We start from the raw sequence: 115,343 nt of genomic DNA on the forward strand, positions 1-115,343 counted from the left end.
CGCCCCCCCCCCCGTGGTTCACCACCACAAACAACATTCGTCCGGCGCCCCCGGGGGGGGGGGGGGGCCCCGCGGGGGGGGGGGGGGGGGGGGGGCGGTTTTTTCCCCCCCCCCCCCACCACCTCACCACCTCTTATCAGCCCTCAGGGAGGCAGCCCGTGACCGCACATGCCGTTCGTACCGGAGTCTGGTTCATCGGAGCACGCGGCTCCGTAGCCACCACCGCCACCGCGGGGTGCGCGGCCATCGCGGGAGGGCTGCACCCGCCGACCGGCATGGTCACCGAGACACCGCCCTTCACCGGCACCGGGCTGCCACCGCTGACCACCCTCGTCTTCGGTGGCCACGACACCCTCGACTGTCCCCTGCCCAAGCGTGCCGAGGCGCTCGCCGCCGGGGGAGTGCTCCCGCACGGGCTCCCCTCGGCCGTCGAGGCCGAACTCACCGCCGCCGACGCCGAGATACGCCCCGGCGGCCCGCTCCCGGGCGATACCCGCAGCGACGACGAGCTCATCGCCGCCTTCGCCGCCGACATCGAGGACTTCACGCACCGCCACGGGCTGGCCCGCACCGTCGTCATCAACGTGGCCTCGACCGAACCCGCTCCGGGCGATGACGCCTCCCGGCTGCCCGCCAGCTCCCTCTACGCGGCGGCCGCACTCCGCGCCGGCTGCCCGTACGCCAACTTCACCCCGTCCACAGGGCTGCGCAGCCCGCACCTCCAGGACGCCGTCGACTCCTGCGGACTTCCCCACGCCGGACGCGACGGCAAGACAGGCCAGACGCTGCTCCGCTCCGTCCTCGCACCGATGTTCGTCCAGCGCGCACTGCCGGTGCGGGCATGGTCGGGCACGAACCTGCTGGGCGGCGGGGACGGGGCGGCGCTGGCCGACCCGGCGGCGGCCGCCGCCAAGAACGCGGGCAAGGAGCGCGTACTCGCCGACACGCTCGGGACGGCCCCCGAGGGCGAGGTCCACATCGACGACGTACCGGCGATGGGGGACTGGAAGACGGCGTGGGACCACATCGCGTTCGACGGCTTCCTCGGCTCGCGGATGATCCTCCAGACGATCTGGCAGGGCTGCGACTCCGCCCTCGCCGCACCCCTGGTCCTGGACCTGGCCCGGCTGCTGGCACGCTCCCACGAGACGGGCCTGACCGGGCCACGGCCCGAACTGGGCTTCTACTTCAAGGACCCGGACGGCGGCCCGGCGGCGCTGGCCGAGCAGTACGCCGAACTGCTGGCCTTCGCCGAACGTCTTCGGGACGCCCGGTGAGGCCGCTGCGGCTGCTCGCGGCGGTGACCGGCTCCCCGCGACTGCTCGGTACCCAGCACGCGGCACCCCCGTTCAGCCTGTCCGGTGCGGGCGGGACTGCGCCCGCACCGGACAGGCCCCCCGTCCGCGCGCGCCTGCGGGCCTGGGCCGAACTGCTGCGTGTGTCGGCGCTGTTCACCGTGCCCGGTGACGCGCTCGCCGGGGCAGCTGCCGCGGGCCGGCGTCCCGGCCGGGGCACGGCACTCGCGGTCGGCGCCTCGCTCTGCCTGTACGAGGCGGGCATGGCCCTGAACGACTGGGCGGACCGGGAGGAGGACGCCGTCGACCGCCCGCACCGTCCGATCCCCTCGGGCCGTGTCACGCCGGGGGCCGCCCTGGTAGCCGCCGGCGCCCTGACGGCGGCCGGCCTGGCCCTGGCGGCCCGAGCGGGCCGCCCCGCGCTGGCGGTGGCATCCGGCCTGGCGGCCACGGTCTGGGCCTACGACCTGCACCTCAAGCACACGAAGCTGGGACCGGCCGCGATGGCCTCGGCCCGCACCCTGGACCTGCTGCTCGGCGCGACAGCGACAGCGACAGCCGCCGGGGCAGGTACGGCCGGGGCAGGTACGGCCGGGGCGAGTACGGCCGGGGGAGAGGCAGCCCCGGCAGCCCGGTCCGCCGCCGGACCGGGCGCGTCCCGGGCCGCTCGCGGCCCCTCCGCCGCGCTCCCCGCCGCCCTCGTGCTGGGCGCGCACACCTACGCCGTGACCGCCGTCTCCCGCCACGAGGCACACGGCGGCTCCACCGTCGCGCCGCTGGCGGCGCTGGCCGGTGTCGCCGGACTCGGGGCCGCCGTCCTGCGCGGCCGGTCCACCCCGGGAGAGCCGCCCCGCACTCCCGCCACCGCCGAGCGGCTCCTGCTGCCCGCCTTCGCCGGCGCCTACCTCCGTACCTCCGCGGTCCCCCTCCTCCACGCCGCGCTCAACCCCTCCCCGCCCCTCACCCAACGCGCCGTCGGCGGCGGAATCCGGGCGATGATCCCGCTGCAGGCCGCGCTCGCGGCCAGGGCCGGGGCGCCCATCGGCGGGCTCGCGGTGATGGGGCTCGTCCCCCTCGCCCGTGCCCTCGCCCGGAAGGTGAGCCTCACATGACCCTCCGCCTCGGCTACGGCACCAACGGACTGACCGACCTGCGGCTCGACGACGCCCTCGGCCTCCTCGCCGATCTCGGCTACGACGGGGTCGGCCTGACCCTCGACCACATGCACCTCGACCCGCTCGCCCCTGACCTCGCCGCCCGCACCCGTCAGGTGGCCGGCAGGCTCGCCGGACTCGGCCTCGGAGTCACCGTCGAGACCGGCGCGCGCTACGTCCTGGACCCCCGGCGCAAACACGGTCCCTCCCTCCTCGACCCCGACCCCGACGACCGTGCCACCCGCACCGCACTGCTCGTCCGGGCCGTCGAGGTGGCCGCGGGACTCGGCGCGCACGCCGTGCACTGCTTCAGCGGCGTCACCCCGCCGGACACCACCACGGACACCGCGTGGCAGCGGCTGACCGGCGCCCTCGCGCCCGTACTCGAAGCCGCCGAGCGGGAGGGCGTCCCGCTCGCCATCGAACCGGAACCCGGCCACCTCCTCGCCACCCTCGCCGACTTCCACCACCTCCGCGCCCTCCTCGGTGACCCGGACCCGCTCGGACTCACCCTCGACATAGGCCACTGCCAGTGCCTGGAACCCGCCTCGCCCGTCGACTGCGTGAAGGAGGCCGCCCCATGGCTTCGCCACGTCCAGATCGAGGACATGCGACGCGGCGTCCACGAACACCTGCCGTTCGGCGACGGGGAGATCGACTTCCCACCGGTGCTCGACGCACTCGCCTCCACCGGATACACCGGCCTCACCGTCGTCGAACTGCCCCGGCACTCCCACGCGGGGCCCGAACTCGCACGCAGGTCCATCGACTTCCTGCGCCGGGCCGCCGGTGCGACGACGGGAGCCGCACCGTGCTGATCAGCCGTGAGGAACTCGACGGCCGGCTCCGGGGGGCGGCCAGAGCCTGGCTCGACGAAGCGCTCGCCGAGGCCGCCCACGCCGCGGAGCACCCCGGCGCGGACAGCGGGAACCCGCCCTGGGAACTGCGGTTCGCATCGGCGGGAAGGCACTGCGGACTCGAGAACGCCGATTCCGTCCGGGCGCTGCTGCTCGTCGAAGCCCGCGCGGGACTGCCCGCCGTGACCAGGCTCTACGAGCAGGGCACCGCCGCCGAACGCCGCGCGGTCCTCCTCACCCTGCACAGGCTCGACCTCGGAGCCACCGCCCTCCCGCTCGTCGAGGACGCCCTGCGCACCAATGACACACGGCTGGTCGCCGCAGCCGTCGGCCCGTACGGCGCGGTCCACCTCGACGCGCACGGCTGGCGGCACGCCGTCCTCAAATGCCTCTTCACCGAGGTCCCCGTCGAGGCCCTCGACCGGCTCGGCGAGCGGGCCCTCGGAGACGGCGAACTCGCGCGCATGCTCGACGACTTCGCAGCCGAACGCACCGCGGCGGGGCGTGCCGTCCCCGCCGGTCTGCGGACCGTCCTCGATCTCACGGCCCCGGCGCCCGCCCCCATCGCAACGGAGGAATCCCGATGAGGATCTTCGATCCCCACATCCACATGACCTCCCGCACCACGGACGACTACCAGGCGATGTACGACGCCGGAGTCCGCGCCCTTGTCGAGCCCTCCTTCTGGCTCGGCCAGCCCCGCACCTCGCCCGCCAGCTTCTTCGACTACTTCGACGCCCTTCTCGGCTGGGAACCCTTCCGCGCCTCCCAGTACGGCATCGCCCACCACTGCACACTCGCCCTCAACCCCAAGGAGGCGAACGACCCCCGCTGCACCCCCGTCCTGGACGCCCTGCCGCGCTACCTCGTCAAGGACTCGGTCGTCGCCGTGGGTGAGATCGGCTACGACTCGATGACCCCCGCCGAGGACGCCGCGCTCACAGCCCAGCTACAGCTCGCCGCCGACCACGGTCTTCCCGCGCTCGTGCACACCCCGCACCGCGACAAGCTCGCCGGCCTGCACCGCACCATCGACGTGATCCGCGAGTCGGACCTCGCCCCGGAGCTCGTCCTGCTCGACCACCTCAACGAGACGACCGTGAAGGACGCCCTCGACAGCGGCTGCTGGGCCGGCTTCTCCATCTACCCGGACACCAAGATGGACGAGGACCGCATGATCACCGTCCTGCGGAACCACGGCACCGACAGGATCCTTGTCAACTCGGCCGCAGACTGGGGAAAGAGCGACCCGCTGAAGACCCGCAGGGTCGCCGACACCATGCTGAAGGCCGGATTCGACGAGGACGACGTCGACAAGGTCCTCTGGCGCAACCCCGTCGCCTTCTACGGGCAGAGCGGCCGGCTCCAGCTCGACCTCGACGCACCGGGCCCGCTCCACGAGGGCAACTCCATCCTCCGCGGCGGGGAGTGAAGCATGCGCTTCCGCCACCCCGACGGCTCCGTCGTCCACCTCGCCTACTGCACCAACGTGCACCCCGCCGAGACCCTCGACGGAGTTCGCGCCCAGCTGCGCGACCACTGCGAACCCATACGCAAACGGCTCGGCCGGGACCGCCTCGGCATCGGCCTGTGGCTCGCCAAGGACGCCGCCCGCGCCCTGATCAACGACCCCGCCGCACTGCGCTCCCTGCGCGGCGAACTCGAACACCGCGGCCTCGAAGTGGTCACCCTCAACGGCTTCCCCTACGAGGGCTTCGGGGCCCAGGAGGTCAAGTACCGCGTCTACCAACCGGACTGGACCGACCCCGAGCGGCTCACCCACACCACCGAACTGGCCAGGCTGCTCGCCGCCCTGCTCCCGGACGACGTCACCGAAGGCACCATCTCCACCCTGCCGATCGCCTGGCGCACCCCGTACGCCGACGACCCCACGGCGGCCGGCACGGCGCGGAAGGCGTTCACCACGCTCGCACAGCGGCTCGACGCCCTCGCCGAACTGACCGGCAAGGGCATCAGGATCGGTCTCGAACCCGAACCGGGCTGCACCGTGGAGACCACCGCCGACGCCATCGCCCCGCTCACCGCCGTGGGCCACGACCGCATCGGCATCTGCGTCGACACCTGCCACCTCGCCACCTCCTTCGAGGACCCCGACACCGCTCTCGACGCCCTGCGCGCGGCTGGGATCACCGTCGCCAAGGCCCAGCTCTCCGCAGCGCTGCACGCAGAACACCCGCACCTGCCCGAGGTACGCGCAGCCCTGGGCGCCTTCGCCGAACCCCGCTTCCTGCACCAGACACGCACCCTCACCACGGGGGGCCTTCGCGGGACCGACGACCTCGACGAGGCGGTGTCCGGCGGCGTGCTCCCCGACAGCACGCCCTGGCGTTCCCACTTCCACGTACCGCTTCACGCACCCCCCGCGCCCCCGCTCACCTCCACCCTCCCCGTGCTCAAGTCCGTGCTGAACCGGCTCGTCGGCGGACCCACGCCCCTCACCCGGCACCTCGAAGTCGAGACGTACACCTGGCAGGCGCTCCCCGCCGCACTGCGGCCGCGCACCCGCACCCAGCTCGCCGACGGCATCGCCGCCGAACTCACCCTCGCCCGCGACCTCCTCGTCGACCTCGGACTCAAGGAGCTCCCATGACCGCACCCGGCACCGGCGCGCGCCCCACGCCGCTCCTCGTCCTCGACGTCGTCGGCCTCACCCCTCAGCTGCTCCGGCACATGCCGAACCTCCGGGCCATGGCCGGATCAGGCGCGCAGGCCCCCCTCTCCACCGTCCTGCCCGCCGTCACCTGCGCCGCCCAGTCCACCTTCCTCACCGGCACCACCCCCTCCGAACACGGCATCGTCGCCAACGGCTGGTACTTCCGCGAGCTCGGCGACGTCCTCCTGTGGCGTCAGCACAACGGGCTCGTCGCGGGGGACAAGCTCTGGGACGCCGCCCGGCGCGCCCACCCCGGCTACACCGTCGCCAACATCTGCTGGTGGTACGCGATGGGCGCCGACACCGATTGGACCGTCACCCCCCGCCCCGTGTACTACGCCGACGGCCGCAAGGAACCCGACTGCTACACCCGGCCTCCTGCGCTGCACGACGAACTGACCGAGAAGCTGGGCACCTTCCCCCTCTTCCACTTCTGGGGCCCCGGCGCCGACCTCGTCTCCTCGCAGTGGATCATCGACGCCACCCGCCACATCCTCGCCACCCGCACCCCCGACCTGGCCCTCTGCTACCTCCCGCACCTCGACTACGACCTCCAGCGCTACGGCCCCGACGACCCCCGCTCCCACCGGGCCGCGGCCGACCTCGACCGCGCGGTGGCACCCCTGCTCGACGACGCCAGGGCAGCCGGGCGCACCGTCGTCGCCCTCTCCGAGTACGGCATCACCAGCGTCGACCGGCCCGTGGACATCAACCGCGCCCTGCGCCGCGCCGGACTGCTGGAGGTGCACACCCAGGACGGCATGGAGTACCTCGACCCGATGGCCTCCCGGGCCTTCGCCGTCGCCGACCACCAGCTCGCCCACGTCTACGTACGCCGGCCGGAGGACCTCGAAGCGACCCGCGAGGCGCTCGCGGACCTCCCCGGCATCGCGGAACTCCTCGACGACGAGGGCAAGAAGGACCACCACCTTGACCATCCCCGCTCCGGAGAGCTCGTCGCCGTGGCGGAGAAGGACGCCTGGTTCACGTACTACTACTGGCTCGACGACGACCGCGCTCCCGACTTCGCGCAGCTCGTCGAGATCCACCGCAAACCGGGCTACGACCCCGTGGAGCTCTTCATGGACCCCCAGGACCCCTATGTCAGGGTCAAGGCGGTCTCGGCGGTCGCCCGCAAGAAGCTCGGAATGCGCTACCGCATGGCGGTCGTCCCCCTGGATCCCTCACCTATCCGAGGCAGCCACGGCCGCCTGCCCACGAGCGACGACGAAGGTCCGCTCATCCTCTGCTCCACCCCCCACGCGTTCAACGGCCGAGTCCAGGCCACCGAAGTGAAGTCCTTGCTCCTCCAGCTTGCCGGACTGCACTGACAATCCGTCCCGCCCGCACGTTCACAGGGAGATTCGTGATCATGAGCCGCACCCCGAAGGACCTCGAGCTCGCGCGCAGACTCAGCCGCCGCAACGTCCTGGGCGTCGCCGCCGGAGCCGCCGCCGCGACCCTCCTCAGTGGCGCCGCAGCCCAGGCGGCCGGCCCGCACACCGGCCAGGGACACGGACACGGCCACGGACACGGCCACGGGAAGGGCCGTGCGGTCCTGCCTCCCGGCCGTCTCGGCATCCAGCTCTACAGCCTCCGTGACAAGGTCTCCACCCTAGGCTTCGCCCCCGTCTTCGCCGAGCTGGAGAAGTACGGCTACGACGAGATCGAGTTCGCCGGATACACCCAGGGCTCGGCCGGTGACATCACCCTCGCCCAGCTCAAGCGGCTGGCGAAGGACCACGGCCTCCACCCCATAGGCAGCCACGTCAACTACTACGACGACAACAACCCTGGTGCCTACTCCTTCGCCCAGAACCTCACGCAGGTCCTCGACGACGCCGAGGCCCTCGGCCTCAAGCACATCGGCACCGCCTCCGGGCCGTTCCGTTACGGCTCCACCGTGGACGGCTGGAAGCGCGCCGCCGAGGACTTCAACACCTACGGCGCCGCCGCACGCAAGCGCGGCATGAAGTTCTACCAGCACAACCACGCCGAGGAGTTCTCCTTCGCCACCGACCAGCCGAAGGTCCGCCTCTACGACGTCCTGCTCGCCGAGACCGACCCCGACCTGGTCTACCTCGAGATGGACATCTACTGGGCCTTCTGCGGGCAGTTCCGTTTCGGCAAGCGGGTGGACGGCACACCCGCGCCCTTCAACCCCATCGACTACGTGGTCAAGCAGCCCGACCGCTACCCGCTCTTCCACGTCAAGGACGGCACCCGGGACGACACCGCCCCCGACGGCTACAACATGACGGACGTCGGCGACGGGGACATCGACTACACGAACTTCCTGAGCCGCGTCACCGCCCTGACGGACCGCGGCCGTACGTACCACCACTGGCAGACCGAGCACGACAGCCCGGTCGACTCGCTGGCCTTCGCCCGCAAGTCCAGTGAGCACCTGCACTCGCTCCGCGAGAGCCGCTGCGGCGACTGACAGCACACACGCGTGGGGCCCGGTTCTCCACGAACCGGGCCCCACGCGTGTGCTGCGGGTGTGCGATCAGTCGGTCTCCCTGACGATCGGGACCGGGGCGGCCTTCACCACGTTGCCCTTTCGGTCGCGGCCGGGTGCCGCGAGGAACAGGGCGAGGAATCCCGCGAAGAACGAGATGCTGCCCGCCAGGATGAAGGCGCCGTTGAGCCCCCAGGCGTCGACGACCAGGAAGCCCATCCCCGCTCCGAGCCCCGAGACGAGCTTGGAGCTGTAGACCATGCCGTAGTTGGTGGCGTTGTTGTTCTCACCGAAGTAGTCCGCTGTCATCGCCGCGAACATCGGGAAGATGGCGCCGCCCCCGAAGCCGGAGATCGCGGAGAAGAGCAGGAACAGCGGCAGGCTCTGCATGTCCGCCGCCCAGATGATGCCGAACTGGGCGAGCCCCAGGATGACGCAGACGTAGAGCAGGCACTTCTTGCGGCCGTAGAGGTCGGAGAGCCAGCCGATGACGCCGCGCCCGGTGCCGTTCACGATCGCCTTGAGCGACATGGCGGTGGCCACGATCCCGGCGGCGAAGCCCGCGTCCTGGCCGATGTCGACCTGGAACGCGATACCGAAGATGTTCACGCCGGAGGTACAGGCGAGGCAGCACCACATCAGCGCCACCCGGCCGGTCCTCCAGGCCTCACCCGGTGAGTACTGCTTGATGGCCGGCGGGTTCTTCTCCAGCGCACGACGGGCCCGTGGGTCCTCGGGCGGGTTGAGCGGGTCGACCTCGGCGGGCCACCAGTTCTTCGGCGGGTCCCGGAAGAAGAAGCCCGCGCAGGCCACGAGCGCGGCGAGGAACACACCCACCGAGACCAGGACCCACCTGAAGTTGGTGATGTCCATGAACCCGGTGAAGATGAAGACGAACGGCACCGAACCGTAGGCGAACCCGCCGTTGACGAAGCCCGTCTTGCCGCCCCTGCGCTCCGGGTACCACTTGCCGACCATGTTGACGCAGGTGGCGTACACCATGCCCGCGCCCATGCCGGAGAACACACTGAAGCCGATGTACGCGAAGATCACGTGCGGCGCGTACGCCAGTGAGAGGTAGCCGAGGAGGGTGCCCGTCGCGCCGAGCATCATCGCCCAGCGGGCCGGCAGCCTGCCGGTCTCCCGCAGTCTGCCCGCGGGCATCGCCACTGCGGCCTGGAAGAACACCCAGACGGTCATCATCCAGTAGATGTGACCGCTGTCCCAGTTGTGCGCGTGGTGCAGCGTGTCCTCCGCCGACGCGAAGGCGTACTCCGCCGAGCTGATGCCCATCATGCCGACCCACGGCAGGATGACCATCCACTTGCGCTTGCGGCCCATGATGTCGACATCGGACTCGCCGATGCGGTACATGCGCCCGTTGGCGTCCGTCACCTCCCTGAAGGGGACGGATGTGGAGATGTCTGTAGCAGTCATTGTCGATCGAACCCCTTGCGTGGAAGAAGTCTGGCCAGCGCCCCCTGCCCGTTCTCACTTCGCGCTGGGGTCTGCGGCCGAGCGGTACGCCGCAGACCCCGTGGTTCGAGCCGTGGTCATCAGGTCATCGGCCACCGCCCAACAACCCGGCGGCCCTGGCCCACCTGTACTTCGCGCCGAGTACGGCGACCGGCTGCTCCGTGGTGTACGGATACGCGACGACGCCCCGCTCGAACAGGTATGCGCAAGCCTCCTCGACCTCCGTGTCGCCCGCGAGCGACGCCACCACGGGCTTCTCGATCCCGCGCGCCCGGAACTCCTCCACCACCCGGGCCGTCAGCTCCGCGAAGACCATCGGCGGAGTGACGATGGTGTGCCAGTAGCCCAGCACCAGCGCGTGGATCCGCGGATCCTCCATCCCCAGCCGGATCGTCGCCTCGTACGTCGACGGCGGCTCACCGCCCGTGATGTCGATCGGGTTCCCGGCCGCTCCGAAGGGCGGGATGAACGCCTTGAACGCCGTGTCCAGGTCCGGGGGGATCTCCATCAGCGAGAGCCCGTTGTCGACGATCGCGTCCGACAGGAGCACCCCCGATCCGCCCGCCCCGGTGATGATCACGACGTTGTCGCCCTTGGGGGCCGGCAGGACGGGCAGCGCCCGCGCGTACTCCAGCATGTCCTTCAGGCCCGGGGCCCGGATCACTCCCGCCTGCCGCAGGATGTCGTCGTACACGGCGTCGTCCCCCGCCAGCGCGCCCGTGTGGGAGCCCGCCGCCCTGGCGCCCGCGCTCGTCCGGCCCGCCTTCAGGACCACGACCGGCTTCTTCGGCACGGTCGCCCGCGCCGCCTCCACGAACGCCCGCCCGTCCTTGAGGTCCTCCAGGTGCATCGCGATGCACTTGGTGTTCGGGTCCTCGCCGAACCAGGTCAGCAGGTCGTCCTCGTCGATGTCGGACTTGTTGCCGAGCCCGACGATCGCCGAGACCCCGGTCTTGGTCGACCGCGCGAAGCCGAGGATCGCCATGCCGATACCGCCGGACTGCGAGGTCAGGGCCACCGGGCCCTTGACGTCGTACGGGGTGCAGAAGGTGGCGCAGAGATCCTGCCAGGTCGAGTAGTAGCCGTAGATGTTCGGCCCCAGCAGCCGCACGCCGTACTGCTCGCCGATCGCCACGATCTCGTCCTGCAGGGCGTGTTCGCCCGTCTCGGCGAAGCCGGAGGGAATGAGCACGGCGTTGGGGATCCCCTTGCGGCCCACCTCCTGGAGCGCCGACGCGACGAACTTGGCGGGGATCGCGAAGACCGCCACATCCACCTCACCGGGAACGTCGGTGACACTCTTGTACGCCTTGCGGCCGAGAATGTCATCGGCCTTGGGGTTCACCGGATGAATCTCGCCCGCGAACCCTCCGTCGATGAGGTTGCGCATCACCGAGTTGCCGATCTTGCCCTGCTCGTTGGAGGCACCGATCACCGCCACCGAGCGCGGCTCCATCAGCCGGCGCATCGACACCAGGATCTCCTCCCGGCTGTAGCGGCGCCGGGTCTTCACCTCCTCGGTCGTCAGCAGGATCCGGATGTCGGCGGCGACCGCCCCGTCCGGCGACGCGATGACCGGGTTGAGGTCGACCTCCGCGATCTCCGGGAAGTCCGTGACCAGTTGCGAGACCCGCCGGATCTGCTCCGCCAGCGCCCACCGGTCCACCGCCGGCGCGCCGCGGACCCCCTTGAGGATCTCCGCTGCGCCGATCGAGTCGAGCATCGACTGCGCCTCGTCCGCCGTCACCGGCGCCAGCCGGAAGGTGATGTCCTTGAGCACCTCGACCAGGACACCGCCGAGGCCGAACGCCACCACCTTCCCGAACGTGGGGTCGGTGACCGCCCCGACGATGACCTCCTGGCCGGGCGGCACCAGCTGCTGCACCTGCACGCCCTCGATCCGCGCGTCGGCCGCGTACGCCTTCGCGTTCCTCACGATCGAGCAGAACGCCTCGCGCACCTCCTTCGCGCCCGACACCCCGACCACGACCCCGCCCGCATCCGTCTTGTGCAGGATGTCGGGGGAGACGATCTTGAGTACGACCTGCCCGCCGAGCCGGTCGGCCAGCGCCACCGCCTCGTCCACGTCCCGGGCCAGGCCCTCGCCCGGGACCGTGATCCCGTACGCGTCCGCGATGACCTTCCCCTCCGGGGCCGTGAGCGCGCTGCGCCCCTCGCCCCGGACGCGGTCGAGCAGCGCCCTGACCTGTTCCTGCTCCTGTGTCTCGACTGTTCCGGTCATGCTCAGATGACTCCGTTCGTCTTCAGAAGCCGCAGTTCCTCGTCGCCCAGGCCCAGTTCGCCGACGTACACCTCCGCGTTGTGCTCACCGAGCAGCGGGGAGGTGACGATCTCGACGGGGGAGTCGGACAGCTTCAGCGGGCTGCCGACCGTGGTGAAGGTGCCGCGCTCGGGATGCTCGACGCGGACCACCATCTCGTTGGCGGCGAGGGACTCGTCCTCGACGATCTCCTTGGTGGAGAGGATCGGGCCGCACGGGATGTTGTGCGCGTTGAGCTGTTCCAGGACGCCCCACTTGGGGAGCGTCGCCGACCACTCCTCGATCAGCTGGAACATCTTGCCGAGCTTCGGCAGCCGGGACTCCGGCGTCGCCCACTCGGGGTCGTCCGCCAGCTCGGGCCGGCCTATCAGCGTGGACAGCGGCTTCCAGCCGACCGGCTGCACGATGACGTACACGTAGTCGTTGGGGCCACCCGGCGCGCACTTCACCGCCCATCCCGGCTGGCCGCCGCCGCTGGCGTTGCCACTGCGCGGCACCTCGTCGGCGTCGGCGGTGACCTGTGCGTTCGGGTACTCGGCGAGCGGCCCGTGCTCCAGTCGCTGCTGGTCGCGCAGCTTGACCCGGCACAGATTGAGCACCGCGTGCTGCATCGCCACGTTGACCCGCTGCCCGCGCCCGGTGTTCTCGCGCTGGAACAGGGCTGCGAGTATGCCCGCCACCACATGGATCCCGGTGCCCGAGTCGCCGATCTGGGCGCCGGTGGCGAGCGGCGGCCCGTCCTCGAACCCGGTGGTGGACATCGAGCCGCCCATGGCCTGCGCGACGACCTCGTACGCCTTGAAGTTGGTGTACGGGCCTTCGCCGAAGCCCTTGATGGACGCGTAGACGATGCGGGGATTGATCTCCTGGATCCGCTCCCAGGTGAACCCCATGCGGTCCACGGCGCCCGGGCCGAAGTTCTCCACCATCACGTCGCTGCGGCGGATGAGCTCGGTGAGGATCTCCTTGCCGCGCTCGCTCTTGGTGTTGAGGGTGATGCTCCGCTTGTTGCAGTTGAGCATCGTGAAGTAGAGGGAGTCGACGTCGGGCAGATCGCGCAACTGCTTGCGGGTGATGTCGCCGCTCGGCGCCTCCAGCTTGACCACGTCCGCCCCGAGCCAGCCGAGCAGCTGGGTGGCGGAGGGGCCGGACTGTACGTGCGTCATGTCGAGGACGCGCACGCCCTCAAGAGCTTTGGTCATGCCAACCGCTCCTCTTCTACTTGTACATGGTCTGGTTCATCGTTCCGGGGGCGTACGCGTCCGGGTCGACCCAGACATTGATGAGCGAGGGCAGTCCCGACTCACGGGCCCTGCGCAGCGCGGGTGCGATGTCGGCGGGGTCGCGCACCTCTTCGCCGTAACCACCCAGCATCTGGGCGAACTTGTCGTAGTGGACGTCGCCCAGGGTGTTGCCGACCCGCTCGCGCTCGTCGCCGTACTTGGCCTTCTGGCCGTAACGGATCTGGTTCATCGAGGAGTTGTTGCCGACGATGCCGACGAAGGGGAGGTTGTAGCGGACCAGCGTCTCGAAGTCCCAACCGGTGAGGGAGAAGGCGCCGTCCCCGAACAGTGCCACCACCTCCTTGTCGGGCCTGGCCTGCTTCGCGGCCAGCACGAAGGGGACCCCGACCCCGAGCGTGCCGAGCGGACCCGGGTCCATCCAGTGGCCCGGGGTGCGGGGCTGGACGACCTGCCCGGAGAAGGTGACGATGTCGCCGCCGTCCCCTATGTAGATGGAGTCCTCGGTCAGGAAGTCGTTGATCTCGCTCACCAGCCGGTAGGGATGGATGGGAGAGGCGTCCGACTTCAGCTGGGGCAGCCGCTTCTCGATCGACACCTGCTCGGCGGCCCGCAGTTCGTCCAGCCAGGCCTTGCGCAGAGCGGAACCGCCGTTGATCCGGCCGCTCGCGGCCTCCGTGACCGCCTTCAGCACGACCGACGCGTCGCCGACGATCCCGAGGTCGATGTCGCGGTTCTTGCCCACGGTGCGGTAGTCGAGGTCGATCTGGACGACGGTGGCGGCCGGCGAGAGCCGCTTGCCGTAGCCCATCCGGAAGTCGAAGGGGGTCCCCACGATCACGATCAGGTCGGCGTTGGAGAACGCGTAACGACGCGAGAGCTGGAAGTGGTGCGGATCGCCGGGCGGCAGGGTGCCGCGGCCCGCGCCGTTCATGTACGCCGGGATGTTGAGCGTCCGGACGAGCTCGGTGGCGGAGTCCGTGGCGCGTGTCGTCCAGACCTGGCTGCCCAGCAGGATGGCCGGCTTCTCGGCGTGGACGAGCAGATCTGCGAGCTTCTCGATGTCGGCCGGGTCGCCGCCCGCACGGGTCGACGCGCGGTACCGCCCTGCCTCCGGGACCCTGGCCTTGTCAGCCGGGACCTTGGCGTCGAGCACATCGCGCGGGATCTCCAGGAACGACGGTCCTGGCGCCCCGTGGTAGCACTCCCGGAAGGCCATCGACACCATGTCCGCCGCCCGCGCGGTGTCCGGCACGGTGGCCGCGAACTTGGTGATGGGCGTCATCATGTCGACGTGCGGCAGGTCCTGGAGCGAGCCCATCTTGTGCTGGGTGTGCGCCCCCTGGCCTCCGATCAGGAGCATCGGTGACTCGGCGCGGAAGGCGTTGGCCACCCCGGTGACGGCGTCGGTCGTCCCTGGCCCCGCGGTGACGACGGCGCACCCCGGCTTCCCGGTGATCCGGGCGTAGCCGTCGGCCGCGTGGGCGGCCACCTGCTCGTGCCGTACGTCGACGACTTCGATGCCCTCGTCGACGCAACCGTCGTAGATGTCGATGATGTGGCCGCCACAGAGGGTGTAGATGCGTTCCACCCCCTCCGCCTTGAGTGCCTTGGCGACCAAGTGCCCACCGGAGATGAGGTTCTGGCTGTCCTGGCTGTCCTCGGGCATGGCGATGTTCCTGTCCCTTCGTAGGGGAGTGCGGGAGCCGCTCCGCCGCTCTCGCGGTACATTGCATACAGTCGACGAATACTGTATGAAGCTTGTTATCCCGCATCCGGTGGGTGGTGTCCAGGGGGCGTGCGGCACTTTCACAATCGGCACGATCGGGAGTGGCTATGGATCTGTACGAGCACCAGGCAAGGCAACTCTTCGCGGATCACGGCATCGCCGTACCGGACGCCGAGGTCGTGGACCACCCGTCCGCGGCCCACGCCGCGGCCGAACGGCTCGGCGGCCGGGTCGTCGTCAAGGCACAGGTCAAAGTGGGCGGCCGGGGCAAAGCCGGCGGGGTGAAGGTGGCCGCGGACCCCGGGGCGGCCGTCGTCACCGCCCGCCAGATCCTCGGCATGGACATCAAGGGCCACCTCGTCCGGACGGTGATGCTCGCCCAGCCCGTCGACATCGAGGCGGAGTTCTACGTCAGCTACGCCCTGGACCGCGCCGCCGGAACCTTCCTCGCGATCGCCTCGGCGGAGGGCGGCATGGACATCGAGGAGGTCGCCGCCACCCGCCCGGAGGCGGTGGCCCGTATCCCCGTCGACCCCGCCGAGGGCGTCACCGCGGCCAAGGCGGCGCAGATCGCGGAGGCGGCCTCCCTCCCGCCGGAGGCCGCACCCGTACTGCAGGCGCTGTGGCAGGTCCTCACCCAGGAGGACGCCCTGCTCGTCGAGGTCAACCCGCTCGTCCGCACCGTGGACGGCCGCATCCTCGCCCTCGACGGCAAGGTGACCCTGGACGACAACGCGGCCTTCCGCCAGTCCCGTTGGGGCGCGGACACCACCGACCCGCACGGGGACCCGCTGGAGGCCGCGGCCCGCGCCAAGGGGCTCAACTACGTCAAGCTCGACGGCGAGGTCGGCATCATCGGCAACGGCGCGGGACTCGTCATGTCCACCCTCGACGTGGTCGCCGGCTGCGGGGCGCGCCCGGCCAACTTCCTCGACATCGGAGGAGGCGCGTCGGCCCGCGTCATGGCCGACGGGCTCACGGTCATTCTGTCGGATCCCTCCGTGAAGTCCGTCTTCGTCAACGTGTTCGGAGGCATCACCGCGTGCGACGCGGTGGCCGACGGAATCGTCCAGGCCCTCGACTCCGTCCATCTGACGAAACCCCTGGTCGTCCGCCTCGACGGCAACAGCGCGGCACGCGGCCGGGCGATCCTCGACGACCGCGCGCACCCGATGGTCCAGCAGGTCACCACGATGGACGGCGCAGCCGACCGAGCAGCCCGACTGGCCCTGGGAGGGCACTGATCATGGCTATCTTCCTCAGCAAGGAGAGCAAGCTCCTCGTCCAGGGCATGACCGGCGCCGAGGGCATGAAACACACCAGGAGGATGCTCGCGGCGGGCACCCAGATCGTCGGCGGCGTCAACCCGCGCAAGGCGGGCCGCAGCGTGGACCTCGACGACCGTACGGTCCCGGTCTTCGGTTCCGTACGCGACGGGATGGACGCCACCGGCGCAGACGTCACCGTCGTCTTCGTCCCGCCGCCGTTCGCCAGGGAGGCCGTCGTCGAGGCGGCGGACGCGGGCATCGGCCTGGCCGTGGTCATCACCGAGGGCATCCCCGTCCACGACGCCGTGGCCTTCCACGCCCACGCCAAGGCGCGCGGCACACGCATCCTCGGACCCAACTGCCCCGGGGTGATCAGCCCCGGGCAGTCCAACGCGGGCATCATCCCCGCCGACATCGCGACGAAGCCCGGCCGCATCGGCCTGGTCTCCAAGTCGGGCACGCTCACCTACCAGTTGATGCACGAACTCCGCGAGACAGGCTTCTCGACGGCGGTGGGCATCGGTGGCGACCCGGTGATCGGAACGACGCACATCGACTGCCTGACGGCGTTCGAGAACGACCCCGACACCGAACTGATCGTCCTCATCGGCGAGATCGGCGGCGACGCGGAGGAACGCGCCGCGGCGCACATCGCCCGGCACATCACGAAGCCGGTGGTCGGCTACATCGCGGGCTTCACAGCCCCCGAGGGCAAGACGATGGGCCACGCGGGAGCGATCGTCTCGGGCTCGAGCGGCACGGCCGCGGCGAAGAAGGAGGCGCTGGAGGCGGCAGGTGTGGCAGTGGGCTCCACCCCGACGGAAACGGCCCGCCTGGCGGAGGACAGGCTGCGCGGCTGAGAACCGACCCCGGCTCAAGTGTCTCAGGCGGTGCGGCACCCCGTCCGGAGCCGAGCCGCACATGTTTGAGCCCGTCCGGCGATTGAGGACCGGGGTCCGGGGCGGAGCCCCGGTTACGGGAAGGGGCGGGCAGGGGAACAGGCCCGCCGCAGGCGCCCAACCCGCCCCGCCACGGCACCCCGCACCCCGCCACCGCACCCCGCACCCCGCACCCCGCACCCAGAGCGGAGACCCGATGACACAGTCACCCGCACCGACGCCCGCCGCCGCCCCCACCCCCCTCACCCTCGCCCTCAAGCCAGGAACCGCCTGGCAGGACGCCTGGCAACGCAGCCTGACCACCGCTCCCGAGGCCTTCGAGGACGACCGGACCCGCAACCTCTGGGCCGCCACCTGGCACCGGGACGGCCGCACCCTCCCCGCCACGAGCCCCATCGACGGCACGCCCATCACCGGCCCACCCCGCCTGGACGCGGCGACCGCCCGGCAAGCGGTACGGGCGTCCCTCGACCAGCACCGCGCCTGGCGCCACATCCCGCTCCCCGAACGCCGCGCCCGTGTCTCGGCCACCCTCGACGCCCTCACCGAGCACCGCGAACTCCTCGCCCTGCTCCTGGTCTGGGAGATCGGCAAGCCCTGGCGTCTCGCCCAGGCGGACGTGGACCGCGCCATCGACGGCGTCCGCTGGTACGTCGACCACAGCGACCGCCTCCTGGCCGGCCGCACCCCACTCGCCGGCCCCGTCTCCAACATCGCCAGCTGGAACTACCCCATGTCCGTGCTGGTGCACGCGATGCTCGTACAGGCCCTGGCCGGTAACGCCGTGATCGCCAAGACCCCGACCGACGGCGGTGTCTCCTGTCTCACTCTCGCCTGCGCACTCGCCGCCCGGGAAGGCGTCCCGATCACGCTCCTCAGCGGCAGCGGTCGTGAACTGTCCGAGCCGCTCGTCCGGTCGGCCGAGATCGGCTGCGTCTCCTTCGTCGGTGGCCGGGACACCGGCGCCCGCATCGCCACCGCCGTCGCCGACCTCGGCAAGCGGCACATCCTCGAACAGGAGGGCCTCAACACCTGGGGCATCTGGAACCACACGGACTGGCCGTCCCTCACCGCGGTCATCCCGAAGCTGTTCGACTACGGCAAGCAGCGCTGCACCGCCTACCCCCGCTTCGTCGTCCAGCGCACCCTCTTCGCGGACTTCCTGGCGGCCTACCTCCCCGCCGTACGCTCCCTCCGCACAGGGCACCCCCTCGCCGTCGAGCACCCCTCCGACCCACTCCCCGCCCTGGACTTCGGCCCGTTGATCAACACGACCAAGGCCAAGGAACTGCACGACCAGGTCACCGAGGCGATCGACCGCGGGGCCGTCCCCCTCCATCAGGGGTCCGTGGCGGACGCCCGCTTCCTCCCCGGCCAGGACACCAGCGCCTACCTCCACCCGGTCACGCTCCTCAATCCACCCCCGTCCTCCCCGCTCCACCACGCGGAACCCTTCGGCCCGGTCGACACGATCGTCCTGGTCGACACCGAGGCCGAGCTCCTCGCCGCCATGAACGCCTCGAACGGGGCCCTGGTCGCAACCCTCTCCACCGACGACCCGGCGACGTACGAACGCCTGGCCCCGCAGATCCGGGCCTTCAAGACCGGTCACAACAAACCGCGTTCCCGGGGCGACCGCGAGGAGCTCTTCGGTGGCTTCGGTGCATCCTGGCGCGGTGCGTTCGTCGGCGGCGAACTGCTCGTGCGGGCCGTGACCGAGGGGCCTCCGGGGGAGCGGCTGCCGGGCAACTTCCCCGACTACCACCTCATGCCGTAGGTGGACGGGAAGTTAAAGGATCTGTAATGCACCGTCAACTCGCCAATGCGCACTCATACGATCTTCGTACTGAAGATCGGACTCGCACCGTAAGGAATCCTCGTGAAGAGATCTAAGGCGTGGACGGCGCTCGCCCTCCCTGTCCTGGTCGCCTCGGCCGTCCTCACCGCTTCTCCGTCGGCCACCGCAGCTTCCGCCGACACCCTCGTCGCGTCCGGTGGGATGAGCACGCAGGCCGCGCTCACCTGCAAGGCGTACGGGAGGGGCGGGGTGACGAACGCCCGTACCCCGGTCCACACGGGTGCTTCGGGAAGTTCGACCGTCACCAGCTACATCGGTGCCGGACGGACGGTCCACCTGTACTACGAGTGCGTCAATTCCGTAGGGAACGTCTGGTACGAGATCACCGGTGATCTCGACGAGAACGCCCCTGGCACCCCCGTCAACGCCAGGTTCATCTACAGCGGATATCTGTAGACCGGACCTGTCTGAGCAGATCGCCGGGGGAGAACCTCAGCCGATCCAGCGCCGCCGGCCGCGGCCACGCCGCGGCCGGCCCCGCTAGAGAACGCCCGCCTCCCGCGCTGTCCACACCGACGGGACCAGCGGGCGGTAGCCCAGTTCGCGACGGATGCGGGTCGTCGACATCACGCTGTGCCAGGGGTCCGGGGCGTCCTTGTCGTACGCCTCCTGCGGCACCGGCAGGCCATGGAACTGGAAGAGGTCGACCATGGTGACCGGGGCGTCGTCGGCGATGTTGTAGACACCGTGCGCACCGGGCGCGTACAGCAGCCGACGCAGGCCCTGCGCCACGTCCATGTGATGGCCCATGTGCAGGCGCTGCATGGCAGGCCAGTTCGGCGCGTACTTCATCACGTCCGCGAGATGCGGGTCCCCGTCGCCGTACACGAACGGCAGCCGTCCGATGCGGAGGTCGTTCAGTCCTTCCATGGATCCGAGCGCCTGCTCCGCCTCCCACTTGGACTCCGGGTAGGCGCCCCACAGATGGGTGCCAGGCACCGTCTCGTCGCTCTCCACCAGCGCCCTGCCCCGGCCCGCGCCGTACACGAGACCGGTGCTGACCTGCACGAACCTCCGCACCCCTGAGGCCACCGCGGCCCGCCCGAGCTCGATGGCCGCGTCGCGGTTCACCGCCCTCGCCTCCTCGTCCGGCACCCCGCGGAATGCTGCGGCGACGTTCACCACCGCGTCCACGCCGGCGGTCGCCCTGCCGAGCACCTCCGCGTCGCGCAGATCGCCTACCAGCACCTGGGCGCCCAGCTCGGCGAACCGTTCGCCGCGCGCCGCGTCCCGCACCAGGACCCGCACCTCGTCGCCGGCCGCCGCGCCCTGCAGCAGCCGCGGTACGAACCGCCGCCCTACCTGGCCCGTCGCTCCTGTCACCAATGTCAGCATGGCCGCCTCCTCGTTGTCGTAGCCATGTCTGAAGCGTGCGGGAGCTGCGGTGAAGGCGGGAGAGACGCGTCTGTCCAGGGACCGGCACTCCCTGGCTACGGAACCGGATCCGAGGGATCCTGAAATCGTGGACCGAACCGAACTCGCCGACTTCCTGCGCCGCGCCCGTACCCGCCTGGCCCCCAGCGACGTGGGCCTGAGCGCGGGTGCGCGGCGCCGCACCCCGGGCCTGCGCCGCGAAGAGGTGGCGCAGCTCGCCGGGATGTCCACGGACTACTACACGCGGCTGGAACAGCGCCGCGGCTCCCACCCCTCGCGGCAGCTGCTCACCGCCCTCGCCCGCGCCCTGCGGCTCACGGACACGGAGCGCGACCACCTGTTCCACCTGGCGGGCGAGGAGCCGCCCCGGCCGGGCGGCTCCTCCGACCACGTCCGCCCGGGGCTGCTGCTGATCCTGGACCGGCTGCACGACCTCCCGGCGATGGTGGTGAGCGACTGGGGCGAGGTGCTCGCGCAGAACACCATGGCGGTGGCCCTGGCCGGTGACCACACCGGGACGAACATGATCCGCCGCTGGTTCACGGTGCCGGGCGGGCGGGACCTGTCCCCGCCCGAGAACCGCGTGCAGCACGCCCGCGCACATGTGGCGAGCCTGCGGGCGGTCGTCGGGTCCCGCCCCGACGACCCCGGCCCGGCCGCACTCGTGGCCGAACTCCGCTCCAGGTCGGCGGAGTTCGAGGAGCTGTGGAAGACGCACGACGTCGTGGTGCGCCGCCCGTCCCCGAAGCGGTTCCTGCACCCGGTGGTCGGCCTCCTCGACCTCGACTGCGAAGTGCTGCTCAGCGACGGCCACAGCCAGCAGCTCGTCGTGCACTCGGCTCGGCCGGGCACGCCTACGTACGAGCGCCTCGAACTACTGCGGGTCATCGGCCTCCAGGATCTGAGCCCCGGGCCGCAGGAGACGGGCAAGGCACAGCGCTAGCGCGAGCGCCCTGCGTACGCGCTTCGCCACTGAGCGTACGTGAGTCCGACGCCGGTCCGCCCGGGTGCATCCGCACCGCACTGACCACCTGAAACGCAGGTGAAAGGCGCCCCGAACCCCTGGTATTGTTTTCTTTGTCGCCACGGGGAGGGCCCCGGGACGACAGACACCTTGTCCGGGTGGCGGAATGGCAGACGCGCTAGCTTGAGGTGCTAGTGCCCTTTATCGGGCGTGGGGGTTCAAGTCCCCCCTCGGACACTCACGCTGGGGCGCTCGGGAGATCATCCTGTACGCACTGACGAATTACCGGTTGAGCCTTGATGCTCACCGGTAATTCTGCGTTGAGAGGCCTTTCGGATCCCGCGCTCGGACATGCGGCATGGCTGGGCAGCGGTTCTTCGCCGTGGCGCAGCCATGCCGCATGCCGGCCGGTCAGGGGCCGGCGACCCGGTGCAGGTCGGTTTCGATGGCGGCGGCGCATTCCTGGAGCCGGGGCACCATGGCGCGGAGTTCGTCGAGGCTGCGCATGCCCGCGCTCGCGGCGATGTTGGCCGCGGCGATGACGGCTCCCGACCGGTCACGCACGGGGGCGGCCACAGCCCGCAGACCCTGGTTGAGTTCCTGATCGGCGAGGCAGAAACCATCGGCCCTGGCCGTCTCTATGACCGCGCGCAGCTCGTCGGCGCTGCGGAGCGTGCGGCCGGTCAGGGGCTGGAGCTCGATCCGGTCCAGGTAGGCCCGGAAGGCGTCCTCGGGCAGACCTGCGAGCAGCACCCGGCCCATGGCCGTGGCGTAGGCGGGGAACCGGGAACCCACGTTGATGGACACGCTGATCACCCCGCCGGCCGGAACCCGGGCCACATGTACCACATGGTCGCCGTCGAGCACGGACAGTGCCGTCGTCTCGCGCACCTCGCGCATCAGGCTCGTCAGGTGCGGTTCGGCGATCTCGGGCGTGGACAGTGCCCGCAGGTACGCGTGCCCGAGTTCGAGGGTCTTGGGGGTGAGACCGAAGAGCGCTCCCTCGCTGCGTACGTAACCGAGCTTGAGCAGCGTCAGCAGTGAGCGCCGAGCTGAGGCGCGGGACAGCCCGGTCGCCTTGGCGACGTCGCTGAGCGAGCGGGACGGATGGTCGGCGTCGAAGGCTCTGATCACTTCGAGCCCGCGCGCCAGTGACTGGACGAAGTCCGTGTCCCCGTGCCCGTCTTCGAGCAGTTCCATGTGTTGTCTCCCAGTCCCGGCGGTGGCGGCGACCACTTTCCCACATCCGCCGGAGGGTTTCGCCGCCGGACGCGAACAGCAGTGTACGCACAGCGAACGTTTGTGCGTGCGTCTAGCGCACAGGTGTTCAGATATGTATGGTCCTCCTCACGCACATCTGGTCCGGTTCGCCGGGCCCCGTTTCGTGGAGGAACGATGGAGTTCCCGATCATGCGCAGAAGGACGGCGCTGGCGGCCGCAGCCGGACTGGCTCTGTCGCTCACCGCCTGCGGTAGTGGCGATTCGTCGGGAGGGGGGCAGGTCCCCTCGTCGAAGACGCCGGTGACCGTGCAGGCCGGTTTCATCCCGGTCATCGACGTGGCCGCGCTCTACCTGGGGGAGAAGCAGGGATTCTTCTCCAGCCGTGGAATCAAGCTCGACATCAAGACCGCCCAGGGCGGCGCGGCCCTCGTCCCACCGGTGGTCAGCGGGCAGTACCAGTTCGCGTTCAGCAACGTCGTCTCGGTGCTCTCGGCCCGTGGCCAGGGCCTGCCCTTGAAGGTGATCGCCTCCGGATCCAATTCCACGGGTACCGAAGGCAAGGACGTGACGATGATCAGAGTCCCCAAGGACAGCCCGATCAAGTCGGCGGCCGACCTCGCGGGCAAGAAGGTCAGCGTCAACACGCTCAACAACCTCCTCCAGATGCTTGGCCAGGCCGGGGTGGACGCGGACAGGGGCGATTCGGAGAAGGTCGAGTTCGTCGAAATGCCCTTCCCCGACGCGGTCACCGCGCTCGGCAAGGGCGACATCGACGCCATGGTCACCGCCGAGCCGTTCGACACCATCGCCGCGGACGCGGGCACCCGGGTCATCTCGTCGCCCTACCTCGACCTGGCCGAGACGAGCCTGACCACGTCGGTGTACTTCACCTCCGAGGAACAGCTGAAGAAGAACCCTGAACTCTTCACCGCCGTGAAGGCCGCCATCGACGAGTCACTGACCTACGCGCAGGCACACCCCCGGGAGACCCGGGCGCAGCTCTCCTCGTTCATGAAGATCGACCCCGCAGTGGCCCAGAAGGTGACCCTGCCGACCTTCGCACCCGAGATCAAGCCGGCCTCCGTCGAGACGTTCGTCAAGACCGCCAGTGCGTACGGCCTGATCGACGACGACAACATCTCCTACGACGACCTGGTGTGGTCGGGAACGGCCGACTGACATGACCACCTCTCTCCGCAGCGACCTGCCGGCCGGCAGTTCCCGCTGGGCCGTCCGACGGGCCCAGTGGCGCTCACTGGGCATCACCGACGAGGAGATGGCCCGGCCCAAGATAGCCATCGTCAACTCCTCCTCGGACCTGGCCGCTTGCTTCGCCCACCTCGACGACATCGTCCCGGTGCTCAAGGACGCGATACGCCGAGCGGGCGGCCTGCCCTTCGAGATCCGTACCGCGGCTCCGGCCGACTTCGTGACCAGCGCCGGCGCCGGCGGGCGGTACGTGCTGCCCACCCGCGACCTCATCGTCAACGACATCGAGGTCGTGGTGGAGGGCGCCCTGCTCGACGGCATGGTGTGCCTCAGCTCGTGCGACAAGACCGCACCCGCCCACATGATGGCGGGTGGCAGGCTCGACGTGCCCACCCTGCTCGTCGCCTGCGGCTACCAGCGCAGCGCCCTGCACGAGGACGGCGGCGCCGACATCGAGGACGTCTTCCTGCACGCAGGCCACACCGCCCTGGGCCGTACCTCCGCCGAGGACCTGCTCGCCATGTCCGAGGACGCCATCCGCGGTCCCGGAGTGTGCGCGGGGATGGGCACCGCCAACACCATGCACATGGCCGCCGAGGCGCTCGGCATGGCACTGCCCGGCACCACCCCGACCCGAGCCGACGGTCCTGCCATGTGGGACGCCGTCCGCTCGGCCGGCCGGCGCATAGTGGAGATGGTGCACGAGGGGCGGACCGCACGAACGGTGCTCACCCCGGCGGCGATCCGCAACGCGGTCACCGTCATGCTCGCGGTCGGCGGCTCGATCAACTCCGTCAAGCACCTCCAGGCCGTCGCCGTCGAGGCCGGACTGGACGTCGATGTGTGGCGGACCTACGAGGAACTGGCCGACCGGGTCCCCGTGATCACGGCGGTACGGCCCAACGGTCCCCATCACATCGAGCAGCTCGACGACGCCGGCGGCACCCGCGGTGTCCTCGCCGCGCTGGCACCACTGCTGGACCTCACCGCTGTCGGGGCCACCGGACTACCGCTCGGCGAACTCCTCGCCGAGGCACCGCAGTCCGACCCGGAGTTCATCAGGCCGCTGGACGACCCGTTCTCCCGTACACCCTCGATCGTCGTCCTGCGAGGGTCCCTGGCGGCCGAGGGTGCCATCGTGAAACTGCCCGCCGACGAGGACCGGCCCACCGCCTTCCGCGGCCCGGCCCGCTGCTACCCGTCCAGGGAAGCGGCCGTCGACGCTCTCGCAGCGGGAGAGGTCCAGGCCGGTGACGTGGTCGTGCTGCGCGGCATGGGACTCCACGGCGGTCCCGGCATGGCGATGGCCTCGGCGTTCGTGTTCGCCCTCGACGGCGCCGGACTCGGCGAGAAGGTCGCGGTGGTCACCGACGGCCAGCTCTCCGGACTGGTCAACAAGGGCATCGTCGTCGGCGAGGTCTCTCCCGAGGCCGCCGTCGGCGGCCCGCTCGGCCGGATCCGCGACGGCGACCTGATCAGCATCGATCTCACCACCCGCACGGTGGACCTGGAGGTCGATCCGGACACCCTGGCCGGCCGCGAGACCGCCGCCGCGGAGACCGTCCGTACCCCTGGCTGGCTGTCCGTGTACGACCGCACCGTCACCAGCCCCGCCTGCGGCTCCGTCCTGGCCCGCGGGGCCTGCGCGAGCGTGTGCGGGCAATCCCAGGGAGAAGTCCGATGAAGGTGCTCGAAGTCACCCGGCCCACCGAAGCCCCGCCGCCCGCTCCGCCGCCGCGCGCCCGCAGGCCCCGGCCCCGTGTCGCTCCGCTGGTCGGCATCGTTGTCGCCGCGCTGGTGGCCGAACTCGTCCCGCGTGCCGGCCTCGTCGCGGACGGCGCGCTGCCCCCGCTCAGCTCAGTCCTGGCCGAGCTCGGCCGGGAATCGGCCGACGGCGCGCTGTGGGAGGCCCTGGGCAGCACGGTCCGCACCTGGGCCGTCGGGCTGGTGGTCGCCGTAGCCGCGGGAGTGGTCGTCGGCGTGGCCATCGGGCTCGTGCCGGTGCTGCGCGCACTCACCGCCTCCACGGTGGAGTTCCTGCGCCCGATCCCCTCGGTGGCGCTCATCCCGGCGGTCATCCTCATCTTCGGCACCGGCTACGAGTCCGGTGTGGTCCTCATTGTCTACGCCGGCTTCTGGCAGGTGCTGGTGCAGGTGCTCTACGGCGTCCAGGACATCGACCCGGTCGCCTACGACACCGCCCGTTCCTACCGTTTCGGCCTGTGGGCCCGCGTCCGGCACGTCATCTGGCCGACCGCCCTGCCGTTCGTGTTCACCGGCATCAGGCTGGCCGCCTCGGTCGCCCTGGTCCTGGCCATCACCGGCGAACTGGTCATCGGCACCCAGGGCATCGGCCAGCTCATCTCCGTCGCCCAGAGCAGCGGGGCGACGACCGAGATGTTCGCGCTCGTACTGCTCACCGGAGTCCTGGGTGTCCTGGTCAACGTGGGCTTCCGGTACGCCGAACGGGCCACGCTCGGATGGCACCCCTCCGTCCGGCGATCGGCGGGTTCCCGATGAACGTCCTGCGCCGCACCCTGTTCGCCCTCGGGCTGCCCGCCGCCCTCGTCGCACTGTGGTGGATCACCAGCGTCAACAGCACCAGCTACTACTACCCGCCCCTGCCCGACATCTTCGACCGGTTCGGAGAACTGTGGCTTTCGTCCCGGTTCACCGATGACGTCGTGCCCAGCCTGCTCCGGCTCCTCACCGGCTTCGCCCTCTCCGCCGTCCTCGGTGTGGCCCTGGGCGTCGTCCTCGGCCTGACCGACGCGCTGCGCCGTGGGGCCGAACCGGTGCTGGAGTTCCTGCGCGCCCTCCCGCCGACCGTGCTGGTGCCGGTCATCGCGATCGTCGCCGGCATCGGGGACGGCCCGAAGGTGCTGGTCATCGTCTCCGGCTGTGTCTGGCCGGTCCTGCTGAACACCGTCGAGGGCGTACGCGGTGCTGACGAGGTCATGGTCGACACCTGCCGCACCTATGGCATCACCCGCGGCGCGAAGCTGCGTCACATGGTGCTGCCCGCGGCGAGCCCGCAGATCGCGGCCGGACTCCGCCAGGCGCTCTCCGTCGGGCTGATCCTCATGGTCATCGGTGAGATGTTCGCCGCCACCAACGGCCTCGGCTTCAGCATCGTGCAGTTCCAGCGCACCTTCGCGATCCCCCAGATGTGGAGCGGCATCATCCTGCTCGGCCTCATCGGATTCGCGCTGTCCGCGCTGTTCACCGTCGTCGAGAAGCGGGCCCTGGGCTGGTACCTGGGCCTGCGCGAGTCGCAGAGGAAGAACGGCTGATGACAGACATGGTCGAGGTCAAGGGCCTCAACAAGGTGTACGAGTCCGCCGGTCACCGGGTGGAGGCGATCGGCGACATCACCTTCTCCGTCGCCCGCGGCGAGTTCGCGTGTATCGTCGGCCCCTCCGGCGCGGGCAAGACGACCCTGCTGAAATGCCTGGCCGGACTGCTCGCCCCCACGGCGGGGGAGGTCCTGCTCGACGGCACCCCCGTGACCGGGCCACCGCCCGGCATGGCCGTGGTGTTCCAGGAGTACGGCCGCAGCCTCTTCCCCTGGCAGACCGTGCGGCAGAACATCGACCTCCCACTGCGGCAGAAGGGCCTGCCCCGCGCCGAACGCGACCGGCTGGTCGACGACTCACTCGCCGCAGTCGGACTCGCCGCCTCCGGCGACGCCTACCCCTGGCAGCTCTCCGGCGGTATGCAGCAGCGCGTCGCCATCGCCCGGGCCGTCGCCTACGAGCCGCAGGTGCTGCTCATGGACGAACCCTTCGCCGCTGTCGACGCGCAGACCCGAGCCGACCTCGAAGACCTCGTCCGGTCACTGTGGCGGTCCCTGGGCATCACCACGCTGTTCGTCACCCACGACGTCGACGAGGCCGTGTACCTCGGCGAACGCGTCCTGGTCCTGTCCGCCTCACCCACCCACGTCCTCGACGACGTCCCCATCGGACTCCCGGCCGAACGCGACCAGGTCACGAGCCGCTCGACAGCGGAGTTCGCCGAGCTGCGCACCCGTGTCCACCGGGGCATCCAGGACGCGAAGGCCGGCCGCCGCGCGGGAGCCGCCGCATGACCGCCTTCACCGACGAGGGATCCGGCGCCCCGGTCCTGCTCTCCGCCTCCCTGGGCACCACCGCCGCGATGTGGGCACCCCAGCGCGCACGCCTGCGCACCGGGCGGCGAGTGATCGCGTACGACCACCGCGGGCACGGCGCCTCCCCGGCGCCCCCGGGACCGTACGATCTCGCCGACCTGGTCCACGACGCCGTCACCCTCCTCGACTCGCTGGAGATCGAGTCCGCCGACGTCGTGGGTATCAGCCTCGGCGGCACCGTCGGGCTCGCCCTGGCCGCGGAACACCCTGACCGGGTACGCAGCCTCGTCACCCTCAACGCGCCCGCGTTCGCGGACGACCCGGTCTTCTGGCGGCGCCGCGCCGCGGCGGTCCGTGAACAGGGCATGGCGGTGGCCACCTCGGGCCTGCTGGACCGCTGGTACGCCCCGGCCGTGGCGCAGGCACCGACGGCCCTGGTGCAGGACACCGTCGACGGCGTCGGGCGGCTCGACCCCGCGGGCTACGGGGCCTGCTGCGAAGCCATCGCGGGCACCGACCTACGGGACCGGCTGGCCGGAATCCGGTGCCCCGTGCTCGCGGTGAACGGGCTCGCCGACGCCGTCGTCCCGGCCCACCACGCGCGGACGATCGCGGCCGCCGTGCCCGGCGCCCGGCAGATCGCGCTCCCCGACGCGGGCCACCTGCTGAGCCAGGAGATCCCCGACCGGCTCCACACACTGCTGACGAACCACTGGACCACCGCCACAGCCGACAGAAAGGCCACCCCGTGAACAGCTACGTCACGGAACCCACCCGTGAGACACCGGTGTTCGGCGAATGGGAGGTCGTCGTCCTCGGCGGCGGTCCCTCCGGACTCGCCGCGGCCACCGCGGCCGCCCGGGCCGGACGCAGCACCCTGCTGGTGGAGAAGAGCGGATACCTCGGCGGCGCCGGCACCGGCGGTGGCCTGTCCACCTTCTGCGGCATGTACTCCAACGTCCACGGCGAACACGTCCTCACCGTCCGAGGACACGCCACCGAACTCCTGGAGCGCATCGACCGTCTCGGCGGACTCCGCGCCCCCCACCTGTCGTTCGCCGACCGCATCCAGGCACAGGCCTACGACATTCCGGCCTACCGCAGCGCTGCCGACGACCACGTCCTGTCCGCCGGAGCCCAACTCCTGTACCACGCCTTCGCGGTGTGCGCGATCACCGGCCCGGCGGGCGTCGAGGCCGTCGTCGTCGAATCGAAGTCCGGCCGCGGCATCCTGCGCGGCCAGGTGTTCATCGACTGCTCCGGTGACGGCGACCTGCTGGCCTGGACCGGAACGAGCCACGAGAAGGCCGACCCGCACGGCGACATGCTCTACCCGTCCACGATGTTCCGCATCAACGCGGTGGACGACGAGCGCGCCGGACCCGCGTGGAAGACGCTGCCGCGCCTGATGGACGAGGCCGTCGCCGCCGGCCGCCCCCGCTTCCCGCGCCGCGGCGCGATCGTCCGGCCCCAGCGCGACGCCATCGAGTGGCGGGCCAACGCCACCCAGTTGCGCAACACCGACGGCAGCGCGGTGGACGGCACCGACGTCTGGCAGCTCACCCACGGCGAGGTGCAGGGCCGCGCACAGGCCCAGGAGGTGTTCGGCTTCATCCGCGAGAACCTTCCCGGCTTCGAACGGTCCTACATCGTCGACATCGGCCCCGAGATCGGCATCCGCGAGACCCGACGCCTGCTCGGCCGGTACCTCCTCACCGAGGAAGACGTCCGCTCCTGCGCCCGCTTCGAGGACTCCATCGGCCTCAACGGCTGGCCGGTGGAGGCCCACGTCGACGGAGACCTCGACATCCGCTGGCCCTACGGGGACGACCCGGTGGGCTACAACCAGCTGCCGTACCGCATGCTCGTTCCCGCCGAAGGCCCCGGGAACCTGCTCGTCGCCGGGCGCTGCGCCTCCATGACCCACGGCGGCCAGTCCGCCGCGCGTGTCGCCGGGCCGTGTTTCGCCATGGGGCAGGCCGCCGGCACGGCCGCCCACCTGGCACTGAAGGACCACGTCACGGCCGCCGAGGTCGACGTCGCGCAGCTGCGCGACGAACTGGAAGGAGAGGGAGCGTGCCTGACACTGTGAGGAACTCGTGCTGCTGACCCCCGCCGACGAACGCATGCTGGCCGGCGAGGAGGGCCCTGCGGTCCGCTCCGCCCTGGAACTCCTGGTCAAATACGGTGAGTTGATGGGCGCTGAGCGCCTTATCGACACCGACAACGTGTGTGGCGCCAACCTCTTCGGACCGCGCCACGCCCGGGTCCTCGGCACCACCGACCCGGCCGCCCTCTTCTCGCGCTTCTCCCTCGACCTCGACGAGACGGTCGACGTCCCGCCGTTCCGCGCGCACAGCTGTCAGCTCATCGGCCCCCGCGACCGGGACCGGTGGGACCTCCAGGGCGTGGCCCCCGTGGACGCCGCGGCGATGGACGACAGCGAGCGCTATCTCGTGGACAAGGGCGTGGACCTCCTGTCGACCTGCACCCCCTACCAAGTGGGCAACGTGCCCCGGTTCGGTGAGCACTGCGCGTGGATGGAGTCCTCCGCGGTCGTCTACATCAACTCCGTGCTCGGAGCCCGGACCAACACCGAGGGCCGCGAGTCCTCGGCCGCCTCCATGCTCACCGGCCGCACTCCCTACTGCGGCTACCACCTGGACGGACATCGGCGCGCCACACATCTGGTCGAGGTGCGGCACCCGGTCGTCACCACGGAGGACTGGAACGTTCTCGGCTACTGGGTGGGGGAGCAGGTCCAGGAAGCCGTCCCGGTCCTCACCGGACCAGGGCTCACTCATGCGGCCGCTGCCCCGACCCCGGTGCAGCTCAAGCAGTTCGGCGCGGCCGCCGCCTCCTCCGGCGACGTAGAGATGTACCACCTGCCCGGCGTAACACCGGAGGCCCGGACGGTGGAACAGGCGCTGGCCGGGCGGGAACCCGACGCGGTCTCGGTCTTCGACGCCGCCGCACACGCGGAGACCGTGGCATCGCTGAGCCGGACGGCCACCGAACGCGAGGTGGACTTCGTGATGATCGGCTGTCCGCACGCCTCACTGGAACAGGTACGCGAGGTCGCAGAGCTGCTGGAGGGCCGCCACCTCGCGGACTCCACCACCTTGTGGGTGTTCACTCCTCGCACCCTGCGCACACTGGCCGAACGCAGCGGCTACGTCGACACCATCGAGAAGGCGGGCGCACGCGTGCTGTCCGACACCTGCCCGGCGATCGGACAGTTCCTGCCGCCCGGCACACGCGTGTTCGCCACCGACTCCGCGAAGCAGGCGCACTACCTGCCGGCCATCACGGGCGTACAGGGCTGGTTCGGCAGCGTACGGACCTGTGTCTCGGCGGCCTTGGATGGGCGGTGGCCCGATGCCTGAGCTGCTGCGCGGCACCGGCGTCGTCGCCGGGCGGGCCGGCGGACCCGCCCTGGTGTGCACCGCACCGGTGTCGGGGTGGGGCGGCATCGACCCGCGGACCGGCATCATCGTGGAGAGCCGCCACCCTCAGCACGGGGCCAGTGTTGCCGGCACCGTGCTGGTGCTGCCCGGGGCCAAAGGGTCCTCCGGCTGGTCCGGGCAGTTCCACCTCGCCAAACTGCAGGGCACCGCGCCGTGCGCCATCGTGTTCACGCGGATGAACAGCAAGCTCGCCCTGGGCCTTGTCGTCCTCCACGTCCCGGCGGTGACGGGCCTGGACATCACCGGGATGATCCGCACCGGTGACGTGGTGGAGGTGGACGGGACCGCGGGCACCGTACTGGTACAAACGAAAGGCTGATCTGATGGACACCCTGCGCATCGACCGACGGGTGGTGCTGGTGACCGGCGCGGCGAGCGGGATCGGTCACGCGATCGCCCGCGCCTGCGCGGACGAAGGCGCCACGGTGCACCTCGCCGACGTGTCGGACGACGTCCACGAAGCGGCCGGGAAACTGACCGGGTCCGTCACGTCACACGTGTGCGACGTGACGGACCCGGACGCGGTCCGCGCCCTGGTGGACGGCGTCGTGGCCGCTTCGGGCCGCCTCGACGTCGCCTTCCTGAACGCCGGTGTCAACGGCGTACCTTCCCAGCTCCAGCCCGGCGGGGCGATCGACGAGCTGCCCTTCGAAGCATGGCGGCGGGTCATGGACGTCAACCTGGACGGGCTGTTCCACTGCCTCCAGCACTGTGCCCGGGTCATGAAGCAGCAGCGGTCCGGAAGCATCGTGGTCACCGCCTCCACGGCGGGCCTGCGCGCCGAACCACGCGTCAGCTACCCGTATGTCGCTTCCAAGTCCGCCGTCGTCGGCCTGGTCCGCCAGGCCTCGCTGGAACTCGCCCGCTTCGGCGTCCGCGTCAACGCCCTGGCCCCGGGACCGGTGGTCACCAACATCGGCGGCCCGGGCCCCCGGCCCGAGGCCGCCGTCGCCGCGTGGGAGAACTCCGTCCCGATGCGGCGCTGGGGCAGGCCCGACGACGTCACGGGAGCGGCTCTCCTGCTCGCCTCCGACGCTTCGTCCTGGATGACCGGAGGCGTCCACGTCGTGGACGGCGGCGCGTCGGCCCTCACCCAGGTCCCGAGCGAGATGCTCCCGGCCCCCGGTTCCGGGACTGCCTGACGAAGCGCGGCGCCCCCTTCCGGCAGCAGCGGATACATTGCCGACGGTCGGCCAGGGGCGCGGACGCCCGCCTCGCCCCCGTGCCGGACCGTGGGACGGCGCCGACGTCGACGACATCGGCGGGGCGTCCGAGCAGGATGCCGATCCGGTCGGCCAGCTGCTGCCGGCGGGCCGTCCCGGTAGAACGCCGTGAGGGACCTCATCGCGGCCCTCCGCGACCCGCCGAACCGCTCGACCGGATCCGCGCCCGCCACGACAGCCACGCCCGGCTGATGGCGCAGGTCCGGGCCGAGGCCGCCGCCCTGCTCACGGGACATTCCCAGGTCCTGGACACCCCGGATTCCCGGCAAGCCATCAAGATCCTTTCCGGCGACGCGATCTGAGGGCCCCGGGCGCCCGGCCCCGATCACGATCCGGTCTCGTCCGGTCCCGAGGTACTTGTTTTCGTGCGTGGAATCGATTCCAATCATTCTTGTAATCGATTCCACGGTTGGTTCCGCTGGTCTCGAGGCTCACGGTAACCACAAGGAGGTGGTCCGGAAATGGCGAGCATCAAGGATGTCGCGGCCCAGGCAGGAGTCTCTGTCGCCACGGTCTCCCGCGTCCTCAACAGTCATCCCTCCGTCAGCCCGGACGCACGCAGACGCGTCCTCGCCGCCGTCGACGCCCTCGGCTACCGGCCCAACGCCGTGGCCCGCTCGCTGCGCACCGACCGGACGCGCACGCTCGGCCTCGTCATCAGCGACGTGCTCAACCCGTACTTCACCGCGCTGGCCCGCTCCGTCGAGGAGGAGGCCCGCGCGCTCGGCTACAGCGTGATCATCGGCAACGCCGACGAGCGGCTCGAACAGCAGGACCACCACGTCCGTACGCTCCTGGACCGCAGGATCGACGGGCTGCTGGTCTCGCCCGCCGACGGGGAGTCCCCGCTGCTCACGGACGTCGCACGCACCGGCACCCCGATGGTCTTCGTCGACCGCTGGATTCCCGGAGTGGACATCCCCGTCGTCCGCGCGGACGGTCACCGGGCCATCCAGGACCTGGTCGCCCATCTGTACGCGCTCGGCCACCGCAGGCTCGCCATCATCGCGGGGCCGGCCGCCACCACCACCGGCAACGAACGCGTCGAGGCCTTCCGGGAAGCGATGCGGTCCCACGGACTCGCCCTGCCCGACGCCTACATCGGACAGGGCGACTTCCAGGCCGACAGCGGCAGGCGCGCAACCGAGCGCTTCCTGGCGCTGCCCGACCCGCCGGAGATCGTGTTCGCCGCCGACAACCTCATGGCACTCGGCGCCCTGGACGCCATCCGCGCACACGGCCTGCGCGTTCCCGAGGACATCGGGATCGCGGCCTTCGACGACATCCCGTGGTTCGTCCACACCGGCCCGCCGATCACCGCGATCGCCCAGCCGACCGGCGAACTCGGGCGTGCCGCGGTGCGTGCGCTGGTCGACATCGTCGAGGGCCGCCCCCCGCAGTCCGTGACCCTGCCCGCCCGCCTCGTCGTACGCGGCTCCTGCGGCGAGCGCACCATCACCCCCGGGAGCAACGAGTGAGCGAATCAGTCGAGTTGCTGCGCATCGAAGGCGTACGCAAGACCTTCCCCGGTGTCGTCGCCCTGGACAGCGTCGACTTCGACCTCCGCAGCGGGGAAGTGCACGTCCTGCTCGGTGAGAACGGCGCCGGCAAGAGCACCCTCATCAAGATGCTCTCCGGCGCCTACCGCCCGGACCGCGGCCGGATCTTCGCCGGCGGCCGGGAGGTGCGCATCAACGGCGCGCAGGACGCCGAGAAGCTCAAAATCGCCACGATCTACCAGGAGTTCAACCTGGTGCCCGATCTGACGGTCGCCGAGAACATCTTCCTGGGCCGCCAGCCACGCCGCTTCGGCATGATCGACCGGCGGCGCATGGAAGCCGACGCCGAGGTGCTCCTGCGCCGTGTCGGACTGCACATCTCGCCGAGAGCGAGAGTCCGCGAACTGGGCATCGCCCGGCTGCAGATGGTCGAGATCGCGAAGGCGCTCAGTCTTGACGCACGCGTCCTGATCATGGACGAGCCGACCGCCGTCCTCACCTCCGAGGAGGTCGACAAGCTCTTCAGGATCGTGCGGCAGCTGCGCGCGGACGGCGTGGGCGTCGTCTTCATCACGCATCACCTCGACGAGATCGCGGCCCTCGGTGACCGTGTCACCGTCCTGCGCGACGGCCGCAGCATCGACCAGGTGCCGGCCTCCACCCCCGAGGCGGAGCTCGTCCAGCTCATGGTGGGGCGCAGCATCGACCAGCAGTACCCGCGCGAACGTCCGGAAACCGGTGCGCCGTTGCTCTCCGTGCGGGGACTCACCCGCGACGGGGTGTTCCACGACATTACCTTCGACGTGAAGGCCGGTGAGGTCGTCGGCCTCGCCGGACTCGTCGGAGCGGGCCGCACCGAGGTCGCCCGCGCCGTCTTCGGCGCCGACCCCTACGACGCCGGGAGCGTCGACGTACGCGGCGAGCGCCTCGGCAAGCACGACGTGACCGCCGCCATGGGCGCGGGGCTCGGCCTCGTCCCCGAGGACCGCAAGGGCCAGGGCCTGCTGCTCGACGCCTCCGTGCAGGAGAACCTCGGCCTGGTCACCCTCCGCTCGGCGACCCGATCGGGACTCGTCGACGTCAAGGGACAGCGCACCGCAGCCGCCCGCATCGCCGAGCAGCTCGGCGTGCGGATGGCGGGCCTCGGCCAGCACGTCCGCACCCTGTCCGGCGGCAACCAGCAGAAGGTCGTCATCGGGAAATGGCTCCTGGCCGACACCCGGGTGCTGATCCTCGACGAGCCCACACGCGGGATCGACGTCGGTGCCAAGGTCGAGATCTACCAGCTCATCAACGAGCTCACGGCCTCCGGGCACGCCGTCCTGATGATCTCCAGCGACCTGCCCGAGGTCCTCGGCATGAGTGACCGGGTTCTCGTCATGGCCCAGGGCCGCATCGCCGGAGAACTCCCCGCTCACGAAGCCACCCAGGACGCCGTGATGGCACTCGCCGTCAGCGTCGCCCCCGTGACCGGCCCCACCGAGCACACAGAGAACGCAGAGGAGAGCCCCCGTGGCCACTGACACGCATCCGAGCAAGACGGGCGCGGGCGGCGCCGGACACACCCTCCGCCGCCTCCTGCTCGACAACGGCGCCCTCAGCGCTCTGGTCGTCCTACTGGTGGCGATGTCGCTGCTCTCCGGCGACTTCCTCACCACTCAGAACCTGCTGAACGTCGGTGTCCAGGCCGCGGTGACCGCGATCCTCGCGTTCGGCGTCACCTTCGTCATCGTCTCCGCGGGCATCGACCTCTCCGTCGGTTCGGTCGCCGCGCTCTCCGCGACCGTCCTCGCCTGGTCGGCGACGTCCGCGGGCGTCCCCGTCTGGCTGGCGGTCATCATCGCCGTGGCCACCGGCATCGCCTGCGGCTTCGTCAGCGGCGCCCTCGTCGCGTACGGCAAGCTGCCCTCGTTCATCGCGACGCTGGCCATGCTCTCGGTGGCCCGTGGGCTGTCCCTGGTCATCTCCCAGGGCCGGCCGATCCCCTTCCCCGACTCCGTCTCGGTCCTCGGTGACACCCTCGGCGGCTGGCTGCCCGTCCCCGTCCTCGTGATGATCGCGATGGGCCTGATAGCGGCACTGATCCTGGCCCGCACCTACATCGGCCGCTCCATGTACGCCATCGGCGGCAACGAGGAAGCGGCCCGGCTGTCCGGACTGCGCGTCAAGAAGCAGAAGCTGGCCATCTACGCCCTGTCCGGTCTCTTCGCCGCCGTGGCCGGCATCGTCCTCGCCTCCCGTCTGGTCTCCGCGCAGCCGCAGGCGGCACAGGGGTACGAACTCGACGCGATCGCCGCGGTCGTCATCGGCGGCGCCAGCCTCGCGGGCGGCGTCGGCAAGGCGTCCGGCACCCTGATCGGCGCACTGATCCTCGCCGTGCTGCGCAACGGCCTCAACCTCCTGTCCGTGTCCGCCTTCTGGCAGCAGGTCGTCATCGGCGTCGTCATCGCCCTCGCGGTGCTGCTGGACACCCTGCGCCGCAAGGCCGGATCCGGCGGTGCGTCCGCCGGCGGTGCTTCCGCGGCGCCCGGGGGGCCAGGAAAGGGCCGTAAGGGGGCGATGCAGGTCGGCATCGCGGTGGTCTGCCTGGCCGCCGTCATCGCCGCCGTGACCTTCTTCAAGTCCGGTTCCTCCGGCACCACCACCAAGGTGGGCATGTCGCTCTCCACCCTCAACAACCCCTTCTTCGTCCAGATGAAGGAGGGCGCGCAGAAGGAGGCGAAGGCGGCCGGGATCGATCTCACCGTCACCGACGCCCAGAACGACGCCTCGCAGCAGGCCAACCAGCTGGAGAACTTCACCAGTTCCGGGGTGGACTCCGTCATCGTCAACCCGGTGGACTCCGACGCGGTCGGCCCCGGCGTCCGCAACGCCAACAAGGCCGACATCCCCGTGGTCGCCGCCGACCGGGCAGTCAACAAGGCCAAGTCCGCGACGCTCGTGGCCTCCGACAACGTGGCGGGCGGCAAGTTCGCCGCGAAGACACTCGCCGACCGGCTCGGCGGCAAGGGCAGCATCATCGTCCTCCAGGGCACCGCGGGAACCTCCGCCAGCCGCGAGCGCGGTGCCGGCTTCGCCGCAGGCATCAAGGCGTACCCGGGCATCAAGGTCGTGGCGACCCAGCCGGCCGACTTCGACCGGACCAAGGGCCTGGACGTCATGACCAACCTGCTCCAGTCCCACCCCGGGATCAACGGCGTCTTCGCGGAGAACGACGAGATGGCACTCGGCGCGGTCAAGGCGCTGGGCAGCAAGGCGGGGAAGTCCGTCCCGGTCGTCGGCTTCGACGGAACCCCCGACGGCCTCACAGCGGTCGAGGCGGGCACCCTGTACGCCTCCGTGGCCCAGCAGCCCGAGGAACTGGGGAAGATCGCCGTACAGAACGCGATCAAGGCGGCCGACGGCAAGAAGATCGACAGCATGGTCAAGGTGCCGGTAAAGGTCGTCACCCGGCAGAACGTCGCCGACTTCTCCTGATCACGAAAGGCACTGCCCTGATGGAAGCGACCGATGCCTCCGCAGCCTCCACACCCTCCCGGCACGACCTCCTGGTCGTCGGCTCGGCCAACGCCGACCTGGTCGTCGGCGTCGACCGCCGCCCCGGGCCGGGGGAGTCGGTGCTCGGCTCCGACCTCGTCGTCCACCCCGGCGGCAAGGGCGCCAACCAGGCGGTCGCCGCCGCCCGCCTCGGTGCCCGTACGGCGCTGCTGGCCAGGGTCGGCGACGACGCCCACGGACGACTGCTGCGCGCCTCGCAGCAGGAGGCGGGGGTCGACACCGGCGGAGTCCTCGTCGGCGGGGCGCCCACCGGCGTGGCCCTCATCACCGTCGATCCCTCGGGCGACAACAGCATCGTCGTGTCCCCGGGCGCCAACGCCCGGCTGTCCCCCGAGGACATCAGGGCCGCGGAACCTCTCCTCGCCTCGGCCCGCGTGGTCTCCGTACAGCTGGAGATCCCGTTGGCCACGGTCGCGGAGACGGCCCGCGCCCTCGGGCCTGGCGCGCGGCTGGTCCTCAACCCCTCCCCGCCCGCGCCGCTCCCCGACGAGGTGCTGGCCGCCTGCGACCCGCTCGTGGTCAACGAGCACGAGGCGCGCTACATCCTCGGGGAGAGCGCGGGCAGTACCCCGGAGTCCTGGGCGCGGGGGCTCATCGCCCTCGGCCCGCGCTCGGTGGTGATCACCCTGGGCGCGGACGGCGCGCTGGTCTCCGACACCCGCCGCGGCGACCCCGTACGCGTGCCGAGTCCCCAGGTCGACGCCGTGGACACGACGGGCGCGGGCGACGCGTTCACCGCCGCTCTCGCCTGGCGGCTCGGTCTGGGTGAGGAACTGGCCGAGGCCGCCACGTTCGCCGTACGGGTCGGCGCGGCAGCCGTCACCAAGGAGGGCGCGCAGGCGTCGTTCCCGACAGCGGAAGAGGTCGCAGCGCTGTGAAGAAGTCAGGCATCCTGAACCGCCACCTGGCGGGCGCCGTAGCCGAACTCGGCCACGGCGACGGCGTTCTGATCTGCGACGTGGGCATGCCCATCCCACCGGGGCCCCGCGTCGTCGACCTCGCCTTCCGGGCGGGCGTCCCGTCGTTCGCCGAGGTCCTGGACGGGCTGCTGGACGAACTGGCCGTGGAGGGCGCGACGGCGGCCGAGGAGATACGGGAGGCCAACCCGGAAGCCGCCCGCCTCCTGGCCACCCGCCTCCCGGACCTGACGCACGTGTCCCACGAACAGCTCAAGGCGCTCACCGCGTCCGCCCGCCTGGTGGTACGCACGGGGGAGGCGCGGCCGTACGCGAACGTGCTGCTGAGGTGCGGCGTCTTCTTCTGACGCCGCACCCGGCCCGGGGGACTACTTCGGCGCGGCCAACCGGTCGAGGATCTCGAGGTGGGCGGGGGCCAGACGGACACTCCCCGCCGCGGCGTTCTCCTCCAGGTGGTCGATCCGGGCTGTGCCCGGGATCGGGAGGATGGCCGGCGAGTGGGCGAGCAGCCAGGCCAGGGCGACCTGTGTGGGGGTGGCCTCCAGCTCGGCCGCCACGGCGAGGATCTCGGGGTTCGCCCCGGAGTCGCCCCAGACGACCGGGCGCCACGGCAGGAACGCGATCCCTGCCGCCTCGCAGGCGGTGAGGACGGGCTCGTGCTCCCGGTCGAGCAGGTTGTAGCGGTTCTGCACGCTCGCTATCTCGACGGTCTTCCGTGCCTCCGCGAGTTCGTCGGCGGTGACCTCGGACAGACCGATCCGGCCGATCTTGCCCTCGTCCCGGAGGTCCCGCAGCGTGCCGAGCTGGTCGGCGAGCGGCGTCTCCGGGTCGATGCGGTGCAGCTGAAGGAGCTCGATCCGCTCGACACGCAGACGCCGCAGCCCCTGCTCCACCTGGTCGCGCAGGACGGCCGGCCTCCCGTCGAGCTTCCAGTCGGCCGAGGGATCCGGCCGGGTGAGACCAACCTTCGTGGTGATCAGGAGGTCCTCGGGGTAGGGGTGCAGGGCTTCCGCGAGAAGTTCCTCGTTGGCCCCGCCGCCGTACATGTGCGCGGTGTCGATCAGGGTGATGCCCAGCTCGACGGCGCGGCGGGCGACCGCGAGAGCGGCCGGACGGGCCGTCCCCGGCTCGGTCGGCAAGCGCATGGCTCCGAATCCGAGCCGCTGTACCTCTAGATCCCCACCGATGCGGAACGCTGTCGCTGTCATGTGACGTGTAGATCCCTTCGAGTCAACGGGACACGCTAGCAGGCAAGTTGTTCAGGGCGGCCGGTACGGCGAGCGTGCTCGCCGTACGTCCCGAAGTCCGTTGCGCCCGGATTCCCGAGCCCTTAGAGTCGGTTCTGTGACTGCCGGGTCGGCCTTGAGCCATGTACGAGAGAGAAGCCCGGCTGCTGCATGAGCGCGTGGCGGGCGCGAGCCCCGCCGCCCTGTCGTGTTCCTTCGCCCGGCGCCCGTTCGAGGCGCCCCTCCCAGCGGAATCCACGACACGGAGACTTCAGCAGACATGACCCGCACACAGCAGCAGGACCTGCGCGGAACCGAGCAGGGCGTCGACGTCGTCCAGCTCGACCATCACGCGGTGTTCGCCAGAGACCGAAGCCTGTCGGCCGAGTTCCTCGCCACCGTCCTGGGCCTGGAGGTCGGCCGCCCGTTCGGTCCGTTCCTGCCCGTCGACCTGGGCAACGGCGTGACGCTCGACTACTACGAACTGCGGGACGAGCCGGTGCAGTCGCAGCACTACGCCTTCCTCGTCCCCGACGCTCAGTTCGACACCATGGTCGCCCGGCTCCAAGCGCTCGACGTCACCTACTACGCCGACCCCAACCACACCGAACCCGGCATGATCAACCGCCTCTTCGGCGGCCGCGGGGCCTACTTCAAGGACCCGGACGGCCACAACATGGAGATCATGACCCGGCCCTACGCCCGGCCCAGGTAACCCGCTTCCGTCACGCGTCCGTGAGCCCGTCCACCAGTGCCGCCAGTGCCGAGGCGAGCGCGTCGAGCCCCGGGCCGGCCGGGCCGCCCGGCTCGGTCATGTACAGGTCGCGCCGGATCTCGATCATCAGCGCGCCGACCCGCCGGTCCCTCCCGTAGTGCTTCAGCGGCACGTACGTACCGGGGAACGGGCTGTTCAGCCCCGTGCCGCCGAATCCCGCGAACGCCGCCTCCGCCCGGGCCAGAAGCCCGGGCGGAGTGTGGAAGCCGTCGGTCCCCAGACAGACCTGCGGGCGCGGACCGCTGCCGTGCAGCTCGTACGGGAGCGCGGTGGCCGGGTAGGAGTGGACGTCGATGACGACGGCGCGACCCGTGGCGGCGAGCCGTTCGTCGACGGCCGCGGTCATCGCCCGGGCGTGCCAGGTCGGCCGTATGGGAGTCAGTGATGTGGTCGAGTTCGGCGTCGAGGGTCTCGTCGTCGAGCACGATGCCACTGCGTACGCCCTCCGGGATGACCCGGGAGGAGTGCGGGACGTGCAGCAGCACCGGCGATCCGGCGGCGAGAGATACGGAGGTCCGTCAGGCGTCGCAGCACTCACCGTTCAGGCCTCGGCGTGAGGGTGGCCGGCTGTCGCGTAGCCCGCGAGGGCCGGTTCCAGCAGGTCGAAGGCCACGGTGGCCTCATCCGTGATGATCGCGGCGATCTGGGGGTTGCCTGTGCCCGCGAGCGTCAGCTCCTGGATGCGCCGGAACAGGACGCGGTGCACCCCGCCGAGCAGCGCGGCCGCCGTGCACGGGGTGATGTCGTAGGCCGGCGTGCCGGTCGCCTCGGCGAGCACCTTCGCCAGAGCGTCCTCGCGCCGGTCGTGCAGGCCGCGCAGACACGTCGAGAGCGTCGGGCTGTCGGCGATCATCCGGGAGAACTGCAGTCCGGCGAAGCCCGCGACCGGGTCCTGCGCCGCGACGGAGGACAGGAAGGCCCGGCGGAGCGCGGAGAGGGCCGATTCACCGGCGGCGCGGCCGGTGACCGTATGCGCGAGGCTCGCGGTGAACTCGTCCTGGTGATCCAGCGCCAGATCTTCCTTGCGCGCGAAGTAGTTGGTCACCGTCTTCTTGGCGACCCGGGCGGCGGTCGCGATCTCGGCGATCGTCGTCCGCTCGAAGCCCTGCTCGACGAAGAGCCTGGTCGCGTGGTCGGAGATCGACTGCCGCGTCTCGCGCTTCTTCGACTCGCGGAGGCCCGTCGTCCCGTTGCCCGTCTGGATGCTCATGGGTGAAGTTTATCCCCGTCGCATCTTTACCCCGAGGGGCGTGATGCCTCCGGTGTAGAAGTACGCCCACGCCGGAGATGGCGGCCCCGCCCCGCCCCGCCCCGCCCCGCCCCGCCCCGCCGGGCCGGAGTCGGCGGGACGGCGGCGCAGGGGCCGGGTCAGCCGGCCCAGACCTCGGCGTCGTCGGCCGGGACCGTGGTGGCGAGCTTCAACTCCTTGCGGGCGGCGACCGACTTGGTCGGGTCGATGCCCGTGAAGGCCAGGTCGTAGGCGATGTAGAAGTCGTCGGTGCTTCCTGCCGCGGCGGCCTCCTTCCATGCGTCGGCCGCCTCCTCCAACTGCGCGCGGAGCTTGCCGGTCTCCGGCTGCTCCACGCTCTTCAGGTTGCTCACGTGAGTGTTCAGCGCCGCGGAGACGGCCTTCGCCTGCTTCTTGTATCCGGTGAAGTCGTCCTCGATCTGGTCCGCCTCGGGCTGATTGCTCCACAGCGCCTGATAGACGGCGTTGGCGCCCTTCAGATACGCGAGTTGGTCCGCGTCGAGGGACTTGTCCTTGAGCGAGCCGGTGTACGTCCCCGACTCCTTGGCGTAGGTGCAGCTCACTGCCCGGTCGCCGGTCTTCCAGCTCTCGTTGGTGGGGTAGTAGTAGAAGAGGTCGACACCCTTGGGGACCGCCCAGGTGTCGGAGGTGAACTTCTGTGACTCCGCCGGGCACCGCTCGTCGGCGATCTTCGAGGCTCCGTCGTCACCGGGGTACGCCGACTCGCCCTCGATGGCGAACTCGCCGACGACCTGGCCCTTGTGCGCTTCCCCGCACGGGACGATCTCGACGCTGAATTCTTCGCTCGCGGTCGCCCCGCTGTTCGGGTTGTAGCAGTCGCCCGGGGCGAGCGAGAAGACGGACCGCTGGCGAACCGCCTTCTTGGCGCCGGCCTTGGCGCTTTCGATGGCGTCGGAGCAGCCCACCGCACCGATCGCGAGAAGGGTGACGGCGGCGGATATGCCGCGCGCTGAACGGGACGTGACACCGAAAAACATGACGTGGGCATCCTCAAGCGGAAGAGCTGTGAACAGGTGTGCGCATCGTATGGCATGTATGTGACGGCTCCGTGTGCAGGTGGCGCCCCGTGCGGGCCCCCGACCTCGCGCCGCCGGATGCTCGCGAAGGAAAATTACACCCGTCGCACTTTTATGTTGACGTGCCAGGTGCGCTCGGCCTAAAGTTACGTTCATTGTAAAATTATTTGCGGTCGGCCCGGGCGAAGCAACATTCCGCAGCCGCCCCCTCTGCTGACGCGCCGCCAACTCCGCGTCTATCCTCACGACTTCGGCATCAGGAGTACACATGCAGATCACCACGTCCACCGTCTCGCTCACCGTCGATGACGTCGTCGCGTCCAAAACCTTCTTCACCGACCACCTCGGGTACAAGGAGACCGTCTCCACCGAGGACTTCGCCTCCCTCGCCCGCGAGGACAACGCGGTCGACATCGTTCTCCTGCGCCGTGGCATCGACGTCCTGCCGGCCACCCAGCGCGACCAGCACGCCTCCGGGCTGATCCTCGCCTTCACCCTCACCGGTCTGGAGGGCGAGGAGAAGAGGCTGTGCGCCGAAGGCGTCGAGATCACGATGCCGCTGCGTGAAGAGCCGTGGGGCGAGCGGCTGTTCCAGATCACCGACCCCAACGGGGTTGTCATCCAGTTCGTCGAATGGGCCGCAGCGCCGGATTCGGAGCACACATGAGAACACTGCAGACCGCGGCACTCCTCGCCTCGGCCGTCGGAGCCGCCCTGATGGCCGGGCTGTTCTGCGCCTTCTCGTACGCCGTGATGCCGGGCCTGTCCCGTGGCGACGACCGGGCGTTCGTCCAGAGCATGCAGAACATCAACCGGGCCATCATCAACGGCTGGTTCCTCACACCCTTCCTGCTGCCGCTTCCGCTCCTGGTGCTCGCGACCGTTCTCGCCGGGAAGGGGCACAGCGGGGGAGCCCTGCCATGGATCGTCGCGGCGCTGGTGCTCTACGGAGCGGCGTTCCTTGTCACCGGAACACAGAACGTCCCGCTCAACGACATTCTCGACAAGGTGGCGCTCGACTCGGCCCCCGACCGCCTCCGGGAGGCGCGCGCCGCGTTCGAGGACCGCTGGGTCACATGGAACACCGTCCGCGCCGTCCTCCATACCGCGTCCCTCGGCGCGCTGCTGTGGGCTCTGTACGTCCACGGCACGGCGGTACGGGAGTTGAGCTCGTAGGGGGACCGTCCGGAGCCCGGGGGGTCAGGCCGCGATCACGACGGCCGGCCGGGTCAGGGCGGGAGTCCCCGACAACGCCGGAGCCGGCGTGAAGACGACCACCCGCAGCAGCGCGAACCGCCCGACCCCGGCCGCCGCGGACGCCGACAGATACACGCTCTGCTCGACGAGAGCGGAGGGCGCGGACTGCACAGCGTGCAGGAAGAGCAGGGCGCCCGTGGTGAACGCGTAACTCACCACCACCGTCAGCCCGGACTGCAGGTGGACCCGCCATCCCCTGCGGTCGCTCCGGAAGGAGATCCGGCTGTGCAGCTCCGTCGCGATCACCGTGGAGACAACGGTGACCACCGCGTTGGCGAGGACCAGCGGTATCCGCTCGTCCAGCAGCACCAGCGCACCACTGGCCGCCAGTCCGACACCGCCCCCGCAGACGACGAAGCGCACGAACGCCGCGACCAGCGGATGGGCGGTGAGCTTCTTCGGCAGGTGCGCTCGGGCGGTCACGGGGTTCCTCCGGAGGGATGCGGGGACGGTGCTCCGATTCCACCCCACAACCTGGGTGCGGCACGTCCCCCCAGCGATGCAGCCGGGCCCCGACTTCTATGGGGGGATCCCCCAGGGGGACCCTGAGGGATATCCCTCACCGCCGGTCATGGCGCACCGCCCTGACGGCCGGCCCTCCGCCGGGCCGCCGGTGACCGGCACCGGAGACAGGCCGGGGCGGGAGAACGGCGGTTATGCCTTACGGGCGACCCCGCACCACATGGGAAGGGTGTCGTCCGGTGTGTCGGACGGCGCGGGACGCCAGCGGGTCAGGGTGACGACGCCCGGTTCCAGAATCTCCAGGCCCTCGAAGAACCGCTCCACCTCCTTCTCGGTGCGCGGGGTGGCGGAGGCGTGGCTGGCGGCGCGCTCGTTGTAGATCCGCATGGATTCGGCGACCTCGGGGGCCGTGACGTCGGCGGCCGGGTGGGACAGGACGAGGTAACTGCCGGGGGCGAGGCGGTCCAGCAGACGGCGGGTGATGTCCCACGGGTCCTCGGAGTCCTTGATGTACTGCAGGATCGCCACCAGCATCAGGCCGACCGGCCGGTCCAGATCCAGGGTGCGCGAGGCCGCGTCGAGGATCGCCTCAACGTCCCGCGCGTCGGCCTGCACATAGTCCGTCTGCCCCTCGGTGCCGCTCACCAGCAGCGCCCGGGCGTGGGTCAGGACGATCGGGTCGTTGTCGACGTACACGACACGCGATTCCGGAGCGGCGTCCTGGGCCACCTCATGGGTGTTCGCCGCAGCGGGGATGCCCGTCCCGACGTCGAGGAACTGGCGGATCCCGGCCGCCGCGAGGTGACGTACGGCGCGGCCGAGGAAGGCCCGGTTGGCCCGGACCGAGGGCACGATGGTCGGGTTCGCCCCGGCGGCGAGTTCGGCCGCCTCCTGGTCCACCGGATAGTGGTCCTTGCCGCCCAGCCATGCGTTGTACACGCGGGCCGGATGGGCGGCGGTGGGGTGGGGCGTGGGCAGCGGGTATTCGTTCAACGTTCGTCACCTCGTGTGGCGAGAGGCCAGGTCGAGCTCGTGTTCGGTCACGGTACCTCTCCCGTGACCCCTGACGGTCTGCCACTGGCCGAGACGCTGTCCCTGCCGGATCCGGCGGTGCCGGCGGACGGTTGAACTCGCCCGGTGCCGTCACCAGCCCTGGGTCCCTTCGGCCGTCACGGCTTGCGGGCGAGGCCGCCGTGCTCGCCGATGGGGCGGGGCGCCGGGGCGTGAGCCGTTCATCGCACAACTTACGCCCCAGGGCTCGCGGACAGCGGACGAGTTCAATCAGCCGTTCCCGTGGTCGCCCAGCACCTGCGCGACGTAGCAGGCCAGATCCTGTCTCACCTGATCAGGCGTCACATGCCCTTCGCCCGCCAGGTGTTCTACCAGGTCCGCACGCGTCGCGGCCAGGAGGGCGTGTGCGGTGAAGTCGGCGGCGGGGGTGGGCCCGATCTGCTCCAGCGCCTCCTTGAGCGTGCGGTGCCACCACGCGTAGTGCCCCGCTCCGTAAGGGCTGCCACTGCCCGCGTCCTCCAGAGCCAGGGCCAGGTGGCGGTTGTCCAACTTGAAGCGGAGCACCGCGTCCAGCAGGGCCGGGACGCGTTCGCGGGGTGGCGTCGAGGGGCCGAGAGGGGCCGGGCCTGACTGCACTGCCTCGAACACCGGCTGGATGCGGGCCTCGTACAAGGCCTGGATCAGGCCGGTCCGGTCGCCGAAGCGGCGGAAGAGGGTGCCTTTGCCTACTCCGGCGGCTGCCGCGATCTCGTCCATGGACACGCCGCGCGGGCTGTCGCTGCGGGCGAAGAGAACGTCGGCTGCGGCCAGCACGGCCTCGCGGTTGCGGACGGCGTCGGCGCGCTCCTTGCGCTCGGGCATGACCTCTCCAGTTGCTAAACGGACTACTGGTCCGTATTGTTTCGAAGGTAAACGGACTCGCAGTCCATATCTTAGGGGTTCTGATTTCGGATGAGTGACGCCATGAGCCCGGCGGACCTGTACCGCCACAGCCTGCGGCTTCTGCTGGACAAGGACATCGATGCCTGGATCGCTCTGGTCGACGACGCCGCGCTGTTCGAGTTCCCGTACGCACCTGCAGGCTTCCCGTCGAAACTGGAGGGCAAGGAAGCCGTCGCCGCCTACATGCGGGGCTATCCCGATTCCATCGACCTGCGCGAGGTCGTGGGGCTGAAGATCCACGAGCTGCGGGACGGGGGCACCGTCATCGCCGAATGGCGCGGAGTGGGCCGCATCGTCGCCACCGGAGCTCCGTACGAGATGCCCTACGTCGCGGTGGTCACCGTCAAGGACGGCAGGATCGCCGGGTACCGCGACTACTGGAACCCGCTCGCGATCCCTGGTTCCCCCGCTGATGCCAGATTCTTCGATGCCGTATGAGGAGTGACATGTCCGACCGCACGCTGGTCATCGGGGCAACGGGCACCACGGGAAGCCGAGTTGCCCGCAGGCTCGTCGCGCGGGGGCACTCCGTCGTTCCGGCCTCCCGCGGGGCGGCACCGTCGGCCGGCGCGCGGGCCGCACGGTTCGACTGGTACGACGCCGATACCCACGCCCCCGCTCTGTGTGGCGTCGACCGCGTCTATCTCGTACCGCCGATCGGCGATCCCGAGCCGGCCGCTGTCATGCGGCCGTTCCTGGAGCAGGCTCGCGCCGCCGGGGTGCGGCGCGCGGTGCTCCTCAGCTCGTCGGCCCTCCCCGCCGGGGGGCCGGGAGTGGGGCGGGTCCATGAGCTCCTGGCCGGCGGGCTGTTCGAGGAGTGGGCAGTCCTGCGGCCCTCCTGGTTCATGCAGAACTTCACCGGTCGGCATCTGCACGCCGAGAGCCTGCGGGCGAACGGCGTGGTGGCGAGTGCGACCGGCGACGGGCGCGTCGGCTTCGTCGACGCCGAGGACATCGCGGCAGTCGCCGTACGGGCGCTCACCGACGCGGAGGCGCCCGGCGCGGATGTGGTGATCACCGGACCCGAGACGCTGAGTTACGGCGAGGCTGTCGCCCTTGTGGGGGAGGTCACCGGGTGGCCTGTCACGCACCGGCAGGTCACGTACGAGCAGATGCGTGACCGTCTGGCCGCCGATGGCATCCCGGCGGAGTTCGCGGCCATGCTCGCAGGCTTGGACCAGGCGATCGCGGAGGGTGCCGAGGACCGTGTCACCGATACCGTCGAGCGCATGACAGGCCGGCCCGCGATCAGTTTCCGTGCGCATGTGGAGGCGGCGATGCGGCAGGGGTTCGGCCTGGGCCCCCAGTAGGGCGGATCTTCGGTGCGCCGGCGCTCGCCGGCGCCGGGCGCGGCCTGACGAGCCGGTGCTGCGCCAGGCATGCCACCGCGAGAGAGGCGCCGAGCACGGGCCAGGCCAACGGGCCCGCGCTGACGGCGGCCCCGACGACGACGGGGCCGAGGCTGCGCTGCGCGGACTGGGCCAGACCGTGCACACCGAGGTAGGCGCCCTGCGCCTCGCCGGGCGCGAGGGCGACGGAGAGCTCCCAGGACGAGAGTGAGTGGAGGATCTCGGCGACCGTGAACGCGGTGGCGGCCAGGAGGACGGCGGCGGTGGCGAACCATGGGCCGCCACCGGCCGAGGCGGCGAGCAGTACCCCTCCCGTCAGGCCGGCGGCGGCGACGGGGACCAGCAGCCGTCGGGCCGCCGCCCTCGTCTCCCCGAAGCGGGACAGCGGGACCTGGAGTGCGATGACCAGCACGCTGTTCACCACGAGGACCAGCGGTGCCAGTCCGACCGGGGCGTCGGTGGCGTGGACGATCCACAGGGGGAAACCCACCTGGAGGATGCTGTCGTCCAGGAACAGCCAGATCTCCGACCCGGTGAACGCGAGGTAGCGGCGGTCCCGCCAGGGTGTCGCAGCCCCCGCCCGGGTGACGGGCGCCCCGGACCGGGTGCCCGGAGCGCCCTTCGCGTCGCCGGGGGAGGCCCGCTCCGCGACGACGCGGCTGGGGGCCGACGGTTCCGCGCATCGGAGGGTCAGGGCGCCGATGACCACGTAGGAGGCGACGTCGGCGAGCAGAAGGGCCTGGTAGGAGGCGGTGGTGCCCACGGTGAGCGCACCGGCGGCGCCGGCCGCGCCGACGGCCCACCCGATGTTCGCGGCGGTGCGCTGGAGTGCCTGGTAGCGGACGCGATGGGGGCCGGCGACCCGCGCGGCGAACAGCTTGGTCAGCACACTCGACGCACGGTCCGGCAGGGCGCCCAGTGCCGAGAACAGCACCAGCAGCGCATAGTCGTTCGTCGTCAGCAGGGCCAGGAGTGCGGCGCCTCTGGCCAGTTGGACGACGAGCAGGATGCGGGTCACGGGGAAGCGGTCGGCCAGCCGCCCCGCGAGCGGGGGCCCGGCTATGCCGAGGATGCCGGACAGTCCCATCAGCACCCCGATCTGAGCTACCGACAGGTGGGCGACGTAGATGAAGTAGAGCGTGGCCGCTCCGGTCCACAGGCCGGTGCCCACCTTGTCGATGACCGCGATCACCAGCATGCGCCGTCCGTCGCGGCCGCCCGGGACGGAAAGGCGCCGGGTGAACGGCACACGGCTCGCCGTCGGTTCCATCGAGATCCCCCTTGACACATTTTTTGTATCAGTACAAACTGTGCTCTGTGGCAGAACAATATGGGATCGTGGGCGGTACGGCCAGAGAGATTTCGGCGTCCGTCGAAAGCCGTGTGGCCGACGGCACGCTGCGGCCGGGCGCCTCGCTGCCTCCCGTGCGGCGGCTCGCCGAGGCGCTGGGTGTGAGTGCCGGGACGGTCGCGGCGGCCTACAAGGAGCTGCGCGGGCGCGGGGTGGTGGTGACGCTGGGGCGCGGCGGCACGGTGGTGGCGTCCGCCCCCGTCGTCACCTCGCGCCGCCCTCCCAAAGTGCCCGGGGGGCTGCGCGACCTGGCCGGCGGGCACCCCGATCCCGCCTGCCTCCCGGTGCTGGTCCCGCCCGCGCGCGTGGAGCCCGTACCCGGATCGCACCGCGCCGCGCCACGCTTCGCGGTACTCGAGGACGCCGTCCGCGCCTGGTTCGCCCGCGACGACGTGCCCACCGGCTCGGTGACCTTCGCCCACGGCGCTCTGGACTGCATCGCCAGGCTGCTCTCCACGGAGCTCAGACCCGGTGACGCCGTGGCCGTGGAGGACCCCGGCTTCCACCATCTCCTCGACCTCGTACCGGCCTTGGGCCTGCGTATGCTGCCGGTGGCCGTCGACGACGAGGGCATCCGCCCGGAGGCACTGCGCACCGCGCTCCGCGCGGGCGCCCGTGCCCTGGTGTGCAGCCCTCGCGGGCAGAGCCCGTCCGGCGCGCGCTTCACCCCCGGCCGCCGGGACGAACTCCTGGCGGTGCTGCGCAACTTCCCCGACGTACTGGCCGTGGAGGACGACCACAACGCGGACATCGCCGGCGCCGACGCGGTGACCCTCGCATCCGGCGGGCTGCCCCGCTGGGCGCATGTGCGTACGGTGTCCAAACACCTCGGGATCGACCTGCGCTGGGCCGCCCTCGCCTGCGACCCCGCCACCCTCGCCCGTCACGACGGGCGGATGTTGCTCACCTCCGGATGGGTCAGCCATATCCTCCAGGTGACCGTCGCGGACCTGCTGGCCGACCCGGCGGTGACCCGGCTGGTGGCGGGAGCGGCCCGCACGTACACCGCCCGCCGCGAGGCCCTGGGCGCGGCACTGGCGGAGCACGGTATCGCGTCCCACGGGGTGAGCGGTCTCAACGTGTGGGTGCCCGTCAGCGACGAGTCCGCCGTCGTCAACGCCCTGCGCACCCGCGGCTGGTGGACCGCGGCAGGGGCTCGCTTCCGCATCGCGTCCCCGCCCGGGGTGCGCGTCACCACGGCGACCCTCACCCCGGCCGAGGCCGTGCGTCTCGCAGAGGACTTCGCGGACGCGCTCGGTGACTCACAGGCGGTCTACGGCGGATAGGCACGGCCGGCCGGCCGGGGCGTCGCGCCGTACGAGCAACGACAGCAGTGCCGCCCCGGCGCAGAGGGCACCGAGAGCCACCCAGACGGGACCGTACGAACCGATCGCGTCGCGGGCGGCGCCCCCTCCGTACGCGGCCACCGCGGCGCCGGCCTGGTGGGCCGCGCCCACCCAGCCGAAGACCACGGCGCCGGAGTCCCCGTAGTACTCACGGCACAGCGCGACGACCGGCGGGACGGTCGCGAGGTCGAGCAGGCCGAAGGCGACGACGAAGACCAGCATCGACGGCTGCACCGTGGCACTCATCAGCAGGGGCAGGCACATCAGGAGCAGCCCGCGCAGGGCGAAGAAGACCGCGAGCAGCCGCCGGGGGTCGCGGCGGTCCGTGGCCCAGCCGGACGCGACGGTGCCGATCACGTTGAAGACCCCGATCGCCGCGAGGAGCGAGGACGCCGTGGTGGCGGGCATGCCGTGGTCGTGGGCGGCCGGCGTGAAGTGGGTCCACATGATGCCGTTGGTGGACGCCCCGCAGACGGCGAACGCACCGGCCAGCAGGCGGAAAGGGCCGGTGCGCACCGCGTCGCGCAGGACGGCGACCGCCCTGCGGCCCGCACCTTCGGAGGGCACCGGCCTCGGCACATGACGCTCGGCGCCGTAGGGCTCGCGGCCGATGTCGGCGGGGTGGTCCCGCAGCACGAGCCACATCAGCGGCGCCGTGGCGCACGCGGCGAGCACGAGGGTGACGAGGGACGGGCGCCAGCCGTGGTGGCCCACGGTCCAGGACAGGGCGGGAAGGAAGACCATCTGCCCGAAGACGCTCCCGGAGGCGAGCACACCGGTGACCAGGCCGCGCCGCCGTACGAACCAGCGCTGGGTGACGGTCGCGCCGAAGGCCGTGGACATCGAGCCCGTACCCAGACCGACGAGCAGGCCCCAGAACAGGGTGAACTGCCAGGCCGTGGTCATGACGGTGGTGAGCCCGGCTCCCGCCGCGATGACCAGGAGTGCGACGACCACGACGCGGCGGATGCCGAAGCGGTCCATGAACGCGGCGGCGAAGGGGGCGGTGAGGCCGTAGAGGACCATGTTCACCGAGGCCGCCAGGCCGATCGATCCACGGGACCAGCCGAACTCCTGGTGCAGCGGCCCGGTGAGCAGGCCCGGCAGCGTCGAGAAGGCGCCGGCCACGACGATGGCGAGCAGCGCGGCGGACGCCACCCACCAGGCACGGTGCCCGAGGCGGCTGCGGCGCGAGAGTGTCCTGACTGCATCCATGCGTTCGATCGTCATCGTGTTCCGGGGGACCAGCCACTGGCGAGATGGACGACTTGTGCAAGAATCTGGCCATGTCAGTCATGATCAGGGAGAAGCACCAGGTGGTGGTGCTGGTGCGGCCGGGTCTGCTGCCGATGGAGCTCGGGATCGTGCACCGGCTGTTCGGGCAGGCGGTCTCATCGTCCGGTGAACCCCTGTACGACGTCGTCACCTGCACGCCGTGGCCGGGGGTCGTGCCGACGGACACCGACTTCACCGTCAACGTGGCCAACGGCCCCGAGGCGCTGGAGAGCGCGGACACCGTCGTCGTGCCGGCCGCCCAGGAGGACTACGAGCCGCAGGAACGCGGCCGGATCAGCACCGAAGTGGAGCAGGCGCTGGCCCGTGTCCCCCGGCGGGCGCGGGTGGCATCGATCTGCACCGGCTCGTTCGTCCTGGCGGCGGCCGGGCTGCTGACGGGGCGGCGGGCCACGACGCACTGGAAGTCGTGCGACGAGTTCCGGGCGCTCTACCCGGAGATCGAGGTGGACGCCGATGTCCTGTACACGGATGATCGCGGAGTACTCACCTCGGCCGGTGTGGCCTCGGGCATCGACCTCTGTCTCCACATGATCCGCACCGACCACGGTGCGGAGGTCGCCAACCGCGTCGCCCGGGGGACCGTCGTACCACCGCACCGGGAGGGCGGCCAGGCGCAGTACATCGACCGCCCGGTCACCCCGCCCGAGCAGTGCTCGACGGGCCCGGCCCGGGAGTACGCGCTGCGCAACCTGGAACGCCCCCTGAAGCTTGATGAGTTGGCCGACCGGGCGTCGATGAGCGTGCGTACGTTCAACCGGCGCTTCCGGCAGGAGGCCGGGCTCACTCCCATGCAGTGGATCATCCAGCAACGCGTCGACAGAGCAAGGCGGTTGCTGGAGCGGACCGACCTGCCGGTGGACCGGATCGCCGCCGACGCCGGCTTCGGGACGGGCACCGCGCTGCGACAGCACTTCCACGCCGCGCTGGGGGTGTCGCCGCGCGCCTACCGGTGCACGTTCAGGGGTGCGGCCGGTTGACCCGGTCGCCTGACGGGTGGTCAGCTCCCTGAAGGGGTGCGGATGGCGGCGATGTCGAACTGCAGGCGGAGCCTCTCGCTCACCATGGCGCCGCCCTCGGCCAGACGGGCGTTGTAGGTCAGGCCCCAGTCGGAACGGTTGATGGTGGTGGTCCCGTCGAACCCGACGCGCTCGTAGCCGAACGGGTCGGTGACGTAACCGATGTACGTGAGGTCCAGGACCACGGGGTGGGTGACGCCCCGGATGCCGAGGTCGCCGGTCATGCGGTAGACGTCCTTGCCGATGAGCTGCACGGCGGTGCTCACGAAGCTGATGCGCGGGTGCTGTCCGGCGTTCAGGAAATCGCGCCCCACGAGGTGCGCGTCGCGCTGCTCGACACCGGTGTCGACACTCGCGGTGGCCAGCGAGATCTCGGCCCGGGAGCGGGCCGGGTTGCGCCCGTCGAAGTAGAGGCGGCTCTCGTACTCCAGGAACGCGCCGCGCACCGTCGTCACCATGGCGTGCCGCACGGAGAAGCCGATCCTGCTGTGCGCGGGATCGATCATCCACTCTCCGCTGAGGGCAGCCAGACGGGGATCGGGCAGAACCGCGGTACCTGCGGCCGCCGGGGCGGAGGCGGGCTCCTCCGTGCGGGGCTCCGGACGGCGGAGCAGGGAGCTGCGGCTGAAGAGGTTCATGAAACAGCTAGTTACTCTGAGGTAAGTCGCGCCCGCAAGAGACGATCAAGGAACCCGAACATTCGTGGTCAGACCTTCACAGGGTGACGCCGCGGCGAAGCGGTGGCGCAGGCCGTGGCGGTGGCGGAGAGTACGGAGCCGGTACCGACCGGCTGCTCGTCAGGTCGCGGGCCCGGTTCCGTCGAGGCGGGCCGACAGCCGGTGCGAGGCGGTGACGACGGCCTCCACCACCTTCGGCACCGCATCCGGCGGCAACCGGAACACGGGCGCGGAGACGTTGAGCGCGGCGACGACATCGCCTCGGTGGTCGCGCACGGGAGCGGCGACCGCGATCAGCCCCGGTTCCATCTCCTCGACGGCCACCGCGTAACCACGCGCACGCTCCGTGCGCAGGCGTTCCAGTACGGCCGGCACGTCCCGGGGCGCGGCGTCCGTTCCTGGCAGGCGAGCGTCGTCCGCGGTGACCAGCAGTGCCCCGGCCTGCTCGTCGGGCAGCCCGGACAGCAGGACGCGGCCGCTGGCGGTGCAGTTCAGCGGGCTGGTGCGGCCGATCCACTCGTGGGCCTGGAGCCCGCGCGAGGTCCGCTCGGTCAGCACCGTCACCACGCCGTGCCCGGACAGCACCGTGAGGTACGCGGGCTCGCCGACCTGGTGCACCAGCTCGCGCAGCACGGACGGGGCCTCGCGGTGCAGCCGGTCCTCGCCCGCCGACGCCGCCAGAGCCAGCAGCTGCCGGCCCACGCGGTAGCGCAGACCGCGCGGATCCCGCTCGACGAATCCTTCCTCCGCCAGGACTTTGAGGGTCCGGGACACCTGTGTCTTCTCCCGGCCCACCGCCTCGGCCACCTCCTGGACGCCCATGGGGCCCTGCCCGAGAACGCGGAGCACATCCAGCGCCCTGCGCACGCTGCTCAGGTTCTCGCTCACCATGGCACCACACTGACGCATCCGTGCGTATGGAGCAACTTGCGTTGTTCCATTCGCACCGGCCCGCTCTATGGTCGACGGCATGTGCGGAATCACGGCCATACACAGCCCCCAGGCAGACATACATACCGAGCGCGCCTTCTCGGCCGCGGACGAGATGCTCGACCGGCTGGCCCACCGCGGCCCGGACGACCGTGGGACGCGGACGGTCGGCGGCCACACCTGGCTCGGACACCGCCGGCTGTCGATCGTCGACCTCGACGGCGGACACCAGCCCCTCGGTGGCACGAACGGCGACGACGACTGGTCGCTCGTGTGCAACGGCGAGATCTACAACCACCAGGCCCTGCGCGACGAGCTGCCCGCCACGGCCTTCGGCTCCTCCTCCGACTCCGCCGCCGCCCTGGCCGTCCTGCGCACCGACGGGCCCGAGGGCCTGCACCGGCTCCGCGGCATGTGGGCCCTGTGCGCGGCCACGCCCGACGGCCGTTTCGTCGCCGCCCGCGACGCCATCGGCATCAAGCCCCTCTATTGGGCTCGTACGGACACGACCGTGCACTTCGCCTCGGAGCTGCGCGCCTTCGCGCCCGAGGCCCGGCCGAGCGCCGAGATCTTCCCGCCCGGACACCGGTGGTCGCCGGAGGACGGCCTGCAGCGCTTCGCCGAGGCGGTCCCCGTCCCCGCCGCCGAGCACGGCAGGACGGCGGACTGGAGCGGTGTGCCGCAGGAGGTCGTGGAGAAGGCCACGTTCGAGTCCGTCGCGGATTCCGTGCGCCGGCACCTGATGGCGGACGTCGAGGTGGGCGTGTTCCTCTCCGGAGGCCTCGACTCCGGTGTCGTCGCCGCCGTCGCCGCCGAGGCGTACGCCCGGCAGGGACGCAGACTGAAGACGTTCGCCGTCGGCACCGAGGGCTCCCCGGACCTGCGCGCCGCACGGGAGACCGCCGCGTACCTGGGTACCGATCACCGCGAAGCGCTGCTGGACGCCGAGGCGGCGCGGAACGTTCTCGACGACGTGGTGGCGTGTGTGGAGTCCTTCGACGCCAGCCTCATCCGCAGCGCGGTCCCCAACTGGTTCCTGTCCGAACTGGCCGCGCGGCACGTCAAGGTGGTGCTGACCGGCGAGGGCGCGGACGAGCTGTTCGCCGGCTACGGCTACTACCATGAGCAGCACGCCGCCCCCGAGGCCCTGGACGCGGAGCTCAGGCGCACCGTGGGCGCGCTGCACGGCCTCAACCTCCAGCGCTGCGACCGCGTCACCATGGCCCACGGTCTGGAGGCCCGTGTGCCCTTCCTCGACCACGACGTCGTGGCCCACGCCATGTCCCTGCCCGCGCACATGAAGCTGCTCGAGGAGGACGGCATGGAGAAGGGGCATCTGCGCCGCGCCTTCACCGGCCGGCTGCCGGCCGGCCTGCTGTGGCGCCGCAAGGAGCAGTTCGGCACGGGCAGCGGCGCGGAGAGCCTGCTCAGCCCGCTGTGGGACACCCGCATCACGGACGAGGAGTTCACCGCGGCAGCGGCGCGGGAGGACGCGCCGGAGCTGCGCAGCAAGGAGGAACTCGGCTACTACCGCACCTTCCGGAAGGCGTTGCCGGGCGTGCGTCCGGAGGCCGTACTCACCCGCTTCGCCACGGGGTGAGGGGCGCCCGGGGTGCGTGGACACCCGGTCGGGCACCGCGCGAGCGGGCCCATGCCTCCGCACCGGCGACGACGACATCGTCCTGCTGCGCGCGGACTCGGCTGCCTGGGCCCTTCCGCCGCGCGCCGACCACCGGCTCAGTCATGTCACCGGCCAATGGGCTGCGGAGACCCAACTCCGCCGCCAGACGCTGCCGTTCGGCCGGGCAGGATTCACCGGCGGGGCGGGACACGACTCGACGACCCTGCGCCTGGCGCCCGGGGAGACACACACCACGCCGCGTTTCGCCGGACTCCACACCCGAGGCGGCTTCGGCGCCGCGAGCCGTGCCTGGCACGCCTACACCCGTACGCATGTCCTGCCACATCCGGACGAGACACGTCCCGTGCTCCACAACTCCTGGGAAGCCACCGGCTTCGACATCGACGAGGGGCGTCAGATGGCCCTGGCGGCGCGAGCCGCCGCACTGGGGGCCGAGCTGTACGTCATGGACGACGGCTGGTTCGGCGCCCGGCGCGGAGACCGGGCCGGGCTCGGCGGCCGACAACGGCATCGACTTCCTCAAGTGGGACATGAACCGGCCGTTCAGCCAGACGGGTCCGTCCGGGCCCGGAGGTGACACCGCTTGTGGGGCACGTACGTGCACAACCTCTACGGCGTCATCGACCGGTTGCGCGCGGACCACCCCCGGCTGCGCGTCGAGGCGTGCAGCGGCGGTGGCGGGCGCGTGGACCTCGGCATCCTGTCCCGCACCGATCAGGTGTGGACATCCGACAACACCGACGCGGCCGACCGCATCGCCATCCAGCACGGTTACAGCCAGTTCTACCCGGCGTCGACCATGGCCGCGTGGGTCACCGACGTACCGAACGAACTCACGTCACGTTCGGTGCCGTTGGTTTTCCGGTTCCATGTGGCGACGGCCGGGGTGCTGGCCGTCGGCGGCGACCTCACCCGCTGGTCCGACGAGGAGATCGCCGAGGGTGCCGGGTTCGTCGGCGCGTACAAGCAGGTCCGTCATCTGGTGCAGCACGGGGTCCAGTACCGGCTGCGGCGACCCGTGGACGACGGGCCCACCGTCGTGCAGTACGCCTCGTCCGACCGGGCGGAGGCCTTGGTGCTCGCCTGGCAGCTGGCGCCTCGCCGGGGGCGGCCGGAGCTTCCCGTCCACCTCACCGGCCTTGACCCGGCCGCGGTCTACCGGGATGTGTCGGCCGGGGTGTCACACCACGCGACGGTACTGATGCAACACGGGTTGCCGCTGGAGCTGCCGGCGGGGGACCGGGCGAGCACAGCGGTCCATCTGATGCGTGTGTCCCCCTGTCGCTCCCGTCGGGCGGCCCCTGGAAGAAGCCGAGCGCTTCACGTCCCGTCGGCGCCGATGGGACGTGAAGCATGTTCCGGCCGGCCGCATACCACCGCGGACATGCGGCGGCCGTCGGAAACCGCCTGAGGGGCTGCTAGCAGCTGAGACCGTCTCCGGGCTCGACGCCCAAAACCTGGGTGAACTGCTCGTAGGTGTCGATACGGCTCTGGACCTGTCCGGGGTTGCCGCCGTCGCATTCCAGGCTGCCGTTGATGGCACGGATGGTCTCGCCGAAGCCGGCACTGGTGACCATCGCGTCGTGCGGTGTCATGGTGCCGGGCCCGCTCTGGGTGTTCCAGTACCACAGGCCCGTCTTCCAGGCGACGGACGCGTCGTTCTGGACCAGGTCGGGGTTGTTGAGCAGATCGATGCCCAGGGCGTCGCCCGCGCTCTTGTAGTTGAAGTTCCAGCTGAGCTGGATGGGCCCGCGTCCGTAGTACTTGTCGTTGCCTGCCGGGCAGCCGTACGGCTGAGTGGCGTCGCAGTAGTGCGGGTAGTTGGCGGTGTTCTGTTCGACGACGTACACCAGGCCGCCGGTCTCGTGGCTGACGTTGGCGAGGAAGGCGGCGGCTTCCTGCTTCTTCACCGTGTCACTGCCGGCATTGGCGAAATCCGGATAGGCGCTGAGCGCGGCCGTGAGACCGCTGTAGGTGTAGAAGGAGTTCCTGTTCGGGAACATATCCTCGAACTGGGCCTCGGAAAGCACGAACTCGGCGGCCGTGGGCTGCCCGTCCGTCTTCTGTGCAAGTGCTGCCGGGGCGAGGATCAGGGTGCAGAGGGTGGCGGCCGCGCCGGTGGCGGCCAGTAGTGCGAGCTTGCGGGACTTCACGGGATCGACTCCTGCAGGACGAGGACGAAGGCGAGGTGGGTGGGAGCTCGGGAGGGGCTTGTCGTGAGAAGCCCCTCCCGCGGACGGGCGAGACCGGCAGACCCGGGATGGGTCCACCGCTCTCCCGGCCTCACTCCACTCGATTTGTCAGGCGCCGACGTTGACGTCGATGCAGGCGTAGAACGCGTTGTCGGTGTCGGCCACGTTCCACACGGCGAGCACCTTCTGCTGCCCGGTGAGGCCGCCGAAGTCGATCTCGTGGTTCACCACGGCGCCCGGCTTGGCACCGCCGTCGTCGAACAGGGCGATCTGCTGACCGCCGACGTAGTACTCCCAGGTGGTGGTGGAGTGCTGAGCGGTGAGCTTCCAGGAGAACGTCGCGTTCTTCGGGACCGAGGTGACGGCCCAGCCCTTGCTGTCGTCGTCCAGCTCCGCGAAGCGGCTGTTCCCGCCGCTGCAGCTGGTCAGGCCCTTGGGGCCTTCCACGCTCTGGGGCTCGTAGGTGATGTCCCCGCAGGACACCGTCCCCGCGGCGCACTGGGCCTGCCGGCTGGGCGGATCCGAGATGTAGCCGTGTGCGCTCGCCGAACCGGCCGGCAGGCTGATCGCGATGACAGGGGCCAGGGCCGCACCGATCAGTGCTGCTGTCTTCCTACTGGCGTGCATACGTACTCCTTCACATCAGGCCGTCCCGGGGCGTGTGCGGTCATATGTGGGGGTGACCGCACGCGCCGGGTACGGCCTCTGGGTGGGGGCCAAGAGGCGCGAAGGTCACGCGCACTCACCGTCCTCGCCGGCGTGCAGAGATGCCGACAGGGCTCAACTCCGGAAGCGGAGCGGTGAGTTCTGTTGGACTAGACCATACAAGCCGACGTGTCCGTGTCAAGCATGTGCCGCGGTACCGCCTACGGGCGCCGGTCGGCCGCCGTCCCGGACGCCCCCGCCGGGTCCGGCGCGCGATTTTCCCTCACGGGGCGGCTCACTTTCCGGTGTGTGATGGCGAGGGCCGCGGTGAGGCTCTCCGTGAGGGCCGTGTCGTCGTGCTCCGCGCTCGCCCAGGCGATATGGCCGTCGGGGCGGACGAGGACGGCGCGGACGTCGGTGAACTCGGCCGGTGGCTGGTACGGGGTGGCGGTGTGGAGGTGCAGTCCTCGGCGCGCGTGCGCGGCGAAGCGGCCGCTGCCCGTGAGGTCCAGCAGGAGGTGGCGGTCGACGCGCAGCAGCGCGAACAGGCCGGTGTCGCCGAGGGCGAGGTCGGGGGCGCGGGTGCCGGTCAGCGGGTGGTCGCCGGGGGTGGTGGGCGGGTAGGTGACGGCGAGGGAGCTGACCTGGGCGGCCAGGTGGTCGTTGAGGTCGGGCAGGGTGGTGATCAGCCGGGCGAGCAGGCCGCGCAGGTCGAGGCCCTCGGGGGTGAAGGCGGTCATCAGGGCGACCTGGGCGCGGCTGGTGGCGGTGAGGTCGGCGCCGACGGGGTGGCGTTCGGCGTGGTAGGTGTCCAGCAGGCCGTCGGGAGCCCATCCGTCGAGGGTGGCGGCGAGCTTCCAGGCGAGGTTGGCGGCGTCCTGGATGCCGACGTTCATGCCGACGCCGCCGGCGGGGAAGTGCTGGTGGGCGGCGTCGCCGGCGAGGAGGACGCGGCCCTTGCGGTACTGGTCGGCGAGGCGGGTGGCGTTGCCGTAGCGGGAGAGCCAGACCGGGTCGCGCAGGCCGAAGTCGGTGCCCGTCATGGCGAGGACGTTGTCGCGCAGTTCGCCCAGGGTGAGGTCGCCGGGCCAGGTGGTGGTCAGGTCGCGGGGGGTGATGCCGACCAGGCGGTGAATGCCGCCGGGCATGGGGGCGGCCATCAGGGCGCCCGCAGGGCCGAAGTAGCTGTAGCCGGGGGCGGGCGGATTGTCCAGGACCACGTCGCCGAGCCAGCCCAGCACGGTGGAGGGGGTGCCGGGGTAGTCGATGCCGGCCGCGGGGCGCACGGTGCTGCGGGCGCCGTCGCAGCCGACCAGGTAGGCCGCCTGGAGGGTGGAGGGCCCGTGCGGTCCGGCGGTGTGCACGGCGACGTGGCCGGGGTGCTCGGTGAGGCCGGTGACCTCGTGTCCGCGCAGGATGTGCGCGCCCAGGTCGAGGGCCTGACCCTCCAGCAGTGCCTCGGTGCGTTCCTGGGGCAGGGCGAGGGTGTGGGGGAACGGGCTCGGCAGGCGGCGGAAGTCCAGGCGGGAGTCGAGGGCGCCGAAATGGCCTCCGGGGAGCGGTATGCCCTCGCTCACGAAGGGCTGGTGCGCGCCGCGCGAGGCGAAGGTCTCGATGGTGCGGGGGTGCACGGTCAGGGCGCGGGAGCGGGGGTCGCGTTCGGAGCGGGGCTCGATCACGGCGACGGTGATGCCCGCGCGGCGCAGTTCGCCTGCGAGCCACAGGCCCACGGGTCCGGCACCTGCGACGACAACCTGATAGTTCATGATCTTTCTCTTTCTCGACAGACTCTCTTGGTCGGTGACCAATGCTTGGGATGGAGTAAACTAGGTCAGTGACCAAGAGGCAAGCCGGAGAAGACACCGCGGGCCAGCTCACCCGCGCCGCCGTGATCGATGCCGCCCTCCGGGTGCTGGACGAGCGCGGCCTGGACGGGCTCTCCACCCGGGCGATCGCCGACCGCCTCGGCGTGCGGATGAACACCGTGCTGTGGCACGTGAAGACCAAGGCCCGGATGCTGGAACTGATGGCCGACGCAGTCCTCGCCGGTATCCGCTACGACGACCTGCCCGACGCCCCTCTGGCACGCGCCCGTGAGCTGGTCGGCCGCTACCGGCAGGCGTTGCTCGCCCGTCGCGACGGCGCCGCCCTGGTCACCGGCACCTACCCCGCCGAACCGAACACGCTGCGCTTCGCCGACCGCCTCGTCGACGCGTTCCTGGAAGCCGGTGCCGATGAGCGGCAGGCGGCGTGGACGGCTTGGACGGTCAACTACTTCACTCTCGGCCTGACCCAGGAGGAGCAGGCCGAGGGCGAGGAGGACGACGCGAGGCTCGCCCCGGCCGTCGAACGCGGCGCACACCCGGCGCTGCAGCGCGTCCTGCCCCATCTCCGGCAGAACTTCGACGAGCGCTTCGCCTTCGGCTTGGAGGCGGTTCTGTCCCGCATTTCCGACTGACAGCGCGCCCTCCCGGGGGCATCCGGACGCCGCACCGGCAACGGGCCGCGCACCCTGCGCCCGGCACACCCGGATCCGCCCAACTTGTCGACGGAGCGCACCCTCTCCTGGACAAGAAGGATCGGAGCCCGGCTCGGAACCTTGCATCGGGGTTCCAAGCCGGGTTCTCACGTGCCCAGCGGCTCGCGGAAGTGGTACGCGACGGTTCAAGCACGGCCCGCAGCCGGCCGGCGATCCGAGGCCAGGGCCGTGGCCGGCCCTGGTCGGGATTGGCATGAGTAGTGATTACAGCCCCGCGAGCGGGCCGGTGACGGCCCCGTCGGCACCCAGGAGGGTGAGGTTCTCGACGGCCGGGCCGACAGCCCACCGCTGCTGTCCATGCATCCCCGCGCCGGCTCTCAGCCCTTCAGCTGGGTGAAGCGAAGGTGGTTGCCGAAGGGGTCGCGCAGGCCGCAGTCGATTCCGTACGGGCGCTCCGTCGGCTCATCGGTGAACTCCACGCCCCGGGCCAGCAGGGTCTCGTACGTCCTGCGGCAGTCGTCCGTGGTGAGGATGAGCGCGCTGCCCAGTGCGCCCTTGGTGAGCAGTTCGCGGACCTGCTCGGCCGTCTCCTCGGACATCGCCGGAGGGCCCGGCTTCTCCAGCAGGACCTGGCGGTCGGGATGACCAGGGACGCTGACGGTGAGCCAGCGCATGAAACCCATGTCGACATCGGCGTTGACTTCGAGGCCCAGCTTGCCGACGTAGAAGTCGAGGGCCTGGTCCTGGTCGAGGACGTAGATCTGTGAGTGCGTGATCGCGTTGAACATGTCCATCACGCTAGTCGGCACATCCGGCGAAGACTTATCCAAAGCTGCTCAGCCGATGGCGGGTGCGGAAGGGCTGCACGCGCGCCGGTGGCTCAGGTGCTCGGCCGTGTCCACGACTTCGTGAAGCACGTGGGTACGTTCATGGCCGCGGTCTCCTTGCGGTACGTCGTCGGCGGCCGCCCCACGATGTCACGGAACGTGCGGCTGAACGTACCGGTGCTGCCGAAGCCGACCTCGTAACAGATGTCCGTGACGCTGTGGTCGCTCTCGCGCAGGAGGAACATCGCCCGCTCGACGCGCCGGCGCTGCAGAAAGCGGTGCGGGGTCTCCCCGAAGGTGGCGTGCGGGCGAAGTGCGCAGGCGAGACGTGGGCTGTCCGGGCCAGGGCCGGCACGTCCAGCGGCTGCGCGTACGCACGGTCCATGGCGTCCCGCGCCCGGAGCATGCGGCGGTTGGTCTCTTCCACGGTGCGGCTCACGGCACCATCCCACCACAGGACAGCGCGGTGCCGGGGCGGCGGGGGACCGTAGCGGTCTCCCGCCGCCCGAACGTGATCCGGCCAGGCTGAGACGCGATTGATCAGGCCCGGGTCACCGGTGTCTGCAGTTCCGTCACCCAGTCGTCACGATTTCCCGGGCACTCCAGGTTGATTTCGCGGGGGTATCCGGTCGACCGGTAGTCGTTTGCGTCGGTCCAGCGGGCCAGGGCCTGGGCGGTGGGAAGTACGGCGTCCATCGAACCGCGGTGCACGATGGTCGCTGCCTGATCAAGGGACGGCAGATCGAGGATCCGGAAGGTACCGTCCTGGAGAGGGGCGGAGACCTGGACGGTGGCATGAACGCTGATCCTGCCACCGCCCTCCGGGGCGTCCTCGTAGTACGCGATGCCGGGACCCGTGGGAGTGATACCCGCTGAGCCCAGGGATCGGAACAGCTCGTCGTAGAGCGGCCCGATGACCGAGCTGATGTCCTCGGGCTCGAAGCTCGCGGCGGTCGCGGTCAGCTCCGCCACCCGGACGGAAGGGACGCTCTTGATGACGACGTCGTTCGTGGGCATGTGCCCCTCACTCTCGATTGCTCGGAGCCTCGCCTCGACCTGGACCAGCCGTGCTCCTGCGGCAGCCACTGCGGCCTTCAGTCCGGCCTGCCGCAGCCGCAGCATGCCGCGCAGTTCCTCGAGGCTGACCTTCTCGTCCACGATGTCCTGGACCTGCTGGAGCGTGAATCCGAGGTCCTTGAGTGCGATGACCCGGTTGAGGCGGGCGAGCTGGGCAGCGGTGTAGTAGCGATAGCCGCTGGCGGGGTCGACGTGAGCCGGGCGCAGCAGTCCGACGGCGTCGTAGTGACGCAACATCCGGACCGAGACGCGGCCATGCCGGGCGAAGTCTCCGATGGTGAACATGATGTCTCCGAGCTGACCACCTGACACGGTGTGAGGGTCAAGAAGCTACTTGGCGGCCGGGCCAGCGGAAACGCGGGGCTTCATCGGCACAGTTGCACAGGTGTGCCCACAAGCCACCAGTCCGTGACGACGCATTGCCACGTGAGACATCTCTAGGGCGAGTTCGTTCTCGCCCTTCAGTAATCGAAGTTTTCGAGGCCGTGTTGACCCGCGTATCGCACCTGCTCCGACTGGTCGCGACTTGCGGCCACGAGTAACCGCCGAACGGCCTGAAGATGCCGGCCGGACACGTCGGTTCCCCCATTCAGGCCGCCTCGCCACACGATGTTGCCCAGGTCCCGCGTCACATGGTCGCGCACGACCTCGTCCGGCGAGTGGAACGCGCGCTCATAAGCGTTGAACACCAGGTCCAGTCCGCCGAGGCGCTCCAACGCATCTGCGATACCGTCCGACATTCTGATATCCATGTCAACGACGACCGTATCCCCGCTGTAAGCCCGCCGATCGGTCAGCAGTGCGCTTATCACCTCCTCGGCCCGCGGATCGCCGATATTCGCGAGCGCGGACATCAAAAACGAAGGTTCTTCGAAGAACGACGTGTACTTGTCCGCCACGCTGCGCTGGAGCAGCTGACACAACGGCTCCACCGCGCGGGCATCCTTGGTCTCTCCCAACACCTTCGCTGCCTCGCACCGGATACTCTCCGACGGGTCCTCCAACTGGTCACACAGGGCAGGAACTGCGTCGGGAACCCCGAGTTCGACAAGTGTCGTCATCGCTGCGATTCTCGTCGCCTCGTCTGCGTTTCGGTCTCGCAGCGAGGCGAGCAGCGGGCCGGGAGGGTTGTCGCGCACGAACCGGCGCCGCGTTTCTGCCTCGTGTTTCTCGTGCCGCTGCCAGCAGCGTTCACAGATGCGCCGGCAGTACGACCACTCGCCCACCCGGCGGTGCACTGCGACAAGCGTGCGCGGAAGCTCATGCCGGACCCTGCTCCCCGTGGCCTTGAACCGCCGATTGCATACCTGGCAGTAGTCCGTACCCGACCTCTGACGCATGCCTTCACCATAGTGACCGCCGACGACGGCGTCTCGACGCTTCCGGTTCACCCGGTTCAGGAGCCCGTACAGCCGGCGTCGCACGTGACCTTCTGATGAGCCGACGGCGATCGTGGAGCTGTTCTCCAGGGCTGCTTCCGCTCGGCCGGAAGGCCGGACGGGCGCCCCCGTCCGAGGTCAGCTGATCGATTCCTCTGTCACGGCGGTGGGAATGGAGATCCGCCAGGTGACGAACCCGGCCACGACGAGTCCGGCGATGGCCAGGAAGCTACTGGCGAGGAAGGGGGCGGTGCCCTTCAGAGCGGGGGCGAACCCGATGCCGACGTACAGCGTGATCCCGGTGGAGCCGCCCAGTTGGCCGGCGGCTCGCTGGACGCCGGAGGCAATGCCGGCGTCCTCCTCGGTCACGTTGCTCACCGCGACGTACTGCAGCCCCACGATCCCGAGCCCCATCCCGGCGGCGGAGCACCATGGCCGGAATCATCGCCCGACCGGTGGCCCCGACGTGTGGGACCAGGGCAATGGCAATCGCCAGAGCGGTGCAGCAGACCCCGGCCAGGACACAGACTCGGGCGCCCCACCGTCCGAGCACCCGGGGAACCAGCACCGAGGCCGCGATCAGAGACACCGCCAAGGGCAGCATCGTCAGACCGGCCTGGAGCGGGCCGACAGTGCCGATCTTGTCAAGACCTGTGGATGGGGGCGGGGCCGACCCAGCGGTGGTAGGCGTCTACGTCGACGTTGCTGCCGCACACAATGGTGACGACGTGACGGCCGGCGAAGCGGTCACGGTCTTCGAGGATCGCCGCGATGCCGAGGGCGGCCGACGGTTCGACGACGAGGCCGGCGTGGTCGAGGAGCATCCGCATACCGGCGGTGATCGACGCCTCCTGGACCAGGACGGCGTCGTCAGCGACCAGGAGGAGGTCGTCCAGGACGGCCGGGATGGGACGCCGGCCGGCGACGCCGTCAGCGATGGTGTTGGTCGAGTCGGTGGTGACGACACGTCGTTGGCGCCACGAGTGTGTCATCGCCGGTGCGCCCAACGGCTGGACGCAGATCACGTCGACTTCGGGTGCCAATGCCTTCACCACATGACCCACGCCGGTTGCCAGCGCCCCACCGCCGAGAGCAATCAGGACGGTGTCGAACGACGGCGTGGTGTCCACCAGTTCCAGGCCGATGGTCGCCGCGCCCTCACAGGTCTCGATGTCCAGGCTGTCTTCGACCAGCCGGATGCCGTCGTACCGTGCGATGGCAGCCGCCCGCTCGCGGGCCATCTCGTGGTCGCCGTCCACCAGCTCCAACCCGGCGTCCAGCGCCCGGATGCGATCAAGCTTGGCCCGGGTCGCAAAGCGGGATGCCACGACTGTGACGTCGAGCCCCCGGCCGCGACCGGACCACGCGAGGGCTTGGCCAAGGTTGCCCGCGCTGGCGCACACCGCAGCTCGCGAGGCATTCTCGGCGAGTAGGCTCGCGACTACCTCGGTGCCGCGGGCCTTGAAGCTGCGGACCGGGTTCGCCGTCTCGAGCTTGATGCTCACCGTGCACCCGAGGCCGGGCTCCAGTGCCTCGCAGCGGTACAGCGGAGTGTCGAGAAAGACCGGGTCGATTACCCGGCGGGCCGCCCGGATCCGAGCAATGTCGAGACGCGTCTCCTGCACAACACAACAGCGTAGCGCCATCGGCGCTGGTTCCCTGAGCAACCGTCCGCAGTTGCTGGTCGGTTGAGGTGTCACGCTGCGGCGGCTCGGCCCCCGGCAACTGGACCTTCGACGCCAGGACCGCCGAGGCCGGTGACCTCGACGGGCAGGGGTCTGACCGGCCCGAGCGCCGACATCACGGAGATCCGGTGGGCCACCGGCGCATCGAGGCGGCAGGTCTTGGCGTCACGCCCAAGAACCACCCCCGCTGGGTCGACACGATCGGCTGGGAGGAGCCCGCTCCGGCGGCTTCCGGCAACTACGCCTACTGGCTCGGCAGGCTGACCCTGTCCAGCGTGACTGGCGCCGGCAGAGGAACGCCTACGCCGAATCGATCCGGGCTGATCAGCTCCCCGGCCCGGTCACGGTGGGCGGGCGTACCGCGGATTCGAGCAGTGACAAGGTCCGCTGCTGCGCGTCGAGGGCGACGTGAGTCCCGACGGGCATCGGGAGGTTCGGGCCGGCGTGTCCGATCTCGACGTTACCCAGGACAGGGATGCCGCGGTCGCCGAGGGCGTCGAGAACTATCTCTCGCAGGGTCGGGGCCCCCTCGGGCGAGCCGAGTCCCTCGACCGCGGTCGGGACGCCCACGACCATGCCCGAGATACGATCGAGGATGCCGGCGTGCCGCAGGACCTGGAGGTAGCTCCACACATGTGAGGCGTGGCCGCCCACCTCCTCCCAGAACAGCACCGCGCCGTCGAACCGTTCGAGTGGCAGCGCGTATCGCGTCGCCTGGTTCAGCACGATGCGGTTGATGACCCCGCCGATCAGGCGGCCTTCGGTGCGACCGGTGTGCCAGCACTCCCACGACGGTCCGGCCGGGAGTGCACCGATCGGCTCCGGACCGGTCAGCAGCGTCGAGTAGAGCTTTTCGAGTTCCGCCCTGCGTGCGGTGGATGCGGCCTGCCAGTGCCCACCGAGCCCAGGGGTGGCCAGGTCGGTATGGAAACCGACCAGGCCCGTCTGCGCGTAGAGCATCAGATGCAGCAGCGAGATGTCGCTGTGGCCGAGGATCGGCTTGGGGTCGGCCCTGATCGCCTCGATGTCGATCAGGTCGAGGTAGCCGAGCGCGGTCTGGCCGCCGTCGTGCGCGATGATGGCGCGTACCTGCGGATCACGCAGGAGGGCGTTGAACTCCCTGGCGATCTCCGCCGGCGTCGCCGCGCTCCACCAGCGGTGCCGCCCCGCTTCGAGCAGCGGCGCCCGACGCACGCAGAACCCCATCCGCTCGAGCACGACCACCGCCTGTTCGAGGTCGGGCTCGAACCTGGCGTGCAGCGGCCCGGACAGCGATGCGACAACGACGAGATCTCCGGGCGCCAGGGCACGAGGCCGAAGCAGTTGGGGCAGCGCAGCAGTGGTCACCGAGGCAGTATCCCGACTCTCTCAGCACCACACGACGTGTTTTTCGAAGGCGCGCCTGCCAGGGTCTTCGCCTCCGGGTCACTACCGGGCGCAGAGGGATTCGGCGATCCCTGATTCCGGAACGGGCTGTGGAGACCTGCCACCGGCACTACTTCGATCGGTGCCCAAAGCTTCACGCAATCTCCCTATAGTGGTGCCGCGTTGATCGTATGGCCGCAACGCGCGAAGCCGTCTCCCAGGAGTCCGTACGATGACGACCCCCTCCTTATCAGCCGCGTCCGCCCCCGGCGGCGGCTGCCCCGCGCACGCCGCGAGCACCCCCGTGCTGCTCAGCGGGCCCGCGTTCCACACCGACCCGCAGGCGCTGTACCGGACCATGCGCCACTCCTACGGGCCTGTGGTGCCGGTCGAGCTCCCGGGCGGGTTCCCGGCCTGGCTGGTCGTCGGATACCGCGAGCTCCACCAGGTCACCAGCGACGGCGAGCTCTTCCCGAGGGACGTCGGACTGTGGAACCAGTGGGAGCACATACCCGAGGACTGGCCACTGCTCCCGATGGTGGGGAGGCCCATGCCGTCCATCTACTTCACCGCGGGAGCCGAGCACCGGCGCCACTCCGAGATGGTGGTACCCGCACTCGAGGCCGCTGACCCGTTCGAGATCCGGGGGCACTGCGAGCAGCTGGCCGACCGGCTCGTCGACGGCATCGCGGCCCGGGGCACCGCCGACCTCGTCGCCGACTTCGCCGAGCCGCTGCCCGTGCTCGTCCTCGCCCGCCTCGTCGGCTTCCCCGACGCGGAGGGGAGGGGCATCGCCCGGGTCCTGAAGGATCTGGCCGACGGGGGACCCGGGGCGCAGGAGGCGTACGGCCGTTTCGGCGAGCACATGCGGCGGCTGGTGGCGGCCAAGCGGACCACGCCGGGCGATGACGTCACCTCCCGGATGCTGGCCGACCCGGCGCCCTTCACGGACGAGGAGTACGCCCTCGACCTGATGGCCATCACCGCCGCCGGGCACCTCACCACCGCGGACTGGATCAGCAACTCCCTGCGGCTGATGCTCACCGAGGACCAGTTCGCCGACTCCCTCGCGGGCGGGCACCGCAGTGTCGGCGACGCGATGAAGGAGGTCCTCTGGGAGGAGAGTCCGACGCAGATCCTCGCCGGCCGCTGGGCGGTCCGCGACACCCAGCTCGGCGGCCGGACCATCCGTGCCGGGGACATGCTGCTGCTCGGCCTGGGGGCGGCCAACACCGACCCGCTGATACGTCAGGGGGCACTCTCCGAAGGCGCGGGGCACCACGCCGCCAACGGGGCGCACCTGGCGTTCAGCCATGGCGAGTACCGCTGCCCCTTCCCGGCACAGGAGATCGCGGAGACCATAGCCCGTACCGCGATCGAGGTCATCCTCGACCGGCTTCCCGACCTCGAACTCGCAGTCCCCGCCCAGGAGCTGGTCAGGCGGCCGTCCGCCTTCCTGCGCGGCATGAACGCGCTTCCCGTCCGGTTCGCTCCCGTACACACGACTGGAGACCTGCTGTGAACTGCCCTCACGCGACCGTGGTGATCGACCCCATGGTCCAGGACCTCGACGGTGAGACGGAGACGCTGCGGGGTTCCGTCCCGCTCGCGCGCATCGAGCTGCTCGGCGTCCCCGCATGGACCGTCACCCGGCATGCCGAGGCGCGACAACTCCTCCTCGACACACGCCTGGTGAAGGAGCTGGACGCGTGGGGACTCTGGCAGAGCGGGGAGGTCACCCACGCCTGGCCGCTGATCGGCATGATCGACGCCGGACGCTCCATGTTCACCGTGGACGGTGAGGAGCACCGCCGGCTGCGGACGAAGACCTCCCAGGCCCTCACCCCACGCCGGCTGGAGGAGATCCGTCCCGACATCGAGAAGTTCACCGAGGAACTGCTGGACGCGCTCGCCGCTCAGGGCGAGGACGGGGTCGTCGACCTCAAGGCGGTGTTCGCCCAGCCGCTCCCGATGAAGGTCGTCGGGCTGCTGATGGGCGTGGACGAGGTGCTGCACCCCATGCTGACCAGGCAGTACAAGGCCTTCTTCTCGATGCTCACTCCGCAGGAGGACCGGCTGGCACTGCTGGCCGAGCTCGACGTCTTCTACGCCGAACTGGTGCGGGAGAAGGCCGCTCACCCCACGGACGACCTCACCAGTGCGCTGATCCTCGCCGAGGAGGGCGGGGAGCCGCTCACGGAGGAGGAGGTGGTCGGCAACCTCAAGGCGATGGTGGCCGCAGGGCACGAGACCACGATCGGGCTCATCCTCAACGCCGTACGCGCACTGCTCGCCCACCCTGGTCAGCTGCGCAAGGTGCTGGACGGGGAGATCCCGTGGGAGACGGTCGTCGAGGAGACGCTGCGCTGGGACACGCCCACCACGCACCTGCTGATGCGGTTCGCCACCGAGGACATCCAGGTCGGCGACCAGGTGATAGCCAAGGGGGAGGGTGTGGTGATCTCCTACCGGGCCATCGGCCGCGACGCCGCCCAGCACGGGGACGACGCCGACGCCTTCGACATCACCCGGCCGACGCCGATCCGGCACATGACCTTCGGCCACGGGCCGCACATCTGTCCGGGTGCCGCGCTGTCCCGGGTCGAGGCCGGCATCGCGCTGCCCGCGCTGTTCGGGAGGTTCCCCGGTCTGAAGCTGGCGATCGCCGACGACGAGATCCGCAAGCTGCCGGTCATGACGCAGAACGACATGGAGGCCTTCCCCGTGCTGCTCCACGGCTGAGGAGGAGCGGGACACGTCCGGACGGGCGTGTCCCACCGGAGTGAACTCCCGGCCGTCCCACCTGTGTTCGACATTTCGGACCGCGTCCGATTTCTCGGCGAATCGGCCCGCGCGCGGCAACCCATGCGCTGCCGGCGGCAACTAGCGGGGTGCACTCCCCATCCCCGACCTTCAAGGAGGTCCCCTCATGAGCCGCACTCTGAGGCGAACCCTCGCCGTACTCCCCGCCGCGTTCCTGATCGCCCTCGTGCCGGGCAGCGCCAACGCGTATCCCAACCCGGGCGTCGTCAGCGGTGACGTCGTCGTCCACGACCCGAGCATGATCCGCAGCTCGTCCGGCCAGTACCTCCTCTACTCGACCGGCGAAGGCCTCCAGCTCCGCACCTCCAGCGACCGCACCGCCTTCGGCCGCTCAGGAAACGCCTTCACCACCAAGCCGGGCTGGTGGAAGGACTACTCCTCGGCGTCCGACCCCTGGGCCCCGGACATCTCCTACCAGGGCGGCAAGTACCTCATGTACTACGCCGTCTCGTCCTTCGGCTCCAACGCGTCGGCCATCGGCCTGGCGTCCTCCACCACTGGAGAGGCCGGCAGCTGGAGCGACCAGGGAATCGTCCACACCTCCGGCTCGTCGAGCGACTACAACGCCATCGACCCCAACCTGTTCGTCGACGACGACGGCAAGTGGTGGCTGTCCTTCGGCTCCTGGTGGACCGGGATCAAGATGATCCGGATCGACCCGTCGACGGGCAAGCAGTACGCCGGTGACACCGCCCGCCGCTCGCTCGCCTCCCGTCCCACCGGGACCAAGGCCATCGAGGCGCCGTCCGTCGTGAAGCGGGACGGCTACTACTACCTCTTCGCCTCGTACGACACCTGCTGCGCCGGCGCCAGTTCGACGTACAAGATCAGGGTGGGCAGGTCGACCAGCGTCACAGGGCCCTACACGGACCGGAACGGCGTCAGCATGCTCAACAACGGCGGCACGCCCGTCATGGAGTCGCACGGGCGCTACATCGGACCCGGCGGCCAGTCCATCCTGGCGGACTCCGACGGCGACCTCCTCGTCTACCACTACTACGACGGCCAGGACAACGGCGCCCCGAAGCTCGGCGTCAACCTTCTGAACTGGAGCAGCGGATGGCCCGTCGCCTACTGACCCTGCTGAGCGCCCTCCTGCTGGCGCTCGCCCTGGGGCAGCCGACGGCAACTACTACATGAGCGCGCTCCAGGCCGTGGCCCTGCGCACCGCCGCGGACAAGGTCTTCCTCGACTCCTGACCGTCACCGGAGACCAGGACACCCTGCTGCTCGACACCGCCTCCAAGGCGACGCTCGGACGCGTCTACATGAAGGACTCCACGGTCATCGGCAACGTCGACTTCATCTTCGGGCGGGCCACCGCCGTGATCGACACCTCCGTCATCACGCTGAAGAAGCGCTGGGACGGCAGCTCCGCAGGCTACGTCGCCGCGCCCAGCACGGCCGCCGACCGCAAGGGCTTCCTGATCACCGGATCCACCGTCAACGGCGACGTCTCGGCGTCGACCTTCCACCTCGGCCGGCCGTGGCACGCCGGCGGGGACGCCTCGCTCGACCCGATGGCCACCATCCGCGACACGGAACTCAGCTCGGCGGTCAGGTCCGCCCCGTGGACGGACATGAGCGGGTTCTCGTGGAAGGACGACCGTTTCGCCGAGTACGAGAACACCGGGCCCGGATCCGGCTCGGCGGGCAGCGACCGGTCCCAGCTCACCGACTCCCAGGCCACGGAGCAGGAGACCGCGGACTGGCTGGCAGGCTGGACACCCTCGGCGTCCTGAGCCACGGTGTGCGGTAGCGAACTCTGCCGACCCCTGCGGTCGAAGCGCTTCGACGCCCACTCTGGACAGTACCTGTGAGCGAGTCTAGGCTCCAGGGTGTCTGTGCATGTCAGAGTGCGAAGGGGAGCACAGTAAGGCGCCGTCGAAGCGCTTCACCCGCTCTCCCCTCCGGTCACCATCTGTAGGGGAGAAGAATGGTCACGCTTGCCGAGGTCGCCCAGCACGCCGGAGTCTCCGCGAGCACGGTGAGCTACGTCCTCAGCGGCAAGCGGTCGATCTCGGCCTCCACCCGGGAACGGGTGGAAGACAGTATCCGCCAGCTGGGGTACCACCCCAACGCCGGTGCGCGCGCGCTCGCCAGCAGCAGGTCGAACATCATCGCGCTGATGGTGCCCCTGCGTACGGACATGTACGTGCCGGTGATGATGGAGATCGCCATCGCCGTGGCCACGAGCGCCCGTACCCACGGCTACGACGTCCTGCTGCTCACCGGGGAGGAGGGACCGGCGGCCGTCCGGCGGATCGCGGGCAGTTCGCTGGCCGACGCGATGATCCTGATGGATGTCGAACTGCACGACGAACGGCTGCCGTTGCTCCGCGACTCGGGCCGGACCGCCGTCCTCATCGGCCTGCCCGCCGACACCTCCGGGCTTACCTGCGTGGATCTCGACTTCGAGGCCACCGGGGCGCTCTGTGTGGATCACCTCGCCGGCCTCGGCCACCGCGAGGTGGCGGTGATCGGCGAAGCGGCCGCCGTCTACGAGCGGCACACCGGCTTCGCCGAACGCACCGTGGACGGCGTACGGGCCAAGGCCCATGAGACCGGCATGCGGATCCTGCACCGCCCCTGCGAGGGCGGGTACGCCGCGATGGCCGGCACCCTGGGCCGGATCTTCGACGAACGGCCGGGGACGACCGGATTCATCGTCCAGAACGAGGCCGCGGTCGAGCCGCTGCTCAACCTGCTCCAGCAGCAGGGGCGTGCCGTGCCGGAGGACGTGTCGGTCGTGGCCATCTGCCCCGAACAGGTGGCCGCACAGGCCTCCGTGCGGCTCACGTCCGTCGCCATCCCGGCACAGGAGATGGGGCGCCGGTCGGTCGAACAGGTGGTCGCGAAGCTCACCGGCCGGGGTACGGACGAAGTGGAGTTGCTGGAGCCGGTCCTGACGGTGCGTGCGAGCACGGGGCCGGCTCCGGTGTGACCGGTGAGCGCGCGTTCACTCGTTCGGGTGGAGCGTCTTCCGGCGCCGTGCCGTGGGTCCGGCAGGGTTCCGGGACATGTGTGTCACAGGTGGTCAACAGGCCCTGTAGTGAACCTGGTTGCTGAAGATCCGACGTGATAACTTCACAGTCTGTCATGAAGGTGGTACCGGCTCGACGGGGGTGGTCGGTGGTGGGGAACGGGCTGTCCGGAGCGGATGAGCCTGGCGAGGCCAGGGCACAACTCATCGTCGCACTGGTCGACTTCCTGTGCGTACAGGACTTCGTGACCGACCGCGACCAGTGCGGCCAGTTCATAGAATTCGCCGCGGAGCAGGTCGATGCGGAGATCGTCTACCGGCGCCAGAACCCGCGGGCGGACATGCTGTCCTTCCTCCGGGAACTGCTGAAGTACGAGAAGGGCCTCGAAGCCCTGGTCTCCGCCGTGCGCGCCATGGGGGGACAGGAGTGCGCGACTCAGCTGATGCAGATCGTGGAGGCGGCCCGGTCGGATGAGGAGGAGTTCGGCCACAGGGCGGTGCGGGAGGCCCATCGGCTGCTCGGAGAGGTGTGGCGCGTCGACGAGGCCCGCCTGCACACGATTCTGAACCACGAGCTCGGCGCCGACGTGCCGTACGGCCGGACCCCCGTCGAGCTCTTCGACCACCTGTGCACGGTGAACACCCAGGCCGATGGTCTGCCCCCGGCGCTGGTGCTCGTCGAGGCCACGGCGTTCCTGGCGCAACCGGTGCTTCGCGAGGAGCTCAGGGACTGGTCGGACGCGTGGGCCCGCGAGGCCGGCCCGGACGTCGTGCGGGCACTGGGGGAGCGGAGGCGTGCGATCGCGGCCCGGCCGCCGGCCGACCCGTATGTGTCACGTTGTCTCGTCGTGATGGTGGAGCCCGCCGACGACAGTTCGGCTGATGTCTACGTACGTCATTGGGTCAATGCCGCGCCGGGTTACTGGGAGCCCGTGGCGGGTGACATCGAACGCACGAGCCTCGACGCTCTGGCCGGTGCGGTGGAACGGGCCATCAGCCAAGGGGCCTCACGCTGGGCGGATGTCTCGGACAGCGAGAGCGACCCCCCGGTGCAGATCGAGTTCGTCCTCCCTCTCGAATTCCTGAACCACGACATGGCGGGCATCAGACTGGGTACGCGGTCTCGTGTCCCGACACCGATCGCCCTTCACTACCATGTCCACCTGCGGAGCCTTGAGCGAATGAGGGCCCGTGACAAGCAGGAGCTCGGCCGGTGGCGGGCCCGATGGACGCAGCTGAAGAAGGCCGGCGTGGCGGAGGCCCACCGATGGCACGGACAACAAGGCGACCGTCTGGAACGCTGGCATGCCAGACTCGTGGGGGACCCGAACCTGACCGCCGTCATACTCGACGTTCCCGTCCTGCCCGGCCACGGCATGGACGCACTCAGCATCGCCATCGAGCAGGGGGTCGGCCTGGCAGCCTGGGACCGCCGCCCGGACAGCCCCGATCTGTCCGGCCAGGTGCTGACCCTGCTGCTCGCCCATCCGCCGGCGCAACTACCGTCGAAAGTCAGTCAGATCCGCCAGGAGGCCGAGGACTTGGGGCGTGACAGCCTTTCCGTGGGTAAGTACATGGCGTTCTTCTGGGACGACCCGCACCGCCTGGTCGACTGCGAGGAGTTGACAGCATGACCGAGCAGGCCTCGGCAGCGCAGTCCGTCACGCCGCCCTCCTGGAGGGTGTTCCACGCAACAGGGCAGCCCCCTGCCGGTGACCCGCCGGCTCTGCCGCCGCCGCCGCCCTGGCGGGTGTTCGCCGGGAGCCCGCTGCAGCAGGATCCCCCCGGGGACCCGCAGTCGGCGCTGCGCCGGCTCGGCACCGTGCAGGAGGGCCCGCAGTTACGCGAGGAGGAGATCAACGCGGTCAACGCCGCGCTCCTGCTGCGCCGCCCCCTGCTGATCACCGGACCGCCCGGGGTGGGCAAGTCCACCCTGGCCTATCTGATCGCCCAGGAACTGGGACTCGGCAGAGTGCTGCCCTGGAGCGTCGTCAGCCGCACCACCCTGCGCGGCGGGCTGTACGAGTACGACGCCATCGGGCGGGCGCAGGCCATCGCCGCCTGGCGTGCCGGGACCACCCCGGCGGCGGAGAACGGCACGGGAAGCGCCCCTGACCTGGGGGACTTCGTGACCCTCGGCCCGCTGGGCACGGCTCTGCTCGCCTACGGACGCCCCAGGGTGCTGCTCGTCGACGAGCTGGACAAGAGCGACATCGACCTGCCCAACGACCTGCTCCACGTCCTGGAGAACGGCAGCTACGAGATCCCGGAACTGGTGCGGGCCGGCATGGCCGAGGTGTCCGTCTTCACGGACGACCCCCAGGGCCGCGCCGTCATCGAGGCGGGCAGAGTCGAGTGCGCGGAGTTCCCCGTCGTCGTCATCACGAGCAACGGCGAACGCGAGTTCCCGGCCGCGTTCCGGCGCCGCTGCCTGCCGCTGGAGATGCGCCCGCCCAGCCGTGAACACCTCGTCTCCATCGTCGTCAGCCACCTGGGCCGGAGTCCCGAAGGCATCGAGGACCTGGTGGACGACTTCGTCAGGCGCCTGGACGGCGGAGGCACCCAGTCCGTCGACCAGCTGCTGAACGCCGTGCAGCTCACCACGGCGCACGGATTCCGGGACGACAGCGACGGGCGTAAGCTCATCGAGATGCTTCTCCGCGACCTCTCGAAAGGCCGCTGATGAACGGCTCGCCACGGGAACGCGCCCCGGACATGACGCCCGCGCCGAGCGGCGGCGCCCCCCATGAAACCGACGGCGAGGCGAGCTGGCAGGACCTCGCCGACGCCGTCTGGCTCGCGGCGGCCTGGCACCGGGCGGGCCGGGAGTCCGGCGGGGGGACCGACCTAACCCCCGCGCCCTTGCCGGACGACAGCGAAGAAGCCCTCCCCGAGGCCCCGGCTCCCTCGTTCGAGCAGGCCGCACAGGACACCGTGCCCGCCGCGAGCCACCCGGATGCCGATCCATGGGACGTGGGACTGCTCGACGCTCTCCCGGCACGCCATGGCCGGCCCGAAACCGTACTGCCCGACCAGGCGCGTCCTGTGCGGCGCGTGGTGCCGCTGCCTCTGGCCAAGGCGCTGCGCGGCCTGGGCCGGCGTGTGCCGTCGCGCCACGAAAGCCGGCTCGACGAGGCGCGCACCGCCGAGAACGGTGTGATCGACGGGCTGTGGATCCCTTACCTCGACCCGGTCCAGGAGCGCGCCTTCGACCTGATGCTGCTCGTGGACAGCGCGCCCACCATGCCCGTCTGGAACAGCTCCTTACGTCAGCTGACCGACGAGGCGGTGCGCAGCGGTGCCTTCCGGGACGTGCGTACGGTCGATGTCTCGCTGCCCGGTGCGGCACCGCCCGAGCTGCGGTGGCCCGGCAACCGGCGGGCCGACCCCGCCGAACTCCTGGACGGCAGGGGGACACGGCTGTTTCTCGTCGTGACCGACGGACTGGCACCCGGCTGGGCCGAGGGCGGCGCCGACGAACTGCTGGGACGGCTCTCCGCGTCCGGGCCGACGGCGCTCGTCCATCTGCTGCCGCCCTACCTGCGCCACCGCTCCTCGGTGTACCCCTTCCGGGCACGGCTCGACGCCGCCGGATTCGGGGCCCTCAACCGCCACTTCCTCTGCCACCCACCCCGCGGAGTACCCGAGCACGCGCACATCCTGCCCGACACAGGTGACGGATCCGTGGCCGTCCCGGTCCTCAGCCTGCGCCCCGGCTCCTTCCGCGCCTGGGCGGATCTGGTCACCGGCGAACGAGGCGTGCGACGGACGTTGCCCGTGATTCTGGCCGGGGCGATGGCCAAGGGGGTCTCCGCTCCCGGGCTGCGCGCACCCGGGCTCGACGGGCCCCGCGCGGCGGCGGAGGCCGTGCGCCGGTTCTTCTCGCTCGCCAGCCCGCTCGCCCGGCAGCTCGCTGTCCTGCTGGCTGTGGCGCCGATGCGTTTCGACGTCATCGAGGAGCTGCGCGACCGGGCCTTTCCCGAGTCGCGGCCCGAGCACCTGGCCGAGGTGATGATGGGCGGCCTCATCGACTGGGAGCGGGACGGCGAGGGCGGGCCCGACTTCGCCGACGGCATCCGCGAGGCGTTGCTGGCCACCGGCAACCGCACCCAACTCGCCCGTGCCGTAGGCCTGCTGGCCGAGGCGCGGGCCAGCAGGGCCCAGGGCATACGGCTGCGCGCCGCGCTGCGCGACCCGGCGCAGGCAGCACTTCCGGACGGCGGGGGCGGACCGGCCTGGCTGCGCATCGAACTGGCCGTACTCCGTGCACTGGGAGGCATGCCGTACCGGAGGCGCGTGGCGCGACTCAGCCGCGCGATGGAGGGCGGCGCGGGAGAGCAGGCAGGGGCGACAATAGATGATAAAGAGGCATCTGATGTGAACGAGATCGACCCCGCTTCCCCGTCGCATTCGACGGTTCCACCAGGAGGATCTGTGTCGCCGACGACACCACCCGTAGACACCGAGCAGGACCGGGTCGACGAGCGCACGCCCGCCCTAGCACCCGAGCTCCGGTTCGTCCGTACGGGCCAGCCGAAGATCATGGGCAACGTGCCACCGAAGAACCCGAACTTCACCGGGCGGGAGAGTCTTCTGGCGGCGGTGGACCGGCAGTTGCGGGAGGACGAGACCACCGCAGTCCTCCCGCACGCGCTGCACGGCATGGGCGGTGTCGGGAAGTCGCAGATCGCCGTGGAGTACGTGTACCGCCACAGCGGCGAGTTCAACGTCATCTGGTGGATCCCCTCGGAGCAGGAGAACCTGATCCTGGGTGCTCTCGCCGACCTGGCCCGCAGCCTCGGCCTGGAGGTGGGGCCGCAGGCCAACGCCGCGGTGCCCGCCGTGCGCGAGGCGCTCCGTACGGGCACGCCGTTCGACAACTGGCTGCTGGTCTTCGACAACGCCGAGGACATCGAGGCCGTACGTTCCTACTTCCCCAACGGCGGGCCGGGGAAGATCATCGTCACCTCGCGCAACCGTGAGTGGGAACGCGTCGCCACCCCCCTGAGCGTCGACGTCTTCGACCGGGACGAGAGCATCGCACTTCTGCAGCGCCGTGCCCGCGGCCTCGCCTCAGGCGACGCGGACCGGCTGGCCGCGGCCCTGGGCGATCTGCCCCTCGCGGTCGAGCAGGCGGGTGCCTGGCACGCCGCCACCGGGATGCCGGTGGACGAATACCTCACACTTCTGGACGAGCGCCGGCCCGAGATCCTCGAACTCGACCCTTCGCCCGACTATCCGCTGCCGGTCGCGGCGGTCTGGGACATCTCCCTCGGGCGCCTCTCGCAGGACAACCCGGCTGCGCGCCAACTCCTGGAGATCTGCGCCTGCATGGCGCCGGAACCCATTCCGCTCAACCTCTTCAGGGGCGGCCGCAACATCGAGGTCACACCCGAGCTCGACCCGGTCCTGCGCGACCCGCTGCTCCTCGCCCGTGCCACCCGGGACCTCAGCAAGCTGTCGCTGGTGAGGCTGGACCACAAGACCGCCACCCTGCAGATGCACCGGCTCATGCAGAACGTGATCGTGGCCAGGATGGATCCCGAGGAACGCGCCAGGATGACGCGAGCGGCCCACCTGCTGCTGACGACGGCGAAGCCGGGAGCGCCCGCCTCGCCGGACCAGTGGCCCGCCTACCAGGCCATCCTCCCGCATGTGATCGCGTCCGGTGCGGTGAAGAGCTCCGACGGATGGGTCCGCGACCTCGTCTACGACATCGTCTTCTTCCTCTACTACTGGGGCGCGCACGAATCGGGCGCCGCCCAGGCCCGGCTGGCCTGGACCGCATGGCGTGAGCAGTCCGGTGACGAGGACCTGCACGTCATCAGGATCACCAAGCTCCTCGGCTTCTACCTGCGGCTGCTCGGGCGCCCCGCCGAGGGCGTCGTGCACAACGAGCGGGCGCTGGCCATCTCGCGGGGCGCGGACATCCCGGACGAGGAACTCGTCGACTCCATGTGGCAGATGGCGGGAGCGCTGCGGCACCGGGGTGAGTTCGGGCAGGCGCGTGAACTGGCCGAGGAGGCGTTCACCCGTGCGAGCGATCTGTTCGGACCTGAGGACCCCACGACGCTGAGTGCCGCGCACGACTACGGTGTGACACTGCGGCTGAACGGCAACTTCGCCCTCGCGCGGGAGATCGACGAGGAGACCGCACGCCAGAGGGAACTGCTCTACGGGCCGGTGAACGGCCTCACTCTGAACACGTTGAACGGGCTGGCCATCGACCTGCGTGAGGCAGGCGACTACCTGGGTGCCCGCGCGCTCCAGGAGTCCAACTACCTGCCCTACGTGGCCCATTTCGGTGAGACGAACGCGGCGACCATTCGCGCGGCGCTGAATCTCGCGGTGTGCCGGCGCAGGGCGGGCGTGGTCGAGGGAGCGTCATTCCTCGCCGAGCAGACCCTGGAGCGCTTCACCAGCCGCTACGGGCTGAACAACGCCGACGCGCTCTGTGCGGCGAACCACGCCATGGTCGAACGCCGCCTCAGCAGCGACCTCGTGGGCTCTCGGGAACTGGGGGAGCAGACACTGTCCGCCTACCGCAAGGTGCTCGGCGAGCACCACCCCTTCACCCAGTTCGCCAAGGTCAACCTGGCCGCCACCCTGCGGGCCCAGGGCGACACGGACCGGGCGGAGGTGCTGGACACCCAGGCGCTCGAAGCCCTGGAGAACAGCCTCGGGACGAAGCACATCAGCACGCTGACCGCAGCGATGTGCCGGGCCAACGACCACTACGCGCGGCTGGACTTCGCGCAGGCCATGGCTGTCGACGCGGACCTGCTGCCCAAGCTCACCGCTGTCGCCGGGGCCGAGCACCCGCTGACACTCGCCTGCACGGCCAATCTGGCGCTGGACCGGCGCGGGCTCGGCGAGTCGGAGGAGGCCGACCGGCTCAACCGCGCGGCCGTAGAGGGGCTTTCGCGTCTGCTCGGGGCGAACCACCCCTGGCACACCTCGGCCCGGCTCCACCAGCGCATCGAATGCGACATCACGCCGCTGCCGATGTGACGCCGACGACGACCGGGTGGACCGCCGGCCTCGCCCGCCGCCCCGTGGCGGCGGGCGAGGCCGCAGCGAAGAGGCAACGGGGGACGGACACATGACCACGGTGGTCTTCACTCACGGCACAGGTGTGCGTGAACCACACCTCGGCGGGCTGCTCGCGCAGATCGCTTCCGGGCTGGCCGTGACGGCTCCGGGCGCCCGTCTCGTCGCGTACGACTGGGGCGGGCCGTACGGGGCGCGGCTCGCCGCGGACGGTGCCAGCATCCCGGCCGCACCTGGCGCAGGAACCGGCAGAAGTACCGGAGACCCGGGCGAGGGCGACGAGGTGGAGGGGTGGGCCCGGCTGTACGACGATCCCTCGGCCGAGCTGGCGACGGCGGCCGCCGGAGTGGCAGGACACGCCACCCCGCCCGGAGCCGCCTTCCCGGACGAACGCCCCAGAGGACTCCTCCTGGAGATCGCCGGCCGGGGCGAATCCGGGGCAGGCCCGCTCGCCCCGGGAATCCAGCAGGCGGCGGCCGAGCTCGCGCGCAACCCCCTCCTCGCGCCCGCCGCCGAAGCCCTGGACCCGGAAACCCTGGCATCGGTGCTGGCCAGGGCGCTGACCGCCATGGCTGTCGCCGAGGACATCGCGGCCGACAGCCCCGTGCAGACCGGAGGTGACGTCAGGGACGCGGCCGTCGCCGCGCTGGCCGAACGCCTGGGTGCCGCACCGGCGGGCACCGGCCGCGGACCGCTGCTCCGGATGGCGGGGAGGCCGCTCGTGCGTCTCGGCTCGCGCTATGCCGTACGGCGCCGCCGCGCGCTCACCGACGCCGCGCACCCGGCCGCCGGCGACATCCTCAAGTACCTCGCCAGGGGCGAGGACATGCGCCGAGGCCTCCGGGAGCTGGTGGCCACGCTGGAGCCGCCCGTCGTGCTGCTCGGACACAGTCTCGGCGGCATCATCTCGCTCGACACCCTCATATCCGGCCCGTTGCCGGGGGTCGAACTCCTGATAACCGTCGGCTCGCAGGGCCCCTTCCTGTACGAGACGGGCGCGCTGCCCTCGCTCGCCCACCCGGATCCACTGCCCGGTCATGTACCGCCGTGGCTGAATCTGTACGACCGTCGTGACCTGCTGGGATACGCCGCCGAACCGCTCTTCCCCGGCAGGGCCCACGACGTCGCCACCGACAGCCGGCAGCCCTTCCCCGTGGCGCACAGCGCCTACTGGACCGATCCGCCCGTCTACCGTGCGATCGGGGAGCGGCTGCCATGACCCGGCGAACCGTCCCACCGGACCGCGTCTTCGCCCTCGTCGTCGGCATCGAGCAGTACGCGGCCGGACCGGGCTGGGACCTGCCAGGCCCCGCCCAGGACGCCCTGCGCTTCCGCGACTGGCTGCTTGCCAGGGGAGTACCCGACACCCACGTGCAGCTCCATCTCGCACCGCTGCCCGGGAACGCCCCAGGTGTCCCTTTCCGCCCGGCCGACCACGAATCACTCAGGCGCGCCTTCATCACGGACATCCCCGACCGCAGGGACGAAGCGCTGTGGGTGTGGTGGGGCGGCCACGGAGTGCTCGACACGGATGACAGCACCCGCCTCTACACCGCGGACGCCACCCTGACGGACCGGCGCAACATCCATGCCGAGTCAGCCCTCGCCCGCCTCAGAAGCGACGTGACCCCCGGCCTCGGCGTCCAGATGTGGATGATCGACGCGTGCCGCACCTTCGACGAGATGCACCGCTTCCCGCAGCCACCGCCCACCGAGCGTCTTCCCGCCGGGGGGAGGATCGCCGCGCACGAGCAGATCCTCATGTTCGCCGCAGGCCGTGGGCAGCGGGCGGGCAACGATCCGGACCGACGGCTCGGCGTGTTCTCGGACATCGTTCTGAGCGCCCTTCCCGACGAACCGCTGCCGGATCCCCCGTCCCTGTTCGAGGCGGTGACGGCCAGGATGGACGCCCTCCGGGCGGCCGGCCATGTCCATCAGACGTTCGACTTCCGTCTGGAGCGACCAGGACACGCTGCCGTCGTACGGTCGGATCCACCGCCTCCGGCCGCACCGCCGCTGGGCAGACTCATCGACGCCCTGATGGCGTATCCGCTGATGAAGGACCGTGACCAACGGCAGACCCTGGTCAACGAACTGCCCTCCGCCGTCGTCGCCACGATGCCGAGGAACCTGGTGCCGCGCACGGATGTGATCGGGATCGTACGCACTCTCGGAGCGCGGCCGGACGGACTCCGGAGGCTGTGCGCCGCGGTGAGACTGCTCGACGAGGACGCCGGCCGGGCGGCCGAACTCGAGGCGTCGGTACGGGGCTTCGTGGCGGAGTCCGCGCCAGGAATGTGACCCGCTGGCGTGATCACACGGGTTTCGGGAAGGGGTCTCAGTCGTCATGATGGAGTAAACGGTGGCATCCTGTGCCACCGCTCGCGAAGGGGGAGCGCGCCTTGTACCAGCCGGTGCCCGCCGACAACACACCCGATCACATCGAGTCCGACCTGATGGACCTGACCTCCGTAAGCGTTGCCGACCTGAGGCGTCTGCCCGCCCCGAGTGGCGCCGCACGGCTGCACGCCGAGATCCGGCGCGCGCGCACCAACGCGATGGGAAACGGTGAACCAGGGCGGGCCGAGTAGTGAGGCCCGACAGATCACCGCGATGAGCCCGCCCACGACAGGGAGCGATGTGTTCGCGCCGATCCGCATGCCAGGACCGCTGTTCGACGAGATCGCCAAGGGCGGCGGCTCGCCCGAGGCCGTCGCGTTCCTGGTCCGGGGCGAGCGTACGCGCCGACTCCTGCTGCTGCGCGAGCTCTTCGACCTGTTCGACGCGGACCCCGGCATCCTCGGTCCCCTGGACGCACGGACGGTCTGGCCCACGCTGGAGGCCGCCGCCGACCGCTCCCCGGAGCCGGTCGACGCGCTCCTGCTGACGCCCCAGGTCGGCAGCTGGCTCGCCCACGCGCTCCGTCGGCTGCACGGAACGGCCTCCGGGCCGCCTCTGTGGGCCGACGCCGGGCAGATCGCCGCGGTGGCCGCCGCTGCGGCCGTCCACGCGGGCACGGACGCCGAACTCCTGCTGCCCGCCCGGGGCAGGAGCGTCAGCCTGCCCGCACTGGGGATGGTCCGGCTGCCCGGCCCCGACGAGGACGGCTTCCACGCGGTCCGGGCAGTCGTCTCAGGCAGAACCCTCACCGTCCGGACCACGTGCGGGCCGGATGTCGTCATACGCCCGCTCACCGAGCCGGAATCGGCGCACTGGCTTCCGGTGCACCGGCTGGACACCGGCCCGGGGACGCCCACCGTCCAGCTCGACGATCTCGATCCCTATCGAGACCTGGACGAGCCGATAGCCCCCGGCCGCCTCGACCCCGGCGAACTCCGTTTCTGGCAGGAGCTGTTCCAGGAAGCCCTGGCCATCCTGCGCCGGAGCGGTGACGCGCACCCAGGTGGTCTGCGGCCCGAGGAGATCAGCCGCATCGTGCCCTGGCAGGCCAAGGAAGGCGGCTCGGCGCTCCCCGTGCCGGCCGAGGGACTCAGCGCCTCCACCGGCGACGCCTTCGCCTCCATGGTGATCGCCCGGCCGCAGAACGGCCTCGCCCTCGCGGAGACCCTGGTCCATGAATTCCAGCACAGCAAACTCGGCGCTCTGCTCCACCTGTTCCCGCTCGTCGAGGACGACCGGGAAGAGCGGCACTACGCACCGTGGCGCGCCGACCCCCGGCATCTCCCCGGTCTCCTCCACGGCGCGTACGCCTTCGTCGGCGTCACCGGATTCTGGCGTGAGCGGATGCGGGACACGGACGCGGACCTGGACGGACGCCCGTCGTTCCTCTTCGCGCTGCGCAGGCTCCAGACCCGCATGGTCCTGCGCACCCTGGGGACGCACGCCCGGCTCACCGAGCCCGGTCTGAGGCTCGTCACCCGGCTGTCCGAGACCGTCGACGGCTGGCTGAGGGAACCGCTGGAGCCCGCGACCGTGGCCAGGGCGCGGGCGTCGGCGGTCAGCCACCGGGTGGAGTGGCGGCTGCGCAACCTGCGGTGCGGTGAGGACGACCGGGACACACTCCTCAAGGCCCTGCGTGCGGGCACCGCCCCCACGCCGGGCGGTGAGCCGCTGGTCGTGCCCGACCCGGGCCGTGGGTACTGGCACGACGACCGTGCCCGCCTCTACCAGGTCCGGGAGTTCGAGGCCGGCCGGTCACCGTCGGCCGACGCGCTGCTGGTCGCGGGGGACGCGGAAGCGGCACAGGCGGCGTACACGGCTCAGCTGCGCGGCCCCGGCCCTCTCGACCCGCACGCGCTGTCCGGCTGGCTGCTGGCGCACACGGCGCTGTATCCGCGTGACCGGCGGCTGCTCGGCCGACCCGAGCGGTTCGCGGCGCTGCTGGAGGCGTCCTCGCCCGAGCGCTGGACGCGGGCAGCCCGCTGGCTGGCCGGCGGCCCCGACGCGCGCTGACGCCGAATACGGAACGCCGAACGCCGAAAGCGGGCCGGGGGCGTCCCCCCGGCCCGTCCGGATCAGCTCGACGAGACGTCGAACCCGTTGGTCACGAAGTCCAGCCCGCCCGACGACGACGTGATCTCGTAGCCGAACTGGACGTCACCGATGGTCTCGTCGCTCCACCAGCCCTTCGTGTCGATCCACTTCAGGATCGGCAGGATGTCCACGGTGCCGGCGGTCGAGTCGGAGGTCCGCAGGAACGAGAAGACCTCGTTGGCGCCGTTGTCACCCTTGTAGACGGTCCAGGTGTGGCCGCCGAGGGTGACGTTCCCCTGGGACGTGCCGAGCGGGCCGACGGCGCCGTTGTAGTTGACCCAGAGCATGACCTCGTAGTCGTAGTCCGTGTCCCAGATGTCGTACGACGTGTTGTACGCGCCGGACGACGGGACGGTCACGTCGTATCCACTGGTCAGCGACGACAGGGACGCGAGCGGCTTGTCGATGACCTTCTTGGCGTTCGGATACGACTTGATGCCACCGGTGTCCGGGTGGTTCGCCGTCACGCCCCAGTTGCTCGACGAATCGGCCCAGATGGTCTGGGTGCCCGCTCCGGAGCCCCAGATGTTGTTGTAGAGGATGTAGTTGTCGGACGTGGTGTAGTTGCCCCACTGCTCGGACGAGGTCCAGATCGCGGCGTGGGCGGGAGCCGCCGCGAAGCCGATCAGCGCGGCCACTGCCGCCGTCGGTGCCAGGACCAGCCTGGTCAGGGTGGATCGTGCCATGGAGTGTTCCTTCCATGTGGGGATGGAGGGCTGCTACCGCGCCCCCAGGGTGAGGACGCGGTCCACGCCGGCCGTCAGCTCCAGCGGAGCCGGCGGGTTTCCGGCGGAGGTCTCGGTGAGGGCGAGCCCGTCGCCCGTACGCAGGTCGACGCGGGCGTCGCGGGTGGGACGCAGGACGGCGGTGGCGCCGTCCTCCGACCACCGCAGGTCCAGATGTGCGCCGAACCGTGTGCGCAGGCCCCGGAGTTCACCCGCCGGATACGCCGCCGGCACGGCGGGCAGCAGGACCAGGCGGCCGGGCGTCGACTGGACGAGCGACTCGATCACGGCCGCGGGCAGGGTGTGGGCCGCGTCCGCGTTGTAGACGTTCCGGGACGGGTAGTGAGCGCTCATCAGGGAGTCGTGGAAGAAGTCGCCGCCCAGCACCGCGTCCAGGGCCGCCGACACCCGGGACGGGTCCCGCAGCCGGGCGGCGATCAACGCGTGGTGCAGATGGCCGTGGGCGGAGTCGTTCTCCGAACCACGCAGCTCCAGCGCGCGGTGCGCGGCCGCGGCGAGCTCCGGGGTGTCGTACGGATTGATCCCGTCCAGCGGCCACACCGGGTAGAGGTGGCTCAGATGGCGGTGGTCGTACGTCTCGCGCAGACCCGGCCACGCCCACTCGGCGAGCGCTCCGTCCTCGTTCACGGAGTACTCGGGGAGCCGGTCCGCGAGCGACCGCCAGATGCCGGCCGACGGGTGCCCGGGGGCGTGCTCGGCGGCCGTCGTCAGGGCGTGGCGGGCCGCGGCGATGTCCATCGTGGCGTTCACCGTGCCCCAGCTCGCGTTGGCCGGCCGGTTCTCCGGGGAGTACGAGGGCACGACGGCAACGTTCCCGTCCGGGTCCTCGCGGCTGAGGAAGTCCTCGTAGAACAGCGCAGCTTCGACGAGAGCGCCGGTCAGAGCCGCGTCCGGGCGGCCTGTCGTCACCTCGGCGTGCTCCAGCAGCGGCTGCAGCAGCCAGTCGGCACCGGCCGTCCACAGATGCAGCGGATAGGCGCGCTGGAAGTGCCGGGTGTGGCCCGACGCACCGTCCGTGTGGGACGGCGCGACGATGCCGCGGGCCCCGAAGAGCGCCCGCGCGTTGTCCTGCCAGTCGGCCAACTGCCCGTGGACCAGCGCTGCGTGGGCCTCGGTGACTTCCGGGAGGGCCGCTGTCGCGGCAGAGGCGATCTGCAGGTTGAGGTTGGCGTTCGTGGTGAACGCTCCGGACCAGGCGGTGTCCCAGTCGCCGGTCCACAGGCCGGTCAGCCGGGGCGGCAGCAGCCCCGAGGAGGAGAGCAGATGGTAGCGGCCCGCCGCGAAGAGCCGCTCGAGCAGCGCGGGCGACTTCGGGGCACGCAGCAGCTCGCTGCCGGCCAGCTCCCGCTCAGGGGCGGCGTCCCGCAGCACGAGGGAGGCCCGCCCGTACGCGGTCCGGTGCAGCGGCCGGTGACGGGCCAGCAGGCCGGCGTAGTCCTCGCACGGCAGAGCCGCCCACAGCTCCCCGAGATCCGGCGGGCCGGCGCCCCGGACGACCCTGGTCGTCAGCGTGAGGCTCTGCGCCCCCTCGATCCTGATGCCCTCACCGGCCACCGACACCCGGCCGCCGTCCACCCGCGCCACCGTGACCCCCGTGTACCCGAGTCCGCTGCCCGGGTAGCCCACCCGCAGCGCCAGGCGCGCGCCGTCCGGGGTCAGCACGGTGGAGCGGCCGACCGCCAGATGTGCGGGGGCGCCGGGCAGGGAGTGGTCGAGGACGAGGTCGGCGGTCAGCCCGAGGTCGGTGACCTGCTGCACGACCACGTCGTCGGCCCGCGACACGAAGACGCCGCTGCGCCAGGCCTCGTACGACGCGGTCACCTCGCCCGTGGTGAAGTCGACCTCGCGTCTGTATCCGGCGACCGCCTCGTGCAGCCCCCGGGTGCGGCGCACGCGCGTCCGGAACGCCGGGTGGAAGGGCTGCACCCACACCAGCGGGCACCCCGCGCCGAAGTCCTCGGCCGCCGTCCTGTCGCCGGCCAGGAGCGCGTCCTGGAGACGGCCGAGCCCGTCGGCGAGCTCCGGCGGCAGCAGGTCCTCGCTGCCGTTGGGCCGCACCAGGGTGTGGTGGTTGACGATCACCTGGTCGTCCGCCGGATCGCCGTACACCATCGCCCCGTGGCGGCCGTTGCCGCTGAGGAACGCGTCCTCCCAGCGGGCGGCGGGGCAGGGCTCCCACGTACCGTCGATCATGCGGAGGCGTCTCTGAGGACGGCCACGCCGTAGCGGTCCAGTTCCACACAGCCGTCGGACTCGGCGCCCGTGAGCAGATCGAGGTGGAGGCCCGGCAGCTTCACCGCTGCGGGGGACCGGCCGTGGTTCAGCAGGAAGAGCAGCTCGCCGCGGCGCACCGCCTCCACCCCGGCGGGCAGCCCTTCCAGCACCGGGCGCACGCCGGCCTCGGCCGCCGCCCGGACGAGCAGGCCGCGCAGCGCCTCGGGCTCCGGCAGCGTCGAGACGTACCACGCCGTGCCCTTGCGGAGGACGGCCGGAAGCCCGTCCAGCTCCCCGCCGCGATACGCGGCCACCGTCTCCGCGCTGCCGTCGGGTTCCAGCTCCTCCGACCACAGGGTGGAGCGGAAGCCGTCGCACTCCACCGCGGAGCCCGCGTCCAGGGGCCACCACTCGTGCACCGTGCGGATGCCGAACAGCTCACGCAGCCGGCTGTCCATGCCGCCCGGCCTGATCCGGTCGTCCACGTCCGCGACGCCGGTGAAGAAACCGCACACGAGGGTGCCACCGCCCCGCACATACGCGACGAGGTTGTCGGTCGCCGCGTCCGAGAGGAGCTGGAGCTGGGGCACGAGCACCATGCGGTATGCGCTCAGGTCGGCGTCGGGACGGGCGAACTCCGTCGTGATCCCGCCCTCCCACAGGCCCCGGTGCCACGCCTGGACCAGCTCCGGGTACGAGACGAGGGAGGACGGCCGGCCCTCCTGGGTACTCGACCACCAGGCATCCCAGTCGTGCAGCACGGCGACCTCGGCGGTCACCCCGGAGCCGCTCACCTCGCCCCCGATCAGGGCGAGTTCGGCGCCGATGCGCTTGATCTCCTGGAAGGTGCGGCCGTGCTCACCGGCATGGCTCAGCATCCCGGAGTGGAACTTCTCCGCGCCCTGCCGGGACTGCCGCCACTGGAAGTAGCAGAGAGCGTCCGCGCCCCTGGCCACCGACTGCAGCGACCGGAGCCGGTTGAGTCCGGGCGGCTTCGGGTGGTTGACGGGCCGCCAGTTGACCGGCCCGGCCGCCTGCTCCATCACCATCCACGGCCCACGGGCCTGCGAGCGGGTCATGTCGGCGAGCATCGCGTTGTACTGGCCGCCCAGCGGGTCCACCGGGTCCGGATAGACGTCGACGGAGACGATGTCCTCCTGCTCCGCCCAGGCCCAGGCGTCCTGGCCCGACCACAGCGGCATGAAGTTGGTCGTCACCGGGATGTGCGGGGTGTGCCGGGCGACGATGTCACGCTCCGCGACGTAACACTCCATCAGGGCGTCGGAGGTGAACCGCTTGAAGTCCAGTTCCTGAGCCGGATTCCGCATGTACTGCGCCCGGCGCGGCGGCAGGATCTCCGCCCAGGTGTCATAGCGCTGGCTCCAGAACGCCGTGCCCCAGGCGTCGTTGAGCGCGCCCAGGGTGGCGTACCGGGCGGCCAGCCACCGCCGGAAGTGGGCGGCGGTCTCGTCGCACCAGCAGTGCGTGCAGTACTCGTTGTTGATGTGCCAGACAGTGAGCGCCGGATGGTCCGCGTACCGTGCCGCGAGATCCTCGGTGAGGGCCGCGGCGTAGCGCCGGTACACCGGTGAGCTCGGGCAGAAGTGCTGCCGCGACCCGTAGCTGACGAGCGAGCCGTCCTCCGCCCGCGGCAGCGTCTCCGGGTGGAGCGCTCCCATCCACGGTGGCGGCGAGGACGTCGGGGTGGCGAGCACGACGCCGACGCCGTTGGTGTGCAGGAGATCCAGCAGCCGGTCCAGCCAGCCGAACTCACGGGCACCCGGGCGTGGTTCGATCATCGCCCAGGAGAAGACGCCGACGGTGACGGAGTTGACCCCGGCCTCCTTCATCAGCCGTACGTCATCGGCCCACACCTCCTCGGGCCACTGCTCGGGGTTGTAGTCGCCTCCGAAGAGGATGCGGCCACGGGTGGCGTCGTGCAGGGACGGCATGGATCTCGTTCCTCTACTGGGGTTGTGAACTGCCGGCAGGGCTCACCCCTTGACGGCGCCGGTGAGCATGCCTTCCTTGAAGTGCTTCTGGACGAACGGTGAGAGGAAGGCGACCGGGATCAGCGCCAGCACCATGACCGCCATCTGGATGGCGAGCGGTGACAGATGGCCGGTGTTGATGACCTGGGCGAGGCCGGTGGGACGCTCCTGCTTGAGTACCAGCTGGTTCATCACGTTCTGGAGCGGCAGCATCTGCGGGTCGCTGATGTAGATGGACGCGTTGAACCAGGCGCTCCAGTAGCCGACGGCGTAGAACAGGGTGATCACGGCGATGACCGCACGGGAGAGCGGCATGACGATCTGCCACAGGATGCGGAAGTCGCCGGCCCCGTCGATCCGGGCGCTCTCGATGAGCTCCTGGGCCGTACTCATGAAGAAGGCGCGCAGGACCAGGATGTTGAAGACGTTGAGCGCGCTCGGCAGGATCAGCGCCAGATAGGAGTCGGTGAGACCGAGCCCCTGGACCACCAGGTAGGTGGGGATGAGGCCCGCGCCGAAGAACATCGTGGCGAGCATGAACACCAGCAGCGGCCGGTGCAGCACCGACCCGCTGCGCGAGAGGCCGTAGGCGCACAGGACGGACACGGTCATGCTGAAGAGCGTCCCGACCAGGGTCACACAGAGGCTGATCACGGTCGCCCGGGTGACCTGGCCGCCGCCGAGGAGCTCCTGGTACGCGACGAACGTGACGCCGCGCGGGATCACGACCAGCCCGCCGGCCTCGGTGATGGTCTTCACCGAGGACAGACTGGTGACGATCACGACCCAGAGCGGGAAGAGGACGGCCAGGCAGATCAGGACCAGGACCACACCCTTGGAGGCGAGTCCCGTCCTCGACGGCTCCTCCTCCCACGCCGGACGCAGACGGCCTCGGGTTCCCGGCTTCACACCGGCCAAGCCGGTCAGGCCGGAGAGCAGGCTGCTCACTTCTTGTACACCCCCTGCTCACCCATGAGATGGGCGACCTTGTTGGCCCCGAGGACCAGCAGCAGACCGAAGATTCCCTTGACGATCCCGACGGCCGCCGCGTAACTGAATCCGCCGTTGGTGATACCGACGTTCCAGACGTAGGTGTCGAGCACCTCGGAGGCGCCCGGCCCGACCGCGGTGCGCTGGAGCAGGATCTGCTCGAAGCCGACGGTCAGCGCGTTGCCCACCTGGAGCACCAGCAGCAGGGCCACGACGGGGCGCAGGGCGGGCAGGGTGATGTGCCATATCCGGCGCCAGCGGTTCGCGCCGTCCATCGCGCTCGCCTCGTAGAGGTCCGGGCTGACCGCGGCCAGGGCGGCGAGGAAGACGATGACGCCCCAGCCGGCGTCCTTCCAGATCATCTCGAAGGTGATCAGGAACTTGAACAGACCGGGGTCGGTCATCAGGTCGAAGCCCTCGTGGCCGTGCTCCCGCAGCGTCTGCGCGATGAGACCCGCGCCGCCGAACATCTGCTGGAACACGGTGACGACCAGGACCCAGGAGAAGAAGTGCGGCAGGTAGAGGATCGCCTGCGCCACCGCCCGGACCCGGGGCCGCACGAAGCTGTTGATGAACAGCGCGAGCAGGATCGGCACCGGGAAGAACAGTGTCAGCTGCAGGAGGAAGATCGCCAGGGTGTTGCGCAGCGCCGACCAGAACAGCCGGTCGTCCACCATCTGCTGGAACCACTCGAACCCGACCCAGGGGCTCTGGGTGATCGCCTGGAACGCGTTGTCCGCGATGTACGGGTCGTAGTCCTGGAAGGCGACGACGTTGCCGGCGAGCGGGACGTAGGCGAAGACCAGCAGCAGCAGCATCGCCGGCAGGGTCATCAGCAGCAGCGTGCGGTCCCGGCGCAGCCGGTGCCGCAGCGGCATGGCCTTGGTGACCGGCCGGTCACCGTCCGCCTGTGTCTTGACCGGCGGCGTGCGTGACTCCTGCGCGCGCCGGTCGTCTGTGCTCAGTGACATGTCAGGAGGCCGACTCACCGGTCTCGTCGAGCAGCTTCTTGTACCAGTCGCGGAGCTTGTCGCCGCCCTTGGTCTTCCAGTCCGAGACCTGCTGCTGCATGTCACCGACCTTCTTGCGGCCGCGCACGATGTCCTTCTCGAGGTCCTCGAACTGCGCGTTGAGCTCGGTGTAGCGGGTCGGCTCCTGGATCTGCATCCCATGGAAGAGCGGCTTCTTCAGGTGCGCGCCCTGGCGTTGCTGCCACTCGATGACACCCTTCACCACGTCCGGGTGGTCGGGGTAGGCGCGGAACGGGGCCGAGGTGGCGATGTACTCGTAGGTGGCGAAGACCTGGTTGTTGCCCTTCTCCGTCTTGACGAGGACGCCGTCCTTGAGGGTGTGGTGGGTGCCCTCCAGGCCGTAGGCCTTCAGACGCTGCTCCTTGGTGCCGTAGGGGGCCGAGGTGAAGTTGGCGAGGGCGAGGATGTCCTCGATCGTCTTCTTGTCCGCGTCCTTGTTGACGAAGCACCAGATGTTGGAGGGGGCGGCCTCGTAGATGACCGGGGCGCCGCCGTCGTGGGCGAAGAAGTCCATCGCCCCCATCCGGAACCCCGGCTTGTCCAGCCGCTGGATCGCGGTGGCGGCGTACCAGTCGGAGATGTCCGCGTTGTACATGAGGGCGTTGCCGGACGAGAAGGTGGTCCGCATGTCACCCGTCTCGGCCTTGGCGTCCGGGTGCACGAAGCCGGCCGAGTGCAGCGAGCGCGACCACTCCAGCGCCTCGAGGTACTCGTCGGTCTCGTAGCGGTTGACCAGCTTGTCGTCGACGAGCTTCCAGTAGTACGGCTTCTCCGGCAGCACCCCGAAGAAGACGAACGCCGACCACGTCATGTCGCTGCACGCCCACACCTTGCTCTTCGGGGCGTTGATCTCCTTGCAGAGGTCGTAGAACTCTCGGGTGGTGGTCGGGACCTCCCACCCCTTCTCCTCGAAGATGTCCGCGCGGTAGAAGGGGGTGATGTTGGGAGTCGCCTCGGCCGGCATGGGCAGGCCGCGGAGCTTCTCGGCGAAGACCCCGCGCTGCCAGGCGCCGGTGGGGATGGCCGCCAGGTTCGGGTAGGCCTTGACCTTGTCGCCCGAGAGATACGGGCCGAGGTCGGCGAACTTGTTGGCGATGGCGCTCGGTATCTTGCCGCCCAGCTCCCAGCCGGGGACGACGACGGCGTCCGGGATGCTGCTGGAGGCGAGCACCGCGCCGAGCTTCTGGCCGTAGACGTTGCCGTCCTGGTTCTGCCACTTGACCTTGACGCCGACGGCCTCGTCCATGGCCGTCCAGTACGGATTGCCCTCACCCGGCGAGGTGCCCCACAGCGGAGCCATGATCGTCAGCTCGCTGCCCTTGCCGAGCTTCTTCGGCACCGAGACCGCCAGCTCGGCGGCCGGGAGCGCGGTGGTGAAACCGACCGCGGAGCCGTTCTTGCTGGGGATGTCCGGGGTGACCGCCTTCGACGGCACGTAGGCGGGAAGGAGGTCCTTCAGCTTCTTGCCCGTGGTCGTGCCCTCGTTCTTCGCACCGCCGGAACCGCCGCCGCAGGCGGCGAGGAGCGGCAACCCGCCGCCCACGGCTGCCGCGACAGCCACGGAGGAGGCGAGGAATCGTCTCCGGCTGGGAGCGGAGGAGGAATTCGGCGTCATGGGGTCAACCCTTCGTGGTGCAACAGGACGGCCCGCGGCGGCGGTTGCCGCTCGGCCCTGTGTCTGAGGTAGGGGGCGTTACCGGCCGAGCCGGCGCTGCTGCGCCGGCTGAGCTGAAGCGGTCAACGGACTGCCTCGTCGAAGCGCTTCGATGTTGCAGCGAGGTTAAGTGAAGGGTCCCGGCCACACAAGAGTTCGTTTCGATATTCCTCCGACCTGTTTCCGAACCGTTTCTCGCCTTGGCGCGGCTCCGGCTGGGTGCGCAAGACCTCTTCGGTGCGGTGGTGCCCTTGACACCTGCGGGGTTCGCCGAAGAGCATCGAAGCGCTTCGAAAGATCTTCTCCTCGCGTCGATGGACGACTCGGCGCCCGCAGACCCGAAAACCTCCCACCTCTCCAAGGGGACCCGCACGTGACGGACCATCCGCTTCCCTTCCGCGACCCGCAGCTGTCCTTCTCACGCCGCACCGACGATCTGCTCGGCCGGCTCACGCTCGACGAGCGGATCGCGATGCTGCACCAGTTCGCCCCGGCAGTGGAGCGGCTGGGCCTCGGCCCGTTCCGTACCGGCCAGGAGGCCCTGCACGGGGTCGCCTGGATGGGGCCGGCCACCGTCTTCCCGCAGGCCGTCGGCCTCGGCGCCACCTGGAACGACGACCTGGTCCGCCGGATCGGCGAGGCCGTCGGCAACGAGGTACGGGCCAAGCGCGCCCAGGACGGCCGTGTCGGGCTCAACGTCTGGGCACCGACGGTGAATCTGCTGCGCCACCCGCTGTGGGGCCGTGGCGAGGAGGGGTACTCCGAGGACCCCGCCCTGACCTCCGCCATCGCCGTCGCGTACACCCGGGGACTGCGCGGGGACGACCCCCGCTACTGGCGCACCGCCCCCGTGCTCAAGCACTGGCTCGCGCACAACAACGAGACCGACCGCGACACCACGTCCTCCTCGGTCCGCCCGCGCGTCCTGCACGAGTACGACCTGCGGGCCTTCCGCGACGCGGTGCGTGCCGGCGCGGTGGCCGGGGTCATGCCGGCCTACAACCTCGTCAACGGCCGCCCCAACCACGTCTCTCCGCTGCTGGGACAGCACCTGCGGAGCTGGACCGACCAGCCGCTCGTCGTCTGCTCGGACGCCGGGGCGCCCTCCAACCTGGTCGACTCCGAGCACTACTTCGAGACCCACGAGCAGGCCACCGCGGCCGCCCTGAACGCGGGTGTCGACAGCTTCACCGACCACGGCACGGACTCCACGGTCATGACCGGCCGCATCCGCGCCGCACTCACCAAGGGGCTCATCGACGAGAGCGACATCGACACGGCGGTCCGCCGGCTGCTCGCCATGCGCTTCGCGCTCGGCGAGTTCGACCCGGAGCTCGATCCGTACGCGCGAGTGGACGCCCTGGACACCGAGGAGCACCGGGCGCTCGCCCTGGAAGCCGCGGAACAGGCCGTCGTCCTGCTCAAGAACGACGGCCTGCTGCCCCTGGAGCCGAAGCGGGGCCGGACCGTCGCGGTGGTCGGACTTCTCGGCGACGCCTGCAAGCTCGACTGGTACAGCGGGACCCTCATGCACCGCTCGTCGCCCCTCGACGGCATCCGCGAGCGGTACGGCGCCGAGAACGTCCTCTTCGAGGAAGGCGTGGACCGGGTCCGCCTGAAGTTTTCCGACGGCTGGCTCCAGGTCCCCGTGGCCGACGGCGCGACGGAAGGGGAGGCGCGGGGCGCGGAAGGCGCCCTCGACCCGGCCCTTCTCGCCGGCCGCACGGACCTGCCCCCGCTGACCTGCGGCGAGGAGCCCACCGAACTGGCCCTCGTCGACTGGGGCGACGGTGTTCTCACCCTGCGCACCGACGAAGGGCTGTACCTCTCCGTCGCCGACGACGGCTACGTCAGGGCGTCCGCGGACGAGCCGGGCGGCTGGGTCGTCCAGGAGACGTTCCGCCTGGAAGCGGTGGAGGGGCACGACGGCGGGCACCGCCTTCTGCACATGGGGACCGGTGGGTACGTGTCTGTCGCCGCCGGCGGCGCGAAGGTTGCCGGATCCGGCGAGAGGACTTCCCCGGACGAGGCCACCGTGTTCGAGCTGGAGACCGTCGAGCACGGCGCCGACGCCGTGGCCAGGGCCGCCGCAGCCGCCGACACCGTGATCGTCGTCGCGGGCAACGACCCCCACATCAACGGCCGTGAGACCGAAGACCGCACGACCCTCGCCCTCCCCGCCCAGCAGGACCGCCTGTGGCGCGCCGCGCACGCCGCCAACCCGCGTACGGTTCTCGCGCTGACCTCCGCCTACCCGTACGCGGTCGAGGAAGCGGCCGACGCGCTTCCGGCCCTGCTCTGGACCGCGCACGGCGGCCAGGCCGCCGGCACCGCGCTCGCCCGTGTCCTCGCCGGCGACGTGTCCCCGGCGGGAAGGCTCCCGCAGACCTGGTACGCGAGCGACGATCTGCCCGGCCTGCTCGACTACGACATCATCGGCTCCCGGCAGACGTACCTCTACTTCAGGGGCACCCCGCTCTTCCCGTTCGGACACGGCCTCGGCTACGCCGACTTCACCTACTCCGGGCTGCGGGCGGAGGTGGAAGGTGAACGGCTCCGGGTGTCACTGACCGTCACCAACGCCGGTAAGCGCGCAGCCGACGAGGTGGCCCAGGTCTACGTGCGGGTGGCGGAACCGCTGAGGGAGGAGCCGCCCGCCCACAAGGGACTGGGACGCAGGCTGGGGCCCGCGTTGACCCAGGGCGCACCCGCGCCCCTGCCGCTGCGCAGACTGGCCGCCCACCGCCGGGTGCACCTCGCGCCAGGCGCGGCGCAGCGCGTCGAATTCGACGTTCCCGTCGAGGAGTTGGGTCACTGGAGCGTGGCGCACGGCCGGTGGGCCGTCGAGCCCGGCAGGTACGACGTCCTCGCGGCCGCGTCGAGCGCCGACATCCGGCTCACCGCCACGGTGGTTATCGAGGGCGAAGCGCAGGGCCCCCGCCCGGTGGCGACGCGCGGCCTGGAGGCCGCCGACTACGACTGGCAGCGGGGCACGGAGATCGTCGATCGCACGAAGACGGAGGGTGACGCCGTCGCGCCCGTCTCCGTCGGCGAGGAGGGGCGGCTCGTGTACGGGGCGTGTGACTTCGGGGAGGGCGTGGCCGGACTGACGTTCCTGGTCTCGGGGGAGGGGACCATCGCCGTGAGCGGGGGTGGGCACAGCCTGAAGATCCTGTTCCCGGCCACCGGAGGTCCGTACGACTACCAGGCCGTCGAGGCCGCGCTCGAACTCCGCGGGGTGCGCGATCTGTGCGTCGACCTCGAAGGGACCGTACGTCTCGCGCGCATCGACGTCGTTCACGGAAAGGAGTCCGCATGAGGTTCACCGACGGCTTCTGGCTGATGCGTGAGGGTGTCCACGCCTCGTACGCGACCGAGATCCGTGATCTGCGGGTCGAGGACGACCGGTTCACCGCCTACGCGGCGGTCAGGCGGGTCGCGGCACGAGGGGACACGCTCAACACCCCGCTGATCACGGTCGAATGCTTCTCCCCGGCCGAGGGCGTCATCGGCGTACGCGCCACCCATCACGCGGGCAGGGCCCGGCGCGGACCGGACTTCGCCCTCCTGGCGGACGACAGCACCGGGCCGGCGGCCCGCACCCGCAGGGACGGCGGGTTCACCGAACTCACCAGCGGGCCCCTGACGTTGCGCATGGACGGCGATGGCCCCTGGGGGATCACCTTCCTCGACGGCGACGGGCGGCGACTCACCCGGGTGGATCCGAAGGGGACGGCCTTCGCGACCACACCCGACGGCACCCACCACATGATCGCCCAACTCGCCCTGGACGTCGGCGAGAACGTCTACGGTCTCGGCGAGCGTTTCACTCCGTACGTGAAGAACGGCCAGACCGTCGACATCTGGCAGGCCGACGGCGGCACCAGCAGCGAACTGGCCTACAAGAACATCCCGTTCTACCTCTCCTCCCGTGGCTACGGCGTCTTCGTCAACCACCCCGGCAAGGTCTCCTTCGAGGTCGGCTCGGAATCCGTCGGACAGGTGCAGTTCAGCGTCGAGGACCAGTCGCTGGAGTACTACGTCGTCGCCGGCCCCACTCCGAAGGACGTCCTGTCCCGCTACACGGCGCTGACCGGACGGCCCGCGCTGCCACCGGCGTGGTCCTTCGGCCTCTGGCTGACCACCTCGTTCTGCACGTCCTACGACGAGGAGACCGTCACCTCCTTCGTCGACGGCATGGCCGAGCGCGGTATCCCGCTGAGCGTCTTCCACTTCGACTGCTTCTGGATGCGCGAGTACCAGTGGTCGGACTTCCTCTGGGACCCGGACGTCTTCCCCGACCCGGAGGGGATGCTGGCCCGCCTCAAGGAGCGGGGGCTGCGCGTCAGCATGTGGATCAACCCCTACATCGCCCAGAAGTCGGTCCTGTTCGCGGAGGGAGCCGAACACGGTTACCTGGTGCGGCGGGCCAACGGCGACATCTGGCAGTGGGACCTGTGGCAGCCGGGGATGGCCCTGGTCGACTTCACCAACCCGGCCGCCCGCGCCTGGTACGACGACAAACTGCGTCTGCTGCTCGACCAGGGGGTCGACTGCTTCAAGACCGACTTCGGGGAACGCATCCCCACGGACGTCGTCTGGCATGACGGCTCGGACCCGGAGCGGATGCACAACTACTACGCGCAGATCTACAACCGCACCGTCTTCGAGCTCCTGGAGAAGGAGCGCGGCGCGGGGGAGGCGGTGCTCTTCGCCCGGTCCGCGACGGCGGGCGGGCAGCAGTTCCCGGTGCACTGGGGCGGCGACTGCTTCGCGTCGTTCACCGCCATGGCCGAGTCCCTGCGCGGCGGGCTGTCGCTGAGCCTGTCGGGGTTCGGCTTCTGGAGCCACGACATCGGCGGCTTCGAGGGCACCCCCGACCCGGCGGTCTTCAAGCGCTGGCTCGCCTTCGGCCTGCTCTCATCGCACAGCCGGCTCCACGGAAACGTCTCCTACCGGGTGCCGTGGGAGTTCGGCGAGGAAGCCGTCGACGTGGCGAGGAAGTTCACCCTGCTCAAGCACCGGCTCATGCCCTATCTCTACGGAGTGGCCGCCGAGGCGCACCGTACGGGCATCCCGATGATGCGGCCGATGCTGGCGGAGTTCCCCGGCGACCCCGCCTCCCGCACCCTGGACCGGCAGTACATGCTCGGCCCGGACCTGCTGGTCGCCCCGGTCTTCACGGAGGACGGACAGGTCGAGTACTACGTCCCCGAAGGCACCTGGACCTCGCTGCTCACCGGTGAGCGCCTGACCGGCCCCGCCTGGCTCCACGAGACGCACGGTTTCGACAGCCTCCCCCTGCTGGTCAGGGACGGTGCCGCACTCCCGTGGGGCGCCGACGACCAGCGCCCGGACAGCGACTGGCTCGACGGGCTCACCCTGCGGGTCTTCGGCTCCGGCCCGGACGAGCGCACGGTCACCGTGCCGGACCTGACAGGTGCCACGGCGGCCGAATTCCGCGTCGTACGGGACGACGCGGGTACGCGGGTCACGGCGGAGGGCACGGACCGCCCCTACCGCGTGATCGTCGAGGAGTCCGGGGCGGCGAGGGAGGGGACGGCGACCGTCTCCGTCGCCTGACCGCGCGAGCGCGGCGAGGCAGTGCCACCAGAGGCCCGGTGCGAACGCGCCGGGCCTCTGTGGCGCTGTCAGGCCACGGAAACCCGAGCCCGACAGGCGAAATCCGGCCCGTCCGATGGCAAGATCAATGCAACTCACTGACGAAGTGGGGTCGTTTGACCGGCCGAACTCTGGAGACGTCGTGTCCGCTCGCTCCGCACTGCCTGTTATAGCCACCGCCACCCTCACCGCCGTCGCCGTACTCTCCGGCTGCACCAGCACCAAGCCCTCCGCGTCCGGCGGAACGGAAGTGGAGCTGGTGCAGTCCGGCAAGCTCACCACCTGCACACACCTGCCGTACGAACCCTTCCAGATCCGCAAGGGCGACGCCGTCGTCGGCTTCGACGTGGACCTCGTGGACCTGGTGGCCAAGAAGCTCAAGGTCACCCAGGAGATCGTGGACACGCCCTTCGAAGGCATCCAGACCGGCGAGGACCTCAACGCCCGCAAGTGCGATCTGGCCGCGGCGGGCATGACGATCACCCCCGTGCGCGCGAAGAACCTGGACTTCTCCGTCGGCTACTTCGACGCCACACAGGCCCTGATCGCCAAGAAGGGTTCCTCCTTCACCTCGCTGGCAAGCCTCAAGGGAAAGAAGCTCGGGGTCCAGCAGGGCACCACGGGAGAGACGTACGCGCAGAAGAACGCCCAGGGCGTGACGACCGTGCAGTTCGAGGACCTGGCTCTGCTGCTCACGGCCGTGAAGACCGGACAGGTCGATGCCGCGGTGAACGACAACGGCGTGCTCTTCGAATACGTGCGGAAGAACCCGGGCACCCAGGTCACCGCCGAGTTCGACACGGGGGAGGAGTACGGCATCGGGGTGCGCACCGGAAACGACGCCCTGCGCAAGGAGATCGACGCGGTGCTCGCCGACGCCAAATCCGACGGCAGTTATGACCGGATCTACAAGAAGTGGTTCCCCGCCGCTCCCAAGAAGTGAGGAAACCGCTACCGATGCCCATATCCCGCAGGCAGCGCACCCGCACCATCCGGGGTGTCCAATACGCTGTCCTCGCCGCCGTGCTGCTCGTCGTCGCCCTGGCCGCCGACTGGGGTGAGATCCGGCGGGCGTTCTTCGATGTCGGTGTCGCCAAGGCGCAGTTCCCCGACATCATTACCACCGCCCTGCTCAACACCGTGGTCTACACCCTGCTCGGCTTCGGTTTCGGGCTGGCCGTGGGGCTTCTGCTCGCACTGATGAGGCTGTCGCGCGTCCCCCCGTACCGCTGGCTGGCCATCGCGTACATCGAGTTCTTCCGCGGAGTTCCCGCACTGCTGGTCTTCATCGCCCTGGGGTTCGGTGTACCGCTCGCCTTCCAGGTGGCGATCAACCAGTATGTGACCGTCATGCTGGCGCTCGGCCTGGTCGGCGCGGCGTATATGGCGGAGACCATACGGGCGGGAATCCAGGCGGTCCCGAAGGGGCAGATGGAAGCGGCGCGTTCGCTGGGAATGTCGCAGACCCGCGCCATGGTGTCCATCGTCATCCCGCAGGCTCTGCGCATTGTTCTGCCCCCGCTCACCAATGAACTGATCCTGCTGACGAAGGACTCGTCCCTGGTGTATCTGCTGGGCCTGTCGCTCTCCCAGTACGAACTGGCCAAGTTCGGCCGGGACGCCCTGAACCAGAACCGCAGCCTGACGCCGATCCTCATCGCCGGCCTGTGCTATCTGATCATCACTCTGCCGCTCGGCCACCTGGTCCGGCGGCTCGAAGCGCGTACGGCGAAGGCGAGGTGACCGCGGTGAAGGCGGTTTCGACGGCAGACGGCGCGGCAGCGGTGAGCGGGCCGGCGATCGACGTGCGGGGCCTGCGCAAGTCGTTCGGCACGCTGGAGGTGCTCGCGGGCATCGACTTCTCGGTCGCCCGGGGCGAGGTGGTGTGTGTCATCGGCCCCTCCGGTTCGGGCAAGTCCACGCTGCTGCGCTGTGTGAACCTGTTGGAGGAGCCCACGTCCGGGACGGTCACGGTGGCCGGCGCCGAAGTCACCGACCCCGATGTGGACATCGACAAGGTGCGCCGGCGGATCGGCATGGTCTTTCAGTCGTTCAACCTGTTCCCGCACCTCACGGCGTTGGAGAACCTGACGCTGCCCCAGCGGCGAGTGCTCGGGCGCGACAAGGCGGAGGCGGCACGGATCGCTCGCGAACGGCTGGCCCGGGTGGGTCTGACCGACAAGGAATCCGCCTACCCGGCGCAGTTGTCCGGCGGTCAGCAGCAGCGGGTGGCCATCGCGCGGGCTCTGGCCATGGATCCGGAACTGATGCTCTTCGACGAGCCCACCTCCGCGCTCGACCCGGAACTGGTGGGGGACGTCCTGGCCGTCATGCGCTCACTTGCCGACGAGGGGATGACGATGCTCGTCGTCACCCATGAGATGAGTTTCGCCAAGGAGGTCGCGGACCGCGTCGTCTTCATGGACGGCGGGGTCATCGTGGAGGAGGGGACCCCGGAGCGGGTGATCGGCGCGCCCGCTCATGCCCGTACCCGGTCCTTCCTCGCACGCCTGCTGACCCCGGCCACCGCGGACCTGACGGAGGCGGCCGGGGCCGCCGACGGGGCGGGGAAGCGGTCGGACCCGGCGTAGCCGGCCGTGAATCGACCGACGCCGCACACCGGGGCCGGTCCCGCCGATGGCGCTCACTGTCCGTGTGCCGACGTGTACGACGCGAAACAGCCAGGGCACCCCTTCGGACACGGATCGGACGGCCGCCCTCCGTCACCACGCCGTCATCGGCCCTCGGGACACCGACGCCGCAAGTGAGTCGCATCACTCAGAGTGAATATCTCGGCATACATCTCTCCGGACCGGGGAGGGTCCCAGGCTGCTGGTGCCGCACCCCGGTCCACCGGCGCACAAGTGCTCGGCCGGACCGGTGCGGAGCAATCAGGCACGGAAGGCAGATCGCTACATGTCGGCTCCCACCTCGTCGGACCGTCCCACGGCCGCCCTGGAGACCCTCCACATCGACGGCACCTGGCGGGCCGCCGGATCCGGCGCGACGCGCGAGATCCTCGACCCCGCGGACGCCACCGTCCTGGCTCTCGTCTCCGAGGCCGGCACCGAGGACACCGACGCGGCCGTGGCCGCCGCCCGCCGTGCCTTCGACGACGGCCCCTGGCCCCACCGGGCCGTCGCCGAGCGCGCCGAGCTGCTGCGCCGGGTCGCCGTGCTCCTCCAGCGGGACCGCGAGGAGATCGCGATCACCGAGAGCCGCGACACCGGCAAGACCCTGGAGGAGGGCCGCGTCGACGTCGACGACGTCACCAACGCCTTCCGCTACTTCGCCGACCTCGTCATGAACGAGAGCGGCGGCCGGGTCGTCGACGCAGGCGACCCCGATGTGCACAGCGTCGTCGTGCACGAGCCGGTCGGGGTCTGCGCCCTGATCGCCCCGTGGAACTACCCGCTGCTCCAGGCCAGCTGGAAGATCGCCCCGGCCCTCGCGGCCGGCAACACCTTCGTGCTCAAGCCCAGCGAGGTCACCCCGCTCTCCACCGTCCACCTGATCAGGCTGCTCGCCGAGGCCGGACTGCCCGACGGCGCCGCCAACCTCGTCACCGGCGCGGGCGACCCCGTAGGCGCCCGGCTCTCCGAGCACCCGGACGTCGACCTGGTCTCCTTCACCGGCGGGCTCGCCAGCGGCACGAAGGTGGCCCAGGCAGCCGCTCCCACGGTCAAGAAGGTCGCCCTGGAACTCGGCGGCAAGAACCCCAACGTCGTGTTCGCCGACGCGTGCGCCACGGACGAAGGCTTCGACACCACCGTCGACCAGGCGCTCAACGCCGCCTTCTTCCACAGCGGTCAGGTCTGCTCCGCCGGGGCCCGCCTCATCATCGAGGAGTCCGTCCGCGACCGCTTCGTCACCGAACTCGCCCGCCGCGCCGACGCGATCAGGCTCGGCCGGGGCACCGTCGACGGCGTCGAATGCGGCCCGCTCGTCTCCGCGCAGCAGCTCGCCAAGGTCGAGGCGTACGTGGCGTCCGCCCGCGAGGAGGGCGCGATCGTCCGCTCCGGCGGAGCGCGCCCCGAGCCCTCGGACGTCAGGCCCGCGAGCGGCTACTTCTACCGGCCCACCGTCCTGGACGGCTGCCACCGGGAGATGAAGGTGGTCCGCGAGGAGACCTTCGGCCCGATCCTCACCGTCGAGACCTTCCGTACCGAGGAAGAGGCCGTCACTCTGGCCAACGACACGGACTACGGCCTCGCGGGCGCCGTGTGGACCACCGACGCGGGCCGCGCCCGGCGCGTCGCAGGCCGGCTGCGTCACGGCACGGTCTGGATCAACGACTACCACCCCTACCTCCCGCAGGCCGAGTGGGGCGGCTTCGGCAAGTCCGGTACGGGCCGCGAGCTCGGCCCCACCGGGCTCGCCGAGTACCGCGAGTCCAAGCACATCTACCAGAACCTCAACCCGCGCCCGCAGCGCTGGTTCGCCGGCTGAACAGAGCGATCTCCCCCTCTCCGACCGGCTGTTCGCAGCACCACACCCACGCCAGAACCTTGCAGAAGGAGCAACCGATGCCACCGTCCCCCAGCACCGCACGCCCCGAACCTGTCGACTACGTGATCGTCGGAGGCGGAACCGCCGGCTCGGTCATCGCCTCCCGCCTCACCGAGGACCCCGACGTCACCGTCACCGTCATCGAGGGCGGCCCCACCGACATCGACCGCGAGGACGTCCTCACCCTCCGCCGCTGGCTCGGCCTCCTCGGCGGCGACCTCGACTACGACTACCCCACCACCGAACAGCCCCGCGGCAACTCCCACATCCGGCACAGCCGTGCCCGAGTCCTCGGCGGCTGCTCCTCGCACAACACCCTGATCAGCTTCAAGCCGCTGCCCGGGGACTGGGACGAATGGGCCGAGGCCGGAGCCGACGGCTGGGACGCCACCGCTATGGACCCCTACTTCGCCCGGCTGCGCAACAACATCGTGCCCGTCGACGAGAAGGACCGGAACGCCATCGCCCGCGACTTCGTCGACGCCGCGCAGGCGGCGGCCGGAGTCCCGCGCGTGGACAGCTTCAACAAGAAGCCGTTCCACGAGGGCGCCGGCTTCTTCGACCTGGCCTACCACCCGGAGAACAACAAGCGCTCCTCCGCGTCCGTGGCCTACCTCCACCCGCACATCGAGGCCGGTGACCGCCCCAACCTCTCGATCATGCTGGAGACGTGGGCGTACCGCCTGGAGTTCGACGGCAACCGCGCCACCGGGGTGCACGTACGCACCAAGGACGGCGAGGAACTGCTGCTGCGCGCCGCCCGTGAGGTCATCGTCTGCGCGGGCGCGGTGGACACGCCCCGGCTGCTGATGCACTCCGGGATCGGCCCGGCGAAGGACCTCACCGAGCTCGGCATCCCGGTCCTCCACGACGCACCGGGTGTCGGCGAGAACCTGCTCGACCACCCCGAGTCGGTCATCGTCTGGGAGACCGACGGGCCCATCCCGGAGAACTCGGCGATGGACTCCGACGCGGGCCTCTTCGTACGCCGTGACCCCGGCTCCCGGGGCCCCGACCTGATGTTCCACTTCTACCAGATCCCCTTCACCGACAACCCGGAGCGCCTCGGCTACGAGAAGCCCGAGCACGGTGTGTCGATGACCCCGAACATCCCCAAGCCGCGCAGCCGCGGCCGTCTCTACCTCACCAGCGCCGACCCCGAGGTCAAGCCCGCCCTGGACTTCCGCTACTTCACCGACGAGGAAGACCACGACGGCCGCACCCTGGTCGACGGCATCAAGCTCGCCCGCGAGATAGCGAAGACCGAACCGCTGGCCCACTGGCTCAAGCGCGAGGTGTGCCCGGGGCCCGAGGTCACGTCCGACGAGGACATCAGCGAGTACGCCCGCAAGGTCGCGCACACCGTCTACCACCCGGCCGGCACCTGCCGGATCGGAGCCGAGGGAGACCCGGCGGCAGTCGTCGACCCCCAGTTGCGGATCCAGGGCCTCGAAGGCATCCGGGTCGCCGACGCGTCCGTCTTCCCGACCATGCCCGCGGTGAACCCCATGATCGGCGTCCTGATGGTGGGCGAGAAGTGCGCCGAGCTGCTCCGAGCGACCCCGACCGACGGAGGCGACGTCCGATGACCGAAGCCAGTACCCCTGTGTTCAGTGTGAAGAACCTCTGGAAGGTCTTCGGCCCCAAGGCCGACCGCATCCCCGGCAGCGAGTACGCGGACCTGCCCCCCGCCGAACTGCGCGAGCGCACCGGCTGCACCGCCGCCGTGCGCGACGTCTCCTTCGACGTCCAGAAGGGCGAGGTCTTCGTCGTCATGGGCCTGTCCGGCTCCGGCAAGTCCACCCTCGTACGCTGTCTGACCCGGCTGATCGAGCCCACCAGCGGCAGCCTCGCCATCGACGGCGAGGACGTCCTGGCCATGGACACCACCCGGCTGCGCGAACTGCGCCGGCACCGCGCCGCGATGGTCTTCCAGCACTTCGGTCTGCTGCCGCACCGCACGGTCCTCGACAACGTCGCCTACGGCCTGGAGATCCAGGGCCTCGGCAAGGCCGAACGGCGCGCCAAGGCCGCCGAACTGGTGGAGAAGGTCGGCCTCGCGGGTCTCGAGGACCGCCGGCCCGCCCAGCTCTCCGGCGGCCAGCAGCAGCGCGTCGGGCTCGCCCGCGCACTCGCCGTCGACCCGTCCGTCCTCCTCTTCGACGAACCGTTCAGCGCGCTCGACCCGCTGATCCGGCGCGAGATGCAGGACGAGGTCGTGCGGCTGCACCGTGAGGAGGGCCGCACGATGGTCTTCATCACCCACGACCTCAGCGAGGCACTCCGCCTGGGCGACCGCATCGCGCTCATGCGCGACGGCGGCATCGTCCAGCTCGGCACCCCCGAGGAGATCGTCGGCTCGCCCGCCGACGACTACGTACGCGAGTTCGTCCGTGACGTCCCACGCGAACAGGTCCTCACCGTCGCCACCGCCATGCGCCCGCCGACCGCCGACGAGAGCGACAACGGCCCGGCCGTCCGGCCCGGGGCCACCGTCTCCGAAGCCATCGAGGCCGTCACCCGCTCCGGCGAGCCGTTCGCGCGGGTGATGGAGGGCGGCAAGCTGCTCGGAGTCGTCGACCACGCGTGCCTGCTCGGTGTTGTCGCCGGGGCCGGCGGGGCCGGCGGGGCCGGCGGGGCCGCGGGAGCCCGTGAGGTGACCGTCTGATGGCCACCGCCCAAGCCACCACCCGTACCGCGTCCGGCCCCCCGGGGAGCGGCCCCCTCGCCGCCCTGCGCGGCCGGCCCGCCCTCGGCAAGATCCTGCTGCTGCTGGCGATCGCCGCCGTCGTCGTACCCCTCGCACACGCGCGCTGGGGCGGCGGAGTCTGGCCCGGCGCCCTGACCGTCGACCTGAGCGGGCCGCTCGGCGAGGTCAACGACTGGATCATCGGCAACCGCGACAGCCACCCGCTGTTCCTCTACTTCTTCGGCCACATCAGCAACGCCGTCGTCCTGTCGGTGCGCGGGGTCTATCTGGCGCTGCTCGCCCTCGGCTGGGCCGGTGTCACCGCCGTCGCCGCGCTCGTCGCCTGGCGTACGGCCGGATGGCGCCTCGCGCTGACCGCCGGACTCTCCTTCCTCGTCTGCGGGCTGCTCGGCATGTGGGTGCCGACCATGCAGACCCTCGCCCTGATGACCGTCGCGGTCCTCGCCTCCGTGGTGCTGGGGCTGCTCCTCGGACTCGCGGCCGGACTCTCGGACCGTACGTTCCGCGTCCTGCGCCCCGTCCTGGACACCATGCAGGTGCTGCCCGCCTTCGCCTATCTGCTGCCCGTCGTGCTGGTCTTCGGCATCGGTGTGCCCGGCGCGGTCCTCGCGACCGTCGTCTACGCGGCTCCGCCGATGGCCCGGCTCACCGCGCTCGGACTGCGCGGCGCGGACGCGGGCGTCATGGAGGCCGTCTCTTCGCTCGGCGCGACCGGCAGGCAGCGACTGCTCAGCGCCCGGCTGCCGCTGGCCCGCAAGGAACTGCTCCTCGGCCTCAACCAGACCATCATGATGGCGCTGTCCATGGCCGTCATCGCCTCCGTGATCGGCGCCGGGGGTCTCGGTGACCGCGTCTACCAGGCGCTCTCCTCCGTCGACGTCGGAGCCGCGCTCGCCGCGGGCATCCCCATCGTGCTGCTGGCCGTCGTCCTGGACCGCACGACCGAGGCGGCCGGCCGGAAGATCGGCACGGAACCCACCGGCCCGGAAGCCCTGCGCGGAGTGCGCGGCTGGGGGCTCGCCGCCCTGATCGCCGCGGCCGTCGCCGTCGTGGGCCGCTTCACCGGCGGCCGCATCTGGCCGGAGGGCGGCATCGTCCCCATCGCGGAACCGGTCAACACGGCCAAGGACTGGATGGTCGACCACCTCTACACCGGCATCCCCGTCATCGGCGGAACCGCCGACTGGGCCGCCCACTTCACCAGCTGGATCCTCAACCCGCTCCGCAGCGGGCTCCAGGGTCTGCCCTGGTGGGGCGTACTGCTGATCGTCGCCGCCCTCGCCTGGACCATCGGCACCTGGCGTACCGCGCTCACCGCCGTCCTGGCCATGGCCGCCATCGGGGTCCTCGGCGTCTGGGACCTGTCGATGGACACGCTCAGCCAGGTCATCGCCGCCGTCGCCGTCACCCTGGTCCTGGGCTTCGGCATCGCCGTCGGCGCCGCGCGGAGCCTGCGCCTCGAACGGCTGCTGCGACCTGTTCTGGACGTCTTCCAGACGATGCCGCAGTTCGTCTACCTCATCCCGGTCGTCGCCCTCTTCGGCGTCGGCCGCGCCCCCGCAGCCGCGGCAGCGGTCGTCTACGCGCTCCCCGCCGTCGTCCGCATCACCACCCAGGGACTGCGGGGCGTCGACCCCGCCGCGATGGAGTGCGCCCGGTCGCTCGGCGCCACCAGTGGCCAGCAACTGCGCCAGGTCCAGATCCCGCTGGCCAGGCCCGCGCTGCTGCTGGCCGTCAACCAGGGCGTCGTCCTGGTCCTCGCGGTGGTCATCATCGGCGGTCTCGTCGGCTCCGGCGCACTCGGCTACGAGGTCGTGTTCGGCCTCGCCCAGGGCGACCTGGCCACCGGCCTCGTCGCGGGCGCCGCCATCGTCTGCCTGGGACTGATGCTGGACCGTGTCACCCAGCCCACCGCCCGCCGCCAGCGGAAGGAGAGCTGACATGGCTCGCACCCGTACCCACGCCCGCCTCCGTACGTCCGCGATCGTCGCCTCGGCAGGCGCGCTGCTGGCCGTCACCGGCTGCGGAGCGGCCGACATGACCAAGCAGGCCTCCCCGTTCGCGGCCCCCGCGGACATCAAGACCGTCACCCTCTCCGTCCAGTCCTGGGTCGGCGCGCAGGCCAACGTCGCCGTCGCGCAGAAGATCCTCCACGACAAGCTGGGTTACCGCGTCGACCTCGTCCAGACCGACGAGGTGCCCGCCTGGGACGCACTCAGCCAGGGCAGGGTGGACGCCATCCTGGAGGACTGGGGCCACCCAGACCAGGAGCAGCTGTACGTCAAGGACAAGAAGACCATCGTCCCCGGGGGCGACCTCGGAGTCACCGGCCACATCGGCTGGTACGTCCCCAAGTACTGGGCGGACGAGCACCCCGACGTCACGAACTGGAAGAACCTCGACAAGTACGCCGACGAGCTGCGCACCCCGGAGAGCGGTGACAAGGGCCAGCTGATGGACGGTTCGCCGTCCTACGTCACCAACGACAAGGCGCTGGTGAAGAATCTCGGCCTGGACTACAAGGTCGTCTTCGCCGGTTCCGAGGCCGCGCAGATCACACAGATGCAGCAGTCCGCCAAGGAGAAGAAGCCCTTCCTCAGCTACTGGTACCAGCCGCAGTGGCTGTTCAACGACGTACCGATGGTCGAGGTGAAGCTTCCGGAGTACTCCGACGCCTGCGCGGCCAAGGACCCCGCGGACATCGACTGCGCGTACCCGACGACCCCGCTCCAGAAGTACCTCAACGCGGACTTCTCGAAGCGGGGCGGTGACGCGGCGGACTTCCTGAAGAAGTTCACCTGGTCGGAGAAGGACCAGAACGAGGTGTCCAAGATGATCGCCTCCGAGCGGCTGACGCCGGACGAGGCGGCCGAGCGCTGGATCGAGAAGCACCCTGGCACCTGGAAGAAATGGCTGGACGAGTGATCTGAGCCGGAGAGTCCCTTCCGTCCCACCGTCAGCCGCCGCGGCACCCAGCCGCGGCGGCTGACGGCGTTATCCGGCCATCGGCGGGAGCTGCTATTCACTCAGTACATATACCGAGGATATAGTGCGGGGCATGAGTACCCGTCATGTCCTGCTGGGCCTGCTCGCCGCCGGTCCCTGCCACGGCTACGACCTGAAGCGGCAGTACGACGCCCGCTTCCCGCAGGCCCGTCCGCTCGCGTACGGGCAGGTCTACACAACCCTCCAACGCCTGGTGCGTGACGGTCTGGCCGCGGTCGACGGCACCGACTCCGACGGCGGCCCGGAGCGCACCCTTTATCGCTCGACCGCTGAGGGATCGCGCGAACTGGCCCGGTGGGCAGACGAGATCACCGCCCCCGCCCCCTTCGTGACGAACGAGATCTTCGCCAAGGTCGTGGTCTCGATCCTCGTGGCGGCGGCCGCCGCGGAGACCGGACAGGACGGACCGGACGCCGCGGCCCACCTCAGAACCCAGCGAGCCGCCCACATGGAGCGGATGCGCGAGCTCACCGCACTCAAGACCGAGCCGGGCGCCGATCTCAGCACGGTGCTCTCGGCCGACTACGCCCTGGCCCATCTCGACGCAGACGTGCGGTGGATGACCACCACCACGGCCCGCATCGACACATTGACCGCGGAGGTCAACGGAACATGAACATGAACGCACGGGACGAACAGCCCTTATCGGGGGAGACCGCGCTGATCTCGGCGCACGGTCTGAAGAAGTCGTACGGACGGACCGAGGCACTGCGGGGCGCTTCCCTCGACCTTCACGTGGGCGAGATCCTGGCCGTCACGGGCACGAGCGGCAGCGGGAAGTCCACCCTGCTGCACTGCCTGGCCGGGATCGTCCGCCCCGACGAAGGGGTCGTCGACTACGGAGGCGAACAGCTCGACCGGTCGGCCGAGGCGCGGCTCAGCGAACTGCGGCGCCACGACTTCGGGGTGGTGTTCCAGTTCGGGCAGCTGATTCCCGAGCTCAGCGCACTCGACAACGTGGCACTGCCGCTGCTGCTCTCGGGAATCCGCCGCGGCCCGGCGAACCAGCGGGCGGGGGAGTGGCTGGAGCGCTTCGGCGTCCGAGGGCAGGCAGACCTGAGACCCGGCGAGATGAGCGGCGGACGGAGTCAACGGGTCGCGCTGGCAAGGGCCTTGGTCACCGAGCCCAAGGCGGTCTTCGCGGACGAGCCGACCGGGGCCCTCGACTCACTCGCCGGGGAACAGGTGATGACCGCACTGGTGCACACCGCGAGGGAGTCGTCCACGGCGGTGCTGCTGATCACCCACGACGCGCAGATCGCCGCGTACGCGGACCGCGAGGTGGGTCTGCGGGACGGAGTCGTCCACTCCGGCTCCCCCGATGACGTCGGTCAGGAGGCGGCTCGCCATGAAGGCTGACCTCCGTATCGCCTGGATCCTCGCGCGCGGCTCGGAGCGCCGCGAGTGGTGGAGGGTCTCGCTGACCTTCCTCGGTGCTCTGCTCGCCACGGGCCTCGCACTCACGGCCGCGACCGTCGCCGCCGTGTCGGGGCAGGTGTCCATCCCGTACGCCCACGGCCTGCTGGACCGGCCCGGCGAGCGCGCGGGCATCGTGTTCACGCTCGTGCTCCTGCTGACACCGGTGCTGGGCTTCCTCGGTCAGTGCGCGCGCATTGGCGCCGTGCACCGGCACCGGCGGATGGCCGGGATGCGGCTCGTCGGGGCGTCCCCCGCACAGGTGAGGAGAATCGCGGCGGCCGAGTCCGCGTTCGCCGGCCTGGCCGGATCCTCGGCCGGTCTCGCCGCCTTCGCCGTGCTCTTTGCCGCATCGGGACACGTCCCGCCTCCGGCGGCCTGGGTGGTCTTCGCGGTGGTCGTTCTCGCCGTCCCGGTGGTCGCCGCGCTGGTCAGTGTCTTCGCCCTGCGCCATGTGGTGGCCTCGCCCCTCGGCCATGTGCGCAGGACGGGCCGGGACCGGGGACGCCGGGCCGCGCTCGCCTGCCTGCTCGCGGTCGGGCTGATCATCGCGGCGGCACTGCTCCATCTGTCCCCGGCCGGCCGAAGCGCGACGCCGTTCGCACTGCTGGTCCTCGGCCTGGTGTTCCTCACGGGGGCGGGCGCGATCTGGATGGCAGGGGCGTTCGCGGCGTTCATGGGCCGCAGGCTCATCCCCCGTGCGAAGAGCCCGGCGGTGCTCATCGCGGCGAGCCGCCTCGCGCACGACCCCTGGGCCGCCGCGCGGACCCACGCCGCGCTGCTGCTGGTCACGGTCGTCGGAGTGGGTTTCGTCGGGGTGCGAGGGGTGCTGCTCGCGGAGCTGGGGGAGGGCGAGCACCAGCCGGGGGACCTGTCCTTCTACACCACCGGCATCGACCTGGCCGGTTCCGCCGTGCTGATCGTCGTGGCAATCAGCCTCTGCGGCCTCGCCGTCGGTACCGCCGAGTCGCTGGCCACCCGGCGCAGAGGCCTCGCGGCCCAGGCCGCTGCCGGAGTGCCAGCCACGCTCCTGGAGACCGCGCTCCCGCTGGCACCCGCACTCCTGCTCGCGGGCGTCGGAGGCACGGTGATCCACCTGGCGTACGCCACGGTCGTGGGCACCGGAACCATATCCATGCTGCCGCTGCTCGTCCCCGTGACGGTCTACGCGGCGTGTCTGCTGGCCGCGGCGACGTCTCTGCCGCTCCTGCGGCGCGTCGCGCACCCCGCGGAGCTGCGCTTCACGTAGCCCGTGGGCTCCGCCGCGCACCCGTCGCCGCCACCGCCAGCGTCGTGGCGACGAGTGCGGAGGCCAGGAGGCCCGTCGCCAGGACCGGAACCGGGATGAACGTCATGGCCAGCACGGCGAGAACGGCCACCGGGTGGATGAGGTCGTTCCGGCTGCGGAGTTCCTCCGCACGGTGGTGCAGCAGCCAGACCAGGGTGATGAACACAGCTACCGGCACGGTGAACGTCGCCGCCGCCGCCCGGTCGGAGAGGTGGCCGTGACCGGTGGAGTGGGCGACGTTGACCGCGAGCCCGGCACCGACCGCGGCAGCCGAGGCGAAGACGAGGTAGTGGCCGTAGCCCCACAGGAGCGCCGCCTTGAGTCCGGTGAGCCGTTGCGGGGCGTTCTGCGAGAAGTAGAGCCACCACAGGGCGAACACGGTCAGTACGCCGCCGACGACAAGGGTCGCGATGTCACCGAGCGCGGTCTCCTCGTCGAGGGCCGTACGGACGGCGGCGGTGGCTGCCGTCATGGTCTCGCCGAGGACGATGAGGGTGAACAGGCCGTACCGTTCGGCGATGTGGTGAGGGTGCCAGGTGGTCATGGCCGCGCTCTCGGCCCAGGCGGGGACGGCGATCTCTGCCAGGACCAGGACGGCGAACGTCGGCAGGCCCCAGTCCTCGGGCAGGGCCAGCCGGGCGACCCAGCCGACCTGCACGATGAGGATGCCGACCGCGTAGCGCACGCAGGAGCGCCGGCGTTCGGGGTCGGAGCGGGCGGCGCGCAGCCACTGGGTGACCATGGCCAGCCGCATGACGACATAGCCCCAGGTGATGACGGTGAAGTCCTCGTGCTGGAGGGCCTCGGCCGCACCCGCGGCCATGACGAGCGCACCGGCGATCTGTACCAGTGTCAGCAGCCGGTACGGGACGTCGTCGGTGTCGTACGCGGAGGCGAACCAGGTGAAGTTCATCCAGGCCCACCAGATCGCGAAGAACACCATCGCGTAGCCGAGGACCCCGTGGCCGATGTGCCCCTCGGCGAGTTCGTGCTCGAAGGCGGCCGACGCCTGGGCGACCGCGGCGACGAAGCACAGGTCGAAGAACAGCTCGAGCATGGTCGCCGAGCGGTGTTCCTCCCCGGTGTTACGGGCGGTCATCGGCCGGATCCATGCGCCGAAGGGGGAGTGTGACTGACTCATGCGTACCCGGTTTCAGCGTGGAAGGGCTGCTCAGGTCCGGCCGGCTCGACGGACCCCGCTCACGTTACGAGCGGGCCCCGGAAGCATGCAACGCCGACAGGCCGTCTCCCGGCGATGGTCACGGCACCGCCGGGTGCGCCTTTTCCTAGAAGGACGTGATGACGACCCGTGACACGTCGGGGTCCTTGAGCGCGGCGTAACCGGCGTCGACCTCGTGCAGGGCGATCCGCCGGGAGACGAGGTCGTCGAGGTTCAGGCGCCCCCTCAGATAGAGGTCGGCGTAACGGGGGATGTCGCGCCTGGGGTTCCCCGATCCCATGATCAGGCCCTGGATCCGCTTCTGCTGCAGCAGAAGCCGGGGCAGCGACAGCAGCAGGTCTCCTCCGCTCCCAGCCAGGCCCACGACGTACACACCGCCCCCGAGGGCCGTCATGCGCAGCGCCAGTTCCGTCGTCGCCCCGACGCCGACCATGTCGAAGGCGTGCAGTACACCGCCGCCGGTCAGCTCGCGGACGGCCGTGGCGGCGTCCGTGGTGGCGGAGTTGACCACATCCGTGGCGCCGAAGGCCCGCGCTCGCCGCAGTGTGCCGTCCTGCACGTCGACCGCGACGATGCGGGAGGCCCCGGCGATCCTCGCCGCGCCGACCGCGTTGAGCCCTACGCCCCCGGCGCCGATCACGGCCACGGTCTCGCCCGGCGCGACGCCGGCGCCGTTGAGGACGGATCCCGCGCCGGTCAGCACCCCGCACCCCAGCAGGGCGGCCTGAGCGAACGGCATCCGGCGCGGTACGGCGGTCAGCTGGTTCTCATGGACGAGGGCCCGTTGGGCGAAGCCGCCCAGCCCCATCCCCTGGGTGAGGGGCCGGCCGGCGCGGCTGAGCCGTGGTCCTTCCCGCTCGGCATCGCGCAGCGTGGTCCCGGGGCGGCCGCACTGGTACACCCTGCCGTCGAGGCACGCGGGGCAGCTGCCGCACCACTGGACGAGGCAGCCCACGACGTGTTCCCCGGCCGCGAACACGCCGGCATCCGGGCCCAGGGCGAGGACGACACCGGCGATCTCGTGTCCCAGGACGACCGGCGGGGGAAAGTCCCCGAACGCGTGGGTGGCGACGGTGAGGTCGGTGTGGCAGAGACCGGACGCTCTCACCTCCACCAGGACCTCGCGGCCCGCCGGCTCGGCGATGTCGACGTCCTGGAGGACGAATCCACCGCCCAGCACGTCCACCACTGCGGCTTTCACGAATCAGCCCCCTCCCGGTCGGCCGGACACCTCGACCCCGCTCAGACGCGCTCGAGGAAGAAGTAGTAGAAGGGCCCGTCCGGGCCGACGCCCTTGCGGTTCATGATGCCCATCAGGGTGTGGTCGTCGACCGCCTTGAAGTGGTCGAACACCGGTTGACCGTCATAGACCATGGTGGCGGTCGACTCGCCCCGGAACTCGACCATCCACAGGCTCGCCTCGCCCTTGCCGAGCTCGGTGTCGCTGTAGAGCCGGCCGTCCTCTCCGCGCATCATCAGCGGCTTCGCGTCTCCGGCCGAGTGGAAGGTCTTGCCGTACCAACCGGCCTTCTGCAGCATCCCGTGGAGCGGGTGTCCGGTTTCGAACTCGCCGCCCCGCCACTCGCCGAGGACCTCGTCCACACGGACGGACGGCAACGCCGCCCAGACGTCGTCGAGTTCTCCGGCCGGGACGGCGGAGTCCTTGGCGCGCAGGGCGGCGAACAG

General features: G+C 70.6%; 97 protein-coding genes, 1 tRNA gene and 3 pseudogenes (1 of these 101 cut by a window edge). 65 read left to right on the top strand and 36 right to left on the bottom strand.

Going from position 1 to position 115,343, the window contains the following annotated elements; all coding sequences use genetic code 11:
• The first annotated feature begins 158 nt into the window (after window positions 1–158).
• Genes ACIREO_RS26100 through ACIREO_RS26135 form a run of 8 tightly spaced genes read left to right on the top strand, consistent with a single transcriptional unit; the run spans window position 159 to window position 8,423 of the window.
• On the top strand, window positions 159–1,277 hold the full coding sequence (locus tag ACIREO_RS26100; RefSeq protein WP_404114367.1) for an inositol-3-phosphate synthase: 1,119 nt from the start codon (window positions 159–161) through the stop codon (window positions 1,275–1,277).
• A complete protein-coding gene (locus ACIREO_RS26105) occupies window positions 1,274–2,407 on the top strand; it encodes an SCO3242 family prenyltransferase (RefSeq protein WP_404114369.1) in 1,134 nt (377 codons plus the stop codon). Before ACIREO_RS26100 ends, ACIREO_RS26105 begins: the two co-directional genes overlap by 4 nt.
• Complete coding sequence (locus tag ACIREO_RS26110) at window positions 2,404–3,267, top strand: sugar phosphate isomerase/epimerase family protein (RefSeq protein WP_404114371.1); 864 nt, start codon at window positions 2,404–2,406, stop codon at window positions 3,265–3,267. Before ACIREO_RS26105 ends, ACIREO_RS26110 begins: the two co-directional genes overlap by 4 nt.
• Complete coding sequence (locus tag ACIREO_RS26115; RefSeq protein ID WP_404114373.1) at window positions 3,261–3,893, top strand: EboA domain-containing protein; 633 nt, start codon at window positions 3,261–3,263, stop codon at window positions 3,891–3,893. Before ACIREO_RS26110 ends, ACIREO_RS26115 begins: the two co-directional genes overlap by 7 nt.
• The gene (locus tag ACIREO_RS26120; protein ID WP_404114375.1) at window positions 3,890–4,738 is read left to right on the top strand and encodes a TatD family hydrolase; all 849 of its coding nucleotides are present in this window, start codon (window positions 3,890–3,892) and stop codon (window positions 4,736–4,738) included. The genes ACIREO_RS26115 and ACIREO_RS26120 overlap by 4 nt, the downstream gene beginning before the upstream one ends.
• 3 nt (window positions 4,739–4,741) lie before the next feature.
• A complete protein-coding gene (gene eboE, locus ACIREO_RS26125; protein WP_404114377.1) occupies window positions 4,742–5,917 on the top strand; it encodes a metabolite traffic protein EboE in 1,176 nt (391 codons plus the stop codon).
• A complete protein-coding gene (locus ACIREO_RS26130) occupies window positions 5,914–7,311 on the top strand; it encodes a nucleotide pyrophosphatase/phosphodiesterase family protein (protein WP_404114379.1) in 1,398 nt (465 codons plus the stop codon). Before eboE ends, ACIREO_RS26130 begins: the two co-directional genes overlap by 4 nt.
• Window positions 7,312–7,352: 41 nt before the next feature.
• On the top strand, window positions 7,353–8,423 hold the full coding sequence (locus ACIREO_RS26135) for a sugar phosphate isomerase/epimerase family protein (protein WP_404114381.1): 1,071 nt from the start codon (window positions 7,353–7,355) through the stop codon (window positions 8,421–8,423).
• Window positions 8,424–8,489: 66 nt separating this feature from the next.
• On the opposite strand, the gene ACIREO_RS26140 is transcribed toward ACIREO_RS26135, so the two are convergent.
• From ACIREO_RS26140 to ACIREO_RS26155, 4 genes are all read right to left on the bottom strand, one after another.
• Entirely contained in the window at window positions 8,490–9,878 is a 1,389-nt protein-coding gene (locus ACIREO_RS26140) for an OFA family MFS transporter (RefSeq protein ID WP_404114383.1), read from the bottom strand.
• A gap of 124 nt (window positions 9,879–10,002) precedes the next feature.
• Complete coding sequence (locus tag ACIREO_RS26145) at window positions 10,003–12,159, bottom strand: acetate--CoA ligase family protein (protein ID WP_404114385.1); 2,157 nt, start codon at window positions 12,157–12,159, stop codon at window positions 10,003–10,005.
• Window positions 12,160–12,161: 2 nt separating this feature from the next.
• Window positions 12,162–13,400, bottom strand: coding sequence for a formyl-CoA transferase (gene frc, locus ACIREO_RS26150; protein WP_404114387.1), 1,239 nt, complete (start codon window positions 13,398–13,400; stop codon window positions 12,162–12,164).
• A 16-nt stretch (window positions 13,401–13,416) separates the two neighbouring features.
• Window positions 13,417–15,108: a thiamine pyrophosphate-binding protein gene (locus ACIREO_RS26155; RefSeq protein ID WP_404114389.1), complete on the bottom strand. Its 1,692-nt coding sequence runs from the start codon at window positions 15,106–15,108 to the stop codon at window positions 13,417–13,419.
• A 167-nt stretch (window positions 15,109–15,275) separates the two neighbouring features.
• On the opposite strand from ACIREO_RS26155, the gene sucC reads away from it, so the two are divergent.
• From sucC to ACIREO_RS26175, 4 genes are all read left to right on the top strand, one after another.
• On the top strand, window positions 15,276–16,412 hold the full coding sequence (gene sucC, locus ACIREO_RS26160; RefSeq protein ID WP_404114391.1) for an ADP-forming succinate--CoA ligase subunit beta: 1,137 nt from the start codon (window positions 15,276–15,278) through the stop codon (window positions 16,410–16,412).
• A 2-nt stretch (window positions 16,413–16,414) separates the two neighbouring features.
• The gene (gene sucD, locus ACIREO_RS26165) at window positions 16,415–17,296 is read left to right on the top strand and encodes a succinate--CoA ligase subunit alpha (protein WP_404114393.1); all 882 of its coding nucleotides are present in this window, start codon (window positions 16,415–16,417) and stop codon (window positions 17,294–17,296) included.
• 235 nt (window positions 17,297–17,531) lie between these two features.
• Window positions 17,532–19,112, top strand: coding sequence for an aldehyde dehydrogenase family protein (locus tag ACIREO_RS26170; RefSeq protein ID WP_404114395.1), 1,581 nt, complete (start codon window positions 17,532–17,534; stop codon window positions 19,110–19,112).
• A 102-nt stretch (window positions 19,113–19,214) separates the two neighbouring features.
• Window positions 19,215–19,589 carry an SH3 domain-containing protein gene (locus ACIREO_RS26175; protein WP_404114397.1) on the top strand — a complete coding sequence of 125 codons (375 nt, stop codon included), beginning with the start codon at window positions 19,215–19,217 and terminating at the stop codon, window positions 19,587–19,589.
• An 84-nt stretch (window positions 19,590–19,673) separates the two neighbouring features.
• Here ACIREO_RS26175 and ACIREO_RS26180 read toward each other — a convergent pair whose 3' ends face one another.
• Complete coding sequence (locus ACIREO_RS26180) at window positions 19,674–20,528, bottom strand: NAD-dependent epimerase/dehydratase family protein (RefSeq protein WP_404114399.1); 855 nt, start codon at window positions 20,526–20,528, stop codon at window positions 19,674–19,676.
• Between the two features lie 127 nt (window positions 20,529–20,655).
• Between ACIREO_RS26180 and ACIREO_RS26185 the strand changes: the two genes are divergently transcribed.
• Window positions 20,656–21,510, top strand: coding sequence for a helix-turn-helix transcriptional regulator (locus tag ACIREO_RS26185; protein ID WP_404114401.1), 855 nt, complete (start codon window positions 20,656–20,658; stop codon window positions 21,508–21,510).
• 173 nt (window positions 21,511–21,683) lie between these two features.
• Window positions 21,684–21,768 (top strand) — tRNA-Leu (locus ACIREO_RS26190).
• A gap of 174 nt (window positions 21,769–21,942) precedes the next feature.
• Here ACIREO_RS26190 and ACIREO_RS26195 read toward each other — a convergent pair.
• Window positions 21,943–22,731 carry an IclR family transcriptional regulator C-terminal domain-containing protein gene (locus ACIREO_RS26195; RefSeq protein ID WP_404114403.1) on the bottom strand — a complete coding sequence of 263 codons (789 nt, stop codon included), beginning with the start codon at window positions 22,729–22,731 and terminating at the stop codon, window positions 21,943–21,945.
• 210 nt (window positions 22,732–22,941) lie between these two features.
• On the opposite strand from ACIREO_RS26195, the gene ACIREO_RS26200 reads away from it, so the two are divergent.
• The 15 genes from ACIREO_RS26200 to rbsD all read left to right on the top strand — a co-directional run bounded on the left by ACIREO_RS26200 (window position 22,942) and on the right by rbsD (window position 39,083).
• Window positions 22,942–23,931, top strand: coding sequence for an ABC transporter substrate-binding protein (locus ACIREO_RS26200; RefSeq protein ID WP_404114405.1), 990 nt, complete (start codon window positions 22,942–22,944; stop codon window positions 23,929–23,931).
• A 1-nt stretch (window position 23,932) separates the two neighbouring features.
• Window positions 23,933–25,645, top strand: coding sequence for a dihydroxy-acid dehydratase (locus ACIREO_RS26205; RefSeq protein ID WP_404114406.1), 1,713 nt, complete (start codon window positions 23,933–23,935; stop codon window positions 25,643–25,645).
• Complete coding sequence (locus tag ACIREO_RS26210; RefSeq protein ID WP_404114408.1) at window positions 25,642–26,481, top strand: ABC transporter permease; 840 nt, start codon at window positions 25,642–25,644, stop codon at window positions 26,479–26,481. Before ACIREO_RS26205 ends, ACIREO_RS26210 begins: the two co-directional genes overlap by 4 nt.
• Window positions 26,442–27,254, top strand: a complete 813-nt coding sequence (locus ACIREO_RS26215; RefSeq protein WP_404114410.1) for an ABC transporter permease — start codon at window positions 26,442–26,444, stop codon at window positions 27,252–27,254. Before ACIREO_RS26210 ends, ACIREO_RS26215 begins: the two co-directional genes overlap by 40 nt.
• Window positions 27,254–28,051: an ABC transporter ATP-binding protein gene (locus ACIREO_RS26220; RefSeq protein WP_404114412.1), complete on the top strand. Its 798-nt coding sequence runs from the start codon at window positions 27,254–27,256 to the stop codon at window positions 28,049–28,051. Before ACIREO_RS26215 ends, ACIREO_RS26220 begins: the two co-directional genes overlap by 1 nt.
• On the top strand, window positions 28,048–28,824 hold the full coding sequence (locus ACIREO_RS26225; RefSeq protein ID WP_404114413.1) for an alpha/beta fold hydrolase: 777 nt from the start codon (window positions 28,048–28,050) through the stop codon (window positions 28,822–28,824). Before ACIREO_RS26220 ends, ACIREO_RS26225 begins: the two co-directional genes overlap by 4 nt.
• Window positions 28,821–30,164: an FAD-dependent oxidoreductase gene (locus ACIREO_RS26230; protein ID WP_404114415.1), complete on the top strand. Its 1,344-nt coding sequence runs from the start codon at window positions 28,821–28,823 to the stop codon at window positions 30,162–30,164. The genes ACIREO_RS26225 and ACIREO_RS26230 overlap by 4 nt, the downstream gene beginning before the upstream one ends.
• Window positions 30,165–30,171: 7 nt before the next feature.
• Window positions 30,172–31,458: an aconitase X gene (locus tag ACIREO_RS26235; RefSeq protein ID WP_404114417.1), complete on the top strand. Its 1,287-nt coding sequence runs from the start codon at window positions 30,172–30,174 to the stop codon at window positions 31,456–31,458.
• Complete coding sequence (locus tag ACIREO_RS26240) at window positions 31,451–31,858, top strand: aconitase X swivel domain-containing protein (protein WP_404114419.1); 408 nt, start codon at window positions 31,451–31,453, stop codon at window positions 31,856–31,858. Before ACIREO_RS26235 ends, ACIREO_RS26240 begins: the two co-directional genes overlap by 8 nt.
• A 4-nt stretch (window positions 31,859–31,862) precedes the next feature.
• Window positions 31,863–32,681: an SDR family NAD(P)-dependent oxidoreductase gene (locus ACIREO_RS26245; RefSeq protein ID WP_404114421.1), complete on the top strand. Its 819-nt coding sequence runs from the start codon at window positions 31,863–31,865 to the stop codon at window positions 32,679–32,681.
• Between the two features lie 542 nt (window positions 32,682–33,223).
• On the top strand, window positions 33,224–34,240 hold the full coding sequence (locus ACIREO_RS26250; protein ID WP_404114423.1) for a LacI family DNA-binding transcriptional regulator: 1,017 nt from the start codon (window positions 33,224–33,226) through the stop codon (window positions 34,238–34,240).
• Window positions 34,237–35,784 carry a sugar ABC transporter ATP-binding protein gene (locus ACIREO_RS26255; protein WP_404114425.1) on the top strand — a complete coding sequence of 516 codons (1,548 nt, stop codon included), beginning with the start codon at window positions 34,237–34,239 and terminating at the stop codon, window positions 35,782–35,784. The genes ACIREO_RS26250 and ACIREO_RS26255 overlap by 4 nt, the downstream gene beginning before the upstream one ends.
• Window positions 35,774–37,738, top strand: coding sequence for a substrate-binding domain-containing protein (locus ACIREO_RS26260; RefSeq protein WP_404114427.1), 1,965 nt, complete (start codon window positions 35,774–35,776; stop codon window positions 37,736–37,738). The genes ACIREO_RS26255 and ACIREO_RS26260 overlap by 11 nt, the downstream gene beginning before the upstream one ends.
• A gap of 20 nt (window positions 37,739–37,758) precedes the next feature.
• Window positions 37,759–38,697 carry a ribokinase gene (locus ACIREO_RS26265; protein ID WP_404114428.1) on the top strand — a complete coding sequence of 313 codons (939 nt, stop codon included), beginning with the start codon at window positions 37,759–37,761 and terminating at the stop codon, window positions 38,695–38,697.
• Window positions 38,694–39,083, top strand: a complete 390-nt coding sequence (gene rbsD, locus ACIREO_RS26270; protein WP_404114429.1) for a D-ribose pyranase — start codon at window positions 38,694–38,696, stop codon at window positions 39,081–39,083. The genes ACIREO_RS26265 and rbsD overlap by 4 nt, the downstream gene beginning before the upstream one ends.
• 21 nt (window positions 39,084–39,104) lie before the next feature.
• On the opposite strand, the gene ACIREO_RS26275 is transcribed toward rbsD, so the two are convergent.
• On the bottom strand, window positions 39,105–39,944 hold the full coding sequence (locus ACIREO_RS26275) for an aldo/keto reductase (protein ID WP_404114430.1): 840 nt from the start codon (window positions 39,942–39,944) through the stop codon (window positions 39,105–39,107).
• 298 nt (window positions 39,945–40,242) lie between these two features.
• Here ACIREO_RS26275 and ACIREO_RS26280 point away from each other — a divergent pair, with 298 nt between their 5' ends.
• Window positions 40,243–40,677, top strand: a complete 435-nt coding sequence (locus ACIREO_RS26280) for a VOC family protein (protein WP_404114431.1) — start codon at window positions 40,243–40,245, stop codon at window positions 40,675–40,677.
• A 10-nt stretch (window positions 40,678–40,687) separates the two neighbouring features.
• Here the strand turns inward: ACIREO_RS26280 and ACIREO_RS26285 are convergent.
• From ACIREO_RS26285 to ACIREO_RS26295, 3 genes and pseudogenes are all read right to left on the bottom strand, one after another.
• Window positions 40,688–41,222: pseudogene (locus ACIREO_RS26285) on the bottom strand (N-formylglutamate amidohydrolase).
• A 56-nt stretch (window positions 41,223–41,278) separates the two neighbouring features.
• Window positions 41,279–41,947: a TetR/AcrR family transcriptional regulator gene (locus ACIREO_RS26290; protein WP_404114433.1), complete on the bottom strand. Its 669-nt coding sequence runs from the start codon at window positions 41,945–41,947 to the stop codon at window positions 41,279–41,281.
• A gap of 158 nt (window positions 41,948–42,105) precedes the next feature.
• Window positions 42,106–42,984 (bottom strand): septum formation family protein, encoded by an 879-nt coding sequence (locus ACIREO_RS26295; protein WP_404114435.1) that lies wholly within the window; start codon window positions 42,982–42,984, stop codon window positions 42,106–42,108.
• A 307-nt stretch (window positions 42,985–43,291) separates the two neighbouring features.
• Here ACIREO_RS26295 and ACIREO_RS26300 point away from each other — a divergent pair, with 307 nt between their 5' ends.
• Window positions 43,292–43,690, top strand: coding sequence for a VOC family protein (locus ACIREO_RS26300; protein ID WP_404114437.1), 399 nt, complete (start codon window positions 43,292–43,294; stop codon window positions 43,688–43,690).
• Window positions 43,687–44,199 carry a DUF1772 domain-containing protein gene (locus ACIREO_RS26305; RefSeq protein ID WP_404114439.1) on the top strand — a complete coding sequence of 171 codons (513 nt, stop codon included), beginning with the start codon at window positions 43,687–43,689 and terminating at the stop codon, window positions 44,197–44,199. Before ACIREO_RS26300 ends, ACIREO_RS26305 begins: the two co-directional genes overlap by 4 nt.
• A gap of 24 nt (window positions 44,200–44,223) precedes the next feature.
• Here the strand turns inward: ACIREO_RS26305 and ACIREO_RS26310 are convergent, their stop codons facing one another.
• The 3 genes from ACIREO_RS26310 to ACIREO_RS26320 form a co-directional block, all read right to left on the bottom strand.
• Window positions 44,224–44,703 (bottom strand): hypothetical protein, encoded by a 480-nt coding sequence (locus ACIREO_RS26310; protein ID WP_404114441.1) that lies wholly within the window; start codon window positions 44,701–44,703, stop codon window positions 44,224–44,226.
• A 231-nt stretch (window positions 44,704–44,934) separates the two neighbouring features.
• Entirely contained in the window at window positions 44,935–45,735 is an 801-nt protein-coding gene (locus ACIREO_RS26315; protein WP_404114443.1) for an SAM-dependent methyltransferase, read from the bottom strand.
• 288 nt (window positions 45,736–46,023) lie between these two features.
• A complete protein-coding gene (locus ACIREO_RS26320) occupies window positions 46,024–46,614 on the bottom strand; it encodes a TetR/AcrR family transcriptional regulator (protein ID WP_404114444.1) in 591 nt (196 codons plus the stop codon).
• Window positions 46,615–46,704: 90 nt separating this feature from the next.
• On the opposite strand from ACIREO_RS26320, the gene ACIREO_RS26325 reads away from it, so the two are divergent.
• Complete coding sequence (locus ACIREO_RS26325; RefSeq protein ID WP_404114446.1) at window positions 46,705–47,133, top strand: nuclear transport factor 2 family protein; 429 nt, start codon at window positions 46,705–46,707, stop codon at window positions 47,131–47,133.
• 8 nt (window positions 47,134–47,141) lie between these two features.
• Window positions 47,142–48,005 carry an NAD(P)H-binding protein gene (locus ACIREO_RS26330; protein WP_404114448.1) on the top strand — a complete coding sequence of 288 codons (864 nt, stop codon included), beginning with the start codon at window positions 47,142–47,144 and terminating at the stop codon, window positions 48,003–48,005.
• Here ACIREO_RS26330 and ACIREO_RS26335 read toward each other — a convergent pair.
• A complete protein-coding gene (locus tag ACIREO_RS26335) occupies window positions 47,944–49,314 on the bottom strand; it encodes an MFS transporter (RefSeq protein WP_404114450.1) in 1,371 nt (456 codons plus the stop codon). The two genes, ACIREO_RS26330 and ACIREO_RS26335, sit on opposite strands and share 62 nt — an antisense overlap.
• A gap of 47 nt (window positions 49,315–49,361) precedes the next feature.
• On the opposite strand from ACIREO_RS26335, the gene ACIREO_RS26340 reads away from it, so the two are divergent.
• A complete protein-coding gene (locus ACIREO_RS26340) occupies window positions 49,362–50,681 on the top strand; it encodes an aminotransferase class I/II-fold pyridoxal phosphate-dependent enzyme (RefSeq protein ID WP_404114452.1) in 1,320 nt (439 codons plus the stop codon).
• Here the strand turns inward: ACIREO_RS26340 and ACIREO_RS26345 are convergent.
• Window positions 50,658–51,956, bottom strand: a complete 1,299-nt coding sequence (locus ACIREO_RS26345; protein WP_404114454.1) for an MFS transporter — start codon at window positions 51,954–51,956, stop codon at window positions 50,658–50,660. The two genes, ACIREO_RS26340 and ACIREO_RS26345, sit on opposite strands and share 24 nt — an antisense overlap.
• Before the next feature lie 71 nt (window positions 51,957–52,027).
• Between ACIREO_RS26345 and ACIREO_RS26350 the strand changes: the two genes are divergently transcribed.
• A complete protein-coding gene (locus ACIREO_RS26350; RefSeq protein ID WP_404114456.1) occupies window positions 52,028–53,014 on the top strand; it encodes a GlxA family transcriptional regulator in 987 nt (328 codons plus the stop codon).
• Window positions 53,015–53,034: 20 nt separating this feature from the next.
• Here the strand turns inward: ACIREO_RS26350 and ACIREO_RS26355 are convergent, their stop codons facing one another.
• Together ACIREO_RS26355 and ACIREO_RS26360 are read right to left on the bottom strand one after the other, a co-directional pair.
• Window positions 53,035–53,691 (bottom strand): YceI family protein, encoded by a 657-nt coding sequence (locus ACIREO_RS26355; protein WP_404114458.1) that lies wholly within the window; start codon window positions 53,689–53,691, stop codon window positions 53,035–53,037.
• Window positions 53,692–53,850: 159 nt separating this feature from the next.
• A complete protein-coding gene (locus tag ACIREO_RS26360) occupies window positions 53,851–54,621 on the bottom strand; it encodes an IclR family transcriptional regulator (protein ID WP_404114460.1) in 771 nt (256 codons plus the stop codon).
• Window positions 54,622–54,700: 79 nt separating this feature from the next.
• Here ACIREO_RS26360 and asnB point away from each other — a divergent pair, with 79 nt between their 5' ends.
• The 3 genes from asnB to ACIREO_RS26375 are packed head-to-tail and all read left to right on the top strand — an operon-like array spanning window position 54,701 to window position 57,713.
• Complete coding sequence (asnB, locus tag ACIREO_RS26365) at window positions 54,701–56,260, top strand: asparagine synthase (glutamine-hydrolyzing) (protein WP_404114462.1); 1,560 nt, start codon at window positions 54,701–54,703, stop codon at window positions 56,258–56,260.
• Window positions 56,261–56,276: 16 nt separating this feature from the next.
• The gene (locus ACIREO_RS26370) at window positions 56,277–56,879 is read left to right on the top strand and encodes an alpha-galactosidase (RefSeq protein ID WP_404114464.1); all 603 of its coding nucleotides are present in this window, start codon (window positions 56,277–56,279) and stop codon (window positions 56,877–56,879) included.
• A gap of 6 nt (window positions 56,880–56,885) precedes the next feature.
• On the top strand, window positions 56,886–57,713 hold the full coding sequence (locus ACIREO_RS26375; RefSeq protein WP_404114466.1) for an alpha-galactosidase: 828 nt from the start codon (window positions 56,886–56,888) through the stop codon (window positions 57,711–57,713).
• Window positions 57,714–57,720: 7 nt separating this feature from the next.
• Here the strand turns inward: ACIREO_RS26375 and ACIREO_RS26380 are convergent, their stop codons facing one another.
• The 3 genes from ACIREO_RS26380 to ACIREO_RS26390 form a co-directional block, all read right to left on the bottom strand.
• Window positions 57,721–58,455: a chitinase gene (locus ACIREO_RS26380; protein WP_404114468.1), complete on the bottom strand. Its 735-nt coding sequence runs from the start codon at window positions 58,453–58,455 to the stop codon at window positions 57,721–57,723.
• Window positions 58,456–58,602: 147 nt separating this feature from the next.
• The gene (locus ACIREO_RS26385; protein WP_404114470.1) at window positions 58,603–59,121 is read right to left on the bottom strand and encodes a lytic polysaccharide monooxygenase auxiliary activity family 9 protein; all 519 of its coding nucleotides are present in this window, start codon (window positions 59,119–59,121) and stop codon (window positions 58,603–58,605) included.
• Between the two features lie 239 nt (window positions 59,122–59,360).
• On the bottom strand, window positions 59,361–60,905 hold the full coding sequence (locus tag ACIREO_RS26390) for an FAD-dependent monooxygenase (RefSeq protein WP_404114472.1): 1,545 nt from the start codon (window positions 60,903–60,905) through the stop codon (window positions 59,361–59,363).
• 68 nt (window positions 60,906–60,973) lie between these two features.
• Between ACIREO_RS26390 and ACIREO_RS26395 the strand changes: the two genes are divergently transcribed.
• Window positions 60,974–61,597, top strand: a complete 624-nt coding sequence (locus ACIREO_RS26395; protein WP_404114474.1) for a TetR/AcrR family transcriptional regulator C-terminal domain-containing protein — start codon at window positions 60,974–60,976, stop codon at window positions 61,595–61,597.
• Between the two features lie 398 nt (window positions 61,598–61,995).
• On the opposite strand, the gene ACIREO_RS26400 is transcribed toward ACIREO_RS26395, so the two are convergent.
• From ACIREO_RS26400 to ACIREO_RS26430, 7 genes and pseudogenes are all read right to left on the bottom strand, one after another.
• Window positions 61,996–62,406, bottom strand: coding sequence for a VOC family protein (locus ACIREO_RS26400; protein WP_319713486.1), 411 nt, complete (start codon window positions 62,404–62,406; stop codon window positions 61,996–61,998).
• A gap of 92 nt (window positions 62,407–62,498) precedes the next feature.
• Window positions 62,499–62,851: pseudogene (locus ACIREO_RS26405) on the bottom strand (helix-turn-helix domain-containing protein).
• 134 nt (window positions 62,852–62,985) lie between these two features.
• Complete coding sequence (locus ACIREO_RS26410; RefSeq protein ID WP_404114476.1) at window positions 62,986–63,807, bottom strand: MerR family transcriptional regulator; 822 nt, start codon at window positions 63,805–63,807, stop codon at window positions 62,986–62,988.
• 176 nt (window positions 63,808–63,983) lie between these two features.
• A complete protein-coding gene (locus ACIREO_RS26415; RefSeq protein ID WP_404114478.1) occupies window positions 63,984–64,760 on the bottom strand; it encodes a HEAT repeat domain-containing protein in 777 nt (258 codons plus the stop codon).
• A 279-nt stretch (window positions 64,761–65,039) separates the two neighbouring features.
• Window positions 65,040–65,547: pseudogene (locus ACIREO_RS26420) on the bottom strand (MFS transporter); the annotation flags it as partial.
• Entirely contained in the window at window positions 65,546–66,526 is a 981-nt protein-coding gene (locus ACIREO_RS26425; protein ID WP_404114480.1) for a threonine/serine dehydratase, read from the bottom strand. The gene ACIREO_RS26425 and the pseudogene ACIREO_RS26420, both read right to left, overlap by 2 nt.
• 384 nt (window positions 66,527–66,910) lie before the next feature.
• Window positions 66,911–67,933 carry an LD-carboxypeptidase gene (locus tag ACIREO_RS26430; protein WP_404114482.1) on the bottom strand — a complete coding sequence of 341 codons (1,023 nt, stop codon included), beginning with the start codon at window positions 67,931–67,933 and terminating at the stop codon, window positions 66,911–66,913.
• Between the two features lie 250 nt (window positions 67,934–68,183).
• Between ACIREO_RS26430 and ACIREO_RS26435 the strand changes: the two genes are divergently transcribed.
• The 12 genes from ACIREO_RS26435 to ACIREO_RS26490 all read left to right on the top strand — a co-directional run bounded on the left by ACIREO_RS26435 (window position 68,184) and on the right by ACIREO_RS26490 (window position 85,219).
• Window positions 68,184–69,473, top strand: coding sequence for a cytochrome P450 (locus ACIREO_RS26435; protein WP_404114484.1), 1,290 nt, complete (start codon window positions 68,184–68,186; stop codon window positions 69,471–69,473).
• Window positions 69,470–70,693 carry a cytochrome P450 gene (locus tag ACIREO_RS26440; RefSeq protein ID WP_404114486.1) on the top strand — a complete coding sequence of 408 codons (1,224 nt, stop codon included), beginning with the start codon at window positions 69,470–69,472 and terminating at the stop codon, window positions 70,691–70,693. The genes ACIREO_RS26435 and ACIREO_RS26440 overlap by 4 nt, the downstream gene beginning before the upstream one ends.
• A gap of 187 nt (window positions 70,694–70,880) precedes the next feature.
• Window positions 70,881–71,852, top strand: coding sequence for an arabinan endo-1,5-alpha-L-arabinosidase (locus tag ACIREO_RS26445; RefSeq protein WP_404114488.1), 972 nt, complete (start codon window positions 70,881–70,883; stop codon window positions 71,850–71,852).
• 147 nt (window positions 71,853–71,999) lie between these two features.
• Window positions 72,000–72,515 carry a pectinesterase family protein gene (locus ACIREO_RS26450; protein ID WP_404114569.1) on the top strand — a complete coding sequence of 172 codons (516 nt, stop codon included), beginning with the start codon at window positions 72,000–72,002 and terminating at the stop codon, window positions 72,513–72,515.
• 194 nt (window positions 72,516–72,709) lie between these two features.
• Window positions 72,710–73,717 carry a LacI family DNA-binding transcriptional regulator gene (locus ACIREO_RS26455; RefSeq protein ID WP_404114490.1) on the top strand — a complete coding sequence of 336 codons (1,008 nt, stop codon included), beginning with the start codon at window positions 72,710–72,712 and terminating at the stop codon, window positions 73,715–73,717.
• A 155-nt stretch (window positions 73,718–73,872) separates the two neighbouring features.
• A complete protein-coding gene (locus ACIREO_RS26460) occupies window positions 73,873–75,390 on the top strand; it encodes a hypothetical protein (protein ID WP_404114492.1) in 1,518 nt (505 codons plus the stop codon).
• Entirely contained in the window at window positions 75,387–76,439 is a 1,053-nt protein-coding gene (locus ACIREO_RS26465) for an AAA family ATPase (protein WP_404114494.1), read from the top strand. The genes ACIREO_RS26460 and ACIREO_RS26465 overlap by 4 nt, the downstream gene beginning before the upstream one ends.
• Window positions 76,439–80,767 (top strand): FxSxx-COOH system tetratricopeptide repeat protein, encoded by a 4,329-nt coding sequence (gene fxsT / locus ACIREO_RS26470; protein ID WP_404114496.1) that lies wholly within the window; start codon window positions 76,439–76,441, stop codon window positions 80,765–80,767. The genes ACIREO_RS26465 and fxsT overlap by 1 nt, the downstream gene beginning before the upstream one ends.
• Window positions 80,768–80,858: 91 nt before the next feature.
• Window positions 80,859–82,025 (top strand): hypothetical protein, encoded by a 1,167-nt coding sequence (locus ACIREO_RS26475; RefSeq protein ID WP_404114498.1) that lies wholly within the window; start codon window positions 80,859–80,861, stop codon window positions 82,023–82,025.
• A complete protein-coding gene (locus ACIREO_RS26480; RefSeq protein WP_404114500.1) occupies window positions 82,022–83,107 on the top strand; it encodes a caspase family protein in 1,086 nt (361 codons plus the stop codon). Before ACIREO_RS26475 ends, ACIREO_RS26480 begins: the two co-directional genes overlap by 4 nt.
• Before the next feature lie 101 nt (window positions 83,108–83,208).
• Window positions 83,209–83,397 (top strand): aldo/keto reductase, encoded by a 189-nt coding sequence (locus ACIREO_RS26485; protein ID WP_404114502.1) that lies wholly within the window; start codon window positions 83,209–83,211, stop codon window positions 83,395–83,397.
• Window positions 83,398–83,419: 22 nt separating this feature from the next.
• Complete coding sequence (locus ACIREO_RS26490; protein ID WP_404114504.1) at window positions 83,420–85,219, top strand: HEXXH motif domain-containing protein; 1,800 nt, start codon at window positions 83,420–83,422, stop codon at window positions 85,217–85,219.
• A 62-nt stretch (window positions 85,220–85,281) separates the two neighbouring features.
• On the opposite strand, the gene ACIREO_RS26495 is transcribed toward ACIREO_RS26490, so the two are convergent.
• Genes ACIREO_RS26495 through ACIREO_RS26520 form a run of 6 tightly spaced genes read right to left on the bottom strand, consistent with a single transcriptional unit; the run spans window position 85,282 to window position 93,887 of the window.
• Complete coding sequence (locus ACIREO_RS26495; protein WP_404114505.1) at window positions 85,282–85,986, bottom strand: hypothetical protein; 705 nt, start codon at window positions 85,984–85,986, stop codon at window positions 85,282–85,284.
• 33 nt (window positions 85,987–86,019) lie between these two features.
• Window positions 86,020–88,239, bottom strand: a complete 2,220-nt coding sequence (locus ACIREO_RS26500) for a glycosyl hydrolase family 95 catalytic domain-containing protein (protein WP_404114507.1) — start codon at window positions 88,237–88,239, stop codon at window positions 86,020–86,022.
• Window positions 88,236–90,212: a beta-galactosidase gene (locus ACIREO_RS26505; protein ID WP_404114509.1), complete on the bottom strand. Its 1,977-nt coding sequence runs from the start codon at window positions 90,210–90,212 to the stop codon at window positions 88,236–88,238. The genes ACIREO_RS26500 and ACIREO_RS26505 overlap by 4 nt, the downstream gene beginning before the upstream one ends.
• Before the next feature lie 42 nt (window positions 90,213–90,254).
• Complete coding sequence (locus ACIREO_RS26510) at window positions 90,255–91,190, bottom strand: carbohydrate ABC transporter permease (RefSeq protein ID WP_404114570.1); 936 nt, start codon at window positions 91,188–91,190, stop codon at window positions 90,255–90,257.
• Window positions 91,191–91,195: 5 nt separating this feature from the next.
• Window positions 91,196–92,212 (bottom strand): ABC transporter permease, encoded by a 1,017-nt coding sequence (locus ACIREO_RS26515; protein WP_404114511.1) that lies wholly within the window; start codon window positions 92,210–92,212, stop codon window positions 91,196–91,198.
• Window position 92,213: 1 nt separating this feature from the next.
• Window positions 92,214–93,887: an extracellular solute-binding protein gene (locus ACIREO_RS26520; protein ID WP_404114513.1), complete on the bottom strand. Its 1,674-nt coding sequence runs from the start codon at window positions 93,885–93,887 to the stop codon at window positions 92,214–92,216.
• Window positions 93,888–94,299: 412 nt separating this feature from the next.
• Between ACIREO_RS26520 and ACIREO_RS26525 the strand changes: the two genes are divergently transcribed.
• From ACIREO_RS26525 to ACIREO_RS26585, 13 genes are all read left to right on the top strand, one after another.
• Window positions 94,300–97,245, top strand: a complete 2,946-nt coding sequence (locus tag ACIREO_RS26525) for a glycoside hydrolase family 3 C-terminal domain-containing protein (RefSeq protein ID WP_404114515.1) — start codon at window positions 94,300–94,302, stop codon at window positions 97,243–97,245.
• Window positions 97,242–99,509 (top strand): alpha-xylosidase, encoded by a 2,268-nt coding sequence (gene yicI, locus ACIREO_RS26530; protein WP_404114517.1) that lies wholly within the window; start codon window positions 97,242–97,244, stop codon window positions 99,507–99,509. Before ACIREO_RS26525 ends, yicI begins: the two co-directional genes overlap by 4 nt.
• A gap of 181 nt (window positions 99,510–99,690) precedes the next feature.
• A complete protein-coding gene (locus ACIREO_RS26535) occupies window positions 99,691–100,491 on the top strand; it encodes an ABC transporter substrate-binding protein (RefSeq protein WP_404114519.1) in 801 nt (266 codons plus the stop codon).
• Window positions 100,492–100,505: 14 nt separating this feature from the next.
• Window positions 100,506–101,291 carry an amino acid ABC transporter permease gene (locus tag ACIREO_RS26540; protein ID WP_404114521.1) on the top strand — a complete coding sequence of 262 codons (786 nt, stop codon included), beginning with the start codon at window positions 100,506–100,508 and terminating at the stop codon, window positions 101,289–101,291.
• Window positions 101,292–101,296: 5 nt separating this feature from the next.
• Window positions 101,297–102,139 (top strand): amino acid ABC transporter ATP-binding protein, encoded by an 843-nt coding sequence (locus tag ACIREO_RS26545; protein ID WP_404114523.1) that lies wholly within the window; start codon window positions 101,297–101,299, stop codon window positions 102,137–102,139.
• A 325-nt stretch (window positions 102,140–102,464) separates the two neighbouring features.
• Window positions 102,465–103,997 (top strand): aldehyde dehydrogenase family protein, encoded by a 1,533-nt coding sequence (locus tag ACIREO_RS26550; RefSeq protein WP_404114525.1) that lies wholly within the window; start codon window positions 102,465–102,467, stop codon window positions 103,995–103,997.
• Between the two features lie 77 nt (window positions 103,998–104,074).
• The gene (locus ACIREO_RS26555) at window positions 104,075–105,646 is read left to right on the top strand and encodes a GMC family oxidoreductase (RefSeq protein WP_404114527.1); all 1,572 of its coding nucleotides are present in this window, start codon (window positions 104,075–104,077) and stop codon (window positions 105,644–105,646) included.
• Complete coding sequence (locus ACIREO_RS26560) at window positions 105,643–106,725, top strand: glycine betaine/L-proline ABC transporter ATP-binding protein (protein ID WP_404114529.1); 1,083 nt, start codon at window positions 105,643–105,645, stop codon at window positions 106,723–106,725. Before ACIREO_RS26555 ends, ACIREO_RS26560 begins: the two co-directional genes overlap by 4 nt.
• Entirely contained in the window at window positions 106,725–108,707 is a 1,983-nt protein-coding gene (locus tag ACIREO_RS26565; RefSeq protein WP_404114531.1) for an ABC transporter permease, read from the top strand. The genes ACIREO_RS26560 and ACIREO_RS26565 overlap by 1 nt, the downstream gene beginning before the upstream one ends.
• A 1-nt stretch (window position 108,708) precedes the next feature.
• Window positions 108,709–109,692: an ABC transporter substrate-binding protein gene (locus tag ACIREO_RS26570; RefSeq protein WP_404114533.1), complete on the top strand. Its 984-nt coding sequence runs from the start codon at window positions 108,709–108,711 to the stop codon at window positions 109,690–109,692.
• 133 nt (window positions 109,693–109,825) lie between these two features.
• Complete coding sequence (locus tag ACIREO_RS26575) at window positions 109,826–110,389, top strand: PadR family transcriptional regulator (protein ID WP_404114534.1); 564 nt, start codon at window positions 109,826–109,828, stop codon at window positions 110,387–110,389.
• Between the two features lie 2 nt (window positions 110,390–110,391).
• A complete protein-coding gene (locus ACIREO_RS26580) occupies window positions 110,392–111,132 on the top strand; it encodes an ABC transporter ATP-binding protein (RefSeq protein WP_404114572.1) in 741 nt (246 codons plus the stop codon).
• Window positions 111,122–112,438, top strand: coding sequence for an FtsX-like permease family protein (locus ACIREO_RS26585; RefSeq protein WP_404114536.1), 1,317 nt, complete (start codon window positions 111,122–111,124; stop codon window positions 112,436–112,438). The genes ACIREO_RS26580 and ACIREO_RS26585 overlap by 11 nt, the downstream gene beginning before the upstream one ends.
• Here the strand turns inward: ACIREO_RS26585 and ACIREO_RS26590 are convergent.
• From ACIREO_RS26590 to ACIREO_RS26600, 3 genes are all read right to left on the bottom strand, one after another.
• Window positions 112,431–113,618, bottom strand: coding sequence for a low temperature requirement protein A (locus ACIREO_RS26590; RefSeq protein ID WP_404114538.1), 1,188 nt, complete (start codon window positions 113,616–113,618; stop codon window positions 112,431–112,433). The genes ACIREO_RS26585 and ACIREO_RS26590 overlap by 8 nt on opposite strands.
• Window positions 113,619–113,763: 145 nt before the next feature.
• Window positions 113,764–114,858: a zinc-binding dehydrogenase gene (locus tag ACIREO_RS26595; protein WP_404114540.1), complete on the bottom strand. Its 1,095-nt coding sequence runs from the start codon at window positions 114,856–114,858 to the stop codon at window positions 113,764–113,766.
• A gap of 41 nt (window positions 114,859–114,899) precedes the next feature.
• Window positions 114,900–115,343, bottom strand: partial view of a DUF4334 domain-containing protein gene (locus tag ACIREO_RS26600; RefSeq protein ID WP_404114542.1) — the 3' portion only. Its footprint extends 24 nt past the window's final position; 444 of the gene's 468 nt are visible here — the last part of the coding sequence; its start codon lies beyond the right edge, outside the window; the stop codon is at window positions 114,900–114,902.

The sequence above is a fragment of the Streptomyces sp. NPDC102441 genome, from assembly GCF_044765585.1.
Lineage (GTDB): Bacteria > Actinomycetota > Actinomycetes > Streptomycetales > Streptomycetaceae > Streptomyces.

Excerpts from the sequence above, each read along its gene's own strand:
- ACIREO_RS26110 (WP_404114371.1), top strand. The coding sequence starts at position 2,404 with ATGACCCTCCGCCTCGGCTACGGCACCAACGGACTGACCGACCTGCGG.
- ACIREO_RS26120 (WP_404114375.1), top strand. The coding sequence starts at position 3,890 with ATGAGGATCTTCGATCCCCACATCCACATGACCTCCCGCACCACGGAC.
- eboE (WP_404114377.1), top strand. The coding sequence starts at position 4,742 with ATGCGCTTCCGCCACCCCGACGGCTCCGTCGTCCACCTCGCCTACTGC.
- ACIREO_RS26130 (WP_404114379.1), top strand. The coding sequence starts at position 5,914 with ATGACCGCACCCGGCACCGGCGCGCGCCCCACGCCGCTCCTCGTCCTC.
- ACIREO_RS26135 (WP_404114381.1), top strand. The coding sequence starts at position 7,353 with ATGAGCCGCACCCCGAAGGACCTCGAGCTCGCGCGCAGACTCAGCCGC.
- ACIREO_RS26140 (WP_404114383.1), bottom strand. The coding sequence starts at position 9,878 with ATGACTGCTACAGACATCTCCACATCCGTCCCCTTCAGGGAGGTGACG.
- ACIREO_RS26145 (WP_404114385.1), bottom strand. The coding sequence starts at position 12,159 with ATGACCGGAACAGTCGAGACACAGGAGCAGGAACAGGTCAGGGCGCTG.
- frc (WP_404114387.1), bottom strand. The coding sequence starts at position 13,400 with ATGACCAAAGCTCTTGAGGGCGTGCGCGTCCTCGACATGACGCACGTA.
- ACIREO_RS26155 (WP_404114389.1), bottom strand. The coding sequence starts at position 15,108 with ATGCCCGAGGACAGCCAGGACAGCCAGAACCTCATCTCCGGTGGGCAC.
- sucC (WP_404114391.1), top strand. The coding sequence starts at position 15,276 with ATGGATCTGTACGAGCACCAGGCAAGGCAACTCTTCGCGGATCACGGC.
- sucD (WP_404114393.1), top strand. The coding sequence starts at position 16,415 with ATGGCTATCTTCCTCAGCAAGGAGAGCAAGCTCCTCGTCCAGGGCATG.
- ACIREO_RS26170 (WP_404114395.1), top strand. The coding sequence starts at position 17,532 with ATGACACAGTCACCCGCACCGACGCCCGCCGCCGCCCCCACCCCCCTC.
- ACIREO_RS26180 (WP_404114399.1), bottom strand. The coding sequence starts at position 20,528 with ATGCTGACATTGGTGACAGGAGCGACGGGCCAGGTAGGGCGGCGGTTC.
- ACIREO_RS26195 (WP_404114403.1), bottom strand. The coding sequence starts at position 22,731 with ATGGAACTGCTCGAAGACGGGCACGGGGACACGGACTTCGTCCAGTCA.
- ACIREO_RS26200 (WP_404114405.1), top strand. The coding sequence starts at position 22,942 with ATGCGCAGAAGGACGGCGCTGGCGGCCGCAGCCGGACTGGCTCTGTCG.
- ACIREO_RS26205 (WP_404114406.1), top strand. The coding sequence starts at position 23,933 with ATGACCACCTCTCTCCGCAGCGACCTGCCGGCCGGCAGTTCCCGCTGG.
- ACIREO_RS26210 (WP_404114408.1), top strand. The coding sequence starts at position 25,642 with ATGAAGGTGCTCGAAGTCACCCGGCCCACCGAAGCCCCGCCGCCCGCT.
- ACIREO_RS26215 (WP_404114410.1), top strand. The coding sequence starts at position 26,442 with ATGGCACCCCTCCGTCCGGCGATCGGCGGGTTCCCGATGAACGTCCTG.
- ACIREO_RS26220 (WP_404114412.1), top strand. The coding sequence starts at position 27,254 with ATGACAGACATGGTCGAGGTCAAGGGCCTCAACAAGGTGTACGAGTCC.
- ACIREO_RS26225 (WP_404114413.1), top strand. The coding sequence starts at position 28,048 with ATGACCGCCTTCACCGACGAGGGATCCGGCGCCCCGGTCCTGCTCTCC.
- ACIREO_RS26240 (WP_404114419.1), top strand. The coding sequence starts at position 31,451 with ATGCCTGAGCTGCTGCGCGGCACCGGCGTCGTCGCCGGGCGGGCCGGC.
- ACIREO_RS26245 (WP_404114421.1), top strand. The coding sequence starts at position 31,863 with ATGGACACCCTGCGCATCGACCGACGGGTGGTGCTGGTGACCGGCGCG.
- ACIREO_RS26250 (WP_404114423.1), top strand. The coding sequence starts at position 33,224 with ATGGCGAGCATCAAGGATGTCGCGGCCCAGGCAGGAGTCTCTGTCGCC.
- ACIREO_RS26265 (WP_404114428.1), top strand. The coding sequence starts at position 37,759 with ATGGAAGCGACCGATGCCTCCGCAGCCTCCACACCCTCCCGGCACGAC.
- ACIREO_RS26275 (WP_404114430.1), bottom strand. The coding sequence starts at position 39,944 with ATGACAGCGACAGCGTTCCGCATCGGTGGGGATCTAGAGGTACAGCGG.
- ACIREO_RS26280 (WP_404114431.1), top strand. The coding sequence starts at position 40,243 with ATGACCCGCACACAGCAGCAGGACCTGCGCGGAACCGAGCAGGGCGTC.
- ACIREO_RS26290 (WP_404114433.1), bottom strand. The coding sequence starts at position 41,947 with ATGAGCATCCAGACGGGCAACGGGACGACGGGCCTCCGCGAGTCGAAG.
- ACIREO_RS26295 (WP_404114435.1), bottom strand. The coding sequence starts at position 42,984 with ATGTTTTTCGGTGTCACGTCCCGTTCAGCGCGCGGCATATCCGCCGCC.
- ACIREO_RS26300 (WP_404114437.1), top strand. The coding sequence starts at position 43,292 with ATGCAGATCACCACGTCCACCGTCTCGCTCACCGTCGATGACGTCGTC.
- ACIREO_RS26305 (WP_404114439.1), top strand. The coding sequence starts at position 43,687 with ATGAGAACACTGCAGACCGCGGCACTCCTCGCCTCGGCCGTCGGAGCC.
- ACIREO_RS26320 (WP_404114444.1), bottom strand. The coding sequence starts at position 46,614 with ATGCCCGAGCGCAAGGAGCGCGCCGACGCCGTCCGCAACCGCGAGGCC.
- ACIREO_RS26325 (WP_404114446.1), top strand. The coding sequence starts at position 46,705 with ATGAGTGACGCCATGAGCCCGGCGGACCTGTACCGCCACAGCCTGCGG.
- ACIREO_RS26330 (WP_404114448.1), top strand. The coding sequence starts at position 47,142 with ATGTCCGACCGCACGCTGGTCATCGGGGCAACGGGCACCACGGGAAGC.
- ACIREO_RS26335 (WP_404114450.1), bottom strand. The coding sequence starts at position 49,314 with ATGGAACCGACGGCGAGCCGTGTGCCGTTCACCCGGCGCCTTTCCGTC.
- ACIREO_RS26345 (WP_404114454.1), bottom strand. The coding sequence starts at position 51,956 with ATGGATGCAGTCAGGACACTCTCGCGCCGCAGCCGCCTCGGGCACCGT.
- ACIREO_RS26350 (WP_404114456.1), top strand. The coding sequence starts at position 52,028 with ATGTCAGTCATGATCAGGGAGAAGCACCAGGTGGTGGTGCTGGTGCGG.
- ACIREO_RS26355 (WP_404114458.1), bottom strand. The coding sequence starts at position 53,691 with ATGAACCTCTTCAGCCGCAGCTCCCTGCTCCGCCGTCCGGAGCCCCGC.
- ACIREO_RS26360 (WP_404114460.1), bottom strand. The coding sequence starts at position 54,621 with ATGGTGAGCGAGAACCTGAGCAGCGTGCGCAGGGCGCTGGATGTGCTC.
- asnB (WP_404114462.1), top strand. The coding sequence starts at position 54,701 with ATGTGCGGAATCACGGCCATACACAGCCCCCAGGCAGACATACATACC.
- ACIREO_RS26385 (WP_404114470.1), bottom strand. The coding sequence starts at position 59,121 with ATGCACGCCAGTAGGAAGACAGCAGCACTGATCGGTGCGGCCCTGGCC.
- ACIREO_RS26390 (WP_404114472.1), bottom strand. The coding sequence starts at position 60,905 with ATGAACTATCAGGTTGTCGTCGCAGGTGCCGGACCCGTGGGCCTGTGG.
- ACIREO_RS26400 (WP_319713486.1), bottom strand. The coding sequence starts at position 62,406 with ATGTTCAACGCGATCACGCACTCACAGATCTACGTCCTCGACCAGGAC.
- ACIREO_RS26410 (WP_404114476.1), bottom strand. The coding sequence starts at position 63,807 with ATGTTCACCATCGGAGACTTCGCCCGGCATGGCCGCGTCTCGGTCCGG.
- ACIREO_RS26435 (WP_404114484.1), top strand. The coding sequence starts at position 68,184 with ATGACGACCCCCTCCTTATCAGCCGCGTCCGCCCCCGGCGGCGGCTGC.
- ACIREO_RS26445 (WP_404114488.1), top strand. The coding sequence starts at position 70,881 with ATGAGCCGCACTCTGAGGCGAACCCTCGCCGTACTCCCCGCCGCGTTC.
- ACIREO_RS26455 (WP_404114490.1), top strand. The coding sequence starts at position 72,710 with ATGGTCACGCTTGCCGAGGTCGCCCAGCACGCCGGAGTCTCCGCGAGC.
- ACIREO_RS26460 (WP_404114492.1), top strand. The coding sequence starts at position 73,873 with ATGAAGGTGGTACCGGCTCGACGGGGGTGGTCGGTGGTGGGGAACGGG.
- ACIREO_RS26465 (WP_404114494.1), top strand. The coding sequence starts at position 75,387 with ATGACCGAGCAGGCCTCGGCAGCGCAGTCCGTCACGCCGCCCTCCTGG.
- fxsT (WP_404114496.1), top strand. The coding sequence starts at position 76,439 with ATGAACGGCTCGCCACGGGAACGCGCCCCGGACATGACGCCCGCGCCG.
- ACIREO_RS26475 (WP_404114498.1), top strand. The coding sequence starts at position 80,859 with ATGACCACGGTGGTCTTCACTCACGGCACAGGTGTGCGTGAACCACAC.
- ACIREO_RS26480 (WP_404114500.1), top strand. The coding sequence starts at position 82,022 with ATGACCCGGCGAACCGTCCCACCGGACCGCGTCTTCGCCCTCGTCGTC.
- ACIREO_RS26490 (WP_404114504.1), top strand. The coding sequence starts at position 83,420 with ATGAGCCCGCCCACGACAGGGAGCGATGTGTTCGCGCCGATCCGCATG.
- ACIREO_RS26495 (WP_404114505.1), bottom strand. The coding sequence starts at position 85,986 with ATGGCACGATCCACCCTGACCAGGCTGGTCCTGGCACCGACGGCGGCA.
- ACIREO_RS26500 (WP_404114507.1), bottom strand. The coding sequence starts at position 88,239 with ATGATCGACGGTACGTGGGAGCCCTGCCCCGCCGCCCGCTGGGAGGAC.
- ACIREO_RS26505 (WP_404114509.1), bottom strand. The coding sequence starts at position 90,212 with ATGCCGTCCCTGCACGACGCCACCCGTGGCCGCATCCTCTTCGGAGGC.
- ACIREO_RS26515 (WP_404114511.1), bottom strand. The coding sequence starts at position 92,212 with ATGTCACTGAGCACAGACGACCGGCGCGCGCAGGAGTCACGCACGCCG.
- ACIREO_RS26520 (WP_404114513.1), bottom strand. The coding sequence starts at position 93,887 with ATGACGCCGAATTCCTCCTCCGCTCCCAGCCGGAGACGATTCCTCGCC.
- yicI (WP_404114517.1), top strand. The coding sequence starts at position 97,242 with ATGAGGTTCACCGACGGCTTCTGGCTGATGCGTGAGGGTGTCCACGCC.
- ACIREO_RS26540 (WP_404114521.1), top strand. The coding sequence starts at position 100,506 with ATGCCCATATCCCGCAGGCAGCGCACCCGCACCATCCGGGGTGTCCAA.
- ACIREO_RS26550 (WP_404114525.1), top strand. The coding sequence starts at position 102,465 with ATGTCGGCTCCCACCTCGTCGGACCGTCCCACGGCCGCCCTGGAGACC.
- ACIREO_RS26555 (WP_404114527.1), top strand. The coding sequence starts at position 104,075 with ATGCCACCGTCCCCCAGCACCGCACGCCCCGAACCTGTCGACTACGTG.
- ACIREO_RS26560 (WP_404114529.1), top strand. The coding sequence starts at position 105,643 with ATGACCGAAGCCAGTACCCCTGTGTTCAGTGTGAAGAACCTCTGGAAG.
- ACIREO_RS26565 (WP_404114531.1), top strand. The coding sequence starts at position 106,725 with ATGGCCACCGCCCAAGCCACCACCCGTACCGCGTCCGGCCCCCCGGGG.
- ACIREO_RS26570 (WP_404114533.1), top strand. The coding sequence starts at position 108,709 with ATGGCTCGCACCCGTACCCACGCCCGCCTCCGTACGTCCGCGATCGTC.
- ACIREO_RS26575 (WP_404114534.1), top strand. The coding sequence starts at position 109,826 with ATGAGTACCCGTCATGTCCTGCTGGGCCTGCTCGCCGCCGGTCCCTGC.
- ACIREO_RS26580 (WP_404114572.1), top strand. The coding sequence starts at position 110,392 with ATGAACGCACGGGACGAACAGCCCTTATCGGGGGAGACCGCGCTGATC.
- ACIREO_RS26585 (WP_404114536.1), top strand. The coding sequence starts at position 111,122 with ATGAAGGCTGACCTCCGTATCGCCTGGATCCTCGCGCGCGGCTCGGAG.
- ACIREO_RS26590 (WP_404114538.1), bottom strand. The coding sequence starts at position 113,618 with ATGAGTCAGTCACACTCCCCCTTCGGCGCATGGATCCGGCCGATGACC.